Genomic DNA, 115,343 nt, shown 5'->3' with positions numbered 1-115,343 from the left:
CGAGCGCGCGACCTAATTCCTCGCGGCGCAAAGTGATTGGCGTCATCGGGTTTGCCATGACAGGCCGGGAACGGACGTTTTTCAGTCCAGTGCGTTCGCGCTCAACCCAGCCGCGCAGCGCCGCGGCCATGCGGTCACGCGCCTCGGCGATGAGAGCGAACTCGCCGACGACGTCAGGGACGACGCGCTTGGCGGCATCCGTCGGGGTAGCGGCGCGCACGTCGGCGACGTTATCCAACACGGGGTTGTCCGGTTCGTGGCCAATCGCGGAGACAACCGGCGTGTGCGCGTTGGCAACCGCGCGCTGTAACGCTTCTTCCGAAAACGGCAGCAGGTCTTCAACGGAGCCGCCGCCGCGGGCGATGATGATGACGTCGACAAGCGGATTGGCGTCCAGCGAACGCAACGCCTCAACGACCTCCGGCACCGTGTTGGGGCCTTGGACCGCTGTGTTTATTACCTGGAATTGCACTCCCGGCCACCGGCCCGTTGCCACCGAAATGACATCGCGTTCTGCGGCGGAACCACGGCCCGTGATCAGGCCGATCATGCGCGGGAGGTAGGGGAGAGGTTTCTTCCGGGATTCGTCGAAAAGCCCCTCGGCGGCCAGCTGCTTGCGCAACCCCTCGATGCGGGCAAGGAGCTCGCCTTCGCCCACCCTGCGGATGTCGGTCACCCACAGTGAGAACTTGCCGCGGGCCGCGTAAAACGCTGGTTTGCCGCGGACGACGACGCGGTCGCCGTCTTGAAGCGGCGTCTCCATGCGCCTCAGCAAATCAGTGTTAGCAGTGAGCTCGACGCTCACCTCTTGTTGCGTATCGCGCAACGTGAGGTACGAAAACCGCCACGTTGGCTTCATATTGACCTGGGTGAGCTGGCCTTCAATCCACAGCCACCCCAACCGCTCTATCCACTTCTTAACATTCTCATTGACCTTCGCCACCGACCACGGTGACTCGGGTGTGCTTTTCTCGCTCACGTGCTCCTCATTCTGTTCATGTCTTGGCTGTAGTCCTGGTGATGTTCTGGTGATGTCCTGCTGTTGTCATGAGTCTGCGTTCCGGGACGAATTCCCGTGCAGCAACTTGTTCTTCTTCCCGCCCGCTAATGGCTAGCCAGCTTACCTTTTAGACTCAATTTCGATAACGTAGGTTCCATGCCGAACGAAATTTCTCAGAAAAATTTTTCTGCGGATGCGCCCGCGGACGTTCCCGCAGGCAAACGCGTTCTGTTGGCGGCCCCGCGTGGCTACTGCGCTGGCGTCGACCGCGCCGTGGAGACAGTAGAAAAAGCTTTGGAGAAATACGGCGCCCCCGTGTACGTGCGCAAGGAGATTGTGCACAACAAGTACGTGGTGGAAACGCTCGCTGAGCGCGGCGTGATCTTCGTTGATGAAACCGATCAGGTACCCGAAGGTTCCCACTTGGTCTTCTCCGCCCACGGTATTTCGCCCGCGGTGCGTGAGGCCGCGGCGAACCGCCAGCTGAAGACGCTGGATGCGTCGTGTCCGCTGGTGACCAAGGTGCACAATGAGGTCAAGCGATTCGCTCGCGACGGGTACCATATCTTGCTGGTCGGCCACGAAGGCCACGAAGAGGTTGAGGGCACGGCCGGCGAGGCACCGGATGTCGTGCATCTGGTCGATGGCGTTGAAGGCGTAGAGAAGGCCCCTGACTTCCCGCCGGAGCAGAAGCTGGTCTGGCTTTCGCAGACAACCCTGTCCGTGGACGAGACCATGGACATCGTCAAACTGCTGCGCGTCAAGTACCCCAACCTTGAAAACCCGCCTAGCGACGACATTTGCTACGCCACCCAGAACCGCCAAGTCGCCGTGAAAGCGATCGCGGAAAAGGTTGATTTGATGATCGTCGTGGGTTCACAGAACTCATCGAACTCGAAGCGGCTGGTGGAGGTCGCGCTCCAGAACGGTGCCGGGGCTGCTCACCTGGTGGATTACGCGCGTCAGATCGAGGATGCCTGGCTCGAGGGTGTCACGACTGTGGGCGTCACCTCCGGTGCGTCCGTGCCGGAGATCCTCGTGCGCGAAGTGCTCGAGCACCTCGCCGATCATGGCTACACCGACGTCGAGCAGGTCACCACGACCACAGAGACGATCACCTTCGCCCTGCCACGCGACCTGCGCCCTCCCCGCGCCAAGCGGGCGGTGTAGGGCGCGCGTCCCTGCCCACCGCGCGCGTCCCTGCCCACCGCGCGGGCGTAAGCGCGTTAGTTGTCTGACTCTGAGTACGGGGCCCTGTCGCGAGAGCGACGCACGCGCGGGCTGTAGTCGCTGTAGTCCTGGCGGCCAGAATCGCGGTTGCTGTAGGCGGTGCGGTCGGCGCGACCCGAGCGGTTGGAGCGGTAAATGGTCTGGCCGGCGTTGCGCTGGGACGTTCGTTGCGGTGCGCGCTCGAGAAGTTCCTTGACGGTGACCTGTTTATCGCGGCTCACGCGAGTACTCCCGCCTGAGCTGGAGATCCGGTCGCACGGGTTGCTGGCGCGGGCCCCGGCGCGGGTTGCTGCGCTGGTGCCAGAGCGGGCTTCATCGCGCGTACTAGCTCGGTTGCGGGACCTGCTGGCTTGGCGAACTGTGCGCTCATTGTCCTCGCTGATCTGGCGGCGGCGCCGCTCATCCAGGCGACTGATTTCTTCGTTGTGGCGCTTCAGCAGCCAGTACCGCATCACGGCGATGATGACGCTGCCCACGGTGACGGTGATCAAGACCGGGAAGAACTGCACCAGTGGATACAGGATCGTCACCGCGGATGTCTTGCCCAGGCCCGATTGGCCCGGGGGACGTTGTTGCAAGGCGTTCACGACGCCAGCCGACAGCAACGCAATTAAGTACATGATCGGGGCGCTGGCCACCACCAGGAACAATCCGCGCGGGTTGACTAGGGTGGTCACGGCGACGACTGCCACGATGTACAACGTCAAAAACGGCCAGCCGAGGGATCCAAAGTGCATCGCCAGCAGCGCGCCGGTAATCAATGCGGCGGCGATGATCCCCACACCGGACGCAATGGAGAGACCGTCGAAGGTTTCCTTCGACTGGCTATTTTTCCGGTTCGTCAGGTGTGACACGATCACACATGCTACCCGTTGTGCCTCACTCGACCGTGATTGACTGGCCCCGGGGGAAGGTCTTAGGAGTCCGCCCCAGACCCGCGGCGGCGGCTAAAAGACTTAGCGACGCGCTGCGGCGAAACGTCACGCCAGCTCAACGGCCGTTGCGTGCTGCGTTTGCTTGTTTCGGCGTAGGGGTCGGCGATTTCCGGCGCGGTCCACGCGTGATCTGCGAGCATTTCACGACGCTTGTGCGCGCTTTCCTTTTCCTCCACTTCGGCAAGTGCCTTGCCCACGTCCGTGGCGAAGGTGAGGTCCTTGGCGCTGATCTCACCAGAGTGGAGTCGGATCATGTCTTGCATGTACCGCAGTGCAACGGCAATCATTGCGGCCACAGGCACGGCGAGGAAGCCGCCCATCAGGCCGAACAGGCCGCCACCAACCATGACGGACACCAACACCACGACCGGGTGCAGGTCCATCGCTTTGGACTGCAGCATCGGCGAGAGGATATTGCCTTCCAACTGCTGCACGGCGCAGACCAAGATGAGCACGAAAACGGCCGTCGTAAAGTCATTGGTCACTAGGGCAACGATCACCGCTAATGCACCCGCGATCACCGCGCCGACGATCGGGATGAAGCCCGCCATGAACGTGATCACGGCGAGGGTGAACGCCATGGGGACATTCAGGAAGAATAGGCCGAGGCCGATGCACACCGCGTCGACAAGCGAAACGATAGCTTGCGCACGAATGAAGCCGCCGAGCGTCTGCCACGAACGGGTGAGAAGCTCCGTGGCGTGAAGGCCTGCGCGACCGCCCGTGGCGCGGCGTACCCAGGGGAGGAACTTCGGGCCGTCCTTGAGGAAGAAGAACGTCAAGATCAAGATAGTGAACAGCGTAAACATGACGCTGGTCGCGGTGGAGATACCGGAGAAAACGCCGCCAGCGATCGCCCCAGCACGCTCCTGAATGAACGTCATGATGTCCCCAACAGCTTCGTTGAACTTGGAGAAATCGATGTTGAACGGAGGCCCTTCGAGGTACACCCCAAGCCGCAGGATTCCCTGCACGAGGCTACTCGCAATACCGGGTGCCTTACTGCGGATTTCCGGCAAGATCAGATACAGCAGTGTGACCACGGCCGCGAAGAACAACAGCATGGAAATAAAAGCGGCTAGTCCATCTGGGACGCCACGTTTACGCATCCAGCCAGTTGGCGGGGCAAGCACGGTGCAGACGATCAACGCCATGATGATCGGCATGATGCCGCCCCAGAACGTCCCGATCAGGTAGAACGCGATGCCCAGCAGGATCAGAATGGCGATAGCGCGCAGGGCAAACAGCGCGCTTGCTTTCATCCACGCGTTGATCACTAGCGTGCGATCCACCCGGTCAGGCTGCTCGTGCTCAGCGGCGACCTGCTCCGGTGCGTCTTTCTTGGCAGTTTCCTTTTGCAGGTCCTCCATGGCGGTGGGGCTGTCAGATTGCGTCAGTGCAGGAGCTTGGTCGTCGCGGTGGCGCGTCAGTGCCTTTTTGGGCTTGCTCTTGGGCGCTTTGGCGGAGGCGCTGGCAGCGTTCTTCTCGGAAGTCACGGGACCATTGTGCCCTATCTGTAGGGCGTTGGAAGGTCGTTGCCCCATGAGTGCGTCGAACGCGCCTCGTGCCTCTCCCTATGAGGGCGCAATGGGTAGTGCGATAGGATGAGCCACCGTGAGCCTTACCCTTGGAATCGTCGGTCTGCCCAACGTGGGCAAGTCCACTTTGTTTAACGCCCTGACCCGCAACGACGTGCTGGCCGCGAACTACCCGTTCGCCACGATCGAGCCGAACGTCGGTCTCGTCGAGCTGCCGGATCCGCGCCTTACTCGTCTCGCGGAGATTTTCGGTTCGGCGCAGATCCTGCCGGCGACGGTGTCCTTCGTGGACATCGCGGGCATTGTCAAAGGCGCGTCTGAGGGCGAGGGCATGGGCAACGCGTTCTTGGCCAACATCCGCGAGGCGGACGCGATCTGCCAGGTCGTGCGCGCGTTTAGCGACGACAACGTCATCCACGTCGACGGCAAAGTGGACCCGGCGAATGACATTTCCGTCATCAACACCGAGCTGATCCTCGCCGACCTCCAGACGATTGAGAAGGCCCTGCCACGCCTGGAGAAGGAAGGCCGCAAGGACAAAGACATCGCAGCCACCGCCGCCGAGGCAAAGAAAGCCCAGGCGATTCTAGAGGACGATCGCACGCTGTTCGCCGCGTCGAAAAGCAATGAGATTGACCTCGCGCTGCTCAAAGAGCTCCACCTCATGACGGCCAAGCCTTTCCTCTACGTCTTCAACTCCGACGAGGCCGTCCTCACTGACGACGCGCGCAAGCAAACCCTTCGCGACCTCGTCGCGCCCGCCGAGGCCGTGTTTCTCGACGCGCAGACGGAGACAGAGCTCCTTGAGCTCGAGGAGGAAGACGCCGCGGAGCTCCTCGCGGCAGTGGGGCAAGAAGAACCTGGCTTATCGACGCTCGCTAAAGCCGGCTTTGAAACCCTCGGCCTGCAGACCTACCTGACGGCGGGGCCGAAGGAATCGCGCGCGTGGACGATCCACAAGGGCGACACCGCACCGAAGGCCGCCGGCGTTATCCACACCGACTTTGAAAAGGGCTTCATCAAGGCTGAAATCGTCGCCTTCGACGACCTCGACGAATTCGGTTCCATGGCAGAAGCCCGCGCCCACGGCAAAGTCCGCCAGGAGGGCAAGGACTACGTCATGGCCGACGGCGACGTGGTCGAGTTCAAGTTCAACGTGTAGTGCTTAACCACTGCGATGAACTCTTTGATCCCGGGACGTGATGAGGACTGGGGCTATTGTGCTCCCCCCGAACGCTACGGCCCGGGGGCACGAGGCTGTGTCGCAGGTGCAAGCGAGAGGACCAGGAGCGAAACACAGACCGCTGAGTCGACGCAGTCACGGTAAAGACGGAGCCGTCTAGGCGGTGCTCGAGGTTGCGCGAGATACGGTGACGCTGGGCGTCGGTAAGCGATGCGCATTCGGCGACATCGATGGAAAGCTGGACTTTGCCGTCCGTCGTGTTGACGCCCTGGCCGCCCGGAGTCGACGATTTCGCGAAACGCTCCGCGAGATCGGCGGCGATGACCGCACCGTCGGGGATCCCCGGGCCGGGCGCTATGGTCATGTCGTTCATGCCGCCCAGCCTAGGTGCCCACAACCCTTTCTCGTCTCGGCGGAAGCGGAGACCGCGTCGCGACGGCCGGGATCCAGCCTCAGTATTATCCTCGTCACCGGTTGATTCGAACGCTTTTTGCTCCTCCTTCTCCCGTCGGGCTTCGATTTCAGCGGCCTCCGCAGGTGGCAGTGATCGCTGGATCCGCTCGAACTACCGGTTCCGATCAGCGGTCGAAGGATTTTCGCAGCAGCCGGACCTGCGGCGCCGGTGCCGCCGCCGTAGCCTGACGAGCATCCCCGCCATGACGGCCATCACGACGGCGGTCCCGGCACCGATGATCCAGGGATTACCGAGGAGCCCACCGACGCCTGCGAGTGCTCCGCCCGCCGCGATGAACGGCAGGCCGCCGCAGAGCAGCGACGGAAGCGCGCAGCATGCCAGCAAGAGCAGCCCGGTCACTGCAGCGACGACGGGACCGGCGCGCCATTCGTCGCGGTCCTGATCGGCGCTCATCGTCTGCTTCAGGATGAGATCTCCCCGATTGCCTGCGTTGCCGTTCATGCGCAGCACGACAGCAGCGACGGGTCGGTGGTGAAGGCCTTCGCGGCGATCCGGATGCCCTCGGCCATGGTCAGGTAGGGGGCCCAGGCGTTGGCGACCTCGGCGACGGTCCTGCCGAGCACGTGGACGCCTGCGGCGGCGAGCTCCCCGGCGTCCTTGGCGACGGCGGTCAGGCCGAGGATCTCGTTCGTCTCGGCGTTCACGACGATCTTGATGAACCCGCGGGTGTCGCGGTTCACCAAGGCGCGGGGCACGTGGTGCAGGGGCAGGACGCGGCAGTCGCAGCGGATCCCCGCGGCGAGGACGTCCTTCTCGGTCATCCCGACCGCGCCGATCGCGGGCTCGGTGAACGTCACCCGCGGCAGGCGGGCGTAGTCGACGGACCGGTCGGCGTCGGCGAACGCGTTCTCGGCGACGAGGGTGCCGTGGTGGGCGGCGACGTAGACGAACTCGGGGTGCCCGGTCACGTCGCCCGCGGCCCAGACCCGCGGGTTCGAGGACTGCAGCCGGTCGGAGACGACCACCTCGCCGGAGTCTCCGGTATTCACCCCGACCGCATCGAGGTTCAGGCCATCGGTGACGGGACAGCGTCCGAGGGCGACCAGGACCTGGTCGGCGCGGAACTCCTGCGAGCCGCCGGACAAGGCGGCGGTCACGACGGCCTCGCCTCCCGTGCCGCGGGAGACCCGGGTGGGCACTGCGCGGCTGACGACGCGGATGCCCTCGTCGGCGAACACCTCCTGGAGCGCCTTCGACACCTCCGGCTCCTCCTTCGAGGCGAACCGGGACCGCACGAGCAGCGTGACCTGCGAGCCGAGGCGGGCGAACAGCTGCGCCTGCTCCAGGGCTACGTAGCCGCCGCCGAGCACCAGCAGCGACTCGGGGACCTCCGTCAGCTCCATCGCCGTGGTCGAGGTCAGGTATCCGGTCTCCTCCAGGCCGTCGATCGGCGGTGCCCACGGGCGAGAACCAGTCGCGACCAGGTAGTGGTGGGCCTCGATGGTCTCGACGCTTCCGTCGGATCCGGCAACATCGAGAACCGGCGCATCAGGGGTGCCCACGAACGAGGCGTCGCCGCGGAGGACCTGCCAGCCGTAGGAGTCGGCGACGTCGGCGTACTTCTCGCCGCGCAGCGACTCCACCAACGCTTGCTTCCCAGCGATCAGCGCGGGCATGTCGACGGGATCCGCCGTCGTCGCGATCCCGGGGAACCGGGATGCGGCGTCGACCGCGACGTGCCGCGCGCCGGCCGCGGCAATGAGCGCCTTCGACGGGACGCAGCCCGTGTTCACGCAGGTGCCGCCGAGCGTCCCGCGCTCGATCATCACCACCGACTTCCCGAGCGTGCTGGCGCGGATCGCAGCGGCGAACGCGCCGCCTCCCGATCCGATGATGGCGAGATCGTACTTCGTAGGCATCGCTGCTCCTGTCAACTCTTGGCTTTCTGCTCTGTCTCAGCCATACTGGACCTTCCAGTGCAGGGGAAGGTCAAGCGCGGCCACGGAGGGAGACAGCAATGTGGATCGGAGAACTCGCCGAGAGGGCGGGCACTACCGCGAAGACCCTTCGCTTCTACGAGGAACAGGGCCTTCTGCCCCCGACCGAGCGCACGCCGTCCGGATACCGCGACTACGCGCCCGAGACGGTCGCTCGGATCGACTTCATCCACCGCGGCCAGGCCGCGGGCCTCACCCTCGCCCAGATCCGCCAGATCCTCGACATCCGCGACGGCGGCCATGCGCCCTGCGAGCACGTGCGCGACCTGCTTGACGTGCGCCTCGCTGAGATCGAGCAGCAGATCGCGCAGCTCTCCGTGCTGCGCGACACTATCGCAGACCTCAGACAGGACGCCGCGCACCCGGACCCTGAAACGTGCAGCACCGATCAAGTGTGTAGGTACTTGTAGACGACGGGAGTCAATGACTCAAACGCTACAACCCCGATATGCGCTAGCGCATGTCGATGCCGCCGGTGCCCACCTCGATATTTTTGGTGGTGGCCGCGACAGCACACAGCAGCGGCATCGGGGCGGAGGCCTGCAGCGCGAAGTGGTGGACTCGGAAGGACGCGTTGTTCACGCCGATTTCGTCCGCAGCCTGGGTGATCTCCAGATGAGTCTTGGCGATCTTTTCCGCAGATGGCCCGCGCTAGCTGCCGAAGGCGTAATGCCTGAAGCTTAAGAAGCCGAACGCTTTCATTGGATAACACTCCTTTTGATGGTGTTAACGAGAGGGAGTAACTTTGCGACGACGTACCGGCGAGTTCAAGTTCAACGTGTAGTCACGCCTCGGAGCCGAACGCACGACGAAAACGCATGCGCCCACTCTAATCGGAGCGTACAGAAACTCTCGGCTATTTCCCAAGCTCCTTGCGTCGCTCGGCGGCGAGTTTCAGTCGCTCGGCGCGATCGGAACGTTCCTTCTCTAACAGTTCCTCGAGGATCTCGTCTTCCTCGTCGGAGATGTCGAAGACGGCGTACCAAGCGACCGCGAGTGCGCCCACCACCGGCCACACTACCCAGGCGTAGTCCAGATCCAGCCCAATCTCCAGCACCAAATAGACCGCCAAGCCGCCAATGAGGGTGGTGTAGAGCGCGGTGTCCATCTTCCGCTTCGCTGCGAGTTTCTCATCCAGTTCGACCTCGGACGCCGTCCGCTTCTCCAATGTGGCCGGTTCGGCCGGGAGGTCGTCGAAAAGCATTGAAAGCTCCCCGCGCGTGCGCGCAACCGCGGCCTGACCTGTGCGTTCTTCGAACTCTCCCACGTCCAGGTAGCCGTCCGCGAACAGCGTTCCCAGCCGGTCCAGTGCTTCCGAACGCTCGGCGTCGCCCACGCGGATTTCGTCCATTATCGCTCCCAACTTGCGCTTGCCCCTGCGGCAAGCTGTTCAATCGCACCCATGGCAGATGGTATCGAATACACAATCAGCGAGGCCGCAGAAGCCCTCGGCGTTTCCACCAAGGCGCTGCGTCACTGGGAGGCGCTCGGCCTCATCACACCCGCGCGCACGTGGTCCGACCACCGCGTTTACAGGGAGGCTGACCTCGAGCGCGGCGCGGCCATCGCCCTCTACCGCGGAGTCGGCGTACCGCTTGCGCAGATCGCGCAGCTTCTCGACGCTTCCGGAGCCGCCCTCACCCGCGCCCTCAAGCACCACCAAGAAGCACTTGCTTCTCGACGGCGCACGCTCGACGCTCAACTCACATCTGTCCAGCACCTCATTGATAACGCGACGAAAGGATCGATCGACATGGACGCAATGAAGAAGTACCTCGGTGAAGATATGCCCGCCTACCAGGAGGAGGCTGAGCAGCGCTGGGGTGATACCGCGGAGTGGGCGCAGTCCCAGGAAAAGCTCGCGCAAATGGGCGAAGGCGACTTCAAGCGCCTGCAGGAAGAACAGGACGAGCTCGCCGCGGATCTGATCGCCGCACGCGATTCCGGCGTGGAACCCGGCTCCGAGGAAGCCGAAGCACTGGTTGAGCGCCACCGCGCAAGCATCGCCCAGTGGTACGAGGCGACCCCGGCTCGCCAGCTCATCCTCGCGCGCATGTACGTTGACGACGCGCGCTTCCACGAAGCCTACGGCGGCGCGCAGGACTACCTGCTCGAGCTGGTCACCGCCCACGCGGCGGCTGAAGGTGTGGACGTGGGCAACCCGCAGTGGGGTTAGAAACGGTACTGCACACGTGTCTTCATTGAGTCCTCCGGTTCGATGCCGTGTTTCTCGGCGCTTCGGCGGACCTCGATCTCAGATAGCATTTTTAAGGGCCTCGCGGATCGCACGCGAACGTGACCACCCGTGAGAGGCGGCATACGCATCAAGGTTTGAGATTTCGCTTGGGGAGAGACGAAAAGAGATCACTTGCGCTGCACGCTGTGAGAGCCATGAGGGTCGTGGCGGCGAGGAGGGCGTGGACGGGGCGTCGAAAAGCGTGCATTTCTAGCTTCCTGCTAGTGGGCCGTGGCTGAAGATCTCGGCGTCGAAGGTGCTCTTGTTTAGCGGGACGCGGACCTCGAGGATGTAGTGCAGCGTCAGCGCGTAATGGCGCGGGCAGAACTGCTCCGTGTGGGTGGCGTGGTCGGCGTGATCTGGCACTGTGCAACGGTAGGAGATGAAGTACTCTTTCATCTCGCCGCACGGCGATTCGTCCCAATCGCAGCCTTTGTGGCCCCAGCCATCTTCCTCTTCGGGGACGCCGCCGTCGTCGATGATGATCTGGTCGTCGTCTGCTTCTTCGATCACGCCCGCCACGAGACGGGTGCGGGTCGGGGCGGTCTGAGTCTCCGGCATCATTGCTGGGCTCCGATCTTGTTCAGTGCGTCGGCGATGGCGTTACGGATGTCTTCTTCGGAGTGGGTGCGTGTGTCGTCGGCAAGCCAAGCCCAGCGGCGTTCGTGCGCGTCCTCGAGCCGCCGCCGCCGGGCAAAGTGCCCGACGAACTCGCTCATCACCGTGATCTGCTGGCCGTCGCCGTCGATGGTGACGGTGAGTGCGGAGGTGTCTTTCGGGATCATGATCAGCACGTCGAGCTGCGGGAAGCACAGCGCCCACCACTGGTCGTCGGTTCGGGATTCGTCGCCGAAGACAACGTGATCGGGCAGCTCGGAGAGGCGCTGGGCGACGGCCGCCTGGGCGTGGAGCACATGAGTTCCGTCGAAGCTGGCGAAGGCATGCTGGGTGAGCCGGAGCTCCGACATGGATTCGAACCACAGCAGCGGGTTGTTGTCCGTGCTGTTGCGCAGGAGTGTGAACTTGTCCCCCTCACCGGTCGCGATGATCTGGGCGAAGTCTCCCTGCCCGTCAGCCGGTGCGGTTTCGGCGTCGGCGGGCCAGGACACGACCGGACGGACCTCGACTTTAAGTGGGGTGGCGGAGAGGATCTCGCGCAGCGCGGCGGCGAGGTCCGCGGCAGTGGCGAAGTGGCCCAGCCGCAGGACCTCCTGGTGGATACTGACCACATTGTGCTTGACGCGCTCCATCATGGTTTCGACGCTCTCGCCCGCCCAGCGCGGATCTTGGCGCAGCAGCTCGAGGCCTTTCGCGTCGTAGTACGTGATGGCGTCGTACCAGTCCAGCGGGGACGCCGGCCGTTCGCGCAGGGAGTGGATGTCTTTGAACATCACGCGGGTGCCATTGATGAACGCTCGCAGCACTTCCAGGTCGCCGCTGCCGTCGACGAAATTCTTGTCGATCACATCAAGCTCATAATGCCTCTGCCTTCCGTCCGGACCGAGAGCGTCGACATGCCACATGCCGCCTGCGAAGGTGAAGTCGTCCGGGGTGACTGTGCTGCCGTAGACAGGCAGGTAGCTGTCGCCGGCAGCGTCCACGGCGGCCGCGAAAGGGTTTTTCATGGCAACATTATGCATCCCGGGCACCACGTCTCGCTTCGTCTTCTTCGAGGATTCGTGGGATGCCCTGAGCCGCCACTCGTTTTCCCCTCAGGCATCTGAGCTGGGGACACGGCTTTTCGGCTGTTGAGGTTCTTTCGAATGAGCCTGCAGGAGCGGTGTTACGGCAGCCGGGGCCGGCGCCTCGTCGACTTCAGCTCCGAGCGCCGTTTCTTCGCTTCGAGACGGCGCCGCACCGAGCCGCGCGTCGGCTTCGTCTTATGCCGCGGGGGAGGAGGCGGGGCGAGCGCCTCACGCAATAGGGTGGCCATGCGTTGACGAGCCTCAGCTCGGTTGCGGACCTGCGAGCGCTGCGTCGACGCGCTGACGGTGAGCACAGTGCCATCCAGGCGGTGTTCGAGGTTGTGGAGGGCGCGGCGGCGTTGGGCGTCGGAAAGCGATGCGCACGCCGCGATGTCGATGGAGAGCTGCACCTTGCTGTCGGTGGTGTTGACGCCCTGGCCGCCCGGCCCCGACGCCCTCGCAAACCGCTCCGACAGGTCCGCGGCGGCGACGACGAGGCCGCCGGGGATACCCGGGCCGGGCGCGATGGTCAGGTCATTCATGTAGCCCAGTTTAGGTGCCCTACGAGTCGTTCTTGTCTCGGCGGAAACGAAGACCGCGTCGCGACGGACGGGAATCTGTCTCAGAATAATTCTCGTCGTCGGTTGAGTCGAGTGCTTTTCGCTCTTCCTTCTCCCGTCGGGCTTCGATTTCAGCGGCCTTCGCAAGTAGCCGGTCGTCGTTCATGTCGCGAATTTTCTCAGTGGCTTTTTGCGCTTGATCCACCGCCGATTGGCGGGCGCGGTTCGCAGCATCGACGGTGTCGCCCGCTAGCGATACCACAGATTGACGCCATCCTTGGACGTGAAGACGCTCTGCGTCTTCTACGCTCATTCGCAAATGCTGCGCAAACGCACTAATAATGTCGTGAATTTCGTTCGCTTGCGCGGTGATGTGGCGAGCACGAATCGGGTTTGTGACCCAGACCTGATTGCTCAACTTGGCTGTCTCACGGACGGCTGTATCCATCTCGAGCAGACGTCGGGTGGTCGATTCCAATCGATCCTTGCGCGCGTCGTGGATTCCCTCTCGGTGAGAATCCAGCTGGCGGGGCTCAAACTCATTCACGTGGGCGATCTCAAGGACATACATCCGATCATGGAGGTAGATGCTCCGGGCAGCGACACCCAGCCAAAGCGTCAGATCACCTTTCAACCCAGCTAGAAGGGTTTCAAGTTTCTTGGAGTTGTTCTTCTGCTTCCGGAGCTGATCAACGGCGTCATCGAGTTGTTCGATGGCGTAAGACTCGATGCCGTTGAGCGCTGATCCGAGGTGGTCGATCTTCGACCAAGTAGTTGAGGAGACGCTACTGCTGCGCCGGTAAAGTTCGTCCGCTTCTTCAATCGTGTACTGGATACCCCCAAGCTGCGCTAGTGCGTCAACCTTACGCTGCCGGAGGAGAGTATCGAGCTTCTCATCGATGACCTCTAGATACTCCTTGATTTCAGCAATTGCTGCCTCAATTGCAGCCTGAGCTGCGATGCCCGCGGCGGTCGAAGTCATGGCGGGCGAAAACTTGACCTCTTGAAACGAGGTGTGTTTGAAGAATCGACTTGGATTGTCAGCGAGCCCAAGATCGCTTCGGCGTAGGACTCCAGGAACCGGTCCAGACGACGTGCGATGCTGGAGCAGCTTCGCAGTTTCGTCCGTAGCTTTGTAATATTTGCCGGATTTGAACTGCCGGTTTGAAATCGTGCTCAGCACATTGTTTGCGCGGAAAAGCACTTGCGGTGACGCAGGCGAAAACGCGGGTGCAGAAGTAGCGGGAAAGCGGTCTTCCTCGCTAAGGATCAGCAGACCCTCTCCATCTGCCAGGAAAGCCAGGTCCTTGCTTGAAGTCTCCATATCCAGAAACTGTAGTACTGGCGGGCGGCAAATTCGTCGCAAAGCACCTGCGCTAACGCCGCTGCAGCACGACCTAAACGGTCATCTTCCTGTCTGCGGGGAGATGTAAGAGCCGGTGTCGAGGTCGCCCTAGATCTCGCGCTCGTAGGCGACAGCCATTTTCTGAGGCTGGTCATACTTCGTGGAAGGGAATGACTTTGAGGAAGATTTGCCTCTTGGGTCGCGCCAGTGTGCGACGAAGGTCACGTGGCAGTTCTTGTCTTTCCCTTTAGCAGGTTTGCTCTGGACCACCTATCCCTCGATCTTCTTCCGGACAGCGGCGCAAAGTTCTGGATCAGTGATGTACCCGTCTTCGCATCCGTGGTAGGTCTGGATCTCTCCGGATGTCGGATTCGGGTTGCCATTTTCGTCGTAGCCGTACCCGCATTCTGATGCTGGTCCGACGCACTGTCTGCCTTCTTCTTCGAGGTACGCTTCTCCGCCGAGCTGTTGGAAGCAGTAATCGGAGTTTTGGATTGATCCGTCCGACATTAGGGCTGGTCCTGGTGTCCCTTCGAGGCACTCTACGACGTGGGGGGCTTCAGGAGCTTCTGCCCGCTGCCCAGGGGCTGGGTTTGTGCTTGGTGGCGTGCTGTCCCTTTTTTCGACGTCGCTCATATTGAACGTTCGCCCATGCAGCTCTATTTTGTCGGCTCCTTCGGGGATTTCGAAGGCTCCGTAGAAGACTCGTTCTTCGTTCGCCTTCATGCCTTCGTGGTAGTCGAAGATCCCGTCCTCGATGTCGCACAAGAGGTACGAGTGGTCAGCTTCTCCGTCTGCCAGTACTCGTTTTCCTTGGAGGAATTTCGGCCCGCTCAGAACGAATGACATGTCGGTGCTGTGGCTTTCCAGGTCGACAGTGGTCACGATGTGCAGGTAGTCGGCGGTCTGCCTTTGGCCGTATTCGGTGATTGCCCCTTTGCAGGCTGCTGCCGGGCCGACGTATAGCTCATCGATCATCATGGTGCCGGATGATGCCGGCGCTGTGGGGTCGATCTGTTCGGTGAATGCGAACGGCTTTCCGATTTCTCCTTTAGGAGTTTCTGTTGTGGTTGGGGCGGCGATTGTTGTGGGGGCTGGCTCGGGCTCATCAGTTTGGCTGCATGCGGTGAGCGCGAGAGGGAGGGTGAGGAGGATCGCGAGGATGCGTTTCATGGTCGGCTTTCTATGAGGCTCGAGCGTGGATGGTGGCGATTGAATACCTAGCGTGTTAAGTAACGCAAGTTGGTTTGGCTTTAACCAATTATGAAGCACGTCACATGTTTTGGAGAGGCCTTGAGGCCCATATCCCCGCGTGAAAAATCCCCCAGGAGACCTAATAGCGCATGCTTGGGAGCTATACACGAGGCATATGGACACGACGAACGGCACCCTGATCAGCGCAGAAAGAAAACCCGCTGGCCAACGAATCTGCCAGCGGGATTCAAGTTCAACGTTTAGCGTTTAACGTCGTTACCAGCGGAGGAACTCTCCCACCACAGCGCCTCCGAGCTCGTTGAGGTCGGGTGCGACGACGTTGGCGCCGGAGCGGTTGGCGAGGGCGTCGATAAGCGAAACAAGCCCTGGATCATCCCCGAGGCGGAAGAAGGTGATCTTCGTCCCGCGTTTGGTCACCGTGTCAAGCGCGTCGACCGTGCGCGCGAGTGTGATGCGGTCGGTCGGCCAGTTGAAGTAGGGCTCACCCCATTCGGTCAGGATAGAGGTCGGTTCGCCGTCGGTGACGATGAGAAGCGTCGGGTCGTAGTCGGCGTGGCGGGTGAAGAACTCGTTGGCGAGAAGCAGCGCGTGCTGCAGGTTGGTGCCCTTTTCCGGCATCGGCGGCAGGGCGGTGAGTTCTTCGATCGTCAGCGTCTGCGCGTAGAGGCCGAAACCGATTAGCGCGAGCTCGTCGCTGCGGAACTGCGTGGTGATGAGGTGGTTCAGCGCCAGCGCGGTCTGCTTCATCGGCGTCCAGCGGCCTTCCATCGCCATGGAGAAGGAGGTGTCCACAAGCAGTGCGACGGCGTTTTTCGTGCGCGCCTCGGTTTCGACCACTTCGATGTCGTTCACGGTGATTGCGAAGGGCTCGCCACTGGCGGCGCTGCGCTGGAGAGCGTTCGTGATGGTCCGGGTGGTGTCCCAAGCCTGAGTGTCGCCGAACTCCCAGGGGCGGGTGCCGCCGGTGGGTTCGCCCAGCTGACCGGCGAGGCGGGAATCGCGTTGGCCGCGGGATAACTGGGAGGTCGCGTCCTTCAACAGCTCCTTGCCCAGCATGCGCAGCGCTTTCGGGGACAGCTGTAGCGAGCCGGACTCGCCCTTGTTCAGCAATCCGGAGTCGCGCAACGCTTTTTCCACATCGCGCAGATGCTTAGCCCTGGTGGCGGCGTCAGCGCCTAAGAGGTCGGCGACGTCGTCTAAGTCAATGTCTCCGGGGCGTTCGCCTCCGAGGATGGCAGCGAGCTCGTCGAGGCGCCCGAGGTCGCGCGTCGCGCGGGTGGCTTCGCCGAGGCCCATGCCGCCCGATGTCCCATCACCGTCGAACGGTTCGGACCCGGTCCAGTCCAGGTCGGGGCGGATGCCGCGCAGGTTCGCGTCCAGCTCGCCAACGAGGTTCATCAGCTCCTCCGAGCCGAAGGCTTCGGACGCGAGCTGCATGAGCTCGGCGCGCTGTTCGGGTGTCATGGAGTTGAGCAATCGCTGGGCTGCCGCCGATCGCTGCGCGAGCAGCTCCACCAATTCCTCGATGTTGCGGGGGTTCTCCGGAAACTGATCCCCGTGCTTGGCCATGAAATCCTGAAAGTCCTGCTCCGTGGCCATGCCGGCGCGATGTTTGCCCAACAGCACGTTGAGATCGCGAAGCATCTCGGCGACGGCTGCGCGATCTTCATCGGTGGCACCTTCCAGCGCCTCTTTCATGCCAGCGAAGCGCTGGTCTAAGAGTTCGCGGCCGATGAGGTCTTTGATCTGCTGGTACTTCTCGCGCGCGTCGGAGGAAGCCCAGTCGTAGCCGTTCAGTTCGGTCACCGCCGCCGCCGGGGAGACGGGCAGGTTGTCCAGCGTCATCTCCCGCATTGTGCGGTCCAGATCGTCCATGTCCACGTCGCGGGCGAGTTGGCCGCGTTCGGCGAGCACCGCTTCGTCGAGAAGCTTCTGTGCTTCCTGGAGCGTGCCCCCGAGATTGGTCTTCTGCAACAGTTCTTGGCGGCGCTGCGCGATCTGGCGCAGGAAGTCGTCGTAACCCTCACGGCGCAGATACTCGCGAAGCGCGGACTCGGCGGAGTAGCCGGCCATGACCTCGTCGGCAATGGCGCGCACCGCCTTGGCCAGGTCGGGCGGTGGGGCGAGCGGATCCGGGCCCGGGGTGTACCTGCGGTACCTGCGCTGTTTAGCCATAGATGGTCTCACCTTCGCCGGAGTCCTTCGAAATCTTTTGGGTGAGGTAGAGCGCCTCCACCGCGAGCTCGATGGCACTAGCGCGCTCGCCCTCGCTCTCGGCGTTGAAGGTCGAAGCAATATCTCCGTAAAGCGTGCCGTCGAGCTGGGGCAGGCCGTTGAGGAACTCTGCCGCCGTAATGTTTTCGCCAGTGGTGATGAAGGTGGAGCCGTCGAGCGCCTCGATCAGCGGGGCGAAGTCAAGTCCCTTGATCCGGGGGCGCAGAGTCTGAGCCACGGAGTTGCGCAACAGGTACTCGAGGATGTCCCACTCGCGGCCTTCCTCGCCGTGCTCGAACTCCACCTTGCCGCCGAGCACGTCGACGGCGGCCTCCAGGTCCACTAGGCGCGCGACCGGGTCCTCCCCGGTAATGGCGGCGCGGCGGGCGGCGGAGGCTGCGACTGTCTCGGCGCCGGCGATGGCGAAGCGGGCCGAGACGCCGGCGCGCTGGTTCACCGCGTCGGATTCGCGCAGCGCGCGGGTGAACCGGGCGAGGGCCTCCATGATAGGTTGCGGAACAGTGGCCGTGAGGCGTGATTCCTGCTCGATGACGCGGATCTCGTCGTCCAACTCGATGGGGTAGTGGGTGCGGATCTCAGCGCCGAAGCGGTCCTTGAGCGGGGTGATGATGCGCCCGCGGTTCGTGTAGTCCTCCGGGTTCGCCGAGGCCACCACCAGCACGTCCAGCGGCAGGCGCAGCATGTAGCCGCGGATTTGGATGTCGGCTTCCTCCATCACGTTGAGCATGGCCACCTGGATGCGCTCCGCCAGGTCTGGCAGCTCGTTGATGGCCACGATGCCGCGGTTGGAGCGCGGGATAAGGCCGTAGTGGATGGTCTCCGGGTCGCCCAGGCGGCGGCCCTCGGCCACGCGCATCGGATCCACGTCGCCGATCAGATCCGCCACGGAGGTGTCCGGGGTGGCCAGCTTCTCGGAGTAGCGGGCCTCGCGCGGGATCCAGGTGATGGGCAGCGCGTCTCCTTCCTCCTCGACGCGGCGCTTCGCGGCGTCCGTCAGCGGGTTCAGGGGGTGTTCGCGCAGTTCGGATCCTTCGATGGCGGGCACAAAAGCGTCGAGAAGCAAAGGCAGCGTGCGAAGCAGACGGGTCTTGCCCTGGCCGCGCTCGCCGAGCAACACGATGTCGTGGCCAGCGATGATGGCGCGTTCGACCTGCGGCAACACGGTGTGCTCGAGGCCGTGGAGGCCGGGCCACGGGTTTTCGCCGGCGCGCAGTGTGGCGACGAGGTTGTCACGCATCTCTTCGCGCACGGTCTTGTAGGTGTAGCCAGCGGCCTTGAGCTCGCCGAGGGTGGTGATGGATGGCCGGGAGTTGGGCGCTTCAGTCATGCCGGCCAGGGTACGCGGGTTTCCTGGGTAGGTATCCAAGATGGCTTACCATCACTTCATGGCCACCATCTACCTCATTCGCCACGGCGAGACCCCGACGACCGGCACAATCCTTCCCGGACGCACGCCGGGGTTGCACCTTTCGGAGAGGGGGCGCATGCAAGCCGCGGCTGTGGCCAAGCAACTCGCCAGCGTCGACGCGGTGTATTCCTCACCGCTCGAGCGCGCTCGCGAGACCGCTTTACCCACCTGCGCACGGTTCCACAAAGAGCTCATGCTTGACGACGGCCTCTTAGAAGCCGATTTCGGCACATGGACCGGTGAATCCCTGGCCGACCTTGCCAGGTTGCCCGAGTGGCAGGTGGTGCAGAAGCGGCCCGGGGAGTTCCGCTTCCCTGGCGGTGAGTCGTTCGTGGAGATGCAACACCGCGTCGTACGTTGCGTGCGCACGATCGCGGCGCGGCACCCAGGCGAGGCGGTGGCCTGCTTCACCCACGCCGACCCGATCAAGGCGGCGTTGGCGCATTTCACGGGCCGGGGTTGGGGCGCGTTCCAGCAGATCCCGGCGGAACCGTGCTCGGTGTCGGAGCTTGAGCTGTGACCGCGAATGAGCTGCTTGAACTGCTTCAACACGGCGAGGTCGGTTTCGTGGGCCAGGTCGCGGAGTCCTCGAACCTCACGGTGCTTGTGGACCTCACGCTTGCTCGCGACGACGGCCACGAGGACTACTGCTGGGGCATCTTCAAGCCCGAGGCGGGGGAGCGCTACCTCCACGATTTCCCGGCGGGGCTGTGGCGGCGCGAGCGGGCCGCGTACCTGCTCAGCGAGTGGCTGGGCTGGGACATAGTGCCGCCCACGGTGGTGCGCGAGGTCGACCCGCTCGGTGTCGGGTCGTTGCAGTACTACGTGGACAACGACGGTTCTCACTACTTCCCGCTGTACGAGACCCGCCCCGACCTGCATCCCCAGTTGCTGCGCATGGCCGTTTTCGACCTATTGGTGAATAACACGGACCGTAAATCGGGCCACGTTTTGCTCGCGCGTGCGCCTAACGCGAACCGCGTTGACCACGTGTGGGGCATCGACCAGGGACTGTGCTTCCACCAAGACCCGAAGTTGCGCACCGTGATCTGGGACTTCGCGCACCAGACGATCCCATCCGAGTTGGTGGATGCGGTCGAGCCGCTCACGGCGGAGGCGCCGGAGGAGGTGGCGGCGTTGTTGGCGCCGGAAGAGGTGGAGGCGCTCAAATCGCGCGCCTCGCGCATCGTGCGCCTGCCGTGGCTGCCGGAGCCCCAGTCCGAGTTTCCGTACCCCTGGCCGCTGGTGTAGGTGCTAGTCCCGCGCGGGGTAGCGTACGAGGAGGTCATCGCCGACCACGGCGCCGTCGTTAAGCGTTGCTTTGCGTATCGACGCACCTTCGGCCCCCAACCCCATCACGTGCTCCACCTCGTCCCCGTGGGCGAGAAGGTGATCGGCGATGATGCGGCGGTGACAGCGCCACCACACTGCCTCGGAACACATGATGGCCGTCGGCGTGTGAGCGGCCTGCTGGCGCAGTTTCTCCAATGCCGTGGCGAACTCTTCACCCAGGGCGTGGTCGGCGTAGTTGTGGAAGCTGCGGTTTTGCCAGTTGGCGTTGACCTCGAACGGGATCGTCTTGGATACGTTGCGCCGCCCCGCCAGGCCTTCGTTTTTCATGTAGTCGATGCCGTGCTCGGGAAGGTGCTGGGTGAGGAAGTCGTCGTTGAACCACGGGTACTTCCGCGAGCCGGTCAGCTTGCGCACGTCGACGACCGCCGCGACCCCGGCCGCCTGAAGCATTCGCACGAACTCGTCGAATTCGAGGTTGGAGTGGCCGACGGTGAAGATGCGCATGGGTGCCACCGTACCCCGCTACACTCGCGGGCATGAACCACACTGCCATCGTCGTCGGCGGTGGCCAGTCCGGTTTGGCCACGGCCTATTACCTGCGGCGCTTCCAAGTGGACTTTCTGGTCCTGGACAACCAAGAAGAACCCGGCGGAGCGTGGTTGCATGCGTGGCCTTCACTGACGCTTTTCTCCGCCGCGGAGTTTTCCAACCTGCCCGGTTGGCCTATGCCGCACTACCCGGGGTACCCGCCGGCACGCCATGTCATCGACTATCTGGAAAGCTACGAACGACGGTACGACCTCCCGGTGAGGCGCCCAGTGAACGTTCGCAGTGTGTCCCATGACGGAGGGATGTTCTTCCTAGATTCGACCGCCGGTCAATTCACGGCGGAACACGTTATCGCGGCCACAGGCACGTGGTCCGCGCCCTTCGTGCCCCACTATCCCGGCACCTTCCGCGGACACCAGTGGCACTCGTCGACCTACCCGGGTCCAGAACCATTCCGCGGCGCGAAGGTCGCTGTGGTCGGTGGGGCGAACTCGGGCGCCCAGATCGCCGCGGACCTCATCGGAACGTCGGAGGTCACATGGTTCACACTTGAGCGTCCGCGCTGGATGCCCGACGACATCGACGGCCGCGATCTCTTCCTCCGCAGCCGCCGCCGGATTCTCGGCGGCGATTCCGGCCCGAACCTCGGGGACATTGTCGCGCTTCCTCATCTCCGTGAGCTGCGCGATTCCGGTCAGCTCACCGCTACCCCCATCTTTGATAGCTTGAGCGAGCTCGACCACGACCACCTGATCTGGTGCACTGGTTTCCGTCCGGCCCTCGGCCCATTCCGCCACCTCATGCGCGGCCGCGAACCCGCGGTGAAGAATCTGCATCTAGTCGGTTATGGCAACTGGACCGGCGACGGCTCGGCAACGCTGATGGGCGTGGGGCCCTTTGCCAAACACACTGCCCAGGTAGTCGCGGGCCGTGTCGATGAAGCTCGGCAGCCAGAGTTTTGAGATGGCGCCAAGATCCGCGTTGGAGACCCGGAGTGCTCGGTCCGCGTAACTCGACTCAGCGATTCGTCCGCGCGGCCCGCAGGCCGTTCAAGATCACGATGACTTCGGCGACCTCGTGAACCAATACGACGGCGGCTAAGCCCAGCACGCCGCTGATCGCCAGTGGCATCAACACGATGATGATGGCCAGAGACAGCACGATGTTCTGGTTGATGATCCTGCTGCCTCGGCGGGCGTGCTGCAGTGCCTGCGGAATTAGTCGGAGGTCATGGCCGGTGAAGGCGACATCAGCGGACTCGATAGCGGCGTCAGAGCCGGTCGCTCCCATCGCTATGCCCACCGTCGCACCCGCCAGTGCCGGCGCGTCGTTGATGCCGTCGCCGATCATCGCCGTCGGCGTTGTGGAGGAGAGTTCGGCGACGATGCTTGCCTTGTCCTCCGGGCGCAGCTGGGCGCGCACGTCGTCGATTCCGGCGATGTCAGCCAGCGCCCGGGCGGTGCGAATGTTGTCGCCGGTGAGCATACTCACTTCCACGCCGTTGGCGTGCAGGGTCTGCACGGCTTCGGGTACCTCGGGCCGCAGCTCATCGCGGACCCCGATCGCTCCGGCGAGGGCGCCATCGACGGTGACCAGGACGCAGGTCTGCCCCTCGGACTCCATGCGCTCAACGTCTGCCTTCAGTGGCCCGGCGTCGATCCACCGGGGGCTGCCCACCAGCACCCGTTGGCCTTCGACGGTGCCGCCGATGCCGTGCCCGGCTTCCTCGCTGATGTTCAGGGCGGCGGGTGCTTCGGGCGCCGCTGCTGCGATCGCCGCGGCGAGGGGGTGCGTCGATTGCTGCTCAACTGCCGCCGCGAATGCAAGCACCTGCGCGGAATCGAATCCATCTGCCGGGATCACGCCGGTAACCTCGGGCTGGTTGCGGGTGAGGGTTCCGGTCTTATCCACCGCCAGGTGACGGATGCCGCCGAGCCGCTCGAATGCCGCGCCGGACTTAATGACCACTCCGAACCGGCTGGCCGCGCCGATCGCGGCCACGACCGTCAGCGGCACGGAGATTGCCAGCGCGCACGGCGACGCTGCGACCAGGACCACCAGCGCACGGGTGATCCACGTCTCGGGGTCGCCCAGCAATGAACCGATCACGCCGACCAGCACCGCCAGGACCATTACCCCGGGCACGAGGGGTCGGGCAATCCGGTCGGCGATCCGGGCCCGGTCGCCCTTTTCCGCCTGCGCCTGCTCGACCAGGTCCACGATTGTGGTCAGAGAGTTGTCCGTTCCAGCTGCGGTCGTCTCGACCTCCAGCACACCGGCGGAGTTGATCGCTCCCGCGGACACCTCGTCACCGGGCGCAACCTCTTCTGGAATGGATTCTCCGGTGATCGCTGAGGTGTCCAGGCTGGAGCGCCCAGACCGAATGATGCCGTCCGTGGCGATCCGCTCCCCGGGGCGCACGAGCATCAGCTCGCCAACCACGAGGTCCTTCGCAGCGACCTCGACCGCCGTGCCGTCGCGCAGCACCGTCGCGGTCTGCGGTACCAACTTCAACAGTGCTCGCAGTCCGCCTTGGGCCCGGTCCATCGCCTTGTCCTCCAGCGCCTCGGCGATCGAGTACAGGAACGCGAGCGCCGCGGCCTCTCCGACGAAGCCGAGGATCACCGCGCCGACCGCGCTGATCGTCATCAGCAAACTAATGCCGAGCTTGCCCTTCGTGACAAGGTTCCGGATCGCTCCAGGCGCGAAAGTGTACGCACCCAACAACAGGCCGACCCAGAACAGTACCGTCGCGGGTGTCTCCAGCCCGGACCAGTCCAGTGCCAGGCCTATGCCGAGGGCTACGCCGGAGAAGATCGGGAGCAGTAGCTCAGGGTCCTTCCACCATGGCCGATCGAGCTCTTCGATCTCCGTGGCGGGTTCGTGCTCGCATCCACATGCTGAACTCATGCGTCCGCTCCTTTCTCGCCGCAGCCAGGCACCGAGCACTCAGGGTCGATGCACGGGGCGTTTTCGTCGACAGCCAACGTCGCGTCCACCAGCGCGTCGAGCGCTGCCGCGAGGTGCGGATCGGCGATTTCGTAGCGGGTCTTGCGGCCCTCCGGCTCAGCGACGACAATGCCGCAGTCGCGCAGGCAGGTCAGGTGGTTCGAGACGTTCGAGCGCGTCAGATCCAAGCTGTCCGAGAGCACGGCCGGGTAGCTCGGACCGTCTAGCAGGGTCATCAGGATTCGGGAGCGCGTCGGATCGGCCATGGCCCGGCCGAGCCGGTTCATGACGTCGAGGCGCGAAGCAATAGTCAGCATGTGCTGAACTATACAGTATCTGATGAACTATTCAAGACCGGCTTACACCGGCAGACCGCGTGCCCCGGGCGCCCGCGGGGAGGGCACCGCGCTCATGCACATGCTTATCGACGACCTTCGCCACCACCGCGCCCCCGAATGCCACATTAATGTCGACGAACCGGACGTGGACGCGCTTCGGTTGTATGAGCGTCTCGGGTTCACGAACTTTGAATCCTACGGTGACACTTCGGGCGCCACCCCCGCCACAAACACTGGTGGCAACCCAGCGGCCAGCACCGCTGGCACCGCCGCCGGCGCGGCAGGGTGGCGAATGCTGTGCTACATCCGTGAGCTGTGGCGCTTTCCCCGCTGCGGGACGCACGGACACGTTCATCGCAGGAATTCAGGGTCGATGAGGACAACGTCCTCAAGGAGACCCAAGAACAGGCGAACAAAGAGCGTGGGGCGGCTGCACATCGGGCGCGAGCACCACAAGGAGCTGGGCAAACAGCTTCTAGAGCACCTCAACGTTGGTCGCGTTGCCGACACGCAGGACCCCCAGTGGGAGGCTCGCGTCCGTGGGGTACCAGAGGTCGCTGGAGGTAATGCGCACTCGCTTACCGACGAAACGCTCCCACCGCCCACTGTCGTTAGCGAATTGAGACTTCTCGCCGAGCGCTGCATAGTCCTGGGTGTAGGTGAACACGCCGTTGAGTTTTTTCGCTGTGACCGTCACTGGGTGGTCGAACTGCAGAATGTAATGGGTCTGGTCAGCGGGCTCGCCGTTGGGGGTGGCGCCGCTGTCCATCAGTTCGCCGGCGGTGACTTTGCGGACGGTACCGATGGCGACGGCTTGGCCCGATCCCATGTCGGTGACGCCGTCGGCGCCTGCGGCGGAACGGGCAGCGCCGTGGCCTGTGTCGCGGCTGCCAGCCGCCGAGCCGGAGCCGCCCTCGAGTTCGTTGCGGTCGATCAGCTCCACCCCGCCGCGGCCACCGGGGAATTGATCAGGATCCGCGACGCTGCCTTTGATACCTGCGTCGAGTGCTGAAAGATCGTCGGAACGCGTCCAGCGGATCACCTGGTGGTCGGGCAGAAGGTCGAGGTTCGGGAACTGCTCCGCGGTGCCAGCCGCGACGGGGTTGGATCCTTCGAGCTTATACTTTTGGGAAGAACCCGTGTGACTCGTGGACGTCCAGTCGATCTGGTAGAGCCCCTCACCGCTTATCGACGACTCCAACCTCATCCTGTCTCCACCCGCAGACGCGACACCCATGATGAGGTTGTCCGTCGACGCCACGGTGCCGCCCGGCTGCGAGATCGTGAACACGATCACTGGAGAGAAGTCCTCACCCCGGTGAGCCAACAGCAGCTCCGGGGCTCCGCCGCCGTTGGCTTCAACCAAGGCGTAGTAAAACTCGTTTGTTGGTGTGAAGCGCACGGCGTCGTTCAGTGGGTATTTCGCGGGGTCTGACAGGACGTCTCTGTATGCCTTGTACCACGCCGTGGACTTGTTGCTGCCGTTGCCAGCGTTGTCGCCGCCGTCTCCGTTGCCTGCGTTTCGCGCAGAACTGCTCGACTGGGAGCCGGAAAGATCTGGTTCCTCGATCTCCTTGTCGATGCATGCGCTCAAAGTTGTTGCGGTAAGGATTACTGCAGCGGTGAACGAGGATGCTCGGAAAACGGTTCTCATGCGGTCTGGCATGGCTGATAGACTACAACATCATTTGTCCTGTCAAGTTCCTTGCGTCTCGACGGCCCACCGTGCGCCAGTGGGGAAGCTACGCCGGCAGCCAAGCTAAACCGGCAGGGAAGCCACGTGGGCAGGGAAGCCACGTGGGCAGGAAAGCTATGTGGGCAGGGAAGCTATGCGGGCAGGGAAGCCACGCAGGCAGCAAAGCTAGACAGGAAGGCCACGGACGCGGCGGCGGTGACGATTGACCAACGCGACAGCTGTCCCAACAATGAGCAGAGCGGAGACAACCCACACCGAAGCGAGCCCAATCTGCACGTACGCCCAGCCGCCGAGCAACGCCCCGCACGCCAACGACGCCCACAACGCGAAGTACCCGAGCCACAGCGCGTGCGACTGCCCGAAGAACGCGCCCACGAAGTTCTGCGCCATCTTCACCAGAGTGCCCGTCATGTACGTCAGGGATATGGACACTTCGCCGTCGCGCTCAAAGGTGGAGTTCATTGCCCCGACGGTGAAGGACAGCACGTACACCGCCACCCGTTCCGCCCCCACCACGACGAGCAGCGACGCCACCAGGGACATCGCACACACGAACAGCAACACGGCTTCGCGCGTGCGCGTCGGGGGCAGGTGTTGGTGGCCGAGGCGGCTGATGAGGGCGCCCGTCGCTACGCCTGCGAGAAACGTCAGCATGAGCCCACCCGCAACGACAACGACGTCCCACTTTCCCGCGTTGACCGCGGCAGTGAGCCGCGTGGTGTTGCCCGACATGAACGACAAGAAGTAGCCGCCCAGGTACATGAAGCCAATCGTGTCTACAAAGCCAGCTATCGACGACAGGTACACCGCAAGCGCGTGCTCACCCCCGCGGTATCCCCTCATGCCAGCGCTCCGTGGTCACATGCGTCGGCGCGCCACATGCCGTCGATGAATGTCACAGAGTCCGCGCCCAGCGCGTCAAGGATCGGGGTCATGTCCCTAGCATATCCAGCCGTTTTCGGCCGCGGCGGTACAGTGTCTTGTGCAGCAGCGCCATACAAAGAGAAGGTGATCCCAGTGGTAAACGATGTGCGTGCGCGTGCGCGCGGTGCGATGTACGGCCAGATTATCGGCGACAATCTCGGGGCCTTGGTGGAGTTCTGCTACCCGGATGAGATCGCCCGCATGTACCCGGACGGCGTGCGGGAGCTCACCGGCGGCGGGCCGTTTGGCGTCGCGCCGGGCCAGGCCACCGATGACTCGGAGCTCGCCTTCGCCCTCGCGCGGAGCCTTGCGCGCAACCGCGGCTTCGACGCCGACGACGTACGCGAGTCGTACCGCCGCTGGGCCGCGTCGCACCCGTTCGACATCGGCAACACGTGTGCGATGGCGCTGCGTTACCCGTATGAGCCGAACGCGGAGGCCCAGTCCAACGGCGCCTTGATGCGCGTGAGCCCGCTGGCGATTGCGTACTTCGCGGACCCGGATCGTGCTGCTGAGCACGCGCGCACGGATGCGTTGATGACGCACCCGAATGACTACACGGTCGCCGTCAATGGAGCGTACGTGGGTGCGCTTGCTCGCGTGATCGGCGGGGCGGATCCCGTTGCGGCGCTTAAAGAATCCGCGGGTGATCTCCGCGAGCAGGTGGAGGATTTCATCGCGTCGCGTCCGACAGACGTCGCGAGCTCGAAGATCGGCTGGGTGCGCTACGCGTTCAATCTGACCTGCTACCACGCGGCGCACGGGGCAAGCTTCGAGGAATCCCTGGTGGAAATCGTCGGCATGGGCGGCGACACCGACACCAACGCGGCGATCGCGGGCGCGTTCCTCGGCGCCATCCACGGCGAGGACGGGATTCCCGCGCGCTGGCGCGACGTCATCGACGCCTACCGCACCAGCGACGCCCATCGCCCCGCGGAGTTCTCCACGGAGGGGGCACTTTCGCTTATCGACGAACTTTTGCCCATCTCCGCCCCATAACCCCGCGCTCGGGCCTCGTGCTTGGGCCTAGCCTTGGGCCTCGCGTTTGGGCCTCATGCTTGGGCCGCGTGCTTCGGCCTCGTGTTTGGGCCCAGTGTTTGGGCCCAGTGTTTGGGCCCAGTGTTTGGGGCTAGCGCTCGACGATTTCGTTGTAGCTATTAATTCGAATTGCACCCATCGGGATGCTCGTGTCCGCGGGGTAGACGAACCCATCTTTGGGTACGTAGATGGATACTCGCTTGTTTAAGAACTTGTTGAAGGTGGCGGCGCCGTCGTCGGGTTCGTCGGGGACGTAGAGAGCCGCTAAATCGTTGCTTTGCGTGTGCGATTTGTTCGCTCTGAACGCCGTTACCTCTACGGGGTGGTCAAACTCCAAGACGTAGCGGGTATCCGATAGCGGTTCCCCGTTTGGTGCCTGTGCGCCTTGAAGCAGCTCGCCGACCGTGCGTAGGCGAACGGTTCCGGCGAATTCGTATTCCCCGGTTTCGACTTCGTAGAAGCCGTCGGAGTCGTCTGAGCCGCCCTTTCCGTTGTCGCTATCTCCCGCGTCGTCCGCGTCATTGCCGTTCGCGTCGCTGCCGTTCGCGTCGCTGTCTTCCGCGCCGCTGGTATTCTCATCGGAGCCATCGCCCTCCGACGCGCCGGTGGTGGTGTTAGCGTTGGGGGGCTGGTTTTCGTCGTTAAGCGATGCTTTGCCGCAAGCGGTGAGCGCAGATGAAGCGATGATTCCCGCGGCGAACGCGACGGTGAATTGTTTACGCAAGTTCATGATGGTGAAACTATCACGGCGCAACTAAGGGTGCGCAAACGTGAGCGAAGTAAGCCTAAGGATCCTTGTTTTCCCTGGTGAGCGTGAGTACAACGGGGCTTATGACGAACATGAACGCCGATGCTTCCGCCGCCCCAGTTGAGCTGGTGGAAGGAAAGCCGATGCCGAATGAGTTCCCGGAGGTTGAAGTCGAGACCCATGGGATGGGCGAGCGGCTCAACCGCCTGCGCGCCGCGGTGCTTGGTGCTAATGACGGCATCGTGTCCGTCGCGGCGGTCCTCGTCGGCGTGGCTGGTGCGACCAATGATCTGATCGCGATCACTACCGCCGGTGTCGCCGCCGTGATTGGTGGGGCCGTGTCGATGGCGCTGGGTGAGTATGTGTCGGTGTCCTCGCAACGCGATACGGAAAAAGCTGCGATACGCACCGAGCGAGGCCTACACGAAAGCGATCCTGCGGCAGAGATCCAGCACCTCGTGCAGGCCTACCGCAACTCTGGGTTGAGTGAGGAGACCGCGATCGCCGTGGCCAAGGAGCGCACCGCGATCGATCCACTGAAGGCACACTTGGAGATCCACTACGGAATCGACGAGGAAGACATCGTGAGCCCATGGTCCGCGGCCATCGCGTCGTTCTTCGCCTTTGTTCTCGGCGCTGTGCTGCCGATGATCGCGGTAGTTGCCGCGCCGGCGTCTGCGCGCGTGATTGTGACGGTGGTGGTAACGCTCATCGCGCTGGCGATCACCGGCGCGATCTCCGCGAAACTCGGCGGCGCGAACGCCACGCGCGCCGTCATGCGCCTAGTCATCGGCGGCGCGTTGGCCCTGGCCGTCACGTTCGGGGTCGGCTACCTGTTCGGCACGAACGTGACCTAGCCCCCGCGCCCCAGCCCCGCGCCCAGCCGCCGCGCCACAACCACCTGACCACACGACGACGTGCCGATGGACCGCAGCGCATCACGCGGTGCGGTTCAATCGGTACGGCTCAATCGGTGCGGTTCACTCAGTCTGGGACTCGCTGTCGGCCCGGGCCTCGTTGGCGGTCTGGGCCTCGCTGTTGGTTCGACCTTCGCCGTCGGGTGTGTCTTCGGTGCCGCGTTTCGTGGCCGAATAGCTGGCTCAAGGCACCGTAATCGCAGTTCGAGACTGGATGCCCGGTGGGGGAGACCCATACGCGGTCGCCATCGAAGTTTTCCACGCGGCCGCGTCGGTGTTTCGTGGGGTCGTCGTCGTTGACGCCATTGTGATAGTGGCAGGCGACGGACAAATTATCCAGATTGGTTTCGCCGCCGTCCTTCCACGCGCGAATGTGGTGGTACTGGCATTGGTCTGCGCTGCGGCGGCATCCAGGGACGGGGCACATCGGTGTGGTGGCCCTGAGCAAGGTGCGTTGCTTGCTGTTGGCGAATCGGTTCACGCGATACAAATTGACGGGGCCCTCGGTGGGGTGGAACAGCGCTGCTTGAAGGAAATAGTCCTCGTTGGCCAGGAATCGGTTGAGGTAATCGGCGCCGGTCATGGTGGTGTCGTCGGTAAGCCTAAGCGTGACTTCGTCGGCGGCCCCGCTGTGGATCTTGACCCACTCAGGCAAGGGGATGAGAATCAGCGGCTCTGGCTGGGAATGTGGAACGCCCGACGGTCGGCCGTCGCCGTCGTCAGGTTGGCCCGCAGCGTCTACGCTGTGGCCGCCGCGCATGAGCCGCAGGAACGTCGCCAGCATTTGCGGGCCCGACGGTGCAGTCCGATCGATGCCCTCTGACAGGTAGCGTTCAAGCTCGGCGAGCGCCCGCTCGCTGGCGGTGACAATCATTGACCGCAGCTGGTCCTTTGACCGCGTGAATTTCACGCCGGGTGTCCGCGGCGCAACCTCTGCCGGAACGAGCTCACGCGCCACGCGGGTGAGGGTACTGTGCTTGCCCCGGACACTTAAGAGCCGCAGGCGGAGCGCCCACCGCTCGCGGTCGTCGGACACCGCTTTGAGACGCCTCTCGATGGTCACCAACTTGTCTAAAGAAACCTTGTTCGCATCAGCGGCCGCGCGGGCCTCACGCTGCTTTGCTTTAAATCGAGTCGGACCGTAGTACGCGCGGTGAACCGCAGCCAGATCCCTGATCCTGGAATCAGCCATGCCGGCGCGCAAGGCAGCATCGCGATCAAAGTCGGCGAGGTTGCCGATCGCGCTGGTGACCTCGGCGTCGAGGATGGCTTGGAACGTCATAATTCGCACGCTAGACGATGAATCCCAACCTGAAAAGGGGACCCCCAAAAACCTGTGGATAACCGTATTGTCACGTCATCAAAAACGCGACTTATCCACAGACTGTCCGGTCTACATTTGCGTAGACAAAAGATTGGCTGTATTCTGGCGCGCCCGCGCGAGGCACGCGGGACGCGGAGGGCAAAACGAAGCGTTGGGAACGGGGCGCGGGACGCCCGCACGAGGCACCCGCGCGACGCCCGCGCGAGACGCTAGGCGCTCTTGCCGCGCTTCTTCTCCAGCGACGCCTGAAGTGCGGCCATGAGATCGACGACGTCCGCGTCGGAATCACCGGACGAGTCGGAATCGCTGGAAGAGCCAAAGTCAGAGCCAGACTCAGAACCAGAACCGGAACGTCCAAAGGTCGCTTCGGTGTCGATGGTGTCGCCGTGTTCGAATTTGGCGTCGATAAGCTTGCGTAGCTCGACTTGGTAGTCGTCCTCGTACTCTTCTGGCGTGAAGTCGGAGGAGTACTGCTCGACCAATGCGGCGGACAGTTTCAGCTCCTTATCGCCGATTTTCGCGCGCGATTTGGTGCCTTTGAAGCCTTCGGAATAGTCGATGTCGCGGATTTCGTCGGCCCACAGCATCGACTGAAGTATGAGGACTTTGCCGCGGACGCGCAGCGCGCCCAGCCGGGTTTTCTGCCGTAGGGCAAAGCGTACGATCGCGGTGCGGTCGGTGTCCTCAAGCGTTTGTCGCAGAAGCAGGTAGCTCTTCGGCGTTTTGCCTTGCGGTTCGAGGTAGTAGCTTTTGTCCAGCATGACCGGGTCGACTTGGTCGCTGGGCACGAACTGCAGGACTTCGATTTCGTCGTTGTCGGCTTCGGGGAGGGAGTCAAAGTCATCGTCGCTAAGCACGACGGTGTCGCCGTCTTCCTCAAAGGCTTTCGCGATGTCGGCGTACTCGACGATCTCGCCGCACACTTCGCAGCGCCGTTCGTAGTGGATCCGCCCGTTGTCTTTCGCGTGCACCTGATGGAAGGAAATGTCGTGGTTAGTGGTCGCGCCGTACGCTTTGACGGGCACGTTGACAAGGCCAAAGGTGATCGCTCCACTCCAGATTGCGCGCATGCGCCCATGCTATGCAATTTTGCTTATCGACGACCCGTCCCACCTACATCACCAGCTCAAACGGCACCGGTACAGTTTCCATACCGTTGACCATGACGGTCAGGGCGTGTGCGCCGGGGTAATAGGTGCGCGTGCTGGTCACGGCCATGGAGTGCGTCTTGGAGATCTCGCGTTCCTCACCCGGTGCCAGCGTGAACACCCCGAGGCGAAACGTCGTGGGGCGCGCGGATCCATTGCTTTTCCGTAAATACACGCGGTAGTCCACCAGTACGTCCAGCGCTGTATCGGCGGTGTTCACAAGTGTTGCGCGCACTGGCATTTTCTCCCCGACGCGCACCTGTGGCGGCACCGCCACGGAAAGCACCTCAACGCCCGAGCCTGGCGCGAAACCCACCGCGGTCAGCGCTGCAGCATCCCCTGCCTTGACCAGTCCGCGAAGCCCGCGCCGGGCGACCCATGCCACTTCCGGCGACGCATCGGCATCCATCCACCGCACAGCCGTCGCCACGGCCAGTTCCGGGTGAGTTTTTGCGATGTCGTTGAGGTTGTTCGCCACCGACGTACGCACGTATAGCGACGGGTCAGCAAAAAGTCGGTCCAACACCGGAATGATCGGGTTGGGGTCTTCCACAAAAGGCCGGTGCACAGCGGCCCAGGGGAGGCGGGGTCGAATCCCCTCCGTCGATAAGCGGCGCACATTGTGGCTAGGGGACAGTGACCATTCACGCACGCGCGCCAACGTGGCTTCCGGGTAGCGCGCGAGGAACGGCCGGATGGCCCATTCGCCGGTAAACGCGCGGGTCAACGCCTCGATCGCGTCCAGCGAGACCTCGAGGTGCTCGACCCCGTACTCCTCAATGAAGCGGCTGACGGGCCACAGGTGGAAGGCATGGTTGAAGTAGCCTTCGCCCTCGGCGAGCTCAGGGCCAAGCTTATCGACGATCCCTCCAACCGCCTCCTCATAATCCTTCGGCAGGCGATCGCGCAGACCGGCCGCGAAGACGCCAACCCGGTCCTTGATTTCTAGGTCGTCCACGCGCGGGGCGACCCACGCCGCGTATTCATCGGCGTCCAGTCCCAGTTGGGCGGCAAGCTTTCGGGCCGTTTCCGCCCCGAAGTAATACTTCATCTTCACGTAGAACGAATCTACTGCCTAGTGTTGGTGTGATGGCGGGCAAGAAATTCGAGGTCGGCGGGCACGCGCTTACTGTTTCCAACTTGGACAAGGTGATTTACCCGGCCACCGACGGCCATGACGCGGTGACAAAAGCCGAGGTGATGCACTACTACCTTGCGGTGGCGGGCATATTGGTCCCGCAGGTCGCTGGCCGGCCGGTGACCCGCAAACGGTGGCCCGACGGAGTGGGCTCGGAGCCGTTTTTCCGCAAGGATCTGGAGGACTCCGCGCCGGAGTGGATCGCGCGCGCCGACATCTCCCATAAATCCGGCACCAACACCTACCCGCTGCTTTCCGGCAGCGGCGCCGAAGCTGGCACCGACGCCGCCACGCTGGCCTGGTTCGCCCAGGTCGCAGCCTTAGAACTGCACACCCCGCAGTGGCGCTTTAACAGCGACGGCACACCCGCGAACCCCGACCGCATGGTTTTTGACCTCGACCCGGGTGAGGGAGTGAGCCTCACCGACTGCGCGAAGGTCGCGCGGTGGTGCCGGGACATCGTCGAAGACATGGGGATGGCCTGCGTGCCCGTGACCTCTGGTTCGAAGGGGATCCATCTTTATGCCGGGCTCGATGGCTCGCACACCGCGGAGCAGGTTGCCGCTGTCGCCCACGAACTGGCCAAAGCGCTGGAAGCCGACCACCCGGACGAGGTCACGTCTGTGATGAAAAAGTCTGAGCGCGCCGGGAAAGTCTTCATTGACTGGAGCCAGAACAACGGCAAAAAGACCACGATTGCACCCTATTCGCTGCGGGGCAAGGACCGCCCCACCGTCGCCGCACCACGCACGTGGGAGGAGCTCGCTGCTGCTGACCTGCGTCACCTCACCTTCGACGAGGTCATCGCGCGCGTCGAGGACGGCTGCGACCCCATCGCATCCCTGGGCTTTGAGGAGCCCGATCGCTTATCGACGTACCGCTCCATGCGCGATCCCTCCAAAACCGCCGAACCCGTACCACTGTCACGGCCCGGCCGCCGCGACAGCCGCGACAACCATGGCAGCGCACCGATCTTTGTCATCCAAGAACACCACGCTTCCCACCTGCACTGGGATTTTCGGTTAGAACACTCCGACGTTTTAGTCTCCTGGGCCATCCCGAAAGGCCCGCCGCTTGACCCTGATCTGACCCGCCTGGCCGTACAAACCGAAGACCACCCCATCGAGTACGCCGAGTTCGAAGGCACCATCGCCAAGGGAGAATACGGCGCCGGGGAGGTAAAGATCTGGGACTCCGGCACCTACACCCGCGAGAAGTGGCGCGAAGGCAAAGAGGTCATCGCCGTCCTCCACGGCCGCGCCGACGGCGGCCTCGGCGGCATCCCCCGACGCTTCGCCCTAATCCGGTCCAATAAGGACAACTCCACAAAAGACGACGCGAACTGGCTGATCAAGTTCATGAAAGACCAGAGCGTGGCGTCTGGCGACGCCCCGCAAGCGGGCCCTCGTCGTGAGGCGGCGAATCCCGCCGAAGGTTCTTCTCGTGAGGCGGCGAAGGCCGCCTCACGGTCGTCGATAAGCATTGAGCATCTGCCCGAACCGATGCTGGCGCGCGCGGGCACCGAGGCCGACGTTCAGCGCGGCAGGCGGGAGGGGGAGACGTGGGCGTTTGAGATGAAGTGGGACGGCTACCGCATGCTCGCTGGTGTTGGCACGGATGGGGTGGCGCTGGCCAGCAGGAACGGGAAAGATTATACGGCCGTTTTTCCTGAGGTCGCGGAGCTGACGGGCCTTCTGGATGGGGAGGCGGTGGAGCGTGGCGGCGCGATTTTCGACGGCGAGATAGTGGCGCTCGATGAACGCGGGCGGCCGAACTTTGGGCTGCTGCAGGCGGTGGCGAAGGGCGACCGTGATGGTGAGGATTTTGATGCGGAGCTGCGCTACATGGTTTTCGACGTGTTGCAGCTTGGCGCGCCGGGGGCGAGTGAGGCACAGGTGCGGTCACTGCTGCGGACGCCCTATGCGGAGAGGCGCGACGTGTTGGGCTCCGTGCTGAAAAGTGGTGACGTGGTTGCGGTGCCGCCGTCGTATAGCGGGGCGTTAGACAACGCGGTGACCGTGAGCCGTGAGCTGGGACTCGAAGGCATCGTGGCGAAGCGCGCGGATTCGGTGTACCTGCCGGGGCAGCGCGGGCGCGCGTGGCTGAAGATGAAGTTTCAGCACCACCAAGAGGTGGTGGTCATCGGCGCGCGCGAGGGCAAAGGCGGGCGCAGCGGCGGGATCGGTTCGCTTCTGCTCGCCGTGCCTAACGACGATGGGGAGCTCATCTACGCAGGCCGGGTAGGGACGGGTTTTAGCGCGCGGCAGCTGGAGGAGATAGAGAAACGTCTTCGCAGAATCAAACGCGCAACCCCACCGGTAGAGGTGCCGGCGGCGGACGCGGCGGACGCGTGGTGGGTGACGCCGAAGCTCGTGGGAGAAGTCGCCGTCACCGGCCGCACCAGAGGTGGAAGCGTCCGACACGCAGTGTGGCGCGGGTGGCGCGAAGATAAAGACCCCTCCGACGTGCGCTGGGAAGTGTGAAAGTTACAGCGCCACAATGACAATGGCAGCGATGATTGTCGCGAGAAGGCCGAAACCTCCAGCGATAATCCCGACGATCGCGCTGGTGCTGATGGTTCCCTGCTCGCGCGCCGCGCTGGTGTCGGTGCTGGCGGTGTTGGCGGTGCTTGCGGAGTCGGCGTCTGTGTATGTGCCGGTTGTGCTCGAAGAGCTGTCGGTCCCGGCGTAGGCGGCCCCGGTTGGAATGTCGTCGTATGAATCCGCGACGCCGTAGCTGTAGCCGTAGTCGGCGTATCCGTTTTTGGGCTTTGTGCCGTTCGTGTCGGTGTCTTTGCCGCGGTAGATGACGTATCCGGCGTAGGCGAACCATCCAACAGCCAAGATCACCACGGTGGCAATGATGACGGTGAGGAGGGAGTCCGCAAGCGCGACGGGGAAATCCATAAGGCGAAGCCTAACGGGTCATTGGTGGATTCGCGTGTCCAGTGAAATGCCAGAAACCTGAGTAAGAGTTTAAAAAAGTCGGAAAAAAGTGCGTCAACTTTATGACTTCCCAGACAAAAACGGTTATATTTCCGTACAAAGCAATTCGTTTTCGCAAATCGTTTTCGCATGCCGTGAAGACGTGCGTGCGTTGCCGTGAGCAGAAACACCAGCAGAAAGAGGTCGGCGTTGAGCACTAGCATTTCAGCCAACGATTATGATCCGGAGTACCAATACGACTACGCGGATGATCAGACGAAACCGCGTTTCCACGGGCCGATTGCAAAGGCGCTGAACTGGCGCCCACTGTCGCCGTTCGCGCGCACCCTTATTGTTCTTTTGCTGGTTCTTCCGCTGTTGTTCACGGGAATCTACATGTGGTCCATGTGGGACCCGACGGGTTCCGTGCCCAACACGCGTCTGGCCATCGTGAATGAGGACAAGGGCGTTGACCAGGGCGAGGGCGAGGAGAACTTTGGTAAGAACGTCGTCGAAGGTCTGACCAGCCGCGATTACCTCAACGTCACCGAGGTTGACGCGAAGCAGGCGTCTGACGGTTTGCTCAAGGGCAAGTACCTGTTCACCATCACGATCCCGGAGGACTTCTCTAAAAACGTGGTCACCGTGATCGATGAGGATCCGGCGCAAGCAAAGATCCTCTTCGACTTCAACGACTACAACGGCACCAACGGTGCGATTCTTACCTCTGGTCTGGTCCCGCAGATCCAGAATGAGGTCGCGGTCGAGGTGACCAAGACGTACGCTGAGCAGGTCCTCGGCGGCCTGAATGAGCTGGGTGACGGTATCAAGCAGGCGGCTGACGGCTCTAAGCAGCTGGATGACGGTGTTGGCCAGCTCCAGGAGGGCGCGGGTCAAGCGGTTGATGGCATCAATCAGCTTGACGACGGAGCCGGGGAGCTTAACGACGGTACTGGGCAGCTGCAAGACGGTGTGATTCGACTCTCTGACGGTGCCGGCCAGCTTGACGACGGTGCGGGCCAGCTTGCCAACGGTCTGCTTGAACTCTCCGGCGGTACTGACCAGCTTGCTGACGGTGCACGCCAGATCGACGAAGGTGTGGGTCAGCTCACCGGTATGCTGATCCCGATTCTGCAGAACGTCCAGGGTGCGGTTGGCCAGCTGCAGCCGGTCATTGATCTGCTGCGTACCGTCGGCATGCATGCTGAAGCCGACAAGGTTGCGGGCATCGTTGGCCAGCTTGACCCGGCGAACCCGGAAAACATCGTCAGCGACCTCCAGCGCCTCAAGGCTGGTACTGCAGAACTGCACGCGAACCTTGCGGATCCGAACATGCCGTACCGCAATGGTTTGAACCAGTTGATCGACGGTTCTCAGCAGCTTAAAGCGGGTACTGGTGAACTCCGCGCCGGTACCGGTGAGCTTTCTGACGGTGCATTCCAACTGCACGATGGTACGACGCGTTTGAAGGAAGGTACCGGCCAGCTGCGTGAAGGTGGCGTACAGCTGACCGACGGTATCGGTCAGCTGAAGGATGGTTCCAACCAGCTGGCAACCGCCCTGGGCGAGGGTGCGAAGCGCGCACCGACGGTGCAGAGGATGGACGAATCCACTACCCAGATGGCAGTGCCGATCGTCTTCGAAGAAGCGAACCTGCACCCGACCCAGGAAGTCGTCGACCCGGAGAACCCCACGGTTCAGGAGCTCTCCAGCGGTTTCTCCATGCTGGGTTTGATCGTGATCTCCTTCCTGCTGATGGCAGTTGTGAACATGCTTCTGCCGCACGCTGTTGGTCGCCGTGACCACTCCCGCACCGCCTTCGGTCCTGTGATCAAGGCATGGGCTCCGGCGTTTGGTATCAACCTGGCACTGGTTGCTCTGATTGCGTTCATCTCCGCGTCCGTCGGCTGGCGCCCTGACAATTGGCCAGCGATGATCCTGGTCCTGCTGCTCAACGTCGCGATGGGTACGTCCGTCTACCAGTTCTTCCGCATCACCTTCGGACGCTTGGTTGGTTCGGTGTTCAACCTGGCCTTCTACATCTACGGTCTGGTTGTGGCCAACGCGGTCTGGCCGCTGTCCACCCTGCCTGCGCCGTTGGCTGCCGCGAATCCGCTCCACCCGATTAGCCACGCACGTAACGCGTTCGTCCGCGCTACCGACGGGATCTGGGACCACACCTTCTGGATCGCCATCGCCGTTCTGGTGGCCACCACTGCGCTGGCTTTGATCGGCTCGACCTTGGTGTACGATGCACGCCGCCGCAACCTCGCTTTGGAAGATCCAAACGAGAACGCCCGTCTGCGTGCCGAGCGCGCGGCTGAGCAGCGCGCCCTGGCCAACAACCAGTACGAAGAGCACTACGTCTAACCCGCGAATGCGGCATTCGACCCCAAGGTCCATCAGGGCTTCCCAGCCCTGGTGGGCCTTTGCCTTTCGCGGGTAAGAAGGGATAACGCCGTCTGAGATGTGCTCGGCAAGATCAGATGGGCAGATGTTCGTTTTTGCGCAATCTAGGGCACACTAAAAGCGCGAAGTTAGTAGTTAGAAGTTAGTCGATTGAAGGTTGTTCATCAATGTCTTATGAATCCGTCACCCGCACGCTGTCGGACGCAATCGGAACGCAGATCCAGCACGTCCGTTGGATCGCGGACCGTGGTGAACGCCCGGGTTTACGTGGGTGGTTCCATTTGGGCGCTGCACAGGCAGCGATCATCGCCTCCACGGTCCTTATTACTTATTCCTGGATGACGCTGCTGTGGTACCAAGCCCTCGGCGCGACTATTTACGGTGTGGGCCTGGTTGCGTTGTTCGGTGTCTCTGGTGTGTATCACCGCTGGCCGTGGCGCACCGCCGCCGGGGTGGAGGCGTGGCGCCGCGCTGACCACTCGATGATCGGTGTCTTCATCGCAGCGACGTACACACCGCTGTGCCTGGTTGTTCTCTCGCCGCGCTCGGCGGCGATCATGCTCGGTGTGGCGTGGGTAGGCGCGATAGCGAACTTGGTTCTCAACCTCGTGTGGGTTTCCCGCCCGCGGTGGCTCGCGCCAGTTATCTACGTGGCTTTAGGGTGGATCATTTTGCCGTTGATCCCGCGCTTGTGGGGCACGGTGAATCACGCGGTTGTGTGGCTGCTTTTTGCAGGCGGTGCCTTATACACGTTGGGGGCGCTCCTGTACGGCCTGAAGTGGCCGGGCCGAAACGCAAAGTTATACGGCTACCATGAGCACTTTCATACGCTGACGATCATCGCCGCGGTACTGCACTTGATAGCCGTATGGTTTTTAGTTGTGGAGGCGGGGTCCGCCTACTGCGCGTAGCGCGCGTGAGCGAAGACGACGGGGTTTTCACGTAGCGCGTGAGCGAAGACGACGTGGTTGTCTCGTAGCGCGTGAGCGAAGACGACGGGGTTTTCACGTAGCGCGTGAGCGAAGACGACGTGGACAGCCACCTTCACGTAGCGCGTGAGCGAATGCGAACGCGCTACGTGGTCATCATCCAGTTCAAGAAGCGCACGAGGTGCTCGGGGCCGGGCTTGCGCAGGAATTTCAGGCCGCGGTCGAAGAGGCTGACGCCGTAGTGGGGGATGCACTTGTGGTAGTAGCTCTTGTAGTGCAGGACTTCGACGGCGCGGTCGGCGATCTGGCCGGGGGTCAGGTTCACGCCTAGGTTGGAAATCGATTTGGCGTTGACGGTGGCGACTTTGGTGTTAGCCCACAGTGGCATGAGGTCGTAGACGTAGATGTCGTCCTTGCGCCATTCCATGGACAGGGCTTCGGTGAGGCCGTTGACGAAGAATTTCGACGCGGAGTAGGTGGAGATCTCCTGCTGGCCAGCCACGGCGGATGCAGAAGACATGGAGATTAGCGTGGATTTCGGGGTCTTCTTCAGGTATGGGTAGGCGGCCTGGGCGCCGTAGGCGACGCCGACGCAGTTGATGTCAACGAGCTTCTGGATGGCTTTGGGGTCTTGGTCGACGAGGAAGCCGTCGATAATGATGCCCGCGTTGTTGAACAGGAAGTCCAGGCGGCCGCCGGTTTGGTCGGTGAATTCGCGGAGGGCTGCGTCCCATTGGTCGCGGTCGGTGACGTCAAGGGTGCCCTTGATCAGTTGGCCTTCGGGGATACCGCGGCCTTCGTCCCACGTGGTGTCCATGATGTCGTAGACCCCGACGGTCCACCCCAAGTTGAGAAGCCGCTCGGCGGTAGCCTTACCAATTCCGCCGGCGCCGCCGGTGATGAAAGCGGCCTTGCGCTTGGTGGGGTCGGCGATGAAATCGTCTGGCTTGGAGTAGGCGAGGTCAGCTTGATCTTCCGAAAACTTCTTAGCAAATGGATTCCACATGCAAAGCATTCTATTTTCGAAAGCGGAAGAAATTCAGCGATTCTCACCAAAATTTTAGTTATTTCCCCATCGGGGACTGGTGCGCGCCCCACGCTTTGGTTGGCGCAAAACATAGTGCCACAGCCGCACCCGCCAATAAAACGACTGCGGGCAACCACAGCGTGGCGCTCATCGCGGCAGCAAAAGGTTCGTGGATGGCTTCCGGAAGGACACCTGAGGACGCATCAGCGCCAGCGCCAGCGCCACCACCAGCACCAGCGCCCCCCGTTGCGCCCAACTGGCGGTTGAGCTGCGCGGTCATCATTGCGGCGATCGCGGCAGAGCCAATTACGGCGCCAAGCTGACGCACGGTGTTGTACACGCTGGACCCGGCACCGGCTAGTCGCGGGTCAAGGTTGCGGGTGGCGATCATCGACAGCGGACCCCACATCATTGCGTTGCCCAGGCCGTTGATGACGCTGATTGCCAGCATCCATGTCGGGTCGATTGATGGGTCCGCGATGAGGGCTAGGAGAGCGATGCTTGCGCCGGTCGTCGATAAGCCTGCGATGGCGAAGGCCTTGGGGTCGCGGGTGTTGGTGAGCCGCCCCACGAACGGTGACACGGCGCCTGAGACCACACCCGCGGGCAGGACCAGCAGCGCGGCTTCCGTGGGGGTGAAGCCTTGGACCCGCTGCACGTAGATCATCCACGGGACCATCGCCGTGATCCCAAATCCCACCGTCGTGATCGCTACTGAGGCGAGCGCGAAATTCCGGTCGTCGAAAAGCGACAAGGGCACCAGTGGGTCACGCGCGGTGCGTCGTTGCCACGCGATGAACACCGCCAGTAACGCGCATCCCGCGCCGATGAGGCCAATCGCGCGGATGTCCCACGCCAGCGCCGCGCTTTCCTGAATGCCGAAGACCAGGCAGAACATGCCCACGGCGGAGAGGGCTACGCCCAGCCAATCCAGCCGGCGCGCGGTAAGTTCCAGCCGCGGGACGTACACAGCCGCAAGCGCCACGCCCACGATTCCAACGGGCACGTTGATGAAGAAGATCCATTCCCAGCCCCAACCGTCGACAAGCAGGCCGCCCATGAGGGGCCCGACGATCGTTGCCACGCCCGCGACCGCACCCCACACGCCCATCGCGCTGCCGCGCTGCTGCGGGCTGAAGGTGCGGATCATCACCGCCATCGTCTGCGGCGTGACCATCGCCCCGCCGATCCCTTGCAGAGCACGCGCACCAATGAGCATGCTTATCGACGACGCCAGCCCACACGCCGCCGACGCACCCGTGAACAGGGTAAGCCCGAGGATATACAGGGTCTTTGGGCCAAATCGATCCCCGAGCCGCCCGGTGATGAGCAGCGGGACCGCGTACGCCAGAAGATAGGCGCTGTTGACCCAAATCACCTGGTTGTACGTCGCGCCCAAGGATTCGCTGATCGCGGGGATGGCCACGGACACGATGGACCCGTCGACGAGGATCATGAAGAACCCAAGCATCATCGTCCACAGAGCAGCCCACGCTGAACGGGGCGAGTGGGTCGAGCGGGTCGGGGAATGCGGCATGCGCATCAGAGTACGGCAGGGCCAGGTTTTGGCAGCCTGCCGCGGCCGGATGACCACAAGGTGGGGTAGTCGTTGGTGCTAAACACATATACTTTTGTGCGTGAGTAATTTTCTATCAGCTGACGTGTCGCAGACGGTGGTGCAGCCGCAGTCGAAATCGGCAATCTTCCTCACGGTGACGATCCGCACCGGCGCTGAGGCGGCGACGTTGGAGATTCTTGAGGAGCTCGGCGGCTTGGTCCACGCCGTGGGATTTAGGGACCCGACTGCGCACTTAAATTGCGTGGTAGGAATCGGTTCGTTGTTCTGGGATCGCGTTTTTGATCCTGCGAAGAAGGTCAAGCCGGAGCAGCTCCACGAGTTTGTTGAGCTTACCGGCGGCAAGCACCACGCGCCGTCGACTCCAGGGGACCTGTTCTTCCACATCCGCGCCGATGAGTTTGACCGCGCCTTTGATCTTGCGCGGCGCATCACCAAGGAGCTCGGGGACGCAATCTCTGGCTCGGATGAGGTGCACGCCTTCCGCTATTTGGACTTCCGCGATCCCCTAGGGTTCGTCGATGGCACCGAGAGCCCCTCAGGCCAAGAAGCCGTGGAGGTTGGTCTGATCCAGGATGGGCCGTGGGCCGGCGGCAGCTACATCGTGGAGCAGAAATACATCCATGACCTTCGGTCCTGGGACGCGTTGTCCACCCGCGACCAAGAGCTCGTCGTGGGGCGTACAAAAGCAGAGGACATCGAGCTTGACGACGACGAGAAGCCGCTGAATTCCCACGTCGCCTTAAACACGATTGAGGACGAAGAGGGCAACGAACTTAAAATCGTGCGCAACAACCTTGCTTTCGGCACCGCATCCGGTGACCAGGGCACTTTCTTCATCTCCTACGCCAACGACGTGCGCATTACCGAGTTGATGCTGCGCCGCATGTTCATCGGCGAACCACCCGGCAACCACGATCGGATCTTGGACTTCTCCACGGCGCTGACCGGCTGCCTGTTCTTCGCGCCGCCGGCCGAGTTTCTGGACAACATCCTCGACTTTGCCCGCGACGAATTCATCGCCGAGATCGATGCCGAGGATGACCAGGACAACCCGATTCAACCCGCAATCACGTTGAGCCAGGCCACCGGCCTCTGGGAGGAAGCGGACGCCGGAACGGCTTCCGTTGGTTCCGCTCAACCGGCCGCCGCACCCGCTTCGCAGCCCGCCGCCGCGCCCACGGAACCCTCCCGCGGGGACGGGTCGCTGGGAATCGGAAGCCTCAAAGGCATGTACGGTTCGGATACAACTACCACCGACAACGCCTAAGACCTCAGATCAGAGCTACTAACCGCCGTAATTAAAGAAGCTGTTAAAGAGAAACTGGAAAAAGGAGTAACCATGTACAACCTGTATCGCGACCTAGCACCCGTGTCTTCCGTTGCATGGGAGGAAATCGAAGAAGAAGCGGCACGCACCTTCAAACGCTGGATCGCCGGGCGCCGCGTCATTGACGTCATTGGACCTAAAGGCATTGAGCTGTCCTCCGTGGCGACCGGCCACACAACCAGCATTGACGCGCCCATCGAGGGCGTGCAGGCCAAGCAGCGTGAGGTAGCACCACTCGTTGAACTGCGAGTGCCGTTCACCGTTCGCCGCGACGACATTGACAACGTAGCCCGCGGCAGCAAGGACTCCGACTGGCAGGCGGTGAAGGATGCAGCCGTGGCTATCGCGAAGGCAGAAGACTCCATCATCTTCAACGGCTACGGCGACGCTGGCATCGAGGGCATCATTCCCACCAGCTCAAATGAAGCGCTCACCATCAACGATGACATTGAGCGCCTTCCCCAGGCGGTCTCCAATGCTCTTGCACAGCTGCAGCTGGAAGGTATCGACGGCCCCTACGCGCTACTCCTGCCAGCCGACATGTGGGAGGACGTCCACGAGGAAACCGACGACGGTTACCCGGTGATCAAGCACATCGAACGCATCGTTAACGACAGCGTGATCTGGGCGCCAGCGATCGACTGCGCCGTGCTGCTCTCTCTGCGCGGGGGTGACTACGAGCTGCACCTCGGCCGCGACCTCTCCATCGGGTACCTGTCCCATGACGCTGAGACAGTCACCCTCTACCTCGAAGAAACGCTCACTGCGCTGCAGTACACCGAGGAAGCAAGCGTCACAATCCGTTCTCACTAGCCGCGTGCGGCTAGTGAGAAGCCCCGATCGCGCGGCTAGTGAGAAGCCCCGATCGTGCGGCTAGTGAGAAGCCCCGATCGCGCGGCTAGTCGCGCGGTGTGACGTTCTCTGCCGCAACCTCGATGACGTCCTGGTTGCCCACCGTTGTGTGGGAGACCGGGGCGGATTCGATGCCGAAGAACTTGTCTAGGCCCTTGACGTTGAACTGCGTGGACATGTAGCGCGAGTTGTCGCCGGTGTTCCACTGGGAGACAACAAGATCGAGGTTGTCCAGGGTGGAACCTGGAACAATGTAGCCGCCGTAGAGCTGCGTGAAGTTGTGCGCGTTCTGCGGCGCGTACCAACCGCCGCGTCCCGCGACAACCACGTGGGCGGGTTTAATGGAGTCCCAGTTGGTTGCGATCTCCTTAGAGACGCGGACTTCAATAGACGCGGTGCCCTCATTGAACATAGCCAGTACCCAGTGGCCCTGGATGTAGCGCAGGTTCATCTCGCCGGCTTTGACGTAGCTGCGCAGAATCGGTGTGGCTTTGCTGCCCCAGGTCTTGGTCTTGGGGTCGTAGCTCTCCCAGAGGTCGCGGTCGTCGATGTTCCACGGGCGGAAGCGGGACAGGTACACCGGATCCTGGCGCTTGAACTGGGAAGACACCACGTAGATGTAGCCGTCGGGGCCCTTTTCCCAGCTCAACAGGTTGCCCATGCCCTTGAGGTGGAACTGGTCGCCCTTCCAGACTGACTCCCACGTTTTGCCGTTGTCGGTGGACTTCCAGATTTCGGTGCCGGTGACGTTGCCAAGGCCCTTGTTCCACATGCCCTGCATGTACAGGGTCCCGTCCAGGTTGATCACGTCTGATGGGATGAACGTGGTCATGTCGATGTTGCTGTAATAGCCAATGAGGGGCTGGGCACGGATGCCGTCGTTAAGCGGGCGTGTGACGCGAATGGTGCCGGATGAATCTTTCTCCCCAACCATGCCGGTGGGGCTAAACCACTGGCCTTCGCCGAACTTGCCGCCGGTGAACGAGTCCCCGAAGATGATCGCGAATTCGCCGTCGTCGTTCAGGGGTGCCATCATGCCTAGGTCAGCCGCGCCCAGGCCCATGATGTACTTCACGCCGGGGCCCAACAAGTCACCAATTAGCGTAACGACGAGGCCCTCTGAAACCGTCTCTGCCTTAGGGATATACCGCGTTTCGCGGTCAGGGTTCTTCCATCCTGGAAGGGCGAAGAACGGAAAGTTCTCGAAGTACTTGGCCAAGCCGAAGAAGTCGAGGATCTTGTAAAGGATCTCCCAGAAGTTCAGGCCGAAGGCACTCGAAGTGTCCTGAGCCGAGCCGAACGCGCTTTCCACCTGCTTGGAGGAGTTCAGCGCGGCATCGATGGGGCTCGGTGCGTTCACGCCGTCGGCCTCTTGGGCGATCGCAACCGTGGGTGGAATGACAGCTACGGTGCTTGCGGATCCCACGGCCAGCGCGATGGCTGCAGCGGTGGGTGCGACGAATTTCCTAACAAACATGGCTACCTCTTCTTTTTTCTATAACGACGCGAGAAATATTACAGGACGTTTGCGTGTTTGTTAGTCCTCATCGCGGTAGCGGTGGCGGCCAGCATCAGGGTTCGCGGCTCTGCGGGCACGGCGAAGCTCAACTCGCTCGGTCTCGGAGAGGTAGCGGCTTTCTTCGAGCTCTTCATGCTTATCGACGACATCTGCGACCACCTCGTTCGCGGGCAGGAACACCGGACGCGCTTCGGGGTTGGGGGTTGCGTAGTCTTCCTCGTCAACGGCGGCGTTGCCGTCGACGGTGATGGCATACGAGCCGTCGCCAAGCGTCTGCACGCTCCACGCGCGGGAGGAGATTGCTTCCGCCACGAGCGGGGGGACGTGGGAAAAGGGGCCGGCGCCTACGTCGATGACGGCCTCGGTGGGGGAGCTATCGCCAGCGTCGCTGGCGGGAAACAGAAAACAGTGCGCCGCAACGTCGTGGGCGTCGCCGTCGGGGCCGAGTGATTCGACTGAATCCAGCAGGGCTGCAATGGCCGCGGCGTCGTCTTTGATGACGGGCCCGAGTACGCGCTCGTCGAGCGTTGCAACGACCGCGTTGCCTACCCGCGAAAGGTGGACAAACCAGTGGCCGGGGGAGAGGCGTTCCAGTTCGCGTGGCGTGAAGTCGCCCTGCGTGACGTTGATTCGGGCGCTCGCGCCGGGGGAGGCCACCATGGCCATGGCAGCTACGTTGTTGCGCGGTACCGCCAGTTCGGCGGGAGGAAGGTGGAGATCAACCTCGAAGACACCGGTGGAAGAACGCACGGTGAACGTGGCGTGGACGAGCGGGGCGTAGCCGGCGTCAAAGATGGTTGTGAGCGTGGCAAATGACTCCCGGTCGGAGGCCGCGACCTCGCCGATGATGGCTCCGTCGCCACCGAGCAACCCGGCATTGTCGTGCCAGCGCAGCCGCCACGTGCCCACTACGGGATCTGCTTCGAGCAGGACGCGTGAGCGGAACACCTGGTCAAACCCGGTATCCAGTGCGGCGAGGGCGGGCGCGTAGGCGTCAAAAAGCAGTGCTTGGACAACTGCGCGGGCGCTCACCGTGACGCTTCGCGCGGAAGCGGCGGGCAGGAGCGGGTAGGGCAGTTGGTTCATGCTTCAAGCTTAGCGACGGCCCTAGCTGCGGGCAGAAACCAACCTCTTCACGCCTTTAGTGATGAACAGGACCAAGAAACCGGTGATTAGCCCAGCGATGAGGGACACGGCTGTTTCCGCCATCCAGCCGAGCGCGCCCCCGCCAGCGGCGTGGACGAGGTGCTCAGCCACGTCGTGCGGCCAGCTGAACCCGAGGACCTCATGGAGACCGCGGATGATCAGGTGGCCACCGACCCACAGCATCGCGATCGTGCCGATGATGCCGATGGCCTGCAGCACGTAGGGCATGCCCTTCACTAGCACCCGGCCGAATCCTGCGCCGCGATCTTCTTCAATCATGTGCAGGCCGATGTCGTCAATCTTGACGAGCAAGCCCACCGCGCCGTAGACACCAAAGGTGATGCCGATTCCAACGACCAACAGCACGAAGAATTCCATCCAGAGGGGCTGATCGGCGACCTCATCAAGCGCGATAATCATGATTTCCGCCGACAGAATCAGATCCGTGGTGATGGCCTGCTTGACCAGCGTGTCCTCATCCTCGGGAGTCTTTTCGGTCGGGTCGTGGTCGTCCTCGCCTGAGTGGAAGAGCTTGTGCGCGATCTTCTCAGCGCCTTCGAAGCAGAGGTACGCGCCACCAACCATGAGGATGGGCACCAGGAGGAACGGTGCGACGGCGTTCAGCAACAGCGCAACCGGGAGGATGAAGATTAGTTTGTTGCGCAGCGAGCCTTTGGTGATCTTCCAGATCATGGGTAGCTCGCGGGCAGGGGTCACGTTAGAGACGTACTGCGGCGTCACCGCCGCGTCGTCGATGACCACGCCTGCAGCCTTCGTGGATGTTTTTGCTGCCATTGCAGCAACGTCGTCCATGCTGCTGGATGCTGTGCGGGCAATCAGCGCCACGTCATCAAGCACCGCGAGTAGGCCACCGGCCATGGGTCCCTCTTTTCAGCCGTCGGTGGGAAGGGGTTAACAGGTGGCCAGTGTAGCGTTAGCCCACCGGCATGAGCTCAACTTCATCGGCCCATGTCAGTTCGATGCCCAAGGTGCGCAGCCATTCCATCGGGTCATCGGAGTGACGCGTAATGCCCTCAACGGCGTTGAGCGTGACCTCAATCGCCTGCTCTGCTTCTTCCGCAGAGATCAAACCAGCGGATGTGGCCGCCGCCAACTCATCAATATCGATGACATCAATCGGTTCGCCGGTATAAGAAACCAAGTCCACGTAAAGGTCGCGGGTGCGCCACACGCCGTCCTCAACGTCAATTGATGCGACGTCAAAGTAGTAGTCCTGCTGGGTGTCATATCCCTCACGGAAGTGGAAGATGTTCGCGCGCAGGCCAAGATCGGGCAGCAGCCAGCTTTCGAGGTACCCGAACTTCGGGTGGTTGGCACCGCGGGCCATGTACAGGCCAAAGTCCGTCACTTCGAACTTGTCCACCTCGCGCAAGTAGCCCTTCGGGTCAGTATTGATCTTCGCGTCGGTGTCAAAGGTTTCCTGCTTCACAGGATGCAAGTCAGGCGTGTTCACTTCTGCGTCCATCTTCTACTCCCTTCGTTAGTTCACTCTCACGCTGATCGCTGTGGGCGCAAATCCGCAGGTATTCGTGGTTGTTCGGACTGATCCATCGACGACTGCGAGGATGGTTCCCGGTCCGGTTGTGGCCGCACCGGACAATGTTGTCGGTCCTGTTGGGTTTATCCCTTTGTTACCCAAAGGTGTTACACCCGTGCGCAAGGTGTTCAGGTTTATCCAGTAGACGTTCATGCCGCCCTGGTCCCGTGCAGCGGGTGGTGTGCCCAGTGCCGTGAACACGAACGTCGCTTGCCCGGGGCCTGGCGCTGGGCTCGGGATACGTGCCGGGCCGGGCACGGCGATGAGCGTGCCGGTGGAGTTTAGGCCCGGCCCCATGCAGTTGCGGGACACAGTGGGCCAGTACGCCTGACGGAACTGCGGTGGATTTGCCGGAACGTCCACGCCGCCGTCGCCGTCATTCGTCGACAAGAAGTTCAGCCCGCTCAGCAGCGCGTCGCGTACCTGAGGGGGAATGAAGGGTTGGTTGGCAAAGTCACGCACGAGTTTCTGGGTGTGAGGCGTAGGCCGGCCCAAGTGGTCCACGTAGGCAGACGATCCCTGCGCCGATGTCCCCGGTAACGGCTGGGCTGATGCGGTTTCGGTAGCAACACTGGTGATCAGTGCGGACCCCGTGATCACAGCGACGGCGGTTACGCACGCGCGCTTGATGGACTTCAGCATTGATTTCCTCCTCGGGGTAGCTGGCGACTCCACTGACGTGGTCCCAGCTAAAACACAGACAACAATAGGCAACTTTAGTAGCAATAGTTACATTTGCAACACATTTCCCAAAATTTTTGTTTGTGTCGGGAAAGTTGCGGAAATTGCCCCGCGAGATCGTCGGAGTCGCCGAAGAGGGGTAGGGTTTTTAGCGTTCTACACGCCAATGAACACCCTCACATCTATAAGGAGAAGCGCGTGTCCCATCCGGAGTTCCGTAATGTAGCCATCGTTGCCCACGTTGACCACGGCAAAACCACCCTTGTTAATGCGATGCTGGAGCAATCCGGCGTCTTCGGCGACCACGGCGAACACGGTGACCGCGTCATGGATTCCGGTGAGTTGGAGTCAGAGCGTGGTATCACGATTCTGGCCAAGAACACCGCCATCCGCCGCAAGGGTGCAGGCAAAGATGGCTCGGACTTGGTCATCAACGTCATTGACACCCCGGGCCACGCGGACTTCGGTGGTGAGGTGGAGCGCGGTCTGTCCATGGTGGACGGCGTCGTGCTTCTGATCGATGCTTCGGAAGGTCCGCTGCCGCAGACCCGCTTTGTCTTGGGTAAGGCCCTGGAGTCGAAGAAACCGGTCATCATCTGCGTGAACAAGACTGACCGCCCGGATGCACGTATCGATGAGGTGGTGGAGGAAGCACAAGACCTCCTGCTTGAACTCGGTGCAAACTTGGAAGACCCGGAGGCGGCTGAGGCGGCGGAGAATCTGCTGGAGCTGCCGGTGCTCTACACCTCTGGCCGTGCGGGCCGCGCGTCGCTGGAAAACCCGGGCAACGGTGAGTTGCCGGACAATGAGAACCTGCAGCCGCTCTTTGACGTCATTTATGACGTCCTCCCGGAGCCGTCCGCGGACGTCGATGCCCCGTTCCAGGCACAGGTCACCAACTTAGACTCCTCGTCCTTCCTGGGCCGTATTGCTCTGATCCGTGTCTACCGCGGCAGCGTGAAGAAGGGCCAGAACGTCGCGTGGGTTCACTATGACTCCGAGGGCCAGCAGCACGTTAAGAACGTCAAGATCGCTGAGCTTTTGGTCACCGAGGGCCTAGAGCGCGTCCCTGCCCAAGGCGAGGTGATCGCTGGTGACATCGCGGCCGTGAGCGGCATCGACGAAATCATGATCGGTGACACCCTGTGTGATGTTGAGGCAGTCGTGCCACTCGAGCGCATCAAGGTCGATGACCCGGCGATCTCCATGACGATTGGCGTGAACACGTCGCCGATGGCTGGCCGCAACGGCGGCGACAAGCTCACCGCACGAATGGTCAAAGCCCGCCTTGACCAGGAGCTCATCGGTAACGTCTCCATCAAGGTTCTGCCCACCGACCGTCCGGATGCGTGGGAAGTCCAAGGCCGCGGCGAAATGGCACTCACCGTCCTCATCGAGACCATGCGTCGTGAAGGCTTTGAGCTCACCGTGGGTAAGCCCCAGGTGGTCACCAAAGAGATCGACGGTACGACCTACGAGCCGTACGACCACATGGTGGTTGACACCCCGGCTGAGTACCAGGGCAACGTCACCCAGCTCATGGCCAACCGTAAGGGCCAGATGACGTCTATGTCCAACACCGGTTCGGGGGACTGGGTCCGCATGGAGTTCGATGTTCCATCGCGCGGCCTGATCGGTTTCCGCACAACCTTCCTCACTGAAACCCGTGGTTCGGGCATCGCCAACTCGTATTCCATCGAGCACCGCCCGTGGGCTGGCGAAATCAAGGGTCGCCCGACTGGCTCACTCATCGCGGACCGCTCCGGCCAGGTAACGGCGTACGCGCTGACCCAGCTGGCAGACCGTGGTGATTTCTTCGTTGAACCGGGTGCGGAGACCTACGAGGGTATGGTCGTCGGCGCGAACAACCGCGATGAAGACATGGACATCAACATCACCAAGGAAAAGAAGCTCACCAACATGCGCTCTGCCACGGCGGACGCGACGGTGACCCTGGCCAAGGCGAGGTCGCTGTCCTTGGAAGAAGCCATCGAGTTCTGCGATGACGACGAGTGCGTGGAGGTCGCGCCGGAGGCCATGCGCGTGCGCAAGGTAATTTTGAACTCCACCGAGCGCGGCAGGGCGCGTTCACGCGCAAAGCAAATGAGCAAGTAACCTGGGAGGGTATGAAGCGCCGCTGCCGTACCACCACCGCCGCCATGGCGGTCGTGATTCCAGCGGCGCTGAGCTTTGCGTGCACGGCCGACCCAGGTCCGCCACCGATCGTGGAGCAAACGGACGACCCCACATCCGCGCGTGAGAACGAGCCGCCTGCCGCACCCGCTGAGCGCTCGCAAGTCCAGGTTGCCTCGCAGCCGCTGAAGAATGGGCTTAACCCGCACGTGCTTGCCGACGAAAACTCGACCGTACAAGCCGTCGCTGATCTAGTTTTACCGAGCGTGTTCTACAACGGGGTACGGGACACCAACCTGACCCGTGACGTGCGGGAAATCCCGGTTCCGTATGACGCTCCGAGCGGAACGCAGTTTGCGGTGCGCTACGACATCGCGGATGCCGCGCAGTGGTCCGATGGCACGCCGATTACGGGCAAAGACTTCGTCTACTTGTGGCGCGGTATGCGCGTGACGCCGGGTGTGGTCAACGCCGCGGGCTATCACGCGATTTCTGACGTGCGGGTAACTGGTGCGGCGGGCAAAACGGTAGACGTGTTATTTTCCCAACCGGTCGCGCACTGGCAGGAACTTTTCACCCACTTGCTTCCGTCGCACTTGCTTGCCTCGGACAGCGCGGATTTCGCCTCGGCGTTGTCGGACACAATTCCTGCGTCCGCCGGCCGCTACCGGGTCCAGGACGTTGACCGCGGCCGCGGCACCATTACCTTGAACCGCAATGACAGGTTCTGGGGTTTCGCGCCCGCTGCGATTGATGTGGTGCGTATTAGTGATGTGCGTTCTACGGAGCAAGCTGCGGATCAGCTCCGTTCCAAGCAGATTGCGTTTCTAGATCACGTCCCTGGAGAAACGACTCGCCGCACGTACGAGCTCATTCCCGCAACCCAGGTGCGCATGGTGGACGGCCCGAGAGAACTGGGCATCAACGTCTCTGACACCTCGGACATTCTGAAAGATCCTGCTGTGCGCGCCGAGCTCGCTTCGCTTATCGACGTCCCGCTGATCGCCAGTATCGCCGCGGGACGCAGTGCCGATCTCGCATTGCCATCGACGATGGCAGCAACGTTCATCCCTGGCGCTGAAAATGACAGTGCGCTGAAGGGGATCGTCGATAAGCATCGTGCCCTGCGAATCGGCGCTGACCCCCGCGATGGCCAAGCGATGTCGGCAGCCCGGGCGATTGTGGACGCGCTGAACCAAAAGGGGATCAAGGCTGAGTCCGTGGTGAGCGATTATGCGGATTTGGTGGGGCGGCGGATGCCCGAAGGCCTCGTGGATGCTGTTGTGGCGTGGCGCGTGGGCGGGGATTCCCCGATTGATCTGGCGAGCATGCTGACGTGCGAGGAACCTCCCGTGAACACCCCAGCCTTCGATTCGACTGGGGCGGCAACCCCGTCGGCGACTGCTGGCGCTGCCGCAACCGCGGCGCGCGGGGAGCGGTGCACGCCCGAGGCTCGCCAGTTGGCCGCCGATGTGTTGTCCGGCGCGCTCCCGGCAGAGCAGGCCCGCGATGCCGTCTCCGGGTTCCTCACCCAACGTGCCGTGTGGATCCCCTTGATGCGGGAGCGTCGCGTGCAAGCCTTGGGAACCTCCATCGTGGGGCCGTCCCCGCAGCTTGCGCAGTGGGACCAGGGCCTGGAAAGCGCCGCTCAATGGCACCTTGCAACAGGTCCCTCGGGTCCGGTGGAACCAACACCAGAGGGGCAAGAGGGGCTACCAGAAGGAGAACGATGAGAGATCTAACCGGCTACCGCGTCGTCGCTGTGCATGCTCACCCCGATGATGAATCGATTTCTACAGGAGGAGCACTAGCCGATCTGGCGCGGCGCGGCGCCGACGTGCTCGTGGTGACGTGCACGTTGGGTGAAGAAGGCGAGGTCATCGGCGAGACCTACCAGGAATTGACGGTGGATCACGCCGACCAACTCGGTGGCTACCGCATCCATGAGCTCTCGCGAGCCTTGCAGATTCTGGGCGTACGGGGCGAGTTCCTGAAAGCCCCGGGTGCCTTCCGCGACTCGGGTATGGCTGGCTCTCCTGCACACGCGAACCCGCGGGCCTTTGTGAATTCCGGCGAGCGCAGCGTCAACGCACTCGTGGAGATTTTCACGCGCACGAAACCGCACCTCGTGCTGACGTACGACCCCAACGGGGGGTATGGCCACCCCGATCACATCCATGCCCACCGCATCACCCACATCGCTGCGGAAAAAGTCGGGGTACCGCGCATCCTCTGGGCAGCCCGACTGCGCAGTGAACTCGAAGCGGCATTGCCGACTAAGGCGCCCGACGGGTGGACCCTACCCGCGCCGGGTGAGCTCGACGCGGTCGATACAAGCGACACCTGGGTGGAGATGGATGCCGTGGTGTACGCGGCGAAGGTGGAGGCCATGGCCGCCCACGCAACCCAGCTGTGGATTGCGGACGGGCGCGTGAGTCCCACGAATCCCCACGATGCGCGCGTACCCCACGGTGCAGCATCATCGGATGAGACCATCTACGCTTTGTCCAACCTGATTGCTCAGCCGATCATTCGACGCGAACACTACCTCTTCGGGGCCGGTGTACCACTTGACCACGGTGCGGATCTGCTAGCGGGGATCCCTCTTTAAAATCCCACCAGAACAGTGAACACGAATACCAAGCAGCCGGGGCACGAGGCCAGGAACTACCCGCGTTCGGAGATTAGAGCCGCGCTGGTGTGGCTTTCCGTCTTCGCGCTCATGTCGGTGCTTGTAGAAGTGTCCTATCTTCCGCTGGAAATCCGAGGGTTTCCGGTTCCGCTGGCGCATCTGTTGGCATTTGGATTCACGATGGTTCTTACTAAAACGGCCCGCCTGTGGAGTCCGGCTCTCCTCATCGCAGCAACCCCGCTCCTGGCGTGGCTAGCAGGCTTTTTCCTCTTTTTCTATGCCGTGGACGTCACTTCAATGATCATGCAGTCTGAGCCTGCGCGTGCGTGGGCTTTGTTAATCGCCGGCCTAACTGGTGGCGGTTGGCCCTTAGCAGCCAAAAAATGAGATAATTGACTGCCTGTTTCGTGACAACATTTTTTAAGTCAGCTTTCTGGAGGAGTGTTACACGCTCATGACTTACATCATCGCCGAACCGTGCGTTGACGTGATGGACCGCTCGTGCGTTGAAGAGTGCCCGGTCGATTGCATCTACGAGGGGAAACGGTCCCTTTATATTCACCCAGACGAATGCGTCGACTGCGGTGCGTGCGAGCCCGCCTGCCCCGTGGAGGCAATCTTCTACGAGGACGATCTGCCTGAGGAATGGGATAAGTACTACGACGCGAACGTCGCGTTCTTTGACGATCTTGGTTCCCCGGGTGGTGCTGCCGCAACGGGGCCGCTCGACTTCGACGCACCGTTCGTTGCCAGCCTCCCACCGATGAACCAAGACTAGTTACACCCAAGGAGTCTTCATGCCGCGCACTTCGCTTGCATCGATCCTCCCGGACTTTCCATGGGACACGCTGACCAGCGTTCGCGCAAAGGCCGCCAAGCACCCAGACGGTGTGATCGATCTGACTGTCGGATCGCCGATCGACCCCGTGGACCCGGGCATCCAGCTCGCTTTGTCCGAGGCTGCAACGCTGTCCGGTTACCCGCAGACCGTGGGCACGCCCGCTCTGCGTGAGGCGATCGCTGCTGCGATGGAGCGCCGCCACGGCGTGCCTGGCATCACCGCGTCGGTGAAAGACTCCCAGCTCCTTCCGGTGATCGGCACGAAGGAAGCGATCGCGTGGTTGCCCACGGTGTTGGGTCTGCGCGGTGAAACCATCATCATCCCGGAGGTCGCGTACCCCACCTATGAGGTATCAGCCCTGCTCGCGGGGTGCACGCCCGTGCGTAACGACGACCCGGCGGCGCCCGGTGAGCCCGCCGCGCTGGTGTACCTGAACTCGCCGTCGAACCCCACCGGCCGTGTGCGTACTGCGAGTCAGCTGCGTGCCTGGGTCGAGTACTCGCGCGAAACTGGCGCAATCATTGCGTCCGACGAATGCTACTTGGGGCTTGGCTGGGACGATGAGATGAAGCCGATCTCGATCCTTCACCCGGACGTCTGCGGTGGGGATTTCACCAACCTGCTAGCGATTCATTCCTTGTCGAAGACCTCGAACCTGGCGTCCTACCGCGCCGGCTTCCTCGCGGGCGATACCGCCCTCATTACCGAACTTACGGAGGTGCGCAAGCACTCCGGCCTCATGGTTCCTGGTCCCATCCAGCACGCCATGACTGCAGCGCTTAACGACGACACGCATGAGGATCTGCAGCGGGCCGTGTACGGCAAGCGCCGCGCGGTGCTCATGCGGGCACTGATCGAAGCTGGTTTCACCATCGACCACTCTGAGGCTGGCCTTTACCTTTGGGTATCACGCACAGACGATGGCAAGGCTTTCAGCGCCGATGAACTGATTGACTGGTTCGCTGAACGCGGAATCCTGGCGGCGCCGGGCCACTTCTACGGCCCGTCCAGCAACGACCACGCCCGCCTGTCCATGACCGCGACGGATGAGAACATCGCCGCGGCCGCCGCACGCTTAGCTAAGTAGGGTTCGGTGACTTCCGCTCATTCACAGAAAGCTGGTGCAAAAGAGACCAGCAAACCGACTAACACCACTCCCACACCACGCGGGGGAAGCACGGTCGTGCGTATCCTGCCGCAGCTGCGTGAGTTCATCAAGTTCGGCGTCGTTGGCGGCTCCGGCGTGATCGTGAACCTGGCTACGGTCTACGTGGTTACCAAACTTCTTGATGCGTCGGGTATCACGGCCGACGACGTGTTTACCAGCTTGGCGGGTACACGCTTCAATATCCGCTGGTACCACGTGATCATGACCATCGCGTTCGTAGTGGCCAACACGTGGAATTACCAGCTCAACCGCTCGTGGACGTTCCGTAAGCTCCCGCAGCGGTCTTGGATCAGCGGCTACTTCCCGTTCCTCGCAACCGGCATTCTGGCGTTCCTCGTCTCCCTGACGGTCTCCACCCTGCTAATGAACCCGACTTCACTACTCGCGCTGCCGCCCGAGATCTTCGATGATTCCTCCGGCTTACGCACACGCGTCTACTGGGCAGCGGCCATCTCAACGTTGGTAGCGATGCCCGTGAACTTCGTGATCAACAAAATTTGGACCTTCGGGCGCCCGAAGGTCGTGATGGTAGACGAACACCCGTGAGCCGCTGAAGCGGCTCACGGAAAACGGCGTCAACCGTTAAATCGTCGTGAGCCGCTGAAGCGGCTCACGACGCTAGTTGTTCGAGTGGAGTTCGTCGTTAAGCTCAATGCCCTTCGCCCGCGTTGCTTCAACGGCGCCGGTGAGGGAGTTGCGGCGGAAGAGAAGTCCGTTGCGGCCGGAGAGTTCAAGTGCCTTGATGGTGACGCTGCCGTCCTCAAGCGCGTTCGCGGTGTCGAGTCCAAGCGCGGAGACCACGTCAGAAAGAACCTTTACCTTGGTGCCCGCGGTGACATACAGGCCAGCCTCGACCGTGCAGTCATCGCCCAGCGAAATACCAATTCCGGCGTTCGCGCCGAGTAGGCAGCGTTCGCCGATGGTGATGGTCTCCTTGCCGCCGCCGGAAAGGGTACCCATGATGGAGGCGCTGCCGCCGATGTCTGTGCCGTCGCCCACGATGACGCCGGCGCTGATGCGGCCTTCCACCATGGACGTGCCCAGGGTGCCGGCGTTGAAGTTCACAAAACCCTCGTGCATGACGGTGGTGCCGTCGGCCAAGTGTGCGCCAAGGCGAACGCGATCAGCGTCACCGATACGAACACCGGAGGGGACAACGTAGTCCACCATGCGGGGGAACTTGTCCACGGAGTAGACGACTACAGGGCCGCGCTGCGCGAGGCGGCCGCGCACCACCTGGAAATCAGCGACCGCGCACGGGCCGTAGTTGGTCCACACAACGTTGGCCAGCAAGCCGAAAATGCCGTCAAGGTTCGCGCCGTGCGGCTTGACCAAACGGTGGGAGAGCAGGTGCAGGCGCAGGTATGCGTCGTAGGAATCCACCGGTGCGTCGTCCAGCGATGCGATCGTGGTGGTCACCGGAACGCGGGCCACACCGCGGTCCTCATCCGGGCCGACCAGGTGGGCGAACTGCTGCGGGGTTTCTTCCAAGCGGGTGGTTCCGGTTTCCGTAACGGAGTCATCCAGCTTCGGCGCCGGGTACCACACGTCCAAGACCGTCCCGTCGTGCGTAACGGTTGCCAGGCCACGAGCAATTGCAGCAGTCATAGAGCCAACGTCCTTTTCCTGTTTTTTGGTTCTTGCTTTTTGGGATTCCTATTTGTCCGATCCTACGGGACCGGAGCCGGGATGTTGCCAATGTGAAAATTGAAACAATTTCAGACTAAAGGGGCGTTCCGTGTAAACACGAAACGCCATGCCAAAAAGGGGGGAAAATTTAGTCGCTTTCAGCGCGCACGCGCTCCCTGTCTGCCAAGGTTTGCGCATTAGCGCCGGAGTTGTGGTGAACGATGAGGCTGGCGACCACGATGATCGCGACAATCACGGCTGTGGACGCAAGCTCCAAACGGCCGCCTTGGTTAAACAGCATGAGGGTGACAAATCCGAAGATGGTAGCCAAGGTGACCCACGCCAACCAGGGGTAGCCCCACATGCGTACTTCCGTGATCTCACCAGTGCGGACCAACTCTGGGTGCAGCTTCAGGTAGGACGCAATGACACCGATCCACACGGCCAAGAGGCATCCACCCACGGCGTTGAGCAGGAAGGTCAGAAGGCCAGGCGGGCTCCAGTAGTTCAGGGCAACGGTGACAATGGCGAAGAAGATCGACAACAGCACCGCGTACGTTGGCACACCGGAAGCATTGGTCTGGTTGAAGAACTTCGGTGCGTCACCCCCGCGCGACATGGAGTACAGAAGGCGGGAGGAGCCGTAAAGCTGCGCATTACATGCTGACAGGAGCGCCATGACAATGACCACTTCCATGATGCCCACGGCACCCGGAATGTTGGCCTGTGACAGAACAGTCGTGAACGGAGACTCCGACGCGTCATCCGCTTTACCGATTTCGGAGTAGGGCAGGAGCAGAATGATCAGGAAAACAGAGCCGATGTAGAACACACCGATGCGCCAGATCGCGGAGCGAATAGCGGCGTGGACGGATTCCTTCGGGTTCTCCGACTCAGCGGCAGCGATGGTGACAACCTCGATACCGCCGAAGGCGAAGACCACCGCCAGCATCGCGGTTGCGATACCGCCGATGCCGTTCGGGGCGAATCCAACCTCAGAGAGCCTGCTGAAGCCAACCGCGTCACTGCCCGGCAGCAAACCAAAGACAAGCAGAATACCGATGATCAAAAAGGCGATGATCACCACGACCTTGATCAGGGCGAACCAGAACTCAAACTCGCCGTAGCCGCGAACAGCCATGAGGTTGATGCCGGTAAACAGGACCACCGCGATAGCCGCCGGAATCCAGGGGGCAACATCAAACCAGCCACTGATGATGAATGATGCACCGGTGATTTCCGCACCGACGATCATCATCTGCATGAACCAGTACAGCCACCCCAGCGTGAAACCACCACGCGGGCCGAAAGCTTGGTCAGCATAGGTAGCAAAAGAACCGGACGACGGCCGGGCCGCCACCATCTCAGCCAGCATCTGCATGACGCACACGGTGACAAAACCGGCGATGATGTAGGCGATGATCACGGCCGGACCAGCGGCTTGAATACCCACACCAGTTCCTAGGAACAGGCCCGCACCAATCGTGGACCCAAGGCCCATCATGGTGAGGTGGCGGGTTTTCAGCCCTTGATTGAGGCCCTCTGAATTTGTGGCCGAAGTAGCGGCCGGGGAAGCGGCGGCGTTCGCATTAGAACCCGCGGGCTGCGCAGTACTCATGCAACTTACGTTAGACCTCAGTCTTACGGTGCTTGACTACAGGGGTAGAACTATGCGGTGCCATGAAAATCGCCCAGTCTGATTCGTGGGTCACCTTGCGCGCTGGAACGTACGTATCACTTCGCCCGTCGTAAAGCACCGTGTCCGGCTCCAAGATGATGTTCGGCCCGATTTCGCACCGGTCGCCCACGTTGAGCCCAATTACGCCGGAGGAAGGGTGAATCACACAATTCGCGCCGACGCGCAGCGGCGTACGGTTGCTGTTGTCTTCACGCGCAGCCATGATCGTGGCCGACAAACCGATGTCCGTCCCGCCCTCGATCACGCAGGCGGACGACAAACGCCCTTCCACCCGCGCCGGACCAAGCGTGCCGGCGTTATAGGACACGTATCCCTCGCGGTTCACCGACGTCCCCGGCGCTAGGTACGCACCCAAGCGCACGCGCTCAGCGCCCGCGATGGTCACGCCGGACGGCACGACGTAGTCCACCATGCGCGGCAGCCTCTCAATGCCGTAAACGTGAATGGTTCCGCGACTGCGCAACTTGGTGCGCAACAACTCAAAGTCATCGGGCAAGCACGGCCCTTTATTCGTCCACACCACCGGGGTAAGCAACGACAGCGCATCGCGCATGTTCAGCTCCAGCGGCCGCACGAGGCGGTGGCTCAGCAGGTGAAGGCGCAGGTACACGTCGTGGGCATCAATCGCCGGGGAATCAAGGTCATGGATGTACGTGCGCACCGGCACTACTTCAACCTGGCGGTCGCGGTCCATGCCCACCAAGGACAACATCGAATCCGACAGTTCCCGCGCGCTCACCCTAAAGGTTCCGGGGTTCTGGCTACCAAAAATTCCCCGCACCTTCTGCGCGACCTCAGGCGCGTTGGTGTCTTCGATGAATTCAACCGAGGGGTACCAGGTATCCAGTACCGTTCCATTCGCTGCAATGTGTGCGATTCCAACCGCGTGCGCTCCCTGTGGCATAGCTTCATGCTACGTGGTGCGCGCCCCAGTTACAGTTGAAGCGTGACGCACACGCTAAACCTCGCAGGCGACCCCGTTGAGCTCTCCGCAGCTCTCATCGACATCCCCTCGCCCTCCCACCACGAAGAGACCATCGCCGACGCCATCGAGTCCGCGCTACGCACGCTTATCGACGACACACCCGTAGAACTGATCCGCCGCGGCCACACCATCGTTGCCCGCACCCACCGCGGATTCGACCAACGCGTCGTCCTCGCCGGCCACATCGACACCGTCCCGATTGCGGACAACGTTCCCCATCGCGTCCTTCGCTCCGCTCCGGACGCGGATTCTGACATTTTGTGGGGCTGCGGGTCCGTCGATATGAAGACCGGTATGGCGTGCTACTTGCATGCGTTTGCAACCCTGGCGCAGTCCCCGGACTTGAAGTATGACCTCACGCTGATCTGCTACGAAGCGGAGGAAGTCGCAGCTCAGTACAACGGGCTGGCGCAGTTGGAGCAACACGCGCCCGAGTTGCTCGCGGGTGATCTCGCGCTTCTTGGTGAACCCTCGGGTGCGATCATTGAGGCGGGCTGTCAGGGAACCATCCGCGTTTTTGTCATTGCACATGGACAACGTGCGCATTCAGCGCGAGCCTGGCTTGGCCACAATGCTGCTCATGACCTGGCGGGGGTCTTAGGGCGTATCGCTAATTACTCACCGCGCCGGGTCACCATCGCTGGGTGTGAATACCGCGAGGGCATCAACGTGGTGGGCCTAAGCGGGGGAGTGGCCACCAACACCATTCCCGATGAGGCCCGGATAACTGTGAACTTCCGTTTCGCGCCGGACCGCACTCTCGACCAGGCCAAGGCGCATCTGGAAGAAGTCTTGGCTCTTGAAGAGGCACTGGAACTAACATATGACGATGCCGTTGGTGGGGCGCTGCCTGGGCTCGATGACCCAGTAGCGCAGGGGCTGGTGCGAGCGGTTGGCGGCAATTACCGAGCGAAGTTCGGATGGACGGATGTAGCGAGGTTCTCTACCCTGGGAATTCCCGCCGTGAACTTCGGTCCCGGAGACCCGGGGTTTGCGCACAGGAAAGATGAGCAGTGTCCTATCGATCAGATTCGTACGGTCTCAGACACGCTGCTGACTTACTTGACCAGCTAAATTACCAACTATCAGATGTTAGAGAGGACCCTTCGTGGCCCCACAGATCACGCCTCGGCCGAAGAAAAGCACGTATTCCAGCCCGGGATCGAGCCCGAAGTTGGACCGTACACTCACAGGTCCCATCCTGCAGCGTGGGCAGAAGGACAACTCAACGTCCACCTATGACCAGCGTTTGCTGGAGATGCGCGCTGACCATGATTGGAAGCACGCTGATCCGTGGCGCGTGATGCGGATCCAGAGTGAGTTTGTCGCTGGATTTGATGCTTTAAGCGAACTGGGCAAAGCCGTCACCGTATTCGGTTCTGCGCGCCTGGAGGAAGGCACGAAGGAATACGAGCTTTCCCGAAAGCTCGGGTCCGCGCTGGTGGAAGCCGGATACGCAGTGATCACCGGCGGCGGCCCAGGATTGATGGAAGGCCCCAACCGCGGCGCGCACGAAGCGGGCGGAACATCGGTTGGCCTGGGCATCGAGCTGCCTTTCGAGCAGGGACTGAACCCGTGGGTCGATCTGGGACTGAACTTCCGCTACTTCTTTGCGCGCAAGGTCATGTTCCTCAAATACTCCCAGGCGTTCATCACGCTTCCCGGCGGATTCGGCACCTTGGATGAAGTCTTCGAGGTTTTGTGCATGGTCCAAACAGGCAAGGTCACAAACTTCCCGATCGTGCTCATGGGCACCGACTTCTGGGGCGGTTTGGTGGACTGGATCCGTAACCAGCAGCTTGCCCGTGGTCTTATTTCCCCAGGTGATGACGAGCTATTTTTGATTACGGATTCGGTGGATGAGGCCATCGAGTACATCGTAGAAGCGCACAAGCGCCTTCGCGAGGAGTCGGAAAACCGGCTTCGTGAGGAGCGCGAGTAGCGTCCGTGGGAAACCTTGCCGCCGTCATGGCGATCATCAACCGGACCCCGGATTCGTTCTACGACCGGGGGTCTACGTATGAAATGGACGCAGCCTTAGCGCGTTGCCGTGAAAGCGTGGATGACGGTGCCAGCATCCTTGATGTCGGGGGAGTGAAAGCAGGCCCGGGTGATGCGGTCGATGAGGATGAGGAAGCCTCGCGCGTCGTTCCATTGATCCGGCTCGTTCGCGAGCAACACCCCGACGTAGAAATCTCCGTCGATACGTGGCGCGCGTCTGTCGCAGAGAAGGCGATTGAGGCTGGCGCGACGCTGATTAATGACACATGGGCGGGCTTTGACCCTGATCTGGTGCGTGTCGCGGGCTCCCACGGCGTGGGCTATGTGTGCTCCCACACCGGCGGTCAGACGCCGCGGACGCGCCCGCACCGAGTGCACTATGACGACGTAGTCGCCGATGTTATTGAGCACACCACGCGCCTTGCTGAGTCAGCTGTTGATGCGGGTGTGCCTGCTGAATTCGTGTTCATTGATCCGACGCACGATTTTGGGAAGAACACATTCCACGGCCTTGAGCTTCTTCGCCGTATCGACGAGGTGGTGGCGACGGGCTGGCCAGTACTGATGGCGTTGTCGAATAAGGATTTCATCGGTGAGACCCTCGATCGGGACGTCGCTGACCGCGTCGCCGGATCTTTGGCTGCCACGGCATGGTGCGCAGCGAAGGGTGTCGCGGCGTTTCGTGTTCACGAGGTACGCGACACTATCGACGTGATCCGCATGACTGCGGCGATAACCGGGGACATGGCGCCGCTGAACACCATCCGGGGGTTGGCGTGAACATATCCGTGGTCATTCCCGCCCTCAACGAAGAGGAGACGGTTGCCCACGTTGTGGATGTGGCGCGATCGTCGCGCGCCAATGAAGTGATCGTTGTCGATTCGGATTCCACGGACGCTACTGCACAACGGGCATCGGATGCTGGGGCGAGAGTTGTTAACTGGCGTGAGATTGCCCCTGAGATTCCGGTCCGCCCGGGCAAAGGGGAAGCTCTCTGGCGCGGGGTAAAAGCTGCCACCGGGGACGTAATCGTCTTCATTGATGCGGACGTGACCAACGTTGAGCCGTGGTGGGTGGATGAATTAGCCGCGCCGTTTGAAGCCCCCGACGTCCAGCTGGTCAAAGCGAACTACACTCGTCTGCTTCGCGGCGCTCCTGGCGGAGGGCGGGTGACTGAACTCACCGCGAAGCCGCTCATCCACACTCTCTTCCCGCACCTTGGCCACATTGAGCAACCCCTGGGAGGGGAGTACGCGATACGTGCTGAGACTGCATTGCGTTTACCGTTCGTGGATGGTTACGGCATCGACGTTGGCCTTCTTCTTGATATCAGCACGCGATTTTCGGCTGCAAGCATTGGACAAGTCGATCTGGGCCAGCGGACTCACCGCAACCGCCCGATTAGTGAACTCAAGCCCATGGCGGAGATCGTTGCCCGCACGATTATGAACCGCGCCGAGGTAGCAGGAGTGGAGATCAGCCAGCGGCCGCCGTGGCGCTAAACTCAGAGCCATGCTTTCGTGGATCTTGCTCATCGCTGTCGTATTCGTCTTCGCCATTCTGGGGATCTGGGTATCGGCAGGGCTTTTCGGACGTGGAGAAGCGCTTCCCCCATTGGATGAGCCGGCGAAGGTCATTGAATCCAACCGCCGCGCGGTTGACGAGGGCCGTATTGATGACATTGTTTTGGAAGTCGTGCCCCGCGGATACCGCCAAGATCAAGTAGACGCGCTTATCGCACAATTGACTCGGACGGAATCGGTCGGGACGGAATCGGTCGGGACGGAATCGGTCGGGACGGAATCGGACAGGACGGAATTGTTCGAAACGGAATCGGCCGAACCGACTGCCGCAAAGGTGCCGTCCGTTGATGCCGCCGACGCCCAGCCTGCTGCTGTCGAAAAATCGGTAGAATAGGGGCATATTTTGTTCGAAGTTATCTAAGGGAGATCGTCATGGCAGCGATGAAGCCGCGTACCGGTAATGGTCCGATGGAAGCAGTGGAAGAAAGCCGCAAGATCGTGATGCGCATTCCCTCGGACGGTGGCGGTCGCCTTGTTGTGGAGCTGAACAAGGAAGAGGCGTCTGAGCTGGGCCAGCTCCTTCTGGATGTCGCTGGGGAGTAATGCTCAAAGACATCGTTGACGTCCTCGCCGATCCAGCGGATGGAACGCTGCTGCGTGGCGCGGACGATTTTGCACGGCTAGTTTCTGATTCGGGTCACTCCTATGACGTAGCTAAGCAGGGCTACGTCACTTTGGCCTCTGGAGCAGGTCTTAACCGGCTCTTCGTGTTTTAGAGTGCGTTGATCTTGGGTTGGAGGCCTCCGGAGTGGATTAGGCACCGCAAGATGTAGTGGTTGATGTTGCGGAATCCGAGGGCGATGCCGCGGAGGTGCTCGAGGCGGCCGTTGATGGCTTCGACCGGGCCGTTGGAGGCGCCGATGTCGAAGAACGCGAGGATGTCGGCGCGGCGTTTGTGCAGGGTACGACCGAGTTGGGCGAGTTCATCAAGCCCGGCTTGTCGTAGCCCGCGCAGCCGGTTGATCAACCGGCGCATCTTCGTTTTCGCGCGGGTCTTGTTCGGGTCTTCGTAGCAGTCGATGATCTCCTGGTACACCAGCCACGTTTCTTGCAGCACGGCGTAGTCGTCGTCGTAGTTGAACAACACATCCAGGCGGTGCTGCTGCTCACCGGTTAAAAAATCGATGCGGGTGAGCATGGTGCGGCGGTTTTTATATAACGGGTCGTTGGTTCTGCCGCGCCTGCCGTAGGTTTCACGCTGCAGCCGCTGCCGACACGCGGTGACTTTGTCGCCGGCAAGACGCACCACGTGAAACGGGTCCATCACCCGCCTGGCCTGAGGCAGGGCTTCATCGGCTGCGGTGGCGTAACCCTGAAACCCGTCCATGGTGATCACCTCCACCTGGTCGCGGAAGATTTTCGGACGTTGGTTGATCCAGCGGGTGAGCACTTCGGCGCTTCTGCCCGGGATGACATCAAGCAACCTGGCCGGTTGGCCGGTGTGCTGGTAAGTCATGTCCACGATCACGGTGACGAACCCGCCGCCGGCAGCCTTGCGGTTGTGGGCCCACTTGTGCTCGTCAACCCCGATGACGCGCACCCCGGCCAAGTGGTCGGGGTCGGCGACGAGGGCTCTGGCCATGGACAATGCGAGATCGCATGTCAGCTGCCAGCTAATCCCGAGTGCTTTGGCGGTGGCGGCAACGCTCATCCGGTCGATCGCTAAGCGCTGCAGGATCCAGCGCACCACCCGGTGGGTGACCTTCGAGCGGTCATCAGCGCAGGAAAGCGAAGCCCGGAAAATCTGCTGGGCGCAGGAATCGTTGCTGCATAGATACCGCGGCACCCGCACCCGCAGCCGGGTGGGAAACCCGACCACCGGCAGATCCACCAGTTGCCGGTAGGTGTGATCGCGCAACAAGCCCGGTTGCTGACACGACGGGCAGGCATTGATCGGGTCGAGCGTTTCACAGTCGATAACGGTGCACTCGTCGTTGTGCGCGGCATTGGTGATCGCCAACCCAAGCTCCGCGGTGCGGCAAATGGTGTCGGCGACGATGTTGGAACTAGGCTGCATACCAGGGTCCTTGTTGGGTTGTGGATTGGCTTGAACACCTAAATCCTTAACCCAGCAAGGACCCCCACATCTTGTGCAACACCCCAGCACCCCAAGAAACGACCAACGCACTCCCAATCACGAAGAGCCTCTTAACCACTCCGGCGATAGTGCCGAAATGATTGCGTCGCGCGAAGCATTCTTGTCCCGCGGACACTTTTCCCCGTTCGTGGAGACTGTCACCGATCGGGTCATTGACGCAATTGACCGCCTAGATCCTGATGGCAGCGCGGCACAAGCTCCCACCATTTTGGAAGTCGGCGCTGGCACTGGCTACTACTTGGCCCACACGCTCGATTCGATTGAGGATGCTCGGGGTGTTGGGATCGACATTGCCGTGCCGGCTGCGAAGCTCCTTGCCAAAGCGCACCCGCGTTTGGGTGCTGTCGTAGCTGACGTGTGGGATGGTCTACCCATTCGTGATGAATCCATTGATGCCATCACCGTCATCTTTGCCCCGCGAAATCCCGCTGAGTTTGCACGAGTGCTACGCCCCGGCGGCGAAGTAATCGTGGTCACGCCTCAACAGGGTCACCTGGATGAGTTGCGTGAGCCCCTGGGGATCTTGGGTGTGGAACCGGGGAAGATGGAGCGCATGGTGGAACAAGCTCAGGAGTACCTGCGGCTTGATGGTGAACCAGAGGTCATGAACATCCCGATGCAGCTTGACCGTGAGTCCATCGCCGCGCAGGTGGGGATGAGTCCCTCCGCGCGGCACATTGAACCGGAGACGTTGCGGGATCGCGTAGAAGCGCTGCCCTCCACTCTGAGCGTGACGGCGCGCGCCCATTTGACGCGCTTTAGGAAGGCGTAAGATACTCTTCACTCTGTACTAAATCCGTTTAGTCTGCGCGGAAAGAGTAGGTGTCATGCCAAAACCCGTGGGTCATCCAGGGCGCTACGTACCCGGCCTAGACGGCCTGCGCACGATCGCAGTTCTGCTGGTTGTTGGCTATCACATGAACCTACCTGGATTCGCGGGTGGTCTTCTTGGTGTGGGTGTGTTCTTCACACTGTCGGGCTACCTGATTACGGCGAATTTGGCGCGGTCCTACTTTGACCGCGGGGATTTGAACTTGGGCCAATTCTGGGTTCGAAGGTTCAGACGTCTCATGCCGGTCATGGTCGTGACCGTCGTTGTTGTGACGATACTGTGCTTGATTTTTGAGCCCTCGGCGATGGGGAAGAGGGGACCGGAAGCACTCTCTTCACTGTTTTATGTGAACAACTGGCACACGATCATCCAGGGCGATTCCTACTTCAACAGGTTCGCCGGTTTAGGCCCGCTGGATCACATGTGGTCGCTGTCGATTGAAGAGCAGTTCTATCTCCTGTGGCCGGTGGTTCTCACGGCTTTGTTCTTCCTGCTGCGTAGGCCGTGGGCCGTGACTGTGGCGACGACGGTGCTTGCCCTGGTGTCGTTTGCGTGGATGAGTTACCTCGTTGAACCGGGGATGGACCAGACCCGCGTGTACGAAGGCACGGATACGCGTGCTGGTGGCCTGCTCCTTGGCGCAGCATTGGCGATTTGGTTCGGCTACCGGCGCTCGCGCGGAAAGCCCGTCGTTGCACCCGAGTGGGCTGCTGGTCTGCTGGGTGCGTGCGGGCTCATTGTGATTCTCACGATGGCCGTTCGCGTGGAACGAAATGATTTGTTCCTTTACCACTCGGGCTTCCTCATCTTGAGTCTCGCCACGGTCCTCGTCATCGTTGCGGTTTCCAACCAGCGATCGATCTGGGCGGCAGCCCTTGGTTGTTTACCAATGCGGTGGATCGGTGAGCGTTCGTACGGAATCTATTTGTGGCATCTGCCATTCATTTATTTCCTCCCCACTGCGTGGATCACCAACCACCGCTGGTGGAGCGCCCTCTTTGTCACGCTGGCGTCGACCGCCCTGGCGGCGGTGAGCTGGACTCTGTTTGAAGACCCGATTCGCCGCAACGGCTTTTTTGCTCACATGCGCAAGGCGTTACCCGCCAAGGAGCGCTTCGCGCCGTTGACCACGGGTGCAATCATCGCCCTGCTTGGTCTCGTCAGCATCGGCGCAGCTCCGCTCGTGGGCGGACACACCGCTCCTGCTAACCAAAAAGGTCAAGCGATGGAGCTGCCAGAAGGGACCGGCGGTGGGCGTGTGACGCGCGATCAGCCGAAGGACACCGCGGACACCGCGGGATCTACCTCTCAGTGGGGCAAGCAACCCGCTGACACGCTCATGATGTGTGAGGAAGTCGTCCATGTCGGTGACTCGACGTCTCTTGGGATGTTCAATCCAGAGCTACTGCCAGCGGGAGCCCCGGTGGCATCGGACCGCTACCTAGATAAAGGCGCGGGCGCTGTGCAAACGAGTGTCTTCGGTGCGCGTGCAACGAACCTCGGCTTCTCCACGCCGGACGGGCAGGTTTACCCATCGGCGATCGAGTCAGCTACGGAGCTAAAGAACCGTGGCGTGCCGGAAGACACATGCTGGGTGATCGCGACTGGAGTCAACGATGCCGCCAATGTGGATGCGGCCGGCGGTGGCCCAGACATGATCGCGGACATGGAAAAGAACATCCGCAAAATGTTGGACATCCTCGACGGGGATCGCGTGATGTGGCCGACAGCGGCGACGGGTACGCCGTCGGATATGTACTACGCGAATGAGAACATGAAGGTGTTCAATGACACCTTGCGTCGGGTGGCAAAGGATTACCCGAACCTAGTCATCTTCGACTGGGCGTCGGAGGCCCGCGCCCACTTGGATTGGTACCTCGAAGGCGACGAAGTCCACTACAACGCCATCGGCAATGACCAGCGCGGCATCCGTTTCGCAGCAGCACTGGCGAAGGCGTTCCCGCGCGGCGTGGATGAATCCACCCGCCCGCGCGGCGCAGTGGTGAGCTCAGGCGTGAACTAAGAACTGGCTCGAATCAAAAACGGGCGCGGTTACCGTACGCCGCGGCGCCATTCGTTGTTGATTACGGCGTCGCCTTCCGCGGTGACGCGAATGCCGCTGGTGCCGCCTTCGGGCCAGAAACGGCTGGACATTGTCACTGCGCCGCCGCCGGCGAAGACTTCAATGGTCGAGCCATCAACGACGATGGTGATGTTGTCCTCATCGTCCTCTGTAAGCGTGGCGTACACCGCCTCATCGTCGTGGCGGTCAAGCGTTATGCCGTCACCGGAGTGGATGATCGTTGCGGCTGGATTTCCGTTGCCGTCCAGAATCTCAGCGGTGATGGCGGAGCCGACAGGAATTTCACACAAGCCGGTCCACATGGATGCGCGCTCAGATTCGCTGACTGCGTTTGGCAGTCCCGTCGACGGGGTTTGGTAGAGGCGCCCGTCGGCAAGCGTGAGAACGCGGGGGAGAGATAGAGCGTTCGCCCAGCCTTCGGCCTCCCAGGTGGGCTGGGTGGTCGGATCGCCACCGCGGCCGGTGGGAGCCAAAAGACCAAAGATGAAAGCCTTGCGCAGGCGGCGGTCTTGGCTGAACACGCCGGGGACGACGTTGGTGCTGCGTGGGCGAGTGAAATCGTGGCCGTAGTCGATGCGCTGGAACGGCGTGATCACGTCATAGGTGGCACCGTTCAACGTGCCCACGAGGTAGCCGGAGAGGTCCGAGTGGTCGCGCTCCTGGGTGATGAACAGCACGTCGCGGATTTCACCGTTAACCTCATCGCGCAAGCGGATGAGGCGGGGAGCGACCATGATCACGTCGTCGGGCATGCCGGTTTCACCATTGAAAGTCAACGGGCCGACGACGGACCAGGAGGAATCATCGGAGGAACTCAGCACAACCGGCGTTGGACTTTCATCCGGGCCGGAACTCGCTAGCATCAGCCAGCCGGTTTGGCCTTGCTCCCGGTTGTCGTTTTCTTCCCAATCGGGAACCACGCACGGGGAGCGGAAGCGGGTGAGCGGACCACGGTCTTCCACTACGGCGCCGAGGCGGTTCACACCCTCGTCGATTTGCAACTCGTCGTCAATCTCGTCGCACAACTCGTCGATATCCTCCACGCGCGCGACCTGGATCGAGTAGCCAGCGGCGGTCTCCGACGTGAAGTACAGGTCCACGTGATTGTCCGAAGCGACAACGGATCCAGCGTAGACGTTCGTCTCTCCGCCAACGGGAGCGATCACGTCGTTGCACTCGTAGAAGTCATACGGCGTGTTTTCTGAAACCTGGTGGGCCCACCGCGTTGGAGCGCCCGGTGTGGGTTCGTACTGGTAGAACATGTGCCAGTGGTCAATTTCTAAGGCATCAGGCTCACCAACGACGTACCGCAGCATGCCTGCCGCCGCGTCCAAAATGCCGGACTCCGCGGTGACGTGAAGCTCAGGGCGCCATCCAGTGCTCACAGTTTCTCCTCGATGAATCTTCGATGTGCAGGGTGCAAAGCCCTCTTAGCAGGCCAAAGCGCGTACTCGAACCGCGTACGCAGGCCAGGGAAAAGGACAACTTTTTCCTAGAGTAGCGATTTGTAGACTTCTACGGTGTCAGCCGCGATCGAATCCCAGGTGAACTCCGCCTTGACCCGCTCTAGTCCGGCCGCGGCGTACCGTTTGGTGGTTTCCGCGTCCTCGGCCAGCGCGTTGACTGCGGCGGCGAGGTTCTGCTCAAACCCGGTCTCATCGTCCGGGGTGTAATCAACCAAGGTGCCGGTTTCTCCGTCCACAACAACCTCGGGGATTCCACCCACGCGCGAAGCAACGACCGCAGTGCGGCACGCCATGGCCTCCAGGTTCACGATCCCCAGCGGCTCATACACCGATGGGCAAACAAAGATGTCCGCGATGGAGTAGATCTCGCGGATCTTCTCCTTCGGCAGCATGTCCGTGATCCAGTGAACGTGGTCGCGGGTCTCCCTCAATTCGTCGACAAGCTTCTGCGTCTCTTCCGCGATCTCCGGGGTGTCGGGAGCGCCCGCGCAGAGGATCAGCTGGATGTCTTTGTCAAAGTCTTGCGCGGCTTTGACCAGGTGGGGCACGCCTTTCTGGCGCGTGATGCGGCCCACGAAGGCAACGATGGGTCGGTCTAGATCAAGCCCAAGCTTATCGACGATCGATTCCTCACCGTCTTCGGCCGCAAGCGGATCGACTGGGTACCAATCAGCAGTGTCAATGCCGTTGAGGACGATGTGCACCTTAGATTCGTCGATACGCGGGTAGGCCTCCAAAATGGAACCTTTCATGCCGCTGGAAACCGCGATGACCGCATCTGCGTTTTCCATCGCGTTTTTCTCGCTCCACGACGAAATGTCGTACCCACCGCCAAGCTGCTCACGCTTCCACGGGCGATCCGGCTCCAAGGAGTGAGCCGTGACCACGTGGGGGATGCCGTGCAGCAGACCGGCGAGGTGGCCGCCCAGGCCCGAGTACCACGTGTGGGAGTGAACCACGTCAACGTTGTTGGCAGCGTGCGCCATGCGCAACCCCGTCGACAGGGTCTTGATTGCCCCGTTGGCGTCTTCCAGCTCTGGGTCGACGCCGTGCACGTACACGTTGGCCTCATCGCGCGGCGCGCCCATGCAGTGCACATCCACCTCAACCCCATCGAGCTGACGCATGAACCGCGTCAACTCTGTGACGTGAACACCCGCGCCGCCGTAGATCTCTGGCGGGTATTCCTTTGTAAGCATCCCAACTTTCAACGCCTGGCCCTCCTTGGGCTGCGAATCTGACGTGTGTCCATCACCGGTGTGTGCGCTCATACATCCGAGACTAGTGAATTATTCGCGCCGGGCTCGTGCAGCGCCGAGCAAACTTCAATAGGCTGGGGAAGTGTGAAAAGCCAGCCAAACGTCTTCGCCATTGTTCTCGCCGGCGGGGAAGGCAAGCGCCTGTTCCCGCTCACCGCTGATCGCGCAAAGCCTGCCGTCCCCTTCGGCGGCAACTACCGCCTGATTGACTTCGTTCTATCCAACCTGGTCAACGCCGGTTACATGCGCATTGCGGTGCTGACCCAGTACAAGTCACACTCGCTTGACCGCCACGTTGCAACGGCGTGGAACTTCTCCGGCCCGACCCACCAGTACATCGCCTCCGTGCCCGCGCAGCAGCGCCTGGGCAAGCGTTGGTACCAGGGTTCTGCGGACGCGCTGTTGCAGTCGCTGAACCTGATCTACGACGAAATGCCGGACTACGTTCTGGTCTTCGGTGCTGACCACGTCTACCGCATGGACCCATCCCAGATGGTCCAAAACCACATCGAATCCGGCAAGTCCTGCACCGTCGCCGGCATCCGCGTCCCGCGCGAAGAAGCATTCGCCTTTGGCTGCATCGAAAGCGATGAGGACGGCACGATCACCAAGTTCCTGGAGAAGCCGAAGGACCCGCCGGGAACCCCGGATGACCCGAACATGACCTATGCGTCCATGGGTAACTACATCTTCTCCACTGAGGCACTGATCCAGGCGCTCAAGGACGATGAGCAAAACGAGCGCTCGGACCACGACATGGGTGGGGACATCATCCCGTACTTCGTGGAGAAGGGTGACGCGAACGTCTACGACTTCTCCGGTAATGAGGTCCCGGGTGCCACCGACCGAGACAAGGGATACTGGCGCGACGTTGGTACTGTTGATTCTTTCTACGACGCCCACATGGACCTGATCAGCGTCCACCCGATCTTCAACCTCTACAACAAGTCGTGGCCAATCCACTCCACTGAGGATGACAACCTGCCGCCGGCCAAGTTCGTCCGCGGCGGCATCGCACAGGAGTCCATCGTCGCGCCGGGCTCGATCATCTCGGGCGCGACAGTGCGCAACTCCGTACTGTCCACTGACGTGATCATCGAAGAGGGCGCCACCGTTGAGGGCTCGGTGCTCATGCCGGGCGTGCGCGTGGGACGCGGTGCAGTCGTGCGCCACGCCATCTTGGACAAGAATGTCTACGTCTCTGACGAAGAGATCATCGGCGTGGACGAGGCCCGAGACCGCGAACGCTACACCGTCTCCGACAACGGCGTGGTCGTAGTCGGCAAGGGCGAAGTCATCGGCCAACCACACCTTGGCTAGCTTTTCAAGCTAGCCAAGGTGTGGTCATCATCGAAAGCGACGAGCTGATCGAAGCTCTAGGCCAGCCCCGCGCGGGCTGGCCTTTTTTCGGCTTTACCGGCGGGTGATCAGCGTCAGGCCGGAATCCAACGGCAAGCGTGTGACCACTGCGCCTTCGAAGGAATCCGCATAGTCATTCGCGCTGCGTGCGGCGATCGTGTCGCGGTCGATGCGTGAGGCGTCGGCCACCGTGCCGTCGAGAAGCGATTGCGCAAGAACCAGCGTGCCGCCGCGCGTGAGCAGCGGCCACACCGCGTCGATGGTGGCCTGCATATCCACTGGTTCCACATCGGCGTAGATCAGGTGGTAAGAATCCGCGGCGAGGCGCCCGAGAACATCGAGGGGGGTCGCGGGCAAAAAGCGTGCGCGCGAGGGGCTGTATCCCGCGTCGCGGAACGACGTCTTGGCACGAGCATGGCGGTCCGCATCGGGGTCAATGCACGTCACGGTCGCTTTGTCCGGGAGGCCGGCGAGCATGTGCAGGCCAACCACGCCCGCGGACGGGGTGATAGCAACCGCCCCGGTACCGGTTCCGGCTGCGGCTCCGGAGGCTGCGAGGGTGCTGAGGAGACCACCGACGACGGGGGAGGGGGCCGCGAGTCCACGTTCGGTGGCCTCCGCCCGCGCGGCGGCGATGGCAGCACCCAGTGCGGAGGCGTCCGCATCCTGCGTGTTCATGTGAAGGCGGCTCTCGATGTACGAATTCATTGACGTAAATGCAGTCTCACTCACACCTGCCATCTTACTGTTAGCGGATCGTTATATTTGCCCAGGGAATTCGCATGTCCGCCGCTGGATTCCCAAGGTGCAATGGGTCACAATGTTGTCATGCCCGCTGACGCTCATGACCGCCCCACACACTCCCACGCAGCAGACCTCACCGGAGAACCCGCGGAGGAGTTGACCGGGACCGCGGCATTCGACGCGGGAGTGGGGGCGATGCCGAGCTGGTCGGAGATCGTAGCTGAACACGCAGACAGCGTCTACCGCTTGGCGTTTCGTCTCAGCGGCAACCAGCAGGACGCGGAAGACCTGACGCAGGAGACGTTCATGCGCGTTTTCCGCAATCTGAAGTCCTACAAGCCGGGGACGTTTGAGGGCTGGTTGCACCGCATCACCACCAACCTCTTCCTAGACATGGCGCGCCGCCGAAGCAAGGTTCGCATGGAGGCGCTCCCGGAAGACTATGAGCGCGTACCCGGTAACGATATGACCCCTGAGCAGGTCTATCAGGTGGCCAACTTGGATCCTGCTTTGCAAGACGCTCTGGATGAGCTCAGCCCGGAATTTCGCGTCCCCGTCGTCCTGTGTGACGTCGTGGGGATGAGCTACGAAGAGATCGGCAAGACCCTTGGCGTGAAGATGGGCACGGTGCGCTCTCGCATTCACCGCGGCCGCAGCCAGCTCCGCGCAGCCCTTGAAGCCAAAGCTCAGCACAGCGCCGCGACCCGTGAACTGATCCGCTCCTACTAGCATCTACCAGCCTGGTGCCATGAGTAGTTCACATCGACGCCACTTCGACTCCACGGAACACGTCAGTGCGGAAGCCATCGCCGCGCTTATCGACGACGAGTTGTCACCCACCGCCGCCCATCGAGCGCGTGTCCACATCGTTTTGTGCGAATCCTGCCGCAACGACGCCAATGCACAACGCTACGCAGCCGAAGCAGTGCGTAATCACAACGTGGAAGAAGGACTGAGGGCGCCGAGGGGACTCGTCGATAAGCTTGCGCAAATTTGTGAAACCGAGCAGCCCGCGGCGCGGAAGCGGAGTCTCAAGGACCTGCCGGGCCTGTCGGGTTTGTTCAAATAACGCCATGTGGTTGCCTGCCGGGGCGAAGAGTAAGGTAGAAAACCGTGTTCAGCAGCATCGGATGGGTAGAGATCTTCGTGGTGATCATCGCGGGTCTCATCATCATCGGACCCGAGCGCCTACCCGGCGTGATCCTGGATGTCCGCGCCGCCATCTTTGCCGCCCGCAAAGCGATCAACAACGCTAAAGCCGAGCTCAGCGGCGAATTCGACGGCGAATTTGATGAGTTCCGCAAGCCCATCACTGCCGTGACCGAATACGCCGCGATGGGGCCCAAACGCGCCATCGCCAAAGTGCTGTTCGATGAAGAAGGCGAATTCCTCGACCAATTCGACCCGCGCACCGCTCTAGGGGATGCCCCGAAAACCGCCATGAACTCGGATATGCCCGAGTCCTCCGTGGACGCCGCGAAGAAGGCGGATGCCCAGGATGGTGCTGCCGCTGCCTCCTCCGCCGCCTCCGCCTCTTCCGCTGCCGCGGCAGGCGAGCCGGCCCGCAGCGAAGAGAACGATATGGCCCTGATGAAGACGGAATACACCCCCACCCAGCCGATGGCGAAGAACCCGTACCGCCGCCGCCGTCACCAGCCGGGTCTGCGCACGAAAGTTGACCCGCCAGCTAACCAAACACCCGCGTCCGGCGGGCAGGGAACCACAGAATCAGGCGGATCAGGCGGATTCTCCTGGGCCGACATCACCTAAGTCCTGCGAAAACGTCTGTGGTGGCGTGCGCGCCCGTCCCCGCACTCTCGCCCGCATCCGAGGCCGCTGTTTAACCGCTACGGTCGATCGCCTTGGTTGCCCTCTTTTCTGAGTGGCGCGGCCACTCAAGAAAATTCTCTGATCGCGACCTGCGGGTTTCCGCATCAACTATCGCTGAGTGGCTTGGCCACTCAAGGAACCGCTTTGCTTAGATCGAAATGTCGAGCCGTTGGGCGGACCGATCGAGCCGTCGGGCCCGTACCCTCGCCCGCATCCGAGGCCGCTGTTTAACCGCTACGGTAGATCGCCTTGGTCGCCCACTTCTCTGAGTGGCGCGGCCACTCAAGAGAATTCTTTGTTCGCGACCTGCGGGTTTCCGTATCAAATATCGCTGAGTGGCTCGGCCACTCAAGGAACCGCTGTGCCTAGATTGAAATGTCGAGCCGTGGGGCCCACCGATCGAGCCGTTGGATCGACCGATCGAGCCGTACGAATCGTGCAAAATCTGACCTGGGCTTTTGCAGCAAACGGATCGATCGTAAAGACAACCGATCGATCGCCAATTTCAACGGATCGATCGCCGGTTTAAACGGCTCGATCGCCGCTCGTATGGATAGGGTCTGCAGCCGGGCGCGGGGTGGCGCAGGGCGATAGGCAGCGAGTGGCGGGGGGAGGGGGCCGGCGTGGCAGGCGGGGGGAGGGGGCTGGCGGGGGAGGCGGGGGACTGGCCGTTTACTTGACGCCGAGGTTGAGGCTCTTGCCGGCCAGCGAATCGCGGCGAACCATCAAGGTGTTCGCGATCTCGGTGATGGCTTTGCCGGTGGGAGAGTCGGGGGCCGATAGGGCGATTGGAGTTCCATGGTCGCCGTGGGCGCGCAGTTGCGGGTCCAACGGAACGGATCCAAGCAACGGGATGTCTTCGCCGAGGATCTCGGTGAGACTCGTGGACACTTGCTCACCACCGCCGGAGCCGAAGACGTTGATGGTGGTGCCGTCGTCAAGCACCATCGCGGACATGTTCTCAATGACTCCCGCAACCTTCTGGTGGGTCTGCTGGGCGATGGAGCCGGCGCGCTCAGCGACTTCAGCTGCTGCGGCTTGCGGCGTGGTTACGATGAGGAGCTCCGCGTTGGGGAGCAGTTGTGCCACGGAGAGCGCGATGTCACCCGTTCCCGGCGGCAGGTCGAGGAACAAAACGTCCAGGTCGCTCCAGTAGACGTCGGTGAGGAACTGGGAAACCGCACGGTGAAGCATTGGCCCGCGCCAGACAACTGGTGCGTTTCCTTCGACGAACTGGCCGATGGAAATGTGGCGCACGCCGTGGGCGATCGGCGGGAGGATCATTTCATCCACAACGGTGGGGCCCTGATCGGCTGAGCCCATGAGACCTGGGATGGAATGGCCGTAGACGTCCGCGTCCAAGATCCCGACGCTCAACCCCTTGGCCTGCAGCGCAGTGGCTAGATTCACCGTCATAGAGGACTTGCCGACGCCACCCTTGCCGGATGCCACCGCAAAGATCCGCGTGGTGGAACCATCCTGCGTGAACGGGATGACTGGGTCGGCCTTGTCCGCTTTCAACCGCTGGGCAAGCGCGCGCCGCTGCTCATCGCTCATGACGTGCATGGTGACGCTGACCTCACCGACGCCTTCGATTTCTTCGACGACTGCTCGGACGTTCGATTCGATCGTGTTGCGCATCGGGCAGCCGGGGATGGTCAAATAAATCCCCACTGCGACGTCGGCACCGTCGATCCGGACGGATTCCACCATGTCGAGCTCCGTAATCGGCTTGCCGATCTCCGGGTCATCGACGCGCGCCAACGCATTACGCACTGCGGCTTCGGACACTGTTGCGGGGTGTGAAGAAGAGGTAGCCATCGCCCGCAAGTATAAGACGCGCTTGTAAGTCAGACCGTTAAGGCCCTTTAAGGCTCAGTAATATGGGAACGGTACTACCAAGAAAACGAAAGGTTAGCCATGTCCAACCCTGCATACGCCACCCAGCAAAACAATCAGATAGCTAAGCAAGCCGGCATTGCACTAGAACGTCCCTCCGGTTGGCCCGTAGCGAGTTTCCGCTCATACTCCGATGCGCAAGCTGCAGTCGACGGGCTGTCGGACCGCCAATTCCCGGTTGAAGCGCTGACCATCGTCGGCGTTGACCTGATGCAAGTTGAGAAAGTCACCGGCCGCCTCACCTGGCCGCGCATTCTTGGCGCCGGTGCTTTGTCCGGTTTGTGGCTTGGTCTTTTCGTGGGCCTTTTGTTCATGCTCTTCGGCGAGCCGTTTTTATCCCTGATCTCCGCATTGCTGATCGGTCTGATCTTTGGTGTCGTCTTCGCCGCAATGAGCTACTGGTTGACCAACGGTAAGCGCGATTTCTCCTCCGCCACCGCCATCGTCGCCGGCCGTTACGACGTGCTGTGCGAGCCCTCCCACGCACCCGCCGCCCGCGACGCCATCGCATCCATGGGCTTAGGCACCGCTGGAGCCGTGGGTATGCATTCCCAGCCCGCTAGCGAGCAGCCCCAGACATCCGAGACGCAGTCGTCTCATGCGCAGTCGTTCGAGGCGCAGTCGTTCGAGGCGCAGCAGCCTCAGGCGCAGTCGTTTGAGGTGCAGCAGTCTCAGGCAACCCCGGCCCAGCACCAACCGCAGCCCGGGCGATCCACGCAGGTGAACCAAGCGAGTTCAGCTCAGGTTCAGTCGGCACAGGCTCCGCAGAACCACCAACCCGTACAGCCAAACCAAGCTGAGTCCTACCAGGCCCCAGTTCAGCGAGCGGAGCAGCCGCACTACGCCGAGCCGCAGAACGATGCCCAGCCGAATGAGGGCCACTGGAGTGTTGTCCAGCGGAACGATGCCCAGCCGAACGAAGCCCAGCCGAACGTGGCTCCTAACTCCTCCCCGCAATCTGAGGACAACCAGTAGTGGGAAACCGTGTTTCCGCGATGCGCCGCGGTCTTGCCTGTGCGGTCGTACCCGCCTTGATGTTGACGGGATGCACGAAGATTGATTCCGAGTCCAGCACCGATCGGTTAAAGCCGCGGAACGCCGTGACGATCGCGGCGAATCCGGCTTCAGAGGAGCAGATGGTCCTCGCCGAGATTTATCGCCAGGTGCTAGAGCTCGCGGACAGGCAAGTCGGCATCGTTGGATTACGCATGGATACCAGCGAGGAGCGGTTGGAGGCTCTTCGTCAAAACGATGCCACCCTCACGGTCGTGTGTACCGGCGCCGTCGCAGAATCCATGAACCGTGCTGAACTCAAAGAAATAGTTGCAAGCGAGGGCGAGGATGGTTCCGACACCGTCAAGCCAATGAGCGAGGATATGGTCAATGCCGTCTATGACGTCGCGCTGGCCACGTTCGCTCGCGACTGGGCCACGGTTGATCCGTCGCCCGCAGAGGCATGTTCTACTGAACCAGGTGTCGCTGAGGAAGATTCTGAAGGATCGAAACTGCCGCAGAACGTCATCCCGGTGTTCAATACCAACGACTTTGACCGCGGTGAGCGCGGCGCCATGAACGCGGTGACTCGTGCGCTTAACACAGAGGACCTCAACGAGTTGGTCGAAGAGTCAAAGAAAACCGGCAAAAGGGCCAAACTGGTCAACGAATGGATGATGAAGCGCACCGGTATGGGATCCGAGCTTCCTCGACTGAAAGAGGGCGACCCAGAGTTCCAGTAGCGGCGCTTAGAATCGGTTCGTTTTGCGCCGCTCTTTGGCGATGGTTAAACCCTGACGATGGTGACAGTGTTCCCGAAGCAATCAATTAGGCACAGCGAATAACCGCAGGCAGTAGGCCTGCGGTTTTTTCGGTTGCCCCGGCAAGTGTCAGCAGATTCAGGATGGGTCTGGAAGGGAGGGGTGGGGCCAGGTTGGCGTTGAGTGTAGGCCGGGGGTTGGCGGTGGAGGGCAGGTGTGGAGCTCTATGTGGGCTGTTGTTGGGGGGAAGCTGACGATGGTGACAGTGTTCCCGCGGCAACCAATTAAGCGCAACGAATAACCGCAGGCAGTTGGCCTGCGGTTTTTTCGGTTGCCCCGGCAAGTGTCAGCAAATTCAGCCGGGGCGGCGGGGCCCGGGGCTGGGGCCCAGGCTGGATGGTCGGTGGCCGGTGGCCGGTGGCTGGGCCCTGGCCGGGCTAGGCGAAGGCCTCGTCGAGGAGCTGCTTTTCTTCCTGCTGGTGCACCTTGGTCACGCCGGTGGCGGTGGTGGACTGGGCGCGGCGGGAGATGCGGCGCATCGGCGGGATGCCGTCGATGTTGGTGGGGAGGTGCTCGTTGTAGAACGGCCATGCGCCCTGGTTGGCGGGTTCGTCCTGGACCCAACGGATTTCAGTGGCGTTGGGGTAGTGGCTGAACGCGTCTTTGAGGCGGTTGAATGGCAGTGGGTGGAGCATTTCCACGCGGATGATGGCTACGTCGTCGCGGTTGTCCTTGGCGCGGCGCTTTTCCAGCTCGTAGTAGATCTTGCCGGAGCAGAGCATGATTGTGGTCACCTTGTCGGTGGCCGCGCCGTCGAGGACGTTGTTTGTAGAGTCGGTCAGGCGCGGGTCGTCGATCACGGAGCGGAAGCGCGTGGAGTCGATGAACTCGTGCGGCTGGCTGACGGCGTCCTTGTTGCGCAGCATGGACTTCGGGGTGAAGACCACCAGCGGGCGCTTCATGTCACCGAGTGCCTGGCGGCGTAGTAGGTGGAAGTAGTTGGACGGAACGGTCGGCTGGGCGACGGTCATGGATCCTTCCGCGCACAGTTGCAGGAAGCGTTCAATGCGGGCGGAGGAGTGGTCCGGGCCTTGGCCTTCGTAGCCGTGGGGGAGAAGCATGATCAGGCTGGATAGCTGGCCCCACTTGGTTTCGCCGGAGGCGATGTACTCGTCGATGATGGTTTGGCCACCGTTGGCAAAGTCACCGAACTGGGCTTCCCACGCCACAACGGCGTTTTCATTACCGATTGTGTAGCCGTACTCAAAGCCCAGGCCGCCGTACTCGGTCAGGGCGGAGTTGTGCACCTTGAAGATTCCGCCGTTACCGGCGCGGTCCGCGGCGGCGTTGAGCGGGTTGAAGGATTCACCGGTGGAGGGGTCGTACAGCACGGCGTGGCGCTGGGTGAAGGTTCCGCGCTGGCAGTCTTCACCGGCAAGGCGGACGCGCTTGCCCTCCACAGCCAGGGAGCCGAATGCAAGCAACTCGGCCCAGGCCCAGTCGATGTTGCCGTCTTCGTAGGAACCGCCGCGCTTCTTCAGAACGGGCTTGAGGCGCTTGTTCGCGGTGAAGTCGCTCGGCAGTTGCGCGTACGCGTTGGCCAGGTCTTTGAAAAGCTCTTCGCTTATCGACGTATCCAACCCCCGGGTCAGCTCCTGGGAGTGCGTGATACCGGTTTGCTCAGCAGGGGATCCCTTGTTTTCCTGGACGTCGTTGAACACGGAATCGAGCTGGTCGTGGAAGTCCTGTGCAGCGATCTCTGCTTCTTCCTCGGTGATGTCGCCGCGGCCGATGAGGTCCTTGGTGTAGCGGGTACGCACCGAGGGGTGCGAGGAGATCTGGTCGTACATCAGCGGCTGGGTCACCGACGGGTCGTCGGCCTCGTTGTGGCCGCGGAGGCGGTAGCAGATCAGGTCAATGAAGACGTCCTTGCCAAACTCACGACGGTATTCGGTAGCCAGCTGGCCCACCCAGGCCGCGGCTTCCGGGTCGTCGCCGTTGACGTGGAAGACGGGGCAGTCGAAGCCCTTTGCCAAGTCGGTGGCGTAGTGCGTGGAGCGGCCGGAGTCCGGGGTGGTGGTGAAGCCGATCTGGTTGTTGACCACGATGTGGACGGTGCCGCCGACGTCGTAGCCGCGCAGCTTGGACATGTTCAGGGTCTCCTGGACGATGCCCAGGCCGCTAAAGGATGCGTCGCCGTGCAGCATCATCGGGACGACGGTGTGGTCCTGAATTGCCTGGCCCTGGTTGATCAGGTCCTGCTTAGCGCGGGCCATACCTACCATGACGGGGTCAACGGCTTCCAGGTGTGAGGGGTTGGCGGCCAAAGTGACCTTGATTTCCCCGTCGCCGAACATCTGGATGTGCTCACCCTCAAAGCCGAGGTGGTACTTCACGTCACCGGAACCGCCCTGCTGGGCAGGCTGCAGGTTGCCCTCAAACTCGCCGAAGATGGTTTTCACCGGCTTGCCCACGATGTTGAACAAAACGTTGAGGCGACCACGGTGTGGCATGCCAATGACAACCTCGTCGAGGCCCTGGCCAGCAGCGGTGTCAATCACCGCATCCATGAGCGGAATCAGAGTTTCTGCGCCTTCGAGCGAGAAGCGCTTTTGGCCCAGGTACTTGGTTTGCAGGAAGTTCTCAAAGGCTTCGGCCGCATTGAGCTTTTGCAGGATGTACTTCTGCTCAGCGTTCGTCGGCTTGGGCATGCCCGCTTCAATGCGGTCGCGCAGCCAGTCGCGCTCATCGCGGTCCAGAACGTGGGTGTACTCCGCACCAATGTGCAGGGTGTAGGCAGCGCGCAGGCGGGTCAGCACCTCACGCAGCGTCATGCGCTCCTTGCCGCCGAAGCCGCCGACGTTGAACGTGCGGTCTAGATCCCACAGGGTCAGGCCGTGGGTTTCCATCAGCAGATCGCGTGCGTCCGGCTTTGCCAAACCGGGCTGCTCCCAGTTCAACGGGTTCGTGTCGGCCATGAGGTGACCGCGGGAACGGTATGCCTCAATGAGAGCCATGACGCGGGTGTTCTTGTCCACTCCGGTGTTCGGAATGTCCTGGGCCCACCGCATCGGGGAGTACGGGATGCCCAGGGCTTCAAAGATTTCGTCCCAAAACTTGTCGTCGATAAGCAGGCGCGAAATATCGCGCAAGAACTCGCCGGACTCCGCGCCTTGAATGATGCGGTGGTCGTACGTTGAGGTCAGGGTGGTCAGCTTACCCACGCCCAGCTCAGCAAGGCGGTCCGCGGACGCGCCGGCGAATTCCGCCGGGTAATCCATGGTGCCCATGCCCACGATGGTTCCCTGGCCCTTGGTCAGGCGCGGGATGGAGTGGCGGGTACCAAAGCCACCCGGGTTGGTCAGCTGAATGGTCACGCCCTGGAAGTCTTCGATCTTCAGCTTCCCGTCGCGGGCGCGGGCCACAATGTCCTCGTAGGCATTGAGGAACTTATCAAACGTCATCTGCTCGCAGCCCTTGATCGCGGCGACGACCAAGGCGCGGGTGCCGTCCTTCTTCGGAAGGTCAATGGCCAGGCCCAAGTTGATGTGCTCCGGCGTGACTACAAACGGCTTGCCGTCTTTGAGCTCGTAGGAGTTGTTCATCGACGGGTGCAGCTGCGTCGCCTTGACGATGGCCCAGCCCATGATGTGGGTAAAGGAGATCTTGCCACCGCGCGTGCGCTTCAAGTGGTCGTTGATCTGCGCGCGGTTTTCAAACATGAGCTTGACCGGCATGTCGCGCACGGTGGTGGCCGTGGGCACGGTCAGGGACTCGTCCATGTTCTTCGCAATAGCCTTGAACGCACCCTTGAGCTGGTTCTCGCCCGCCGGTGGCAGGTCTTTGAGGTTCTCCAGCGGCGACGACGCGTGGGTGTGGCGCTTCGTCTTCGCGCCCACCGCAGGCGTGGTGCGTTGCGACGGCTGGGATGCCTGTTGCACAGCGCGGTCAACCTTGGTTTCGCGGCCATCCTGGCTCGGCGCTGCGGTAGAGGTGGACACCTCCGTGCTGGTCATGACACGCTTTTGTGCCTTCGGGTCGTTCTCCACCTGCTTAGCAACGTCTTTATCGGCGGCGGCCTTGTCCTCGACCGCCTTGTCAGCCATGGAGGTCACCTTCGCGTGCGTACTGGAACTTTCCGGTGCGTCTGCTTTACCGGCAAACAGCTCCCGCCACTCCTCATCGACAGAGTTCGGGTCTGCCTTGTACTGGCGGAACATTGCTTCCACCAACCAGTCGTTTTGGCCGAAAGTGCTTTCATTGCTCACGGCAGTGATTCGCCTCGCTTCTAATACATGTTTGTGTGTAATCCGCTGCAGGTGAGCGGCGTATTTGACCGCCACGCGCAGCGATCACCTGTTGATTGCCCACAATACTGCATATTTCCCGCCCGCCTCGACGAGCGTCTCGTGGGTGCCGTCTTCGATAATACGACCCCCCTCCATGACCAGAATTCGGTCGGCTCGCCGGGCCGTCGCCAAGCGGTGAGCAACGATGATGGACGTGCGCCCACGAGCAATCTTGGACGACGCTTCCAACACGCCGCGTTCGGTTGCCGGATCAAGGGTCGCCGTTGCTTCGTCGAGAAGCACAACGTGCGGCTGAAGCATCTCCGCGCGCGCAAGGGCAATGATTTGGCGTTGCCCGGAACTCAAACCGCGCCCGCGCTCGCCCAAAGTGCGGTTGAATCCGCCGGGGATCGCGGCAATCACGTCGAGGCCGCCGATGCGCCGCACGGCGTCTTCAATCTCCGCCTCCGTCGCCTCCGGCCGGCCGTAGGCGATGTTCGCGGCCACGGTGTCGGGGAAGAGGTAGGTCTCTTGCGGCACTTGCGCGATCGCGCGCCGCCAGTCGGTGATGGGGAAATCGCGGATGTCGGTGCCGCTCGCGCGCACAGAACCGCTCGTCGGATCATAAAAGCGAGCTATTAGCTTGACGACGGAGGATTTGCCCGCCCCGGTGGCCCCCACCAGGGCAACGGTCTGCCCCGGTTTGAAGGTGATGTCGATATCCTCCAGTGTTCTGTTCTCCACTGCAGTGCTCGCCACTGCAGTGGACGATTCTTTCGTCGCGTAGGAGAAATCGACGTCGTGCAGCTCGATCGCACCCCGCGCTGCCTGCGCCGCGCCGGGCTTCGTGCCGGTGTCGGGGACCGTGGTAGAGGTTGCCAGGAGCTGCGAAATGCGCTCGAAGCTCACCGTGGCCTGCTGCCATGAATCGAAGATCTGCCCCAGCTGTTGCAGCGGACCGTAGAGCTGGTTCAGATACATCGTGAACGCCACGAGCACACCCACGGACAGTGATCCTTCCGCGACGCGCGTGGCGCCGACGCCGACGATCGCGGCGGTCATCACCTGCGTGATGGTCTGCATGCCGGGGAAGTAAAGCGCCACCGCCAGCTGCGCTTTCATACGCGTGCGGCAGTAGTTCGCGCTCATGGATTCAAACGCGGCCTCGCTGGGTGCTTCCATAAGGTGCATTTGGCTTGCGCGGATCCCGCCGATGAGCTCCGCAAACTCGCCGTTGACTTCGGAGATCTGCGTGCGCGCGCGGCTGTAATAGCGCTTGGAGTAGCGGCGGAAGATAATCGTGGCAATGGCAATGACGGGCACCGCAGCCAGGGCCACTACCGTCAGCGATCCATCCGTGGCCACCAGCATGACCACCACGCCCAGAAGCGTCGCCAGCGACACGATCGCCTGCGCAAGGCCGGTCTGCAAAAACCCCGACAAGGTGTCAATGTCGGTGGTCATGCGCGTCATGATGCGCCCGGACAGGTGGGATTCGAAGTAGCTCATGCCCAGCGTCTGCAGGTGCGCGTAGCTGCGAAGCCGCAGGCCGTAGAGCAAGGATTCGCCGCTTCTCGACGACAGGATGGTCATGCAATAGTTCGCCGCCCACCCGATGATCACGACTGCCAAGGCGGCTGCTGCCGTGAGCCAGAGCGCCTGGGTGTTGGACTGCTCGATGCCGCGATCCACCGCCGCGCGCACGAGGGTGGGGAAGGCAAGATCCGCGACGACGCCGACGATGAGGAGGACAACTACGGCCGCGATCAGCCACTTCACGGCAGCAAACAGATCGCGCACCTTGAACCGGTCGGCGTCCGCGGGCGGTCGAACAAGATTAGGGAGCGGCCGCGGTTGCTCCGTTGCTGGTGGGAGCCGGTCCACCCGGGACAAGATCTCCGGTGTGGCGGCGATGGCAAAACTAGCCATTGCGCCCGCGCCACCGGCGCCACGGCCTCCACCCATCCCAGAGCCGCGGCCGCCCATTCCGGCCCCCAACGCACCGGCGGCGGGGTTGTCAATGTGCTCCGTGGTGCCGGTTGGCTCGTCGGCCGGCCACAGTAGTTCCCGCGGTGGTTCACTGCGCTTGGCATTTTCCTGGGCGCGAGGCTGGGATTCAGGTGGTGCAGGATCCATGAGTGCGGCGTACTCGGCGGTGGCCATGACGGCGTCGCGGGGGCCGTCGATAAGCACGCGCCCGCGGTCTAAAATGATGACGCGATCGGCGTGATCGACGGTGGATTGGCGATGCGCGATAGCGATGATGGCGATCGAGCCGCGTTCGCGGCGCAGGTTGGTAAGGATAGCTGCTTCGTTTTCGGCGTCGATGGCGCTGGTGGCGTCGTCAAGCAAAAGCACCGATGTTTGCCCGTGCGTCTGCGCGTCTTGTGGCGCGGTGCCGCGAGTGAGAAGCGCTCGGGCCAGGGCGATGCGCTGACGCTGGCCGCCGGATAGGGTAAGGCCGCGCTCGCCGACCACCGTGTCGTAACCGTCGGGCAGGCGGGTGATGAATTCGTCGGCGCGCGCGAGGCGGGCAGCGTGAGCGATGTCTTCTTCCGAAACCGTAGCGCCCATCGCGATGTTGTCGCGGATAGAGCTGGAGAATAAAAATGGTTCATCGAACACGCACGTGACGCGCTGGCGGATGTCGTGCAAGGAAAGATCAGGGTAGGGCAGCGGGCCGTCCGGGCCAAGCAGAGACACCTCCCCGGCATCGGGCTCATAGAACCCGCCGGCCAGCTGCACCGCCATGGATTTGCCGGCGCCTGCAGGGCCGATGATGGCAACGGACTCGCCGGGGGCAACGGAAAAGCTGAGGTCATTCAGTACCTCGTGCCCGCCGGTGGAAAAGTGCACACCGTCGAAGCGAATCCCCACTGGTGCATCAGGAATCGGGAGTGGGGTCGCTGGCTCGGTGCGCTGTGGTGAAAGGCTTAAGACTTCGTCGAGGCGGTCGACGCTGCTCATGCCCATCTGCATGGTCACGTACCCGCCGGCCAGCATGGACATGGAACTGGTCAGCGCGGTGAGGTACGTGGTGAATGCCACGAACGCGCCGACAGTCATCCCGCCGCGGATGGTGATGATGCCGCCCATCACGATGGTGACCACCAAGGCGAGGTTGGGCAACTGGCTCAGTGTTGGTTGAAAGCGTGCAGTCAGCTTCGACGTGCGCATCTTCACCGCGTAGAGCGCGCGCCCTAAGCGGTCCAGTTTTGCCACCTCACGGTCAGCAGCGCCGAACGCCTTGACCACGCGGATGCCGGAGACCGTTTGTTCAACGTGGCTGGCTAGGTCCGCCGATGTTTGTTGGTTGACCCAGGTGGCCGCGTAGAGAAAGTGGCGGGAGCGGTTGCCCACCCACACGATGAGCGGCAAAAACGCGAGCGCAAGCGCGGTGAGACGCCAGTCAACATACACCATGATGCCGATGGTGAGGATCAACTGGAGAAAGCGGGAAAACATGATCGGTCCGATGGCCAAAAGCATCTGAAACTGGCCAAGGTCCGAAATAGACCTGCTGACTACCTGCCCGGTGACGATCTCATCTTGGCCAGGACCGTCCACACGGTTCAATGATCGAAGAAGACCCACGCGCACCCAGTGCTGGGCGCGGTTGGCCAATAATCCCGCGCAGTAGCGTCGCGAAAATTGCATCGCGTACTGTGCCACGGCCAGCACCACCATCGTCCACGCCACGACCGCGATGGACCCACCGCGGTTGCCGGTCGCGATATCAATCGCGGACCCCGTCAACGCGGGGAAGGTGACCTGAATGATCGTGGACACAATCGACGCAACGATCGCCAGGGTGGCTGGGAGCCAGTGCTCCCGTAGCGCGCGGACCAGCAAATTCGGCTGATCACCACGAGCTGAGCTACTTACGAGCATTACGGAAGAAGCTGATGACGCGGGTGAAACCCATGCCGTCCTTAGAATCCTTGGTCACCGCGTCATCGAGTTCTTTTTCCTCCGCCGTCTCGGCGGGAAGCGGCTCTGGGAACTCCCCGGGTACTGCGCCCAAGTTGGTTCCCACGTTCTTAATCACGGTGTTAGCTAGCTTGCGGTTTGCCATGGTTCCGGCCACCGCACCGATGCCCAGCGGCATGATCTTGCCAATCCACATGCGGCGCAGCTTCTTGTTCATGCTCTTCATCGCCGTGCGGGCAAGCATGTTGTTGGCCTGCGCCAGGGTCGGACCGCTGAAGCGGGACAGGGTTGCCCGCGTGGGGATCTTCTGTGCGTTCGGGCCCACCAGTGCATCCACAATCGCACTGCCCTGGGTGCCCAGTAGAACAACTAAGACGATCGCCTTGCGGCGCTCCTCATCAGTAATGTCCACGCCGCGGAGGTACGCGCTACCCACGGTGTACAGTGCCGCCAGGTCCACGAACACGAGTGATTCGCCCGCAATGGCGGCAGCACCGGTGATGAACCCAATGCCCGGGATCGCCGCCGCAGTACCCGCCCCAGCGCCGGTGCCGGTGGCTGCGCGCAGGAACAGCGTGTCCATCATCTCTTGGATCTCCGCGGGGGAGGCCTCCGGGTTCTTCCGGCGTAGGCGGTTGACGTAGGCCTTGATCACACCGGACTGCATGTGGACTGCACGGTCAAGCGCGGAAATGAACGCCTTGCCCAACGGTGTCGCATTCGCCTCTAGCGCAGCCGGGTCGGACCCGATTGCGTCGACGATTTCCTTCGACTTCTTCTTTCTTCCAAATGCCATCGGGTCTCTCCTGGGTGTACGTATTTGAAAACCTCCACCATCCTAAGCGGTTATTGTGGGCGCCATGCGAGTCACGCACCCCATTGCCACCACCGCCACCGGAATGGTTCGTGGTTTGTACCTTGATGGGCTGCGTACGTGGCGCGGGGTTCCCTACGGCTCGTCGACAGCTGGGGCGAGCCGCTTCCGTGCGCCGCACCCGCCCCGGGAGTGGAAGGGTGCGCTGGACTGCACGCAGTTCGCGCCGCCTGCGCTGCAGGGCAATTACGGTCCGAATGACATGGTTGAGGGCACCGAAGACTGCCTCACGTTGGACATTGTCCGACCGGATACGGACGATGTTCTGCCGGTGGTCGTGTATTTGCACGGGGGCACGTTCATCACCGGCGCCTCCAACGACCGGGTCTCTCAGGGTCACAACATTGCCCGCGATACCAACATCGTCTACGTCTCGCTCAATTTCCGGCTTGGCGTCATGGGGTATCTTGATTTCCGCCTGCTGGGGGAGGACTGCGTGGCCACTCCCGCCACCCACGACCAGATCTTGGCGTTGCAGTGGGTGCGGGACAACATCGCGCAGTTCGGCGGGGACCCCAACCGCGTGACCATTATGGGTGAGTCTGCCGGGGCAAACGCGGTAACCACCTTGATGTGTACGCCCGCGGCCCATGGTCTCTTCCACGGCGCGATTGGCCAGTCCACGCCCGTCGCGGCCGTTCATTCGCGTCTCCAGTCCGCCATGTGGGTGCGCGCCTTGCTGGATCGCATGGGCATGTCGCGCTTATCGACGATCGATGATCTGCGCGCCCAGGACGCCGAGGAACTCGCCCGCGTTGGCCAAACGATGACGGTGACAGGCGGTGCAATCCCAAGCCTGAACCTGTGTTTCATGCCCACCGTGGACGGCACTATCTTGCCCAAACATCCCCTGGCCACCTTCGCCGCGGGGGAGGAAGCCCCCGTACCCATGATCCTGGGCACCAACTCCGGTGAAGCCAGCTTTGCCAAGGCATTCTTCATGCGTTCCCGCGCCCGCGAACGCGCCGCAAAGAGGCTTTTGGATATTTATGATCCACGTCATTCCGATGCCGTGCTGGCCGCTTACAACTACGCCAGTAACCGCTCCGATTTCGCGGAACTCGTGGCCGATGCCGTGTTCTGGGCACCGTCGGTGAAAGCCGCCACGGATCACCGCAAGGTGGCTGGTACGTGGATGTACCGCTTCGACTACGCGGGTGAGTTAATGACGCGCATGGGACTGGGTGCTGTTCACACCGCCGACCTGGAAGCGGTCTTCGGTATGCAATATGCCACCCCTGCCGGCCACCTCAACCGCATTGGCCGCACCAACGAGTTTGATCAGGTCCGCGAGTTCATGCAGTACCACTGGGGCCACTTCTTCCGCCACGGCCGCCCCGGATCCGATTGGCCGGCGTACGGCTTCCGCCAGGAGGAAAAACCCGGTCGCGCCACCGCAATCATCAACGCCCAGTCCACCGTGGTCTATGACCCCAAGCCGGACCAGCGCCGCGCCTGGGAAGAGTTCGATATGAACGAATGGGGGATGGGCCGCGAAGACCTCATGGAAGACCTCGCCGACTTCTTGGGGCTTGATGACACTCCCATCTCGCCGAATTCTAGGTAGCCTGGGCCACGTGAGTTTCTTCGAGGACATTGCTGCAGCCCTGGACCGTGAAGGCGTTGAGTCGCGCGTCCATGACGAGACGATGTTTGTGCCGATCACCTCGGAACTGGAAATCCAGTTCGTGGAGATCGATCCGCACCTTCCCGCCGCCAACGTCTACATCGCCGCCGCGGACGTTGATGAGGACGATGAGGAGTTCGAAGCCGTCTTGGTTTCCGTCGTCTTCTCCGTCGACGATGCGATCGATGCGGTGGCGCAGCACATGGCGGAAGACCAGCGCATCACCGTCTTTAGTGATCTGTTGGAAGGCACCGATGAGCGCATCTCTGACCTCGACTTCTTCCATGACCCAGTGAACCCGGACCTCGTCCGCGCCGAAGTCGGCGACAGCGCCGAACTACGCGTCCTCATTGAAACGATCGATGGAATCCCCACCGCAGCCGTCTCTTTCGTGGTACTGCCCGCCAGCTACGACGACCTGCTCGACGACGTCATTGGCGAACTCTGGGAGTCTGACGGTGACGCTGAGCTGTCCGATGAGGACCGTGAACGCCTCTTCGCCAGCCTCCAAGCCGAAGCCGAAGGCGAGTGGGAAACCCTAGAACTGGGCACCTACGTAGACTTCGACCGACTCTTCGACGTACTCTCTCTTGCCGCCGACCACGCCGAGGACTGGGAAGCACAACTCGTCCCCGTCGACGACGGCGAATTCGATGAACCCGACGTCTACGACCTCTTCGCCGCCGAAGACGACACAGAGGAAGACACAGACGAAGAAACAGCCACAGAAGACACAGACGACATCGACGACATCGACAGCATCGAAGACGGCCTTGACGGCACGATCGGTGCCAACGTTGAGGATGAGGTTTAGGCCGCGGCCAGGTTTTCAAACATCGATGGCGGTGAGTAGATGGGGTAGTAGTTCCTGTCTACGAGCCACACGAACGTGGCTGCATTCACCGACTCGAGTTCGTGGACAGCACCCGCCATGTTCTCTGGTACTAATCCCCGCACCCATGCCTCAGCTACGTCGCGATCGATAGCCCGGCCGGAGGGGTCGGTGAACCGAATTTCCAACAGGTAGGCGGGAATATCGGTTTCTCCGTAGCCCTTGATGCGCGCCCGCGCGAGTGGCCCCACTCGGCGGCGGGTGATCGCAGCGACGAGGTGGGAGCTGCCGTCCACCCGTGGCAGGCTTTTGACTGGTGGTCGCCACCCGGCGCCGGACCGTGCCAGGGAGCGCGGGTGGTGGATCACGGAATCAAGGCGGTCCAGCGCATCCCCGTGGCGGTCGCGGATCAGGTGGGTGAGATCCCGCACGGACAGGGGGCGGGACAAGGTGGAGCGGTAGTTATCGGAATTGAACGTGGTGTAGCTGTGTGAGTTGAACATGCTTCGCACGATAGAACCCGCGCCGGACACCCACACCCCAAATTAGAAAACGTGTTCGATGCATTTGTTCTTATTCGCTGCTTTCGGTGCTAAGGGTTACGCTGTGAGACGTTATGGCGGAATCAGGACAAAGACCCACTAAAACCCACCCCCAGTCGGGTTCTACCGCGGTGGGTGTGAAGATCCCCCGGGAGATCTGGGTATTGGTTGCGGCGGCGTTCCTCATTGCGCTTGGTTATGGCCTGATCGCCCCGATCATCCCGCAGCTTGCGGTGAGTTTTGGTGTCTCTATGGCCGCCGCCGGGGCAGTGGTGTCGGTGTTTTCGGCCTCCCGCTTGGTGGGTGCGCCGGGGGCGGGACGGCTCGTTGACAAGTTGGGTTCGCGCAAGGTGTACATCACCGGGTTGATCATCGTGGCGGTCACCACGGGGCTAGTCGCCATCGCGCAGGAGTATTGGCACGTCATAGCGTTGCGTGCGCTCGCGGGCTTCGGTTCGACTATGTTCACTATCTCGGCCCAGGCACTCATCGTGAAGGTTGCACCGCCGGCGATCCGTGGCCGCGCATCCTCGACGTATGCAACGGCGTTCCTTTTAGGCAACATCATCGGCCCAGTGGTGGGCGCTGCGATGTCGTTTTTGGGCATGCGCTGGCCGTTCTTCATCTACGGCATCGCCGTTGCGCTCGCCGCACTCGTCGTGTGGGCACTACTGCCCAAGTCAGACAAGGACGTGGACAAGCAAGCCAAGCCCCCGATGGAGCTTTCTGAAGCTCTCGCGCACCCCACCTACCGCAGCGCCTTGGTGAGTGCGTTCGCTAACGGCTGGATCAACATGGGCGTGCGCGTAGCGGTGCTTCCTCTCTTTGCTGCAACCATCTTCACGCATGGCGCCGCGGCCGCGGGTCTCGCGCTTGCTGCGTTCGCCGCCGGCAACGCGATCACCTTGCAATTTTCGGGGAGGCTTTCGGACGCCTACGGCCGCAAGCCAATGGTGCTCATCGGGCTGGCCATCATTGCGATTTTCAGCGGCATGATGGGTTTCGCGGAATGCTTCTGGCCGCTCATCATTCTCTCCGCGATCGCGGGCGTGGGCGGCGGTTTCCTCATGCCCAGCCAGCAAGCGACGCTCGCGGATGTCATTGGCAACGATCGCTCAGGCGGCAAAAGCTTGTCGGTGTTCCAGATGGCCATGGACGCCGGTCAGATCGCTGGACCCATTATCGTGGGCGCGATTGCGGAGGCGTACGGTTTCCGCGTGGCCTTCGGCGTCTGCGGAATCGTCGGTCTCATCGCGTTCATCGCGTGGCTCGGCGCGAAAGAAACGAACGCTAAGGTGACGGATGCGCGTACTAATTGATTGCGATCCAGGCATCGACGACACGCTCGCGCTCACTTACCTCGCCGCGCTACATCGCAGCGGCGAGCATGAGCTCGTCGGCGTCACCACATCCGCCGGCAACGCTACAGCTGGCCAATGCTTCATCAACGCCGCATGGGTGATGGAGCAATTGCTTATCGACGATCCTACGGTGCCAATCGCCCCGGGCTCTAGTGACCCTCTTCGCGTGCCCCTGGTAACAACCCCTGAAACACATGGTCCGACGGGGTTGGGGTATGTCAATGCGGACCCCCGCGTGCGTCTGACGGATGGGGGAGAACTGCCGAAGTGGGACGAGGTGTGGTGCGATGCGATTGCCGAGGGCACGGAAGACTTAGCGTTGATAGTCACAGGCCCGATGACGAACCTCGCGCGCTTCCGTGCGATGCACCCTGTCGAATACCAGGTCTTGCGCAACGTCACCGTCATGGGTGGGGCAATTAACCACCCTGGCAACACGACGCCCACTGCGGAGTGGAATTTTTGGGTCGATCCCCATGCCGCGAAGGTGGTGTTGGACGACCCGCCGGGTGTAGTCAACGAAGGTGCTTGGGACGGACCTGTCATGACCCTCTGTTCGCTCGAACTGACCGAACGCATGGTCTTCACTGCGGAAGACAACAGCTTGACCAGTATGAAACTTGCCGACGCCCCCTTGGCTAAGCACATCGACGAGATCTTGAACTTCTACCACCAATCCCACGAATCTCAGGGCGAGGGTTACCAGTCAAAAATCCACGACTTACTCACGTGCATGATCGCTTTGAATGCGCTGCCGTATGTGAAAGTCATGACCGCCATCGACATTGAAACCGAAAGCGAACTAATGCGCGGTACTGTTTCTGCGGATTGGCGCGATCAGTGGGAAGCCGCACCCAACGTCAACGTGGTGCATGGTGTCGACATTGAACTGGCCAAAAAGCTCTTTTATGAAGCACTGGACGCGGGCTTTGGACGCGGTAAAGTGCAAGCATGACCGGTTTCGATCCGAATGCTGATCCGTACTGGAACAACAATCCGTACGGACAGAACAATCCTTACGGCGGCTCTGATCCCTACGCTGCTCAGAATTACGGAGCGCCTGCAGTTCCGCAGCGCCCCCGGCCAAGCACAATCCTTAAGGTCATTGCCTACGTTTCCATCGCATTCGGTCTGTTGATGATCCTCGCCGCGATCGCAAAAGGCGACCTCACGTTCTTCATGACTGGCCTTCTTGTCAGCACCCCGTTCATCTTGATCCCGGGATGGTGGTTCTTCTGCTTGTGGCAGGACGACAAGCGGTGGAACACCTACGAGGAAGCGGTACAGTCCCAGCAGTCGGTCAGTCAGTACCTCACGGATACGGACAGGGACCTTCTTCGCGGCATGGGCACCATTGATCCGCCTGAGCAATTCAAACGCCGCTGGCCGATCGTCATTCTGATCGCCGGCGCGTTGTTCTTCTGCTCCGCGTTCTTCCAGTACAAAGACGATGAAAATATCGAAGGCGAATCCTCGGATCCCGCATCGCTCAGCGGAAACGTAGGGGAGGACCCAGCCCACGGCCGCAAACAAGTCTCACCCGGCAATAGCGGTTCCGGCGATACCTACTACCCAGACTGCGAGGCAGTGTGGGATGAACTCGGCCGCCCGATTCGTAGTGGTGAACCCGGCTACGACACCCACCTTGACCGCGACAACGACGGAGTCGGCTGCGAAGTACAACCCGAGTAGTCGGTTACTGGCAGCTATTTAGGGACTAGGCGTTGAGTTTTGCAAAGACGTTATCGGAAATCTCCGTAATCTTCTGCGCATAGGAATCACGCTGTGCGCCCTGGCTGCCTTTGATGCCATCGCCGTAAACGAGCTCCGCAATGGGAGCATGAACGTCCTGCGCAGTCGCGGGCATGGAGTGCATGTGGGGTACATGTCCCAGCAGGTACTGCTCATCTGGTTGTCCCAAGGTTCGACCGATAAGCCGAGCTTCGTCGCCGAACCTATCGCGGAAGCGTTCAAACGCGCCGACGAGTTGCTCCTTGCCGTTGGCCTTCTTCTTTACGTATTCCAGCGTGGTGTAGCCCAGGTAATGCAGGGTGCGGTCACCTTGACCGCCAAGCCGCAGTACGCGGGCCTTCTTCTCGTAGCTGGAGGAGAAGGACTTCCATTGGGAAACGTTGTACTCCGACATTTCGGAATACTCGGCTACCCACTTGTCGAACCACCTGGCGAGGTTGCCGAATGCGTGGTAGCTAAAGAGGTCCGTTGCTGTCGGTGTAGCGAACGCGTCACAGCCAAGGAGAACAGTTCGGTTGAATGGACCAAGACTTGGACCGACATCGAACAGGATGTAGTCGTACAGGTCATTGTCTTCCATGTGAGTGATCAGCTGGCCGGCCCAGTGAACGCGGCGGAATGCTGCGGTTTCTCTACCAAGGGCTGTCTGCCATGCGGAAGACATGACGTCCTCGATCTCCGAAAGCTGCGGGTGACCTGCCATGACGTCGATCTTGAACCGATCGGATTTGTACACCGGTACATCCGTTTCGATTTCGGGCTCACCTTCGCGCAAGGGGATGAAGAGACCGTAGACGGTTTTGCTCAAAGATGCCTTGACAGTGTCATCGGCGCTGAGGTTGTCGTCGTAGATTTCTTCGGTCTGTTCTTCGGAGAGAAGTAACTGCGTGGCGTTACACTGCGGATCGCAGTCGACGTAGAGGACCCGGGCGCCTTTCATAGCGAAGTTGTAGGCAACATTCGTCGACAGGGTTGTCTTGCCCACTCCGCCCTTGTTGTTGAAGAAACTGAGCGTCTTGATCGCCGACATAAGTCCTCCGGAGGTAGCTGCACTAACCTAAACCAAACTAGATGCCCGGGACGCGCACGTCTATTCATGCGCAGGCTATGGGTTGGGAGGCGCATTGCCAAGCGCGCCGTTGGCAGGGGCGGCCGAGCGCAGAAAAATGTAGCCGAAAGCGGTTGAAGATACTTTCCGGATCCACTAGATTTTCATCCATGCGCAAAACTGTGATTTCGCTGGCAGTAGTATCCGGTTTAACCGTGGCCAGCCTTGTAGTTCCTCAAGTGTCAGCCGCTCCAGGGGCGGGCGACACTGCAACTGTTTCGGAAAATACCGCTGCCGAAACGGGTACTTCGACCTCAACCCCGACCCCGTCTAGCAGTTCTTCTACATCGACGGACACTCCGGTTGCTCCTGTCGCCGGTGGAGACGCTACGAGTTCGAAGGAACAGAAGATCGCTCTCGGAGTTGGCCTGGGTCTTACCTTTGCAATTCTCGCAATCGGTGGAGCTGCACTGTTTGCTATCCAGAACGGTATGATTCCGAACCCGCTTCCGGGAATCATTCCGGGACCGCCTGCTCCGGCACCGGCGCCAGCCCCTGCACCCGCACCGCGACCTGCTGCTGCACCGGCCCCGCGCCCTGCGCCGGCACCGGCACCGGCACCGGCTCCGCGTCCAGCACCGAAGCCCGCTCCTCAGCCAGCGCCGCGTCCGGCTCCGGCGGCTAAGCACTACCCGAACTGCCGTGCAGTGTGGGATGCAACCGGTGGTCCGATCTACCGCGGTGACCCGGGGTACGGTCCGCACCTGGACCGTGATGGTGATGGCAAGGCGTGTGAGCGCCGTCCTCGTTAGTGCTTAAACCACGGCGCGACCTTACTCGTAGAGTACGGCAGGCATGGGGCGGTCCAGCTTCCATTCGAAGCGGATTGATCGTCGACATGGGGCCTCGGGAAGTAACTGCGCCGACCAAATTTAAAATAGATGTCCCCGGTGCCAGTGTCTAACTGAAAATATATTTAAGCGAAAAGAGCAGCTACTGAGACCCCGACTGAGCGCGCGAGGGGGATAGGAACCGCGTTACCGATTTGACGAGCAATCGATGTTTTCGATCCGACCCATTTGTAGTTATCAGGGAATCCCATCAAGCGGGCAGCTTCGTGATGAGTAATTGCTCTGTTCTCCTCGGGGTGAAGATAACGACCTTTCTCGGGTTTATTGAACTCCGTACGAATAGTAACTGACGGTTGATCCCAATGGAGCCGACCCATTACGTCTCCGGATCCTGAAGTATGCTTTCGCCAACAGGGGGCCAGTAATTCATCAGGTAGATCAAATCTGTTACCACCCGGTGGGATCTCGCTAAAACGTCGGAGCGATATTTCCTGGTAACGCCGTGTCAAATGTAGCTCCTTCGTTGTAAAGGGGCCGGGCCTCTTAACCCCTTGGCGCTCTGTATAGCGGTCTGGAAGATCAGTTTCTGTTACGCAAGGGGGAAGATCTTTAAATGCGTCACGGACTGTCAAGAACCCATCCTCGAAGAGCAATGGGGCCGGCATTCTCAAGACTGCGCGATCCTTTCGAGTTCCTAAAATTATCATCCTTCTGCGCAACTGATGTGTTCCGTAATCTGCTGAATTTACGAGGTAAGTACGGGCTGAGTAGTCCTTAAGGAGGCCGTTACTTAGCTCTGTTTCGAACACCGCTTTCTGAGGGGATTTCGCAAACTGGGGCACATTTTCCATCACGAAATACGACGGTTGAGATTCGCGGACGTAACGAGCGTAATTTTCCCATAGCCGGTTCTTCTTTTCATCGATTTTTCCGAGTGAGGAAAAGCCCTGGCACGGTGGCCCGCCCACAACTACGTCGCAGCTTTCGATTCTGGCATCTTGCAACCAATCTTCGATATCGGCGTGAACAACGTTTGCGGATTGGAAATTCTGTTCAAACGTCATCGCAGCGTCCAAATCGGAATCGATTGCCCGGACGATTGCGAATTGTTCGCTTGCTTCTGTGAATCCCTGACTAATACCTCCTGCGCCCGAGAACAAATCCACAACGTTTATGCTCATCGGTCAAGAATATCTATTTCAAAAAGATCGGAGAAAAAACCCTTGGAAGGGTCGTCGGGGGTGCCAATGAGCATGGCTCGATCGAGAAGAACGTTGTTATGCTCGCAAGAAACTTCCGGTACGAGCATGCAGTAATGACAGGCCGCTAGATTCATGCTATCCAAGCCCCGGAGGCCGGACTCGATGCAAACTGGATCTGCACTGCACCATCGTGCGGTTTCGAGTGCCCCGAGAAGAATCTCTTCCGCTTTGGGTAGGGAAGACAGTGCCGAGAGTCCACCTAGTGATCCCGCTGAATCTGAGCCCGCGGTGTAAAGGAGAACACCACACTGATCATCATCTGCATAGAGTCGTTCTCGGATTGACGCAGCTGTATAACCAGCGACTAGCGAGAGCTGATTAATCAGAATGTGAGCCAAGGAGTGCAAAAGAACCATTCGCACGGAAGCTTTCAAGGCACGCGGGTTTTGCGAGATAGAGAGGATTCGCTCAAATCTTTGGTTGGGCCACGGTCTGGTTTCCCAGTCACTAACCAGTTGCTCATCCAGTTTAAAAAATACTCCTTCTCCCCATGCTTCAATCGCAGGTAGCCAGTCTTCTTTCCTATTGGAAAGCAGAGCAGTGGATTGCCAGCTGTTCTCTTCACTCAGTTCCACACGATAGAAACCTGAGAGAACGCGAACTTCTCTGAGGCGCGCAATATCTGAAACTAATGAGACCTTAGTTCGGTCTTTGAAATCCGAATCAGCGACCTTAGGCAACGACAGAAACTCGGAGTTTCCACCTTGGTCTAATAACTCGGTTTGCAGGGCTTTGTACTCACGGCTCCGCAATTCTTTCAACGATTCGACATTGGGGCTCGAACTAGTTCTCTGCTCGACTGCCCGGCTCAACTCCTCTGGTTCGAAGCCGTTGTTCTGGGCTTCATCCAGGATAAATTTGTCGCGACGCTCAGGTGGCAACGCCAACATCCAGGGATTCTCGTTCAGAAAACTAGCTATTGGGCCAGCTTCTGAAGAACCAGGCACTGTAATGGCCGAATGTATAATGCTTTGCCAAACATTAGCAGCACCCCTTTGGAGGCCGATCAATTCCTTGTCGCAATTAGCTGGCTCCTTATCGTCGAGCCACGGATATCTCCCCCGGCAATTTCCCAACCGAGCTCTTCCTAGTGCTCCCTCCATGCTCCTTTTTGCGCCGCAAGTACATTTGATTATTAGTCCCTGGAGACTGTCATGTGTAGCTTGCGTATGCAACGAAAGTTTAGATTCTCTAGGCGTGCAGTCGCCGCTGCTGCCGCGGTGAACCCATGAGTAGTAGGGGAAATCTTGAATGTGTCCATCTTTGCAAACAGCTACGAACCGCGATGGTATGAGGGTCGCGTTCTCCGTCTTGCAATCCACGCAGATGTTCATCTTGCCGTAGGTAGAACTATCTCTTGCCAAATCGGTCCAGAAATCAAGACGCTTGCAGATTGGGCATGCATACATCTCCGGGAACCGGCGAACGGGGATCTGAAAGATGTCTTCTGCCGGCGGAGGAATTAGGTCCTTAACCCCTAAAGCGGTTGCTAATTCATCTGCGTGGATTGCATTTGATCGTTTGCCGTTGTGGTATTTGTTAATCCACTTTGGAGGCCAACTGTTTTGGCCCATAACGATGAAACTCTCGTGTTCAACCGGGAGCAGCGATCCGATTCCGTAAGTGCTAATTAGCTGGGCTCGACGGATCGAGGTAAGGTTCTCCATTCTCTTTCCCTCACCTTTTCTGGTTCTGCCGTAGGGCATCTTACTGTCCTTCCCGTACAATCACGGTTTCTGAATCAACGTCTCTCAAGCTCGTGAGCGTTTCCCAAGGTGGTTTTTTCTGGAATCTGTCCGGACCCTCCGAGGAGCCCGATGGCAGTAACAGAACCTGATCGTCATCCACTGTCGATTTACCCATCTTGCCGTACTCAAGAATGTGCCCTTGCTGGAGTTTCAACCGGGCAAATTCCACCCATTCCATGAGCAATGCTTCAAGTCGCGATTCTAGAGCCTGTGCTTCCTTCGAGTCTTTTCCGCAAATACTTTTTGCCCTTTCAACGGAGGGATGGATAACGGTTTCTCGGATCTCTTGCTCGAACCGTTCAACTTCGCCCGCTGAATCTTTAGCTCTTAGTTCTGGGAAGAGTAGCCTGGTTCCGGATACTAATAAGCCATGGGCTCCGCGGTCTCTGGCTCTAGGGGAGAACGGAGTGGCAGTCGTAGCTTCTACAGAACTGTAGAGCGTTCGGTGGAAGAATTCGAAGCTTTCGAAATGGGATACATCTCGTGTCCGGTTTGCGTTAAACGCTACGAATACCAACCCAGGGAAACGTCTACCAACTCTAGATGTCGCTTGGATGTACTCGGAAGAGTTTTGCGGCTGGCCCGCCACGACCATTAAACCTAATCGGTCGATGTCCAATCCGACCGAAATCATGTTGGTTGCAAGAACGATGCTGGGTGTTTGGCTATCGGGGTAGCTCTTCGACATTCTGATTCTGGTCGCGGCGATCTCTCCAGAGTTTCTCCTGGAAGTTAGTTCAGCGGGTAATTTATCGCGTGGATCCAAACGCTCAGACTTTCCGCTGCGTTTTGCAAGAACCTCAATACGGTCGGGAATGTCGCTATTCGCCAGCAGGTTGGCAGATCCTAAAACTCGCAAACTGTTGAAGTAACCTAGAAGTGTCCAGTAGGTGTCTAGGACTTTATTCCAAGTTTCCGGGATCAAGTCATCTGGTTTTTCAAGCTCGGAGGCGCCTTGCAATAAAGCCGCATAGAGGCGGACTAAAAGGGTCATCTGCGAGGTTCCAGGAGCTAGGACACCGATGTAAGCGCGAGTTCCTTGGTCTTCGCGTTTAGCTGATTGAGAAAAGTAGCTGTCATGTGGATCCAAGCCAGCCGGGGGGAACTGAACAGAATCTCGATCAAAGATTGCACGGATTTGCTCTTTGGCTTGACGGATAGTCGCTGTCGCGGCTATGACCTTTGGCCTGTGCCCTGTGGCGACTTTAAGCGACTGATCAAGGGCCGTCTCGTAATGGCCAACCATTGTGCCAAGCGGGCCTGAAAGTAAGTGCAACTCATCCTGGACAATCAAATCAGGCGAAGATTCTGGTTCGTCAATCCCCAAAAGCTGGGCCACCTGAGGTTGCCAAGCCATCTGAGCAAATTTGTCGACGGTCCCAATGATTAAAGATGGTCTTTTTTCATACACATCCTCGTCGACGAAGTACAGAGGAAGCCCGTTCCTGAAGAAGCAAGCCTGGTTGGGGCAAGCGATTACCAGACCGTCATTGGTGAGGGAGTAGTGCTTTAACTCAATGCGTGCAGAGCAGCTTGGGCATTCTTGGACCTGGTAAGTTAGTGGCGTTTTACCACTGTAGTAGCTACCGTGGGTTGCCTTCGAAAGTTCCTCCTTAACCTGTTTATAAGTGTTCGGTGTGGTATTTTGTCCCACCCACATTCCTAAAGAAATCGGGATTCGAGAATCCGGAAGGTGCTGTGCCCGAACTTTCTCGAGGGCACACACGAGTTTGCTTGCTCGTCCAAACTGATCGCTCGTTAAGAGGCGAAGGGTGTAACGCATGATGGCAGTCACACCTCCCGACTCCGGGCGTCGAATTCTTCTAAGGAGAATCGAGAAAGCAATACAACCTAAGTAGGCTTCCGTCTTACCGCCACCAGTTGGAAACCATAGGAGATCTACCGAGTTACGCTCCCCATGATCTGGATCCGAGAGCGCGGGAATATTCATCAATATGAAGGCTATTTGAAAGGGCCTCCATGCAATGGCTTGAATATCATCTAAGGAAGAATTTCGACGCTGCTCGAGCATGGCCAGATTCATTAGGCGAAAAGCCAGACGGACATCTGTTGACTCGGGATCCTCTAGGTATCGAATACCGTTCGCGATTCTTTCATGGCACACCCGGGCGTTAGCCAACGTTTCGAGTCCAATTTGATACTCGCTTTCGTGGAGCGAAACTTTTTCAGAATCGAGCCGCGCGGCTTGTTCTTCAATCCAACGCGAATAGGCCGCGCAAAGATTTTTAAGCGGTTCGTACGAACAAGCCTCAGCGAACTGGGAGATACGAAGATCATATTCACCGTAAGGGTCACCGGGTTTGCCGGGAGATGGATCCGCGAGCGGGACTTCGTGAGAAGGAAAATACGTCGTTTCAACGCGCGTAACTGACCCTTTTCCTTGCCACGAAACCGAACAACCATGACCGATAGCGATGTTCGTTTCGTGTCTGTAGAGAAAATCTAGAGCACGAAGCTCTCGATCGCGGTGGGCAAAATCGTAAGTAGGGCGTCCCGAGGTAAAAGTACCGTGGTTGAGTTGAAGAACAATGCGAGGTCGGAACCAACATAACGGATCCTTGGCTCCTTTCTTGGCCTCGTTCGTATTGATGAGGCTTAAAGTGATTCTGACGACCTCGAAGCTTGTGGGTCTAATGATCGCTAGTGCCTTTAATCCTTCAATTCCGCTTGGTATCTCGATCTTGCACACTTGATTAGTACGCTTGATTTCCTGGAGATCTATAACTTCCCGGAATTTGATCTTCTCAGGCTGCCAAAGGGAATTTTCGTCCTCGATATATCTAGTTGCTTCAAACGATGCCGTGATAGTCGTCGAATCGTTCGGTGCGACGTTGACTGTTATGCCCATGGATGAGGGGCGAGTGGTGTTAGGCAAATTGGCATCATTATCTGTCTCGAAATCCGATCGAGAAGGACCGTTAGTTTTTACGAAACCGTGCGTCTCACTGTCGTTTTCAGCGAATGCATCCAAATCTCCGCCGGCTCCTCTTTGAGGGTGCAAAATACCGACAATAAATCGGTCTAATGGCGGTGTCTCCAGTCTTTCGTCATCTTTGCCTTGAAGATCGTTTCTAACATAGTCGATCAACCTTTCGCGGGCGTCGTACCACGGTTGAAGGTTCATAAATCGGCACCTCTTAGTTAACGGTTGCAAATCCTAACGGTTTGGCGATGGCAAATGCCTGGAGCGTCTGCTCTAAACCAATGAAATCTGTTTCCAGCCTAGCTATAGGAACTGACCCCAGCCGGGGAAATTGAGACTGCGACCCTAAATGCCGCTTTAAAACCTTGCCGAACGCCTCGCTTGTTTCAGCGAACGGAACACCGTTTAAGGAGCACACGTAGACTGGGTAGTCGCGGGTTCTAATCGGATCAAATGCTACTAAATCGCCTATAGTTGCGTGCCTCAACGCATCAACCGATTTTGAAGCAAGGGTCTCTGGAACATCGAGGTCAGTGGGGAGAATTGTAAGTCCGATAAGCTTCTTGCTGGATCTTGCGAACTTGTACTCGAAAGATCTTCTGCGTGAATTCTGGCGATTTGCCCTTGGTGGATCGCTAATTCGAAAAACGTTTGAACGGGCTCGGCTCAGTGCAACGAACAAAAGTTCGCTTTCTGCTGGCTGTCTTTCGAGTAATCTCTCGGGTTCAAGAATCCCTACATTCGCAAATTCTAAGCCCTTTGCTTGGTGAATTGTACTGACGGCAAGATTGCTATCTTCCGAGTAGGCAAGCAGTTCCGGGGCTCGTAGGAAGCAAGAACGGACATCATTCCAGGTCATTTGTCTTTGGAAATCGAGGTCCAAAACTTCTTTTGTCTTTTCCAGCTCAACGTTAGTCAGTCTAGGCCGGAGATAAGATAGTAATTCTGCAGAGTGGAAATGTTGGTCAGAAAAATCTGCGAAAGCTCTGCTTACCCAAGCTGGAATCTTACCCCTCCACTCGGGAATTAAAACAGGTGACACAGAAGTGCAACCCGCTGTGATGAGGCCTTGAAAGACATCTGCCACGTCGGAATTGTTACGCACGAGAACGGCGTTCCGGTCGTTGTTCATATTGGAGAGCGCGGCTAACCGTTCCAACGTTATTGTTGGTAAACGAGCCTGAAGTTCGTCCAGGGTTCTTACCTTCTCGGATCGCGCTTCCATGTCTCGAACTTCATCGAGTGCTTTAAACAGCGCCGCAGCCGACGCCGTTTTGGGGCGATGACTGGACTTGAATCTCAGAAGATTCCAACCGTGCGAAAAGTCGAATTCATGCTCAAGATTTTCCCATCTGCTCACTTCCAACGCTTCGTCCAAAGAGTCAAGGAAACGATAGATCTCTTGGTCGGGGTCTGCGAAGACCGTTACTCCGCAGTCGGATGGAAGGTGACTAAGGTAATGTCTGAGAAATGTTGCTTGCGCTGGCGAAATGTCCTGGGCCTCATCAATAAAAACATGACATAGGTCTGCCGTTAGGTCTCCAAAGTCTTCTTTAGCAATGGCTGTAGCCCTGCATAACCGGGACTCGAAGGAGGATCTAGCTAATCGGTTTTCATCGAAATTTGGATCATCATATTTGCAAATCTCGAAAGCCAGAGAGTCGATCGTCTGAGCCTGGAATTCTACTTTCAGTGCATCTAGCTCCTCGCGCATAGATCGGGACGCTGCGGAGATAGAGGCTCTCGAGAAAGATAAAAACAGAACAGCCCTTGTGGCCTCGGATCTAAACTCCTTATCGATTTGTATTGTTTTCTTCAACGCTATCGTTGTTTTACCCGAACCAGGACCAGCAACTACGAGCGTTTTGCCGCTAGGGGGTCCAGCTAGATATTTCTGCTGGAACGGGTCTAACACCAATGCTTCGGTGGACGTCGGCTGTAAATTTTTTTTAAGTTTCATTTACTTTATCCGCAAGCTTCTCGAACGGCGTGTAAACGATGCTCAAAGGGAACTGCTCGATGTTGTCGAGAACATTGACGATATGCACGTTTTCTGTTCCTCCATTTTTCGGTCCCCTCAATCCTCGACCGATCATCTGCTGGTATCGAACTTCGCTTTGAGTCGGTCGTGTGATGTAGACTGCGTCGGTTTTTGGGGCGTCAAAGCCCTGAGACAGCACATTGTAGTTTGTCAAAACACGTAATTCTTTGGCTCGGAACCGCTCAAAGGCAAGCGTGCGTTCTTCATCAGGGGTGCTGCTACTGATACTGGCCGCGGGTATGCCATCAAGGGTGAGGATGGTTGCAATCGTTTCGGCGTTTTCAACGGAAGCAGCAAATACGATAATCGACCAATCGTCAGGTTTACTCTCGATGGACCTAACAATGCGCATAGTGCGTTCAAAATCTTGGCCCAGCTCCTCTGCTTTCTTACTGGGCAGCCAGTGTTTCTCTCGGAAATCGCGAATGTCATTTTCCGACATTTCAACGCTGGTGTCCGTCTTAAATTTTTCCATTGTCACATGCGCAAGAACCCGGTCATTCTGCAGCCTCACCATCGGATCCTCATCTCCAAACACACCAGCATCGAGAATATTTCCATCGAAACGGCGAAGTAGTCGTTTGGTCTCGTCTGAATCGGAGGATCCTCTGTATGGCGTGGCGGTTAAGCCCAAAAGAAGCTTTTCTCTTTGGTATCGCGATCTTCCAGTCCACTCTAGGATCTTGGTGTACGACGGGCTCAGGGATGTATGGGCTTCATCGATAACGAGAAGTGGGCTCTCTCTCAGCCAGTTGAAATCATCTTTACCTACCGAACGCACAGTTTTTTGGTAGGTCGCGACGACTACCTGGACTCCGTCCGGTTCTTCATCGGCCTCAACGTTGCCGAAGTGCCTGGATATGGTAAGGGAAGTATTAATCCTGCCCACGGCAGCCCATAGGCTCTTCCAGGCCGAAATCGCCTGTTCACAGAGTTCTTCGTTATCGACTAGCCACAGGATCGGTCCGTTAAACTTTTGATCGTGCCTGTCTAGATCACCATCTGCGATCGATTCGATAATTGTTTGAACGGCTACTCTTGTCTTACCAGCGCCGGTTGGAAGAGTGATTAAACCTCGTCTCGACGATTCCCTTCGGAGCATTTGACGGAGTCGTCGAGAGACCGCAGCTTGGTAATCGTGGAATGCCCCGATGCTAGCTGGACCGCTCACTACTTTATAGGGCGCATTGGACTTCTTAGACGTTTGACCGGCCCATTCGTCCCCGAAGCCTAATTCCCTCACCCATTTACGAGCACCATAAGATCCTCTCCAGGTTTTAGGGGCTTGCCCTACCGGGAGATCCGGGCATGCGCGACACAGCTTTTCGAGAGTGCCCGTGCCGTACATATCGAGACAGGTTTGGGCGAGTTCGAAGTGCGAAGGTCGGGTTCCGAGCTTCTGCTGGGCGTAACTTAATGCACCGTTGGGGATCAGTGCTACAAGCACGTCTTCACTGAAAAGCGAAGCTATCTTCTCGGCATCCGAAGATGCATTCCGCACAAGTGCCTTCGCTCGTTCGACTTGCTGTGAGTGAGTTTCATCAAGCAGTTGCTGAAAACGGTAGTCGTCTAAATCTAAATTAAGTAGAGCTAGGATTCCCCGCCATTGTTCTTCGGAAGACTCGCCCTCGACGTATAGAACGTTATCCCTAGACAGGCGAGTCAGGGATTCCCTCACCCTTGGGCGCCCTGGGAGCATGCTCACCATACTAAGTTCCTGGCACGCTTGAAATTCGAGATCGTGTACGCGTTCCCAGACCGGGTCATCAGGAAAGTCAGCTGAGAGCGACAGGAGATTCGGGAACTTCAGCAGTAATGGTTGTTTCTCTTCAGTTGGATCGAAATCCACTTGGCTTGGAATGTCCTCCGCGGTGAGCAGACCCCAGTTATTTTTGAGGATCTGAGCATCGTTTCTTTCCGGAACAGGTAGAGTCGGGATCCCGAATTTTTCAAGTCCATCCTCTTCGAGTTCGTCAGAAGCCACAGCTACATCGGAGGCAGGAAGCTTATGCCACTGTTGTTGTGAATGAACGTGGATCAAGGGCGGGACGTCATCAGGGAATTGGTCGGCGTACCAAGCGTAAGTCTTACCGAGTGATACCTCGTCTTCGTGGCCACGGTGGAAAAGAACTAACGTTTCGAAGTTTTCGATTTCGAAGTGGTGAATTGATCGTATGAAAGGTAGAACTTCAAGCCAGTACGACTCGGGATGTACGTCTAGTACCGTCGGAGTAAAGCTCGAAATCTCTTCAGCCTCATCAGGGGCATAAACGCTTTCATTAATTTTCGTGTATCCCAAACTGGTCTTGACTAAGCCGTCGTTCACAACTTTCCAAACATTTGGGTGCACCACTTGTGCAGTAAGTTTCGACTTTTCTGAGCCGATCTCAACGGTTGTATTTGTGTCGTGATTGATTAGATAGAGCACAAGGCGTGCACGGTTCTGCGGTGAGAATTCGGCAAGATGATCAAGAGGACCAAGGAAGGTTGCTTCGCGAATCTTAATTGAAGTCCAGTTGCGTGGGTTTAATCCGAGCTCGTTTCCAAACTCCTCACGGTGCTCAGCCAAGAACTCTTCTACCCAAGCTGATCGAGTGTGCTGTAAAGCATGAAAGGGCTTATCGGATATACCGAGGGCTCTAAGCAGTTCGGAGTCAAGAGCGTGAAACGTCGGGTCGACCAATAGATGGGCATCTTCCGTGTTGGCTCTTAGTATGTTGCCAGGAATGTATTGCCCTGCAGGGAGCACCCATTTGCCGGCTAGATTTAGAACCCGAATGTAGTCGGACATCTCATCACCGACTAGATCGAAGAATTCGGTGCGTAGTTCCGTTAGATTCTTTGACCGGAAAACACTCCATGCCTCCAACCAAAATTCGTCGTTATCCTCGTGGTTTCGGTTGCGCAACTGGTTAAGAACGTCTTCTAGATTTCCGGTGTTTTCAAAGGTTGTTACTCCGAAGCTCCTCAAAGCGGACTCTACTTGCGGGTCCTCGGTAAGGGCCGGGTGAACAAAGTTCGTTCCAGAATCATGGGTGCTGGACCGGATTACCGCTTGCCCGCGTTCAGGTCGAGCCCACGTACCGTTCTCGAGTAGTACTACCGGGCTTAAACGAACTTCCTCAATAAACCCCTCTAAATCTTGCGGTTTCACCTCGTCGTAGACCGCATTCATCGTTCTTATCGCGGCAATAGATTTTGCAGCTGCATTTTGGCTGTCGGCATGAGCGACGAATGATTCAAACCATGTTCGCAAATGCGCGATGGGATTTGAGGGATCGAAGCCCATGAGTCGAATGCTCTTCGATTTCCGCTCTGGCGTGGAGGCACAGGCAGGATGGAGCCAATCTTCTCTCACTTCGGCAATTTCCATCCATTCGTCAATTAGTACATCTGGCACGACTGATGGGACGAGCCTAAGAGAATTAGGAGAACGCATTTCGAGCTCGCCGTTAGGTAGGCTCCGAAGACTACGTAGATGCCGGTAAATCGGTTCATTAATCACGCCGTCAGCCCAGCTTCTTGTTTCGCGCCCACGCGCTGGCAGAATGTCTATGTATCGGCCTGGATCCAGAGGTCCCAAGAATTGCCTTGCTTCACCAACTAATTCTGGTACGACTGTTTCGAGGATCTCCCTATTGAAGTCATCTTCGATTAGGTCGATGCGGTCGTCTGAAAGCTTCCAGGGAGCGTTCAATTTGCCAGAAAGAGATACTTCAGATTTAACCGGGAAGTAAGCGGAAAGCTGGCCGAGTTTCGCCTTGCCATCTAAAGGTACTGCCCAGCTCACTGTGACGTTGTCGCGGCGAGCTGTTCTACCAGCGCTTTCGAGTGCTTCTTTGCTCGGTTGATATTTTTTGGAAACTACGTACCACCTTGAAGTTTGCCCGTCGGAGTCACGAAGCTCTACTTCGCGACGTCCTTCTCCGGTCCTAGATGTAGTGAACGACTTGCGCATTCCACTAATCTGGGAATCAAGCCTCAGCTCTTTAACTGCCGGGACAAAAAGACAGAACGACTCATCAAAGTTTCGCATCTCCTCATCAAGTGTGAAGCAAACTCCGGTATGTAGTGGAACCTTAACGATTGTCGTTGCCCATTTAGCCAAAACGCGGAGTTCCGGATCATCACGAAATTCTTGGGTGGGCTCGATTGGCCAAGCCAGGCGTAATGAAGGTACTTCATCTTCATAGAGCTTTTGCCTCGTCGCTTTGGAAATAGAGTCTCGGGCTGCACTGCGATCGAATGCGAAGGACACTGACCGACTAAAAATCTGAGGGTTAGTCGAAATGCCAGCAACAGATTTGAAACCTAGCCCAAATCGGCCAATCTCTTCCCCGGTCTTTTCAGACAAGTGTGCGTAAAGAATGGCGCGCAATCCTGATTCCGTGAATGGTTCACCCTGGTTTGCAACGTAGAGATTCTCCTTGGTGAGATAAACCGCCAATCGGCCGGGGGCTTCACGCATCGCATCCGCACCATTTTGGAGAAGCTCTTGAATTTGCTTTCTTCCGTAGCCGCCTTCTGCAATCGCGAATTCTTTTCTCAGATCTTCGACAATGCGATTTGGATCGTGTTCGTACACCGATAGGCATGTATCCCTATAAGAGTCGACAAGATCTTCAAGTGACTTATCAGCATTTCCCCAGTTGTTCAGGCTCATTGCACACTCCGTATTCCGGTTTCTCTTTGCGAAATTTACCAGTTCCACCGAGGTGATTCGGGCTTATCGCATCGAGCATTAGGTTCTCAAACAACTTAAGTACTTGAAGCGACAATCGATCGGATATCTGCGAATTCTTATTCGACTGGCGATTTGTTTAGAAGATCGAAATGGTAGCGGTGTGGTGAGTTCGTGGTAGCGCTTGAGTGGGGATCCGGTAGCGGTCTCCACTCAAGCGTTTTGTGTTAATGGTTAGCTTCCAGTCTCATGTTTGGTCCTTCAAGGGTGATGATCTCGGCGCCGGCGATGAGTCGGTTAAGGATGGACTCGGCGATGACGGTGTCCGGGATAGATCTGTACCAATCTTGCGGGGTGAACTGTGAGGTCACGATCGTTGATCGGTTGCTTTCTCGTTCGGAGAGAATGTTGAAGAGCAGGTGCGCGGTGGCGGCGTCGACTGGGGTGGTGAGGAAGTCGTCGAGGACTAACACATCGACGCTGATCAACTCGCGGGTGAGTTTGAGCCGGGCTGGGTCGTCAAGCGGCATCACTGCGAAGTGCGCGGCGAGCATGTCGGTGCGGTAGAACCTGGCGGAGTAGTCGTTGCGGCATGCTGCGGTGATCAGTGCTTGGGCGAGGTAGGTTTTGCCGACTGAGGATTTGCCCAGGATGACAATGTTTTGGCCCAGGTGGCACCATTGTCCGTGAGCGAGTCGGCTGACTTGTTCTGGGTTGATGTTGCGGTCAGGCGCGTAGACGACGTCTTCGAGGCAGGCATCGGGGTTTGGCGATCGTGATGCCTTGAGCAGTTTGTTGATGCGGCGTTCGCGTCTGGCCGCGACTTTTTTGTCGAGTGCGTAGAGCACCTTTTGGGAGAAGGTCCACGTGTCGAAGGTTGGGTCGTTGGCGATGTCGATGACGCTTTTGCCGAAGGCCGTCATGCGCATCGCTGTGAAGTCCGCGAGGACGGATTCGTCGAGGAAGCGCTCTTGCGGCGGGGTCGGTGGGGTCATGGCTTTGTGGTTCCTTTCTTGGTGAGGTTGTCCAGGCTGAACTGTGCTGCGCCACCGAGGTAGGCGCCACTGGTGTCGCGAGTGGCAGCGTCGGGTGCGTGGGCCGGATGTGCGGGTGTGGCCGGTGCCTGTTGGTTCAAGCCGTGTGGTCGGGTTGCGGCTTCTTTGCGTACGACGGCCATCATGTTCTTCACCGCGGTGTAGGACACGGCCCGGCGGGTCCCGTCGGAGGAGACCAGGCGCTTACATGCTTCTTCCAACACGAGCTTGTTGGCGTGTTTGCCCATTGACAGCACGTTTCTGCACGATTGGTACGCCTGGGCGGGATTGCTTTCGCCGCGATCATTTCCTCAATGACGGTGCGTGTCGCCGGGCCGATCTTTTGGGCTTCGCGCAGGAAGTAATCGCTCGTCCACAGTCCTTGGGTGTGATCCATATTCGCCGGGATGTGGTCGGTATTGGTGACATACGCCCCGCGGGTGTGGGCAAGCGTGTGGGTTGTAACGGCACGGCCACCATCGAAGACCGTGAGCACTTGCCCGGTGATGCGCACATCGACAGTGCGACCAACGAGCTGGTGCGGCACGGAGTACCTCACGCTGGCTACGGTGATGTGGAAATCCGGGGCGATCTTGGCGCGTTTCCACTCGGTGCGCTGCCACGGGGTATCGGGAAGTGATGTCAAAAGGTGTCTTTCATGCGCATCAAAAATGTCCCTGCGGCTTGACTGCTGGTGACGAAACGGCACCGCCTGGTTGATCTGGTCAACCAGCTGTTTAATGCGTGTGTTGAGCTCGTCTAGATCGACGCACTGGTGGCCATCGAGTGCGTGGATGACCTTGTGGGTGACGATCTTGACTGCAGCTTCGACATTGGCTTTGTCTTTCGGCCGTCTCGACCTCGTGGGCAGTGCTGCGGCGTTGTAATGCTCCAAAAACTGCTCGTAGGTGTCGTTGACCTTGCGGTTTCGATCCGCCGCGCTGATCGCGTTCGATGCAGTCGAGGCATTATCCGGCACCACAACCTCAGGCACGCCCCCGAAGTAGGCGAACGCGTGGTGGTGGGCATCAAGCCAGGAATGCTGGCGCTCATCTGGACAGAGGGTGTCCGATTCTTTGTGTGCGGGGGCTTGGTTTACAAGTAGTCCGCGAATCGGTCGGGGTAAGCCACGGCTAGTTGGTTGATGGCTTGTTTCCACCCGGTGGCTTTCGCTCCTTCAATATAGCCGTTGCACTCAACGTCGCGCTTGGCTTTCTTCGCCCGCTGCGCAGCGCGCTTGTCCTCGATGTTGCAGATCATCAACCACAGCGTCTTCAGCGCCGCGGTATCGTTCGGGAACTGGCCCCTGTTACGGGTAGCTTTACGCAGTTCAGCATTCAGCGACTCGATCGAATTGGTGGTGTAGAGCACCCGCCTGGCCGCAGGCGGGAACTGCAGAAACGGCACGAACCGCTCCCAAGCGTCGCGCCAGACTTTGACCGACTGCGGGTATTTCCGGCCCAGTTCACTGGCCTCGAAAGCATCAAGGCTGGCACGTGCCGTCTCCTCATTGGGAGCGGTGTAGACCTCACGCAGCGCCCGGGAAACTCCCTTGCGGTCCTGATACGACACCCACCGGTTCGCAGCCCGAATCAGATGCACGATACAGGTCTGCACCATGGAATTCGGCCAGGTTGCCTCCACGGCTTCCGGCAGGCCTTTAAGCCCGTCGCAGCAGACAATGAACACGTCCTGGACCCCGCGGTTGGCCAGATCTGCGCACACCGATGCCCAGAATGCGGCGCCTTCATTTTCAGCGATCCACAATCCCAGGATGTGCTTGATGCCGTCCATGTCGACACCAACCGCCATGTAGCAGGCTTTGTTGACCACGCGGTGGCCATCGCGGATTTTCACGCGTAGCGCGTCGAGGAAGATCACCGGGTAAAACTCGTCGAGCTGGCGGTTTTGCCAGATCATGACCTCGTCTAACACCGCATCGGTAATGGTGCTGATCGTATCCGGGCTCATATCCACCCCGAGCGTGGTCGCGAGGTGGTGCTGGATATCGCGCACTGTCATCCCGCCGGCGTAGAGCGAGATGATCATGTCGTCGAGTTCTGTGAGCCGGCGTGCGCCCTTGGGCACCATCCGGGGAGTAAACGTGCCGGCACGATCCCTGGGCACGGTCACTTCCACCGCGCCGTACCCGGAGTTGACGGTTTTGGTGTACGACCCGTTGCGGTGATTGCTGCTCTGTGTGGTTTCCACCTGGGCTTTCGTCTTGCGGTCGGAATGGCTATAGCCCAAGTGCGCATCCATCTCCGCCTGCAGACCAGCGTTGATTGATGCCTGCAGCAGGCCTTTGACCAGCTCGCTGGCATCATCAGCGGAAGCCGACAGCTCGCTGATCAAGCTGGCGAGCTCAGGATTTTCCATCAGCTTCTCGCTGATCTCGTTGACCCTCGCCGGGTCATGGCTTTTCTTCGGTGACACCGTAGTCATTATCGGTGAAACTCCTTCTAGATCAGAGCCTCACACACAAACTTCCTGACACCCTTTCTGGACACGCGAGGGCAAAAATCATCCCGGAATACGGCATTGAGGCGACAAACACGCTGACCTTGATCCCCGGTGTGCCGTCAGGGTCGAACAGGCGCATCTTGGTGCCTGCCCAATCCACCTGCATGGTGTGCCCCGGAGTGTGGGTGATGCGTGCGGTCAAACCGGCCGCGTCGACATGGGACGCCACCAACTGGCGAAACCGGTCGTAACTGTAATGGAGCTGGCCAGGTAAAGCAGGTGTGGTGGTGTAGCGCGCCCACAGCACTTGCAGTGTCTGCTTGTTGCGCCCCGTGCGGGCTTTGACCACCGCATCGAAATCGATGGGGACGAATTAGCCCTGGCCGGTGCTGCGCCCATCTACGAATAACTCGTCGAGCTCATCATCCGTCAGCGCCAAAACCTGGTCGACGGTGCGAATCCCGAGGGATCGAAGCACCTGGTTCGACCGGGAAATCGCGCGGTGCGAGCACCCGAGCTGTTGTTCAATCTGGCGGTACGAACGCTGCTGCACAAGCAGCTTCATCACCGCCCGGTAATCCGTCATCAGCGGACTCCTTCCGGTAACCGGCTACACCCCTGTGGTGCAATCACCCGAAAGCATCACCCGCCACCGCCAACCCCGCTACCGGATACCCACTAAACCGCTACCCGAAAGTGACCAAACCGCTACCAACTAGCCGGTCGCAACAGTGAAACCGAATCGGGTTCTATGCCTCGGTTTCATTTTTGGGGACCTCGATGCTCTCTGCCTGGGATTCGGATTTGGTGGCGGCTTGGGCGACGCGACGAGAGTTGCGCTTTGCGTCGTAGGCAAGGAATCCGATGATGATGGCAAGGGCGGCGCCGCCGGCGGCGATCCACCAGGGGTTGAAGCCGCCTGCAGGCTGCTCGCCGTCGGTGGTCTCATTGCCGGTTTGAGGCATGCGGTCCTGCGGAGCGACTTCCTTCTCGCTGGTCAGTGTGTTGATCCATCCGACCTGGTCGGCGATGGGGGTGACGTTGACGCGGGGGTTGGCTTTGAGCTCCTCTTCACTGGGGTTTTCGGGGTCGGAGAACAGGCCGGCGCTCATCACGCCGGAGACGGCCTTGTCGGTGAAGATCGGGCCGCCGGAATCACCCGGCTGGATCTTGGCGCCGTCTTTCAGGGAGACCTCCAAGGCCTTGTCGCCGCCGAAGAGTGCCATCGGGGTTTCCTTATCCACGTTGCCCTTTGCGGTGGGGAGCTTTGTGGTGCCGCCGGAACCGTCGGAGGACCAGCCGTAGATGTCTACTTCACCGTCCACGGACGGAACCGCGTCAGAGACCTTGGGGTAGGTCTCCAACATCATGTCTTCGACCGTGTGGAGCATGGCAATGTCACCTTTGTGGGCGACTTCCCAGCGGTCAACGTCGTAGTAGCGCTGGTTGTCGCCCTGGCCGGTGCGAACGGAGCCCTCAACCTTGGGGAAGCCCTCCACGCAGTGGCGGGCGGTGAGTACCCAGTGCGGGGCGACGGCCACGCCGGTGCACACGCCCTCCTGCGCATCAGAATCCTGGGTGCGTACGGATACAACGGCGTTGGATTCCGGTGAGGGTACAGCGAACATGTCCGATTCCATCGCGGCAGCCGGGGTGAGCACGCCGATGCCAGCGATAGCGGTGGCGGTACCGACGGCGGCTGTGGCGCGCATTGCCGTGCCGAAGGTTGAGCGGAAAGCGTTGGACGTGGTCATGGGGTCTCCTTTTCGGGTATGTGGTTTATAAATCGGGGCTTGTACGGGGCTTGTACGGGGTTTGTGCCGTGCGGCTACGCAGCAAGCTGAGGGGCGATATTCCGGCGGCCGGGGAGGTCCTCCCGGCTGGCGGCGGAGCAGGTGCGGTGCAGTAGCGCTTCGAGTGGTCCGCGGTTAAAGAATGTGAACCACGCGGTGGCTAATGCGATGGCGGCTAAGGCGCTGACAATCGCGAAGGCGGTGCCGTGGCCGAAGTTTGCGGTGATCACGTGCAGGACGTAGATCGTCAAGGGCATGCGTCCCATGCGGTAGAGCGGCATGAGCAGCCGGTCCCCGATGCTGTGGGTGGCGATCCGGGTCGAGGCGATCCACACGCAGAAGGTGGCCACGGCGACGGCCATGCCGGCCTCACCAAGCACGGCGATCAACCCGCCCGTGTGGCCATTGGGGTCATACAACCCGTAGCCGGGGGATTCCGGGTTGAGGTAGTGGCGTCCCACCATTGCGAACGCGGCCAGGATTAACCCGCCGGCGATCACCGCCGCGGCGCGGGGGCGGACATCTACTTGGGGGGACGGGGCGGTTGTGGTGGCAGCTGCGGCGGTGGTGGCGCCGGTTGCGGTGGTGCCGGTGGCGGTAGTGCGGGATGCTAGGGGAGCGAGGATGACTCGCCACGCGATCATGCCCATGACCATCAGTGCAGCCCATTCCAAAAGCGGGTAGGGCGGCGCCAACACGTCAGGGAGGAAGTAGGCGATGCCATCTAGGATGCCGCCGTGCGGGGTAGCTGAGGTGTTCTCAGGCGTTTGGAAGGCCATTGACCAGCTAGAGAAGATCAAGCTCGCGCATGCTGAGAGCACGGTCAAAGCAACCGCTAGCCAGACAAGATTCTTTGTCCGCCACCGTACGACCGGGGCCAGGGCGATGTAGCAAATACCAAACGGCAGCAGGACCACCGCGATATCGCCAGCGAACGGTACCAACAGGGCGTCGAAAAGCATGAGCATCGCGCCGCGCACAGCGAACTGGTGCCGCTGAACCGCGAGCGCGCGTCCGCCGGACGCCACGGCCCGGCGCGCCATAAGCGACATGGACACACCTGCGAGGAATGCGAAACCGGCCGAAGGGAAACCGTCGAGAAGCATGCCGGCGATTCCCGCAGGCAACGTGAGGTGCGCGAACATCATGCCGATGAGCGCGACCGCGCGGGCGATGTCCACGCCGGTGACGCGTACGCGCGGCGAGGGTGTAGACACTTTTTCCACAGGCCGTGTTGTGGTGAAACTTTCTGGCATGGTCAACAGACTAAAATGCGCCATG

97 protein-coding genes and 5 pseudogenes (1 of these 102 cut by a window edge) are annotated in these 115,343 nt (G+C 60.5%); 43 read left to right on the top strand and 59 right to left on the bottom strand.

Annotated elements, in window-relative coordinates; translation table 11 throughout:
• Positions 1-979: the 5' portion of an exodeoxyribonuclease VII large subunit gene (gene xseA / locus CAQUA_RS07550; RefSeq protein ID WP_196823833.1), read on the bottom strand. 260 nt of this gene lie to the left of the window's left edge; only the first 979 of its 1,239 coding nucleotides appear in the window; its start codon is at positions 977-979; the stop codon falls past the left edge of the window.
• 177 nt (positions 980-1,156) lie between these two features.
• On the opposite strand from xseA, the gene CAQUA_RS07545 reads away from it, so the two are divergent.
• Positions 1,157-2,170, top strand: a complete 1,014-nt coding sequence (locus tag CAQUA_RS07545) for a 4-hydroxy-3-methylbut-2-enyl diphosphate reductase (RefSeq protein ID WP_196823834.1) — start codon at positions 1,157-1,159, stop codon at positions 2,168-2,170.
• 56 nt (positions 2,171-2,226) lie between these two features.
• On the opposite strand, the gene CAQUA_RS07540 is transcribed toward CAQUA_RS07545, so the two are convergent.
• Together CAQUA_RS07540 and CAQUA_RS07535 are read right to left on the bottom strand one after the other, a co-directional pair.
• Positions 2,227-3,084, bottom strand: a complete 858-nt coding sequence (locus tag CAQUA_RS07540) for a DUF6542 domain-containing protein (RefSeq protein ID WP_196823835.1) — start codon at positions 3,082-3,084, stop codon at positions 2,227-2,229.
• A gap of 62 nt (positions 3,085-3,146) precedes the next feature.
• A complete protein-coding gene (locus CAQUA_RS07535) occupies positions 3,147-4,661 on the bottom strand; it encodes an AI-2E family transporter (protein ID WP_290178101.1) in 1,515 nt (504 codons plus the stop codon).
• A gap of 118 nt (positions 4,662-4,779) precedes the next feature.
• Between CAQUA_RS07535 and ychF the strand changes: the two genes are divergently transcribed.
• Positions 4,780-5,865 carry a redox-regulated ATPase YchF gene (gene ychF / locus CAQUA_RS07530; RefSeq protein WP_196823836.1) on the top strand — a complete coding sequence of 362 codons (1,086 nt, stop codon included), beginning with the start codon at positions 4,780-4,782 and terminating at the stop codon, positions 5,863-5,865.
• Here ychF and CAQUA_RS07525 read toward each other — a convergent pair.
• From CAQUA_RS07525 to merA, 3 genes are all read right to left on the bottom strand, one after another.
• Complete coding sequence (locus CAQUA_RS07525; RefSeq protein WP_231375324.1) at positions 5,855-6,259, bottom strand: peptide chain release factor I; 405 nt, start codon at positions 6,257-6,259, stop codon at positions 5,855-5,857. The genes ychF and CAQUA_RS07525 overlap by 11 nt on opposite strands.
• 192 nt (positions 6,260-6,451) lie before the next feature.
• Positions 6,452-6,802, bottom strand: a complete 351-nt coding sequence (merT, locus tag CAQUA_RS07520) for a mercuric ion transporter MerT (protein WP_196823837.1) — start codon at positions 6,800-6,802, stop codon at positions 6,452-6,454.
• A complete protein-coding gene (gene merA, locus CAQUA_RS07515) occupies positions 6,799-8,220 on the bottom strand; it encodes a mercury(II) reductase (RefSeq protein WP_196823838.1) in 1,422 nt (473 codons plus the stop codon). Before merA ends, merT begins: the two co-directional genes overlap by 4 nt.
• Positions 8,221-8,318: 98 nt before the next feature.
• Here merA and CAQUA_RS07510 point away from each other — a divergent pair, with 98 nt between their 5' ends.
• Positions 8,319-8,708 carry a heavy metal-responsive transcriptional regulator gene (locus tag CAQUA_RS07510; RefSeq protein WP_175935297.1) on the top strand — a complete coding sequence of 130 codons (390 nt, stop codon included), beginning with the start codon at positions 8,319-8,321 and terminating at the stop codon, positions 8,706-8,708.
• A gap of 46 nt (positions 8,709-8,754) precedes the next feature.
• On the opposite strand, the pseudogene CAQUA_RS11225 reads toward CAQUA_RS07510, so the two are convergent.
• Positions 8,755-9,000 (bottom strand): annotated as a pseudogene (locus CAQUA_RS11225) (LLM class flavin-dependent oxidoreductase); the annotation flags it as partial.
• A gap of 154 nt (positions 9,001-9,154) precedes the next feature.
• Positions 9,155-9,649, bottom strand: coding sequence for a DUF1707 SHOCT-like domain-containing protein (locus tag CAQUA_RS07500; protein ID WP_196823839.1), 495 nt, complete (start codon positions 9,647-9,649; stop codon positions 9,155-9,157).
• Between the two features lie 51 nt (positions 9,650-9,700).
• On the opposite strand from CAQUA_RS07500, the gene CAQUA_RS07495 reads away from it, so the two are divergent.
• On the top strand, positions 9,701-10,474 hold the full coding sequence (locus CAQUA_RS07495) for a MerR family transcriptional regulator (protein WP_196823840.1): 774 nt from the start codon (positions 9,701-9,703) through the stop codon (positions 10,472-10,474).
• Between the two features lie 270 nt (positions 10,475-10,744).
• Here the strand turns inward: CAQUA_RS07495 and CAQUA_RS07490 are convergent, their stop codons facing one another.
• From CAQUA_RS07490 to CAQUA_RS07460, 7 genes are all read right to left on the bottom strand, one after another.
• On the bottom strand, positions 10,745-11,098 hold the full coding sequence (locus CAQUA_RS07490; RefSeq protein WP_196823842.1) for a hypothetical protein: 354 nt from the start codon (positions 11,096-11,098) through the stop codon (positions 10,745-10,747).
• Positions 11,095-12,159 carry a hypothetical protein gene (locus CAQUA_RS07485; protein ID WP_196823843.1) on the bottom strand — a complete coding sequence of 355 codons (1,065 nt, stop codon included), beginning with the start codon at positions 12,157-12,159 and terminating at the stop codon, positions 11,095-11,097. Before CAQUA_RS07485 ends, CAQUA_RS07490 begins: the two co-directional genes overlap by 4 nt.
• A 158-nt stretch (positions 12,160-12,317) precedes the next feature.
• Positions 12,318-12,761, bottom strand: coding sequence for an alternative ribosome rescue aminoacyl-tRNA hydrolase ArfB (gene arfB, locus CAQUA_RS07480; protein ID WP_196823844.1), 444 nt, complete (start codon positions 12,759-12,761; stop codon positions 12,318-12,320).
• Positions 12,762-12,780: 19 nt separating this feature from the next.
• Positions 12,781-14,103 (bottom strand): hypothetical protein, encoded by a 1,323-nt coding sequence (locus tag CAQUA_RS07475; protein ID WP_196823845.1) that lies wholly within the window; start codon positions 14,101-14,103, stop codon positions 12,781-12,783.
• A 291-nt stretch (positions 14,104-14,394) separates the two neighbouring features.
• Positions 14,395-15,297, bottom strand: coding sequence for a hypothetical protein (locus CAQUA_RS07470; protein ID WP_231375325.1), 903 nt, complete (start codon positions 15,295-15,297; stop codon positions 14,395-14,397).
• A 297-nt stretch (positions 15,298-15,594) separates the two neighbouring features.
• Positions 15,595-17,514 (bottom strand): vWA domain-containing protein, encoded by a 1,920-nt coding sequence (locus CAQUA_RS07465; RefSeq protein ID WP_196823846.1) that lies wholly within the window; start codon positions 17,512-17,514, stop codon positions 15,595-15,597.
• Positions 17,507-18,901 carry a MoxR family ATPase gene (locus CAQUA_RS07460; RefSeq protein WP_196823847.1) on the bottom strand — a complete coding sequence of 465 codons (1,395 nt, stop codon included), beginning with the start codon at positions 18,899-18,901 and terminating at the stop codon, positions 17,507-17,509. The genes CAQUA_RS07465 and CAQUA_RS07460 overlap by 8 nt, the downstream gene beginning before the upstream one ends.
• Before the next feature lie 40 nt (positions 18,902-18,941).
• Between CAQUA_RS07460 and CAQUA_RS07455 the strand changes: the two genes are divergently transcribed.
• The gene (locus CAQUA_RS07455; RefSeq protein ID WP_231375326.1) at positions 18,942-19,502 is read left to right on the top strand and encodes a histidine phosphatase family protein; all 561 of its coding nucleotides are present in this window, start codon (positions 18,942-18,944) and stop codon (positions 19,500-19,502) included.
• On the top strand, positions 19,499-20,233 hold the full coding sequence (locus CAQUA_RS07450) for a protein kinase family protein (RefSeq protein ID WP_196823848.1): 735 nt from the start codon (positions 19,499-19,501) through the stop codon (positions 20,231-20,233). The genes CAQUA_RS07455 and CAQUA_RS07450 overlap by 4 nt, the downstream gene beginning before the upstream one ends.
• 3 nt (positions 20,234-20,236) lie before the next feature.
• Here CAQUA_RS07450 and CAQUA_RS07445 read toward each other — a convergent pair whose 3' ends face one another.
• Positions 20,237-20,779, bottom strand: coding sequence for a DUF488 domain-containing protein (locus CAQUA_RS07445; protein ID WP_196823849.1), 543 nt, complete (start codon positions 20,777-20,779; stop codon positions 20,237-20,239).
• 32 nt (positions 20,780-20,811) lie between these two features.
• On the opposite strand from CAQUA_RS07445, the gene CAQUA_RS07440 reads away from it, so the two are divergent.
• Complete coding sequence (locus CAQUA_RS07440; protein WP_196823850.1) at positions 20,812-21,786, top strand: NAD(P)-binding domain-containing protein; 975 nt, start codon at positions 20,812-20,814, stop codon at positions 21,784-21,786.
• Positions 21,787-21,841: 55 nt separating this feature from the next.
• Here the strand turns inward: CAQUA_RS07440 and CAQUA_RS07435 are convergent, their stop codons facing one another.
• Both CAQUA_RS07435 and cmtR read right to left on the bottom strand, forming a co-directional pair.
• A complete protein-coding gene (locus CAQUA_RS07435; protein WP_196823851.1) occupies positions 21,842-23,734 on the bottom strand; it encodes a heavy metal translocating P-type ATPase in 1,893 nt (630 codons plus the stop codon).
• Positions 23,731-24,090, bottom strand: a complete 360-nt coding sequence (gene cmtR / locus CAQUA_RS07430) for a Cd(II)/Pb(II)-sensing metalloregulatory transcriptional regulator CmtR (protein WP_196823852.1) — start codon at positions 24,088-24,090, stop codon at positions 23,731-23,733. Before cmtR ends, CAQUA_RS07435 begins: the two co-directional genes overlap by 4 nt.
• A 22-nt stretch (positions 24,091-24,112) precedes the next feature.
• Between cmtR and CAQUA_RS11220 the strand changes: the two are divergent.
• Positions 24,113-24,232 (top strand): annotated as a pseudogene (locus CAQUA_RS11220) (hypothetical protein); the annotation flags it as partial.
• A gap of 354 nt (positions 24,233-24,586) precedes the next feature.
• Here the strand turns inward: CAQUA_RS11220 and CAQUA_RS07425 are convergent.
• On the bottom strand, positions 24,587-25,777 hold the full coding sequence (locus CAQUA_RS07425; protein ID WP_231375327.1) for a hypothetical protein: 1,191 nt from the start codon (positions 25,775-25,777) through the stop codon (positions 24,587-24,589).
• 195 nt (positions 25,778-25,972) lie between these two features.
• Positions 25,973-26,650 carry a YoaK family protein gene (locus CAQUA_RS07420; RefSeq protein ID WP_196823854.1) on the bottom strand — a complete coding sequence of 226 codons (678 nt, stop codon included), beginning with the start codon at positions 26,648-26,650 and terminating at the stop codon, positions 25,973-25,975.
• Between the two features lie 90 nt (positions 26,651-26,740).
• Between CAQUA_RS07420 and CAQUA_RS07415 the strand changes: the two genes are divergently transcribed.
• Positions 26,741-27,730 (top strand): ADP-ribosylglycohydrolase family protein, encoded by a 990-nt coding sequence (locus CAQUA_RS07415; RefSeq protein WP_196823855.1) that lies wholly within the window; start codon positions 26,741-26,743, stop codon positions 27,728-27,730.
• 130 nt (positions 27,731-27,860) lie between these two features.
• On the opposite strand, the gene CAQUA_RS07410 is transcribed toward CAQUA_RS07415, so the two are convergent.
• Positions 27,861-28,499: a hypothetical protein gene (locus CAQUA_RS07410; RefSeq protein ID WP_196823856.1), complete on the bottom strand. Its 639-nt coding sequence runs from the start codon at positions 28,497-28,499 to the stop codon at positions 27,861-27,863.
• A 161-nt stretch (positions 28,500-28,660) separates the two neighbouring features.
• Here CAQUA_RS07410 and CAQUA_RS07405 point away from each other — a divergent pair, with 161 nt between their 5' ends.
• Positions 28,661-29,374 (top strand): VIT1/CCC1 transporter family protein, encoded by a 714-nt coding sequence (locus tag CAQUA_RS07405; protein ID WP_196825518.1) that lies wholly within the window; start codon positions 28,661-28,663, stop codon positions 29,372-29,374.
• A gap of 127 nt (positions 29,375-29,501) precedes the next feature.
• Here the strand turns inward: CAQUA_RS07405 and CAQUA_RS07400 are convergent, their stop codons facing one another.
• From CAQUA_RS07400 to CAQUA_RS07390, 3 genes are all read right to left on the bottom strand, one after another.
• On the bottom strand, positions 29,502-30,716 hold the full coding sequence (locus CAQUA_RS07400) for an HNH endonuclease signature motif containing protein (RefSeq protein ID WP_196823857.1): 1,215 nt from the start codon (positions 30,714-30,716) through the stop codon (positions 29,502-29,504).
• A 251-nt stretch (positions 30,717-30,967) separates the two neighbouring features.
• Positions 30,968-31,828 (bottom strand): non-homologous end joining protein Ku, encoded by an 861-nt coding sequence (gene ku / locus CAQUA_RS07395; protein ID WP_196823858.1) that lies wholly within the window; start codon positions 31,826-31,828, stop codon positions 30,968-30,970.
• A 43-nt stretch (positions 31,829-31,871) separates the two neighbouring features.
• Positions 31,872-32,957: a DNA alkylation repair protein gene (locus tag CAQUA_RS07390; protein WP_489618114.1), complete on the bottom strand. Its 1,086-nt coding sequence runs from the start codon at positions 32,955-32,957 to the stop codon at positions 31,872-31,874.
• A 38-nt stretch (positions 32,958-32,995) separates the two neighbouring features.
• Here CAQUA_RS07390 and CAQUA_RS07385 point away from each other — a divergent pair, with 38 nt between their 5' ends.
• Entirely contained in the window at positions 32,996-35,527 is a 2,532-nt protein-coding gene (locus CAQUA_RS07385) for an ATP-dependent DNA ligase (protein WP_196823860.1), read from the top strand.
• A gap of 3 nt (positions 35,528-35,530) precedes the next feature.
• Here the strand turns inward: CAQUA_RS07385 and CAQUA_RS07380 are convergent, their stop codons facing one another.
• Complete coding sequence (locus CAQUA_RS07380; RefSeq protein WP_196823861.1) at positions 35,531-35,950, bottom strand: hypothetical protein; 420 nt, start codon at positions 35,948-35,950, stop codon at positions 35,531-35,533.
• A gap of 228 nt (positions 35,951-36,178) precedes the next feature.
• On the opposite strand from CAQUA_RS07380, the gene CAQUA_RS07375 reads away from it, so the two are divergent.
• Both CAQUA_RS07375 and trhA read left to right on the top strand, forming a co-directional pair.
• On the top strand, positions 36,179-38,338 hold the full coding sequence (locus CAQUA_RS07375) for a YhgE/Pip domain-containing protein (protein WP_231375328.1): 2,160 nt from the start codon (positions 36,179-36,181) through the stop codon (positions 38,336-38,338).
• 206 nt (positions 38,339-38,544) lie between these two features.
• Positions 38,545-39,288 carry a PAQR family membrane homeostasis protein TrhA gene (gene trhA / locus CAQUA_RS07370; protein ID WP_196823862.1) on the top strand — a complete coding sequence of 248 codons (744 nt, stop codon included), beginning with the start codon at positions 38,545-38,547 and terminating at the stop codon, positions 39,286-39,288.
• Here trhA and CAQUA_RS07365 read toward each other — a convergent pair.
• The 3 genes from CAQUA_RS07365 to CAQUA_RS07355 are packed head-to-tail and all read right to left on the bottom strand — an operon-like array spanning position 39,276 to position 41,870.
• Entirely contained in the window at positions 39,276-39,419 is a 144-nt protein-coding gene (locus tag CAQUA_RS07365) for a hypothetical protein (protein WP_196823863.1), read from the bottom strand. The genes trhA and CAQUA_RS07365 overlap by 13 nt on opposite strands.
• 32 nt (positions 39,420-39,451) lie before the next feature.
• A complete protein-coding gene (locus CAQUA_RS07360; protein ID WP_196823864.1) occupies positions 39,452-40,312 on the bottom strand; it encodes an SDR family oxidoreductase in 861 nt (286 codons plus the stop codon).
• A 58-nt stretch (positions 40,313-40,370) separates the two neighbouring features.
• Positions 40,371-41,870, bottom strand: a complete 1,500-nt coding sequence (locus tag CAQUA_RS07355; protein ID WP_231375329.1) for a DHA2 family efflux MFS transporter permease subunit — start codon at positions 41,868-41,870, stop codon at positions 40,371-40,373.
• Between the two features lie 100 nt (positions 41,871-41,970).
• Between CAQUA_RS07355 and CAQUA_RS07350 the strand changes: the two genes are divergently transcribed.
• Positions 41,971-43,179 (top strand): Dyp-type peroxidase, encoded by a 1,209-nt coding sequence (locus CAQUA_RS07350; protein ID WP_290178084.1) that lies wholly within the window; start codon positions 41,971-41,973, stop codon positions 43,177-43,179.
• A gap of 72 nt (positions 43,180-43,251) precedes the next feature.
• A complete protein-coding gene (locus CAQUA_RS07345) occupies positions 43,252-44,052 on the top strand; it encodes a family 1 encapsulin nanocompartment shell protein (RefSeq protein WP_196823865.1) in 801 nt (266 codons plus the stop codon).
• 85 nt (positions 44,053-44,137) lie between these two features.
• Here CAQUA_RS07345 and CAQUA_RS07340 read toward each other — a convergent pair whose 3' ends face one another.
• From CAQUA_RS07340 to CAQUA_RS07320, 5 genes are read right to left on the bottom strand one after another with little or no spacing between them, the layout of a single operon-like run.
• A complete protein-coding gene (locus tag CAQUA_RS07340) occupies positions 44,138-45,568 on the bottom strand; it encodes a DUF4185 domain-containing protein (protein ID WP_231375331.1) in 1,431 nt (476 codons plus the stop codon).
• A gap of 60 nt (positions 45,569-45,628) precedes the next feature.
• Entirely contained in the window at positions 45,629-46,696 is a 1,068-nt protein-coding gene (locus tag CAQUA_RS07335) for a hypothetical protein (protein ID WP_196823866.1), read from the bottom strand.
• A gap of 21 nt (positions 46,697-46,717) precedes the next feature.
• Entirely contained in the window at positions 46,718-47,635 is a 918-nt protein-coding gene (locus tag CAQUA_RS07330) for a DUF808 domain-containing protein (protein ID WP_196823867.1), read from the bottom strand.
• Between the two features lie 55 nt (positions 47,636-47,690).
• Positions 47,691-48,242: a ribonuclease FAU-1 family protein gene (locus CAQUA_RS07325; protein ID WP_196823868.1), complete on the bottom strand. Its 552-nt coding sequence runs from the start codon at positions 48,240-48,242 to the stop codon at positions 47,691-47,693.
• A gap of 15 nt (positions 48,243-48,257) precedes the next feature.
• Positions 48,258-48,956, bottom strand: a complete 699-nt coding sequence (locus CAQUA_RS07320; RefSeq protein WP_196823869.1) for an Rv1157c family protein — start codon at positions 48,954-48,956, stop codon at positions 48,258-48,260.
• A 237-nt stretch (positions 48,957-49,193) separates the two neighbouring features.
• Here CAQUA_RS07320 and typA point away from each other — a divergent pair, with 237 nt between their 5' ends.
• The 7 genes from typA to CAQUA_RS07285 all read left to right on the top strand — a co-directional run bounded on the left by typA (position 49,194) and on the right by CAQUA_RS07285 (position 56,315).
• Complete coding sequence (gene typA / locus CAQUA_RS07315; RefSeq protein WP_196823870.1) at positions 49,194-51,110, top strand: translational GTPase TypA; 1,917 nt, start codon at positions 49,194-49,196, stop codon at positions 51,108-51,110.
• An 11-nt stretch (positions 51,111-51,121) separates the two neighbouring features.
• Positions 51,122-52,861, top strand: a complete 1,740-nt coding sequence (locus CAQUA_RS07310) for an ABC transporter family substrate-binding protein (protein ID WP_196823871.1) — start codon at positions 51,122-51,124, stop codon at positions 52,859-52,861.
• The gene (mshB, locus tag CAQUA_RS07305; protein ID WP_196823872.1) at positions 52,858-53,739 is read left to right on the top strand and encodes an N-acetyl-1-D-myo-inositol-2-amino-2-deoxy-alpha-D-glucopyranoside deacetylase; all 882 of its coding nucleotides are present in this window, start codon (positions 52,858-52,860) and stop codon (positions 53,737-53,739) included. The genes CAQUA_RS07310 and mshB overlap by 4 nt, the downstream gene beginning before the upstream one ends.
• A gap of 15 nt (positions 53,740-53,754) precedes the next feature.
• The gene (locus CAQUA_RS07300; protein ID WP_196823873.1) at positions 53,755-54,147 is read left to right on the top strand and encodes a hypothetical protein; all 393 of its coding nucleotides are present in this window, start codon (positions 53,755-53,757) and stop codon (positions 54,145-54,147) included.
• Positions 54,148-54,214: 67 nt separating this feature from the next.
• Complete coding sequence (gene fdxA / locus CAQUA_RS07295; protein ID WP_196823874.1) at positions 54,215-54,538, top strand: ferredoxin; 324 nt, start codon at positions 54,215-54,217, stop codon at positions 54,536-54,538.
• Positions 54,539-54,557: 19 nt separating this feature from the next.
• Complete coding sequence (gene dapC / locus CAQUA_RS07290; RefSeq protein ID WP_196823875.1) at positions 54,558-55,688, top strand: succinyldiaminopimelate transaminase; 1,131 nt, start codon at positions 54,558-54,560, stop codon at positions 55,686-55,688.
• Between the two features lie 96 nt (positions 55,689-55,784).
• Positions 55,785-56,315 carry a GtrA family protein gene (locus CAQUA_RS07285; protein WP_376993190.1) on the top strand — a complete coding sequence of 177 codons (531 nt, stop codon included), beginning with the start codon at positions 55,785-55,787 and terminating at the stop codon, positions 56,313-56,315.
• Positions 56,316-56,387: 72 nt separating this feature from the next.
• Here the strand turns inward: CAQUA_RS07285 and dapD are convergent, their stop codons facing one another.
• From dapD to CAQUA_RS07270, 3 genes are all read right to left on the bottom strand, one after another.
• Entirely contained in the window at positions 56,388-57,377 is a 990-nt protein-coding gene (gene dapD, locus CAQUA_RS07280) for a 2,3,4,5-tetrahydropyridine-2,6-dicarboxylate N-succinyltransferase (protein ID WP_196823876.1), read from the bottom strand.
• 169 nt (positions 57,378-57,546) lie between these two features.
• A complete protein-coding gene (locus CAQUA_RS07275; RefSeq protein ID WP_196823877.1) occupies positions 57,547-59,016 on the bottom strand; it encodes an amino acid permease in 1,470 nt (489 codons plus the stop codon).
• A 10-nt stretch (positions 59,017-59,026) separates the two neighbouring features.
• Complete coding sequence (locus CAQUA_RS07270; RefSeq protein ID WP_196823878.1) at positions 59,027-60,001, bottom strand: 2,3,4,5-tetrahydropyridine-2,6-dicarboxylate N-succinyltransferase; 975 nt, start codon at positions 59,999-60,001, stop codon at positions 59,027-59,029.
• A gap of 42 nt (positions 60,002-60,043) precedes the next feature.
• Here CAQUA_RS07270 and dapE point away from each other — a divergent pair, with 42 nt between their 5' ends.
• The 7 genes and pseudogenes from dapE to CAQUA_RS07235 all read left to right on the top strand — a co-directional run.
• On the top strand, positions 60,044-61,156 hold the full coding sequence (dapE, locus tag CAQUA_RS07265) for a succinyl-diaminopimelate desuccinylase (RefSeq protein ID WP_196823879.1): 1,113 nt from the start codon (positions 60,044-60,046) through the stop codon (positions 61,154-61,156).
• A 34-nt stretch (positions 61,157-61,190) separates the two neighbouring features.
• Complete coding sequence (locus tag CAQUA_RS07260) at positions 61,191-62,024, top strand: LOG family protein (protein ID WP_376993188.1); 834 nt, start codon at positions 61,191-61,193, stop codon at positions 62,022-62,024.
• Between the two features lie 26 nt (positions 62,025-62,050).
• Entirely contained in the window at positions 62,051-62,863 is an 813-nt protein-coding gene (gene folP, locus CAQUA_RS07255; RefSeq protein WP_196825525.1) for a dihydropteroate synthase, read from the top strand.
• Positions 62,860-63,585, top strand: coding sequence for a glucosyl-3-phosphoglycerate synthase (locus CAQUA_RS07250; RefSeq protein WP_196823880.1), 726 nt, complete (start codon positions 62,860-62,862; stop codon positions 63,583-63,585). Before folP ends, CAQUA_RS07250 begins: the two co-directional genes overlap by 4 nt.
• Positions 63,586-63,595: 10 nt before the next feature.
• Positions 63,596-64,000: a cell division protein DivIVA gene (locus CAQUA_RS07245; RefSeq protein WP_231375332.1), complete on the top strand. Its 405-nt coding sequence runs from the start codon at positions 63,596-63,598 to the stop codon at positions 63,998-64,000.
• 38 nt (positions 64,001-64,038) lie between these two features.
• Positions 64,039-64,209, top strand: a complete 171-nt coding sequence (locus tag CAQUA_RS07240) for a DUF3117 domain-containing protein (RefSeq protein WP_196823881.1) — start codon at positions 64,039-64,041, stop codon at positions 64,207-64,209.
• Positions 64,209-64,361, top strand: a pseudogene (locus CAQUA_RS07235) (methyltransferase domain-containing protein); the annotation flags it as partial. The gene CAQUA_RS07240 and the pseudogene CAQUA_RS07235, both read left to right, overlap by 1 nt.
• A gap of 17 nt (positions 64,362-64,378) precedes the next feature.
• On the opposite strand, the gene CAQUA_RS07230 reads toward CAQUA_RS07235, so the two are convergent.
• The gene (locus CAQUA_RS07230; protein WP_196823808.1) at positions 64,379-65,683 is read right to left on the bottom strand and encodes an ISL3 family transposase; all 1,305 of its coding nucleotides are present in this window, start codon (positions 65,681-65,683) and stop codon (positions 64,379-64,381) included.
• 130 nt (positions 65,684-65,813) lie between these two features.
• Here CAQUA_RS07230 and CAQUA_RS07225 point away from each other — a divergent pair.
• Both CAQUA_RS07225 and CAQUA_RS07220 read left to right on the top strand, forming a co-directional pair.
• A pseudogene (locus CAQUA_RS07225) lies at positions 65,814-66,536 on the top strand (methyltransferase domain-containing protein); the annotation flags it as partial.
• Positions 66,537-66,591: 55 nt separating this feature from the next.
• Positions 66,592-68,619 carry an acyltransferase family protein gene (locus CAQUA_RS07220; RefSeq protein WP_196823883.1) on the top strand — a complete coding sequence of 676 codons (2,028 nt, stop codon included), beginning with the start codon at positions 66,592-66,594 and terminating at the stop codon, positions 68,617-68,619.
• Between the two features lie 29 nt (positions 68,620-68,648).
• Here the strand turns inward: CAQUA_RS07220 and CAQUA_RS07215 are convergent, their stop codons facing one another.
• Positions 68,649-70,064, bottom strand: a complete 1,416-nt coding sequence (locus CAQUA_RS07215) for a GH32 C-terminal domain-containing protein (RefSeq protein WP_290178072.1) — start codon at positions 70,062-70,064, stop codon at positions 68,649-68,651.
• 107 nt (positions 70,065-70,171) lie between these two features.
• Positions 70,172-71,356 (bottom strand): glycogen synthase, encoded by a 1,185-nt coding sequence (gene glgA / locus CAQUA_RS07210; RefSeq protein WP_196825527.1) that lies wholly within the window; start codon positions 71,354-71,356, stop codon positions 70,172-70,174.
• Positions 71,357-71,488: 132 nt separating this feature from the next.
• Here glgA and glgC point away from each other — a divergent pair, with 132 nt between their 5' ends.
• On the top strand, positions 71,489-72,724 hold the full coding sequence (gene glgC / locus CAQUA_RS07205) for a glucose-1-phosphate adenylyltransferase (RefSeq protein ID WP_196823884.1): 1,236 nt from the start codon (positions 71,489-71,491) through the stop codon (positions 72,722-72,724).
• Between the two features lie 93 nt (positions 72,725-72,817).
• On the opposite strand, the gene CAQUA_RS07200 is transcribed toward glgC, so the two are convergent.
• Complete coding sequence (locus CAQUA_RS07200) at positions 72,818-73,471, bottom strand: O-methyltransferase (RefSeq protein ID WP_231375333.1); 654 nt, start codon at positions 73,469-73,471, stop codon at positions 72,818-72,820.
• Positions 73,472-73,591: 120 nt separating this feature from the next.
• Here CAQUA_RS07200 and sigE point away from each other — a divergent pair, with 120 nt between their 5' ends.
• From sigE to CAQUA_RS11215, 3 genes are read left to right on the top strand one after another with little or no spacing between them, the layout of a single operon-like run.
• The gene (sigE, locus tag CAQUA_RS07195; RefSeq protein WP_196825529.1) at positions 73,592-74,236 is read left to right on the top strand and encodes an RNA polymerase sigma factor SigE; all 645 of its coding nucleotides are present in this window, start codon (positions 73,592-73,594) and stop codon (positions 74,234-74,236) included.
• A 19-nt stretch (positions 74,237-74,255) separates the two neighbouring features.
• Entirely contained in the window at positions 74,256-74,576 is a 321-nt protein-coding gene (locus tag CAQUA_RS07190) for a zf-HC2 domain-containing protein (protein ID WP_196823885.1), read from the top strand.
• A gap of 44 nt (positions 74,577-74,620) precedes the next feature.
• Positions 74,621-75,277, top strand: coding sequence for a twin-arginine translocase TatA/TatE family subunit (locus CAQUA_RS11215; RefSeq protein ID WP_331273424.1), 657 nt, complete (start codon positions 74,621-74,623; stop codon positions 75,275-75,277).
• A gap of 732 nt (positions 75,278-76,009) precedes the next feature.
• Here CAQUA_RS11215 and CAQUA_RS07180 read toward each other — a convergent pair.
• Positions 76,010-77,158: an Mrp/NBP35 family ATP-binding protein gene (locus tag CAQUA_RS07180; RefSeq protein ID WP_196823886.1), complete on the bottom strand. Its 1,149-nt coding sequence runs from the start codon at positions 77,156-77,158 to the stop codon at positions 76,010-76,012.
• A 99-nt stretch (positions 77,159-77,257) separates the two neighbouring features.
• Here CAQUA_RS07180 and CAQUA_RS11275 point away from each other — a divergent pair.
• Together CAQUA_RS11275 and CAQUA_RS07170 are read left to right on the top strand one after the other, a co-directional pair.
• Positions 77,258-77,758, top strand: a pseudogene (locus tag CAQUA_RS11275) (YflT domain-containing protein); the annotation flags it as partial.
• 452 nt (positions 77,759-78,210) lie between these two features.
• Positions 78,211-78,972, top strand: coding sequence for a type 2 periplasmic-binding domain-containing protein (locus CAQUA_RS07170; protein WP_196823887.1), 762 nt, complete (start codon positions 78,211-78,213; stop codon positions 78,970-78,972).
• A gap of 455 nt (positions 78,973-79,427) precedes the next feature.
• Here CAQUA_RS07170 and CAQUA_RS07165 read toward each other — a convergent pair whose 3' ends face one another.
• The 3 genes from CAQUA_RS07165 to CAQUA_RS07155 form a co-directional block, all read right to left on the bottom strand.
• On the bottom strand, positions 79,428-83,258 hold the full coding sequence (locus tag CAQUA_RS07165; protein ID WP_196823888.1) for a multifunctional oxoglutarate decarboxylase/oxoglutarate dehydrogenase thiamine pyrophosphate-binding subunit/dihydrolipoyllysine-residue succinyltransferase subunit: 3,831 nt from the start codon (positions 83,256-83,258) through the stop codon (positions 79,428-79,430).
• 84 nt (positions 83,259-83,342) lie between these two features.
• Entirely contained in the window at positions 83,343-87,170 is a 3,828-nt protein-coding gene (locus tag CAQUA_RS07160) for an ABC transporter ATP-binding protein (protein ID WP_196823889.1), read from the bottom strand.
• Positions 87,157-88,005, bottom strand: a complete 849-nt coding sequence (locus CAQUA_RS07155; protein ID WP_231375334.1) for a hypothetical protein — start codon at positions 88,003-88,005, stop codon at positions 87,157-87,159. Before CAQUA_RS07155 ends, CAQUA_RS07160 begins: the two co-directional genes overlap by 14 nt.
• A gap of 64 nt (positions 88,006-88,069) precedes the next feature.
• Here CAQUA_RS07155 and CAQUA_RS07150 point away from each other — a divergent pair, with 64 nt between their 5' ends.
• Positions 88,070-89,650 carry a carboxylesterase/lipase family protein gene (locus tag CAQUA_RS07150; protein WP_196823890.1) on the top strand — a complete coding sequence of 527 codons (1,581 nt, stop codon included), beginning with the start codon at positions 88,070-88,072 and terminating at the stop codon, positions 89,648-89,650.
• A 10-nt stretch (positions 89,651-89,660) separates the two neighbouring features.
• Positions 89,661-90,524 carry a hypothetical protein gene (locus CAQUA_RS07145; protein WP_196823891.1) on the top strand — a complete coding sequence of 288 codons (864 nt, stop codon included), beginning with the start codon at positions 89,661-89,663 and terminating at the stop codon, positions 90,522-90,524.
• Here CAQUA_RS07145 and CAQUA_RS07140 read toward each other — a convergent pair.
• A complete protein-coding gene (locus CAQUA_RS07140; RefSeq protein ID WP_196823892.1) occupies positions 90,521-91,045 on the bottom strand; it encodes a hypothetical protein in 525 nt (174 codons plus the stop codon). The two genes, CAQUA_RS07145 and CAQUA_RS07140, sit on opposite strands and share 4 nt — an antisense overlap.
• 176 nt (positions 91,046-91,221) lie before the next feature.
• Here CAQUA_RS07140 and CAQUA_RS07135 point away from each other — a divergent pair, with 176 nt between their 5' ends.
• Genes CAQUA_RS07135 through CAQUA_RS07125 form a run of 3 tightly spaced genes read left to right on the top strand, consistent with a single transcriptional unit; the run spans position 91,222 to position 94,137 of the window.
• Positions 91,222-92,403, top strand: coding sequence for an MFS transporter (locus tag CAQUA_RS07135; protein WP_290178064.1), 1,182 nt, complete (start codon positions 91,222-91,224; stop codon positions 92,401-92,403).
• Positions 92,387-93,400, top strand: coding sequence for a nucleoside hydrolase (locus tag CAQUA_RS07130; RefSeq protein WP_196823894.1), 1,014 nt, complete (start codon positions 92,387-92,389; stop codon positions 93,398-93,400). Before CAQUA_RS07135 ends, CAQUA_RS07130 begins: the two co-directional genes overlap by 17 nt.
• Complete coding sequence (locus CAQUA_RS07125) at positions 93,397-94,137, top strand: excalibur calcium-binding domain-containing protein (protein ID WP_231375336.1); 741 nt, start codon at positions 93,397-93,399, stop codon at positions 94,135-94,137. Before CAQUA_RS07130 ends, CAQUA_RS07125 begins: the two co-directional genes overlap by 4 nt.
• A 25-nt stretch (positions 94,138-94,162) precedes the next feature.
• Here CAQUA_RS07125 and CAQUA_RS07120 read toward each other — a convergent pair whose 3' ends face one another.
• Positions 94,163-95,218: a ParA family protein gene (locus CAQUA_RS07120; RefSeq protein WP_196825531.1), complete on the bottom strand. Its 1,056-nt coding sequence runs from the start codon at positions 95,216-95,218 to the stop codon at positions 94,163-94,165.
• A gap of 197 nt (positions 95,219-95,415) precedes the next feature.
• Here CAQUA_RS07120 and CAQUA_RS07115 point away from each other — a divergent pair, with 197 nt between their 5' ends.
• On the top strand, positions 95,416-96,057 hold the full coding sequence (locus CAQUA_RS07115; protein WP_196823895.1) for an excalibur calcium-binding domain-containing protein: 642 nt from the start codon (positions 95,416-95,418) through the stop codon (positions 96,055-96,057).
• Positions 96,058-96,221: 164 nt separating this feature from the next.
• Here CAQUA_RS07115 and CAQUA_RS07110 read toward each other — a convergent pair whose 3' ends face one another.
• The 13 genes from CAQUA_RS07110 to CAQUA_RS07050 all read right to left on the bottom strand — a co-directional run bounded on the left by CAQUA_RS07110 (position 96,222) and on the right by CAQUA_RS07050 (position 115,318).
• Positions 96,222-97,277, bottom strand: coding sequence for a DNA cytosine methyltransferase (locus CAQUA_RS07110; protein ID WP_196823896.1), 1,056 nt, complete (start codon positions 97,275-97,277; stop codon positions 96,222-96,224).
• Positions 97,274-99,025, bottom strand: a complete 1,752-nt coding sequence (gene drmB, locus CAQUA_RS07105) for a DUF1998 domain-containing protein (protein WP_196823897.1) — start codon at positions 99,023-99,025, stop codon at positions 97,274-97,276. Before drmB ends, CAQUA_RS07110 begins: the two co-directional genes overlap by 4 nt.
• Positions 99,026-99,065: 40 nt before the next feature.
• Positions 99,066-102,251, bottom strand: a complete 3,186-nt coding sequence (locus CAQUA_RS07100; protein ID WP_196823898.1) for a helicase-related protein — start codon at positions 102,249-102,251, stop codon at positions 99,066-99,068.
• Between the two features lie 13 nt (positions 102,252-102,264).
• Positions 102,265-104,010 carry a UvrD-helicase domain-containing protein gene (locus CAQUA_RS07095; RefSeq protein WP_196823899.1) on the bottom strand — a complete coding sequence of 582 codons (1,746 nt, stop codon included), beginning with the start codon at positions 104,008-104,010 and terminating at the stop codon, positions 102,265-102,267.
• The gene (locus CAQUA_RS07090; RefSeq protein WP_196823900.1) at positions 104,000-108,754 is read right to left on the bottom strand and encodes a DEAD/DEAH box helicase; all 4,755 of its coding nucleotides are present in this window, start codon (positions 108,752-108,754) and stop codon (positions 104,000-104,002) included. Before CAQUA_RS07090 ends, CAQUA_RS07095 begins: the two co-directional genes overlap by 11 nt.
• Before the next feature lie 245 nt (positions 108,755-108,999).
• The gene (locus CAQUA_RS07085; RefSeq protein WP_196823901.1) at positions 109,000-109,767 is read right to left on the bottom strand and encodes an ATP-binding protein; all 768 of its coding nucleotides are present in this window, start codon (positions 109,765-109,767) and stop codon (positions 109,000-109,002) included.
• The gene (locus tag CAQUA_RS07080; protein ID WP_231375338.1) at positions 109,764-109,976 is read right to left on the bottom strand and encodes a hypothetical protein; all 213 of its coding nucleotides are present in this window, start codon (positions 109,974-109,976) and stop codon (positions 109,764-109,766) included. The genes CAQUA_RS07085 and CAQUA_RS07080 overlap by 4 nt, the downstream gene beginning before the upstream one ends.
• Positions 109,958-110,800 carry a Mu transposase domain-containing protein gene (locus CAQUA_RS07075; protein WP_231375339.1) on the bottom strand — a complete coding sequence of 281 codons (843 nt, stop codon included), beginning with the start codon at positions 110,798-110,800 and terminating at the stop codon, positions 109,958-109,960. The genes CAQUA_RS07080 and CAQUA_RS07075 overlap by 19 nt, the downstream gene beginning before the upstream one ends.
• Before the next feature lie 101 nt (positions 110,801-110,901).
• Positions 110,902-112,251, bottom strand: a complete 1,350-nt coding sequence (locus tag CAQUA_RS07070; protein WP_196823902.1) for an IS256 family transposase — start codon at positions 112,249-112,251, stop codon at positions 110,902-110,904.
• A 22-nt stretch (positions 112,252-112,273) separates the two neighbouring features.
• Entirely contained in the window at positions 112,274-112,618 is a 345-nt protein-coding gene (locus tag CAQUA_RS07065) for a hypothetical protein (RefSeq protein WP_231375340.1), read from the bottom strand.
• Between the two features lie 24 nt (positions 112,619-112,642).
• Positions 112,643-112,855, bottom strand: coding sequence for a Trp family transcriptional regulator (locus CAQUA_RS07060; protein ID WP_231375341.1), 213 nt, complete (start codon positions 112,853-112,855; stop codon positions 112,643-112,645).
• 163 nt (positions 112,856-113,018) lie between these two features.
• Complete coding sequence (locus CAQUA_RS07055) at positions 113,019-114,023, bottom strand: trypsin-like serine protease (RefSeq protein ID WP_231375342.1); 1,005 nt, start codon at positions 114,021-114,023, stop codon at positions 113,019-113,021.
• A 74-nt stretch (positions 114,024-114,097) separates the two neighbouring features.
• Positions 114,098-115,318, bottom strand: a complete 1,221-nt coding sequence (locus tag CAQUA_RS07050) for a DUF418 domain-containing protein (protein WP_196823903.1) — start codon at positions 115,316-115,318, stop codon at positions 114,098-114,100.
• Positions 115,319-115,343 lie beyond the last annotated feature (25 nt).

This window comes from Corynebacterium aquatimens, from assembly GCF_030408395.1.
Taxonomy (GTDB): Bacteria; Actinomycetota; Actinomycetes; order Mycobacteriales; family Mycobacteriaceae; genus Corynebacterium; species Corynebacterium aquatimens.
This window is presented reverse-complemented; position numbering and strand designations above follow the sequence as displayed.

Bases quoted from the DNA above. Each gene is read 5' to 3' on its own strand.
- CAQUA_RS07545 (WP_196823834.1), top strand. From the start codon at position 1,157: ATGCCGAACGAAATTTCTCAGAAAAATTTTTCTGCGGATGCGCCCGCG.
- CAQUA_RS07525 (WP_231375324.1), bottom strand. From the start codon at position 6,259: ATGAACGACATGACCATAGCGCCCGGCCCGGGGATCCCCGACGGTGCG.
- merT (WP_196823837.1), bottom strand. From the start codon at position 6,802: ATGAACGGCAACGCAGGCAATCGGGGAGATCTCATCCTGAAGCAGACG.
- merA (WP_196823838.1), bottom strand. From the start codon at position 8,220: ATGCCTACGAAGTACGATCTCGCCATCATCGGATCGGGAGGCGGCGCG.
- CAQUA_RS07510 (WP_175935297.1), top strand. From the start codon at position 8,319: ATGTGGATCGGAGAACTCGCCGAGAGGGCGGGCACTACCGCGAAGACC.
- CAQUA_RS07500 (WP_196823839.1), bottom strand. From the start codon at position 9,649: ATGGACGAAATCCGCGTGGGCGACGCCGAGCGTTCGGAAGCACTGGAC.
- CAQUA_RS07495 (WP_196823840.1), top strand. From the start codon at position 9,701: ATGGCAGATGGTATCGAATACACAATCAGCGAGGCCGCAGAAGCCCTC.
- CAQUA_RS07490 (WP_196823842.1), bottom strand. From the start codon at position 11,098: ATGATGCCGGAGACTCAGACCGCCCCGACCCGCACCCGTCTCGTGGCG.
- CAQUA_RS07485 (WP_196823843.1), bottom strand. From the start codon at position 12,159: ATGAAAAACCCTTTCGCGGCCGCCGTGGACGCTGCCGGCGACAGCTAC.
- arfB (WP_196823844.1), bottom strand. From the start codon at position 12,761: ATGAATGACCTGACCATCGCGCCCGGCCCGGGTATCCCCGGCGGCCTC.
- CAQUA_RS07475 (WP_196823845.1), bottom strand. From the start codon at position 14,103: ATGGAGACTTCAAGCAAGGACCTGGCTTTCCTGGCAGATGGAGAGGGT.
- CAQUA_RS07470 (WP_231375325.1), bottom strand. From the start codon at position 15,297: ATGAAACGCATCCTCGCGATCCTCCTCACCCTCCCTCTCGCGCTCACC.
- CAQUA_RS07465 (WP_196823846.1), bottom strand. From the start codon at position 17,514: ATGGCTAAACAGCGCAGGTACCGCAGGTACACCCCGGGCCCGGATCCG.
- CAQUA_RS07460 (WP_196823847.1), bottom strand. From the start codon at position 18,901: ATGACTGAAGCGCCCAACTCCCGGCCATCCATCACCACCCTCGGCGAG.
- CAQUA_RS07455 (WP_231375326.1), top strand. From the start codon at position 18,942: ATGGCTTACCATCACTTCATGGCCACCATCTACCTCATTCGCCACGGC.
- CAQUA_RS07445 (WP_196823849.1), bottom strand. From the start codon at position 20,779: ATGCGCATCTTCACCGTCGGCCACTCCAACCTCGAATTCGACGAGTTC.
- CAQUA_RS07440 (WP_196823850.1), top strand. From the start codon at position 20,812: ATGAACCACACTGCCATCGTCGTCGGCGGTGGCCAGTCCGGTTTGGCC.
- CAQUA_RS07435 (WP_196823851.1), bottom strand. From the start codon at position 23,734: ATGAGTTCAGCATGTGGATGCGAGCACGAACCCGCCACGGAGATCGAA.
- cmtR (WP_196823852.1), bottom strand. From the start codon at position 24,090: ATGCTGACTATTGCTTCGCGCCTCGACGTCATGAACCGGCTCGGCCGG.
- CAQUA_RS07425 (WP_231375327.1), bottom strand. From the start codon at position 25,777: ATGCCAGACCGCATGAGAACCGTTTTCCGAGCATCCTCGTTCACCGCT.
- CAQUA_RS07420 (WP_196823854.1), bottom strand. From the start codon at position 26,650: ATGAGGGGATACCGCGGGGGTGAGCACGCGCTTGCGGTGTACCTGTCG.
- CAQUA_RS07415 (WP_196823855.1), top strand. From the start codon at position 26,741: ATGTCCCTAGCATATCCAGCCGTTTTCGGCCGCGGCGGTACAGTGTCT.
- CAQUA_RS07410 (WP_196823856.1), bottom strand. From the start codon at position 28,499: ATGAACTTGCGTAAACAATTCACCGTCGCGTTCGCCGCGGGAATCATC.
- CAQUA_RS07405 (WP_196825518.1), top strand. From the start codon at position 28,661: ATGCCGAATGAGTTCCCGGAGGTTGAAGTCGAGACCCATGGGATGGGC.
- CAQUA_RS07400 (WP_196823857.1), bottom strand. From the start codon at position 30,716: ATGACGTTCCAAGCCATCCTCGACGCCGAGGTCACCAGCGCGATCGGC.
- ku (WP_196823858.1), bottom strand. From the start codon at position 31,828: ATGCGCGCAATCTGGAGTGGAGCGATCACCTTTGGCCTTGTCAACGTG.
- CAQUA_RS07390 (WP_489618114.1), bottom strand. From the start codon at position 32,957: ATGAAGTATTACTTCGGGGCGGAAACGGCCCGAAAGCTTGCCGCCCAA.
- CAQUA_RS07385 (WP_196823860.1), top strand. From the start codon at position 32,996: ATGGCGGGCAAGAAATTCGAGGTCGGCGGGCACGCGCTTACTGTTTCC.
- CAQUA_RS07380 (WP_196823861.1), bottom strand. From the start codon at position 35,950: ATGGATTTCCCCGTCGCGCTTGCGGACTCCCTCCTCACCGTCATCATT.
- trhA (WP_196823862.1), top strand. From the start codon at position 38,545: ATGTCTTATGAATCCGTCACCCGCACGCTGTCGGACGCAATCGGAACG.
- CAQUA_RS07360 (WP_196823864.1), bottom strand. From the start codon at position 40,312: ATGTGGAATCCATTTGCTAAGAAGTTTTCGGAAGATCAAGCTGACCTC.
- CAQUA_RS07355 (WP_231375329.1), bottom strand. From the start codon at position 41,870: ATGCCGCATTCCCCGACCCGCTCGACCCACTCGCCCCGTTCAGCGTGG.
- CAQUA_RS07345 (WP_196823865.1), top strand. From the start codon at position 43,252: ATGTACAACCTGTATCGCGACCTAGCACCCGTGTCTTCCGTTGCATGG.
- CAQUA_RS07340 (WP_231375331.1), bottom strand. From the start codon at position 45,568: ATGTTTGTTAGGAAATTCGTCGCACCCACCGCTGCAGCCATCGCGCTG.
- CAQUA_RS07335 (WP_196823866.1), bottom strand. From the start codon at position 46,696: ATGAACCAACTGCCCTACCCGCTCCTGCCCGCCGCTTCCGCGCGAAGC.
- CAQUA_RS07330 (WP_196823867.1), bottom strand. From the start codon at position 47,635: ATGGCCGGTGGCCTACTCGCGGTGCTTGATGACGTGGCGCTGATTGCC.
- CAQUA_RS07325 (WP_196823868.1), bottom strand. From the start codon at position 48,242: ATGGACGCAGAAGTGAACACGCCTGACTTGCATCCTGTGAAGCAGGAA.
- CAQUA_RS07320 (WP_196823869.1), bottom strand. From the start codon at position 48,956: ATGCTGAAGTCCATCAAGCGCGCGTGCGTAACCGCCGTCGCTGTGATC.
- CAQUA_RS07310 (WP_196823871.1), top strand. From the start codon at position 51,122: ATGAAGCGCCGCTGCCGTACCACCACCGCCGCCATGGCGGTCGTGATT.
- mshB (WP_196823872.1), top strand. From the start codon at position 52,858: ATGAGAGATCTAACCGGCTACCGCGTCGTCGCTGTGCATGCTCACCCC.
- fdxA (WP_196823874.1), top strand. From the start codon at position 54,215: ATGACTTACATCATCGCCGAACCGTGCGTTGACGTGATGGACCGCTCG.
- dapC (WP_196823875.1), top strand. From the start codon at position 54,558: ATGCCGCGCACTTCGCTTGCATCGATCCTCCCGGACTTTCCATGGGAC.
- dapD (WP_196823876.1), bottom strand. From the start codon at position 57,377: ATGACTGCTGCAATTGCTCGTGGCCTGGCAACCGTTACGCACGACGGG.
- CAQUA_RS07275 (WP_196823877.1), bottom strand. From the start codon at position 59,016: ATGAGTACTGCGCAGCCCGCGGGTTCTAATGCGAACGCCGCCGCTTCC.
- CAQUA_RS07270 (WP_196823878.1), bottom strand. From the start codon at position 60,001: ATGCCACAGGGAGCGCACGCGGTTGGAATCGCACACATTGCAGCGAAT.
- folP (WP_196825525.1), top strand. From the start codon at position 62,051: ATGGCGATCATCAACCGGACCCCGGATTCGTTCTACGACCGGGGGTCT.
- CAQUA_RS07245 (WP_231375332.1), top strand. From the start codon at position 63,596: ATGCTTTCGTGGATCTTGCTCATCGCTGTCGTATTCGTCTTCGCCATT.
- CAQUA_RS07240 (WP_196823881.1), top strand. From the start codon at position 64,039: ATGGCAGCGATGAAGCCGCGTACCGGTAATGGTCCGATGGAAGCAGTG.
- CAQUA_RS07230 (WP_196823808.1), bottom strand. From the start codon at position 65,683: ATGCAGCCTAGTTCCAACATCGTCGCCGACACCATTTGCCGCACCGCG.
- CAQUA_RS07220 (WP_196823883.1), top strand. From the start codon at position 66,592: ATGCCAAAACCCGTGGGTCATCCAGGGCGCTACGTACCCGGCCTAGAC.
- CAQUA_RS07200 (WP_231375333.1), bottom strand. From the start codon at position 73,471: ATGAATTCGTACATCGAGAGCCGCCTTCACATGAACACGCAGGATGCG.
- sigE (WP_196825529.1), top strand. From the start codon at position 73,592: ATGCCCGCTGACGCTCATGACCGCCCCACACACTCCCACGCAGCAGAC.
- CAQUA_RS07190 (WP_196823885.1), top strand. From the start codon at position 74,256: ATGAGTAGTTCACATCGACGCCACTTCGACTCCACGGAACACGTCAGT.
- CAQUA_RS07180 (WP_196823886.1), bottom strand. From the start codon at position 77,158: ATGGCTACCTCTTCTTCACACCCCGCAACAGTGTCCGAAGCCGCAGTG.
- CAQUA_RS07160 (WP_196823889.1), bottom strand. From the start codon at position 87,170: ATGCTCGTAAGTAGCTCAGCTCGTGGTGATCAGCCGAATTTGCTGGTC.
- CAQUA_RS07155 (WP_231375334.1), bottom strand. From the start codon at position 88,005: ATGGCATTTGGAAGAAAGAAGAAGTCGAAGGAAATCGTCGACGCAATC.
- CAQUA_RS07150 (WP_196823890.1), top strand. From the start codon at position 88,070: ATGCGAGTCACGCACCCCATTGCCACCACCGCCACCGGAATGGTTCGT.
- CAQUA_RS07140 (WP_196823892.1), bottom strand. From the start codon at position 91,045: ATGTTCAACTCACACAGCTACACCACGTTCAATTCCGATAACTACCGC.
- CAQUA_RS07130 (WP_196823894.1), top strand. From the start codon at position 92,387: ATGCGCGTACTAATTGATTGCGATCCAGGCATCGACGACACGCTCGCG.
- CAQUA_RS07125 (WP_231375336.1), top strand. From the start codon at position 93,397: ATGACCGGTTTCGATCCGAATGCTGATCCGTACTGGAACAACAATCCG.
- CAQUA_RS07115 (WP_196823895.1), top strand. From the start codon at position 95,416: ATGCGCAAAACTGTGATTTCGCTGGCAGTAGTATCCGGTTTAACCGTG.
- CAQUA_RS07110 (WP_196823896.1), bottom strand. From the start codon at position 97,277: ATGAGCATAAACGTTGTGGATTTGTTCTCGGGCGCAGGAGGTATTAGT.
- drmB (WP_196823897.1), bottom strand. From the start codon at position 99,025: ATGGAGAACCTTACCTCGATCCGTCGAGCCCAGCTAATTAGCACTTAC.
- CAQUA_RS07100 (WP_196823898.1), bottom strand. From the start codon at position 102,251: ATGAACCTTCAACCGTGGTACGACGCCCGCGAAAGGTTGATCGACTAT.
- CAQUA_RS07095 (WP_196823899.1), bottom strand. From the start codon at position 104,010: ATGAAACTTAAAAAAAATTTACAGCCGACGTCCACCGAAGCATTGGTG.
- CAQUA_RS07090 (WP_196823900.1), bottom strand. From the start codon at position 108,754: ATGAGCCTGAACAACTGGGGAAATGCTGATAAGTCACTTGAAGATCTT.
- CAQUA_RS07085 (WP_196823901.1), bottom strand. From the start codon at position 109,767: ATGACCCCACCGACCCCGCCGCAAGAGCGCTTCCTCGACGAATCCGTC.
- CAQUA_RS07070 (WP_196823902.1), bottom strand. From the start codon at position 112,251: ATGACTACGGTGTCACCGAAGAAAAGCCATGACCCGGCGAGGGTCAAC.
- CAQUA_RS07060 (WP_231375341.1), bottom strand. From the start codon at position 112,855: ATGACGGATTACCGGGCGGTGATGAAGCTGCTTGTGCAGCAGCGTTCG.
- CAQUA_RS07055 (WP_231375342.1), bottom strand. From the start codon at position 114,023: ATGACCACGTCCAACGCTTTCCGCTCAACCTTCGGCACGGCAATGCGC.
- CAQUA_RS07050 (WP_196823903.1), bottom strand. From the start codon at position 115,318: ATGCCAGAAAGTTTCACCACAACACGGCCTGTGGAAAAAGTGTCTACA.